General features: G+C 40.2%; 141 protein-coding genes, 2 pseudogenes and 1 riboswitch (2 of these 144 running past the window's edge). Of the genes and pseudogenes, 126 read left to right on the top strand and 17 right to left on the bottom strand.

From position 1 onward, the window contains the following. A protein-coding gene (locus tag MKZ11_RS20430) for an NAD(P)H-dependent flavin oxidoreductase (RefSeq protein WP_340796190.1) crosses the window boundary here: on the top strand, positions 1-325 show its end. Its footprint begins 650 nt before the window's first position; the window shows 325 of its 975 coding nt (coding positions 651-975); its start codon lies beyond the left edge, outside the window; its stop codon occupies positions 323-325. Positions 326-416: 91 nt separating this feature from the next. On the opposite strand, the gene MKZ11_RS20425 is transcribed toward MKZ11_RS20430, so the two are convergent. Further along, positions 417-1,061, bottom strand: a complete 645-nt coding sequence (locus MKZ11_RS20425) for a GntR family transcriptional regulator (RefSeq protein ID WP_340796189.1) — start codon at positions 1,059-1,061, stop codon at positions 417-419. A gap of 368 nt (positions 1,062-1,429) precedes the next feature. Between MKZ11_RS20425 and MKZ11_RS20420 the strand changes: the two genes are divergently transcribed. The 19 genes from MKZ11_RS20420 (at position 1,430) to MKZ11_RS20330 (ending at position 21,661) form a co-directional block, all read left to right on the top strand. After that, positions 1,430-1,825 carry a thioesterase family protein gene (locus MKZ11_RS20420; RefSeq protein WP_340796188.1) on the top strand — a complete coding sequence of 132 codons (396 nt, stop codon included), beginning with the start codon at positions 1,430-1,432 and terminating at the stop codon, positions 1,823-1,825. Positions 1,826-1,865: 40 nt separating this feature from the next. After that, entirely contained in the window at positions 1,866-3,014 is a 1,149-nt protein-coding gene (locus tag MKZ11_RS20415) for a Leu/Phe/Val dehydrogenase (RefSeq protein WP_340796187.1), read from the top strand. A 15-nt stretch (positions 3,015-3,029) separates the two neighbouring features. Continuing rightward, positions 3,030-4,085, top strand: a complete 1,056-nt coding sequence (gene pdhA / locus MKZ11_RS20410; protein WP_340796186.1) for a pyruvate dehydrogenase (acetyl-transferring) E1 component subunit alpha — start codon at positions 3,030-3,032, stop codon at positions 4,083-4,085. 3 nt (positions 4,086-4,088) lie between these two features. Continuing rightward, positions 4,089-5,105 (top strand): alpha-ketoacid dehydrogenase subunit beta, encoded by a 1,017-nt coding sequence (locus MKZ11_RS20405; RefSeq protein ID WP_445327011.1) that lies wholly within the window; start codon positions 4,089-4,091, stop codon positions 5,103-5,105. A gap of 12 nt (positions 5,106-5,117) precedes the next feature. After that, positions 5,118-6,338 carry a dihydrolipoamide acetyltransferase family protein gene (locus MKZ11_RS20400; RefSeq protein WP_340796184.1) on the top strand — a complete coding sequence of 407 codons (1,221 nt, stop codon included), beginning with the start codon at positions 5,118-5,120 and terminating at the stop codon, positions 6,336-6,338. 1 nt (position 6,339) lies between these two features. Further along, positions 6,340-7,779 carry a dihydrolipoyl dehydrogenase family protein gene (locus MKZ11_RS20395; protein WP_340796183.1) on the top strand — a complete coding sequence of 480 codons (1,440 nt, stop codon included), beginning with the start codon at positions 6,340-6,342 and terminating at the stop codon, positions 7,777-7,779. Positions 7,780-8,530: 751 nt separating this feature from the next. Then, a complete protein-coding gene (locus MKZ11_RS20390; RefSeq protein ID WP_340796182.1) occupies positions 8,531-9,517 on the top strand; it encodes an ABC transporter substrate-binding protein in 987 nt (328 codons plus the stop codon). A gap of 17 nt (positions 9,518-9,534) precedes the next feature. Continuing rightward, a complete protein-coding gene (locus MKZ11_RS20385; RefSeq protein WP_340796181.1) occupies positions 9,535-10,584 on the top strand; it encodes an ABC transporter permease in 1,050 nt (349 codons plus the stop codon). Then, complete coding sequence (locus MKZ11_RS20380) at positions 10,562-11,359, top strand: ABC transporter ATP-binding protein (RefSeq protein WP_340796180.1); 798 nt, start codon at positions 10,562-10,564, stop codon at positions 11,357-11,359. The genes MKZ11_RS20385 and MKZ11_RS20380 overlap by 23 nt, the downstream gene beginning before the upstream one ends. Before the next feature lie 170 nt (positions 11,360-11,529). Then, positions 11,530-12,321, top strand: coding sequence for a fumarylacetoacetate hydrolase family protein (locus MKZ11_RS20375; RefSeq protein ID WP_340796179.1), 792 nt, complete (start codon positions 11,530-11,532; stop codon positions 12,319-12,321). Continuing rightward, entirely contained in the window at positions 12,318-13,076 is a 759-nt protein-coding gene (locus MKZ11_RS20370; protein WP_340796178.1) for a fumarylacetoacetate hydrolase family protein, read from the top strand. The genes MKZ11_RS20375 and MKZ11_RS20370 overlap by 4 nt, the downstream gene beginning before the upstream one ends. A 22-nt stretch (positions 13,077-13,098) precedes the next feature. After that, the gene (locus MKZ11_RS20365; RefSeq protein ID WP_340796177.1) at positions 13,099-13,488 is read left to right on the top strand and encodes a 5-carboxymethyl-2-hydroxymuconate Delta-isomerase; all 390 of its coding nucleotides are present in this window, start codon (positions 13,099-13,101) and stop codon (positions 13,486-13,488) included. Positions 13,489-13,684: 196 nt separating this feature from the next. Then, entirely contained in the window at positions 13,685-15,169 is a 1,485-nt protein-coding gene (gene hpaB / locus MKZ11_RS20360) for a 4-hydroxyphenylacetate 3-monooxygenase, oxygenase component (protein ID WP_340796176.1), read from the top strand. Positions 15,170-15,233: 64 nt separating this feature from the next. Continuing rightward, positions 15,234-15,704 carry a flavin reductase family protein gene (locus MKZ11_RS20355; protein WP_340797068.1) on the top strand — a complete coding sequence of 157 codons (471 nt, stop codon included), beginning with the start codon at positions 15,234-15,236 and terminating at the stop codon, positions 15,702-15,704. A 150-nt stretch (positions 15,705-15,854) separates the two neighbouring features. Next, entirely contained in the window at positions 15,855-16,778 is a 924-nt protein-coding gene (gene hpaI, locus MKZ11_RS20350; protein ID WP_340796175.1) for a 2,4-dihydroxyhept-2-ene-1,7-dioic acid aldolase, read from the top strand. 187 nt (positions 16,779-16,965) lie between these two features. Continuing rightward, positions 16,966-18,477, top strand: coding sequence for a 5-carboxymethyl-2-hydroxymuconate semialdehyde dehydrogenase (gene hpaE / locus MKZ11_RS20345; protein ID WP_340796174.1), 1,512 nt, complete (start codon positions 16,966-16,968; stop codon positions 18,475-18,477). Positions 18,478-18,497: 20 nt separating this feature from the next. After that, complete coding sequence (gene hpaD / locus MKZ11_RS20340; protein ID WP_340797067.1) at positions 18,498-19,481, top strand: 3,4-dihydroxyphenylacetate 2,3-dioxygenase; 984 nt, start codon at positions 18,498-18,500, stop codon at positions 19,479-19,481. Between the two features lie 251 nt (positions 19,482-19,732). Next, positions 19,733-20,725: an ABC transporter substrate-binding protein gene (locus MKZ11_RS20335; RefSeq protein WP_340796173.1), complete on the top strand. Its 993-nt coding sequence runs from the start codon at positions 19,733-19,735 to the stop codon at positions 20,723-20,725. Between the two features lie 144 nt (positions 20,726-20,869). Continuing rightward, the gene (locus tag MKZ11_RS20330; RefSeq protein ID WP_340796172.1) at positions 20,870-21,661 is read left to right on the top strand and encodes a VLRF1 family aeRF1-type release factor; all 792 of its coding nucleotides are present in this window, start codon (positions 20,870-20,872) and stop codon (positions 21,659-21,661) included. Between the two features lie 312 nt (positions 21,662-21,973). Here MKZ11_RS20330 and MKZ11_RS20325 read toward each other — a convergent pair whose 3' ends face one another. Continuing rightward, positions 21,974-22,174: a hypothetical protein gene (locus tag MKZ11_RS20325; protein ID WP_340796171.1), complete on the bottom strand. Its 201-nt coding sequence runs from the start codon at positions 22,172-22,174 to the stop codon at positions 21,974-21,976. A 699-nt stretch (positions 22,175-22,873) separates the two neighbouring features. Here MKZ11_RS20325 and MKZ11_RS20320 point away from each other — a divergent pair. From MKZ11_RS20320 to MKZ11_RS20290, 7 genes are all read left to right on the top strand, one after another. Further along, entirely contained in the window at positions 22,874-23,038 is a 165-nt protein-coding gene (locus tag MKZ11_RS20320) for an aspartyl-phosphate phosphatase Spo0E family protein (protein ID WP_340796170.1), read from the top strand. A gap of 323 nt (positions 23,039-23,361) precedes the next feature. Continuing rightward, positions 23,362-24,378 carry an ABC transporter substrate-binding protein gene (locus tag MKZ11_RS20315; protein ID WP_340796169.1) on the top strand — a complete coding sequence of 339 codons (1,017 nt, stop codon included), beginning with the start codon at positions 23,362-23,364 and terminating at the stop codon, positions 24,376-24,378. Positions 24,379-24,396: 18 nt separating this feature from the next. Continuing rightward, the gene (locus MKZ11_RS20310) at positions 24,397-25,446 is read left to right on the top strand and encodes an ABC transporter permease (RefSeq protein ID WP_340796168.1); all 1,050 of its coding nucleotides are present in this window, start codon (positions 24,397-24,399) and stop codon (positions 25,444-25,446) included. Next, a complete protein-coding gene (locus MKZ11_RS20305; protein WP_340797066.1) occupies positions 25,442-26,221 on the top strand; it encodes an ABC transporter ATP-binding protein in 780 nt (259 codons plus the stop codon). The genes MKZ11_RS20310 and MKZ11_RS20305 overlap by 5 nt, the downstream gene beginning before the upstream one ends. Before the next feature lie 147 nt (positions 26,222-26,368). Continuing rightward, positions 26,369-27,490, top strand: a complete 1,122-nt coding sequence (locus MKZ11_RS20300) for an NAD(P)/FAD-dependent oxidoreductase (protein WP_340797065.1) — start codon at positions 26,369-26,371, stop codon at positions 27,488-27,490. A gap of 220 nt (positions 27,491-27,710) precedes the next feature. Next, positions 27,711-28,244: a YhcN/YlaJ family sporulation lipoprotein gene (locus MKZ11_RS20295; RefSeq protein ID WP_340796167.1), complete on the top strand. Its 534-nt coding sequence runs from the start codon at positions 27,711-27,713 to the stop codon at positions 28,242-28,244. A 543-nt stretch (positions 28,245-28,787) separates the two neighbouring features. Continuing rightward, positions 28,788-28,919 carry a hypothetical protein gene (locus MKZ11_RS20290; protein WP_340796166.1) on the top strand — a complete coding sequence of 44 codons (132 nt, stop codon included), beginning with the start codon at positions 28,788-28,790 and terminating at the stop codon, positions 28,917-28,919. A 79-nt stretch (positions 28,920-28,998) separates the two neighbouring features. Here MKZ11_RS20290 and MKZ11_RS20285 read toward each other — a convergent pair whose 3' ends face one another. Next, entirely contained in the window at positions 28,999-30,345 is a 1,347-nt protein-coding gene (locus MKZ11_RS20285; RefSeq protein WP_340796165.1) for an IS1182 family transposase, read from the bottom strand. 218 nt (positions 30,346-30,563) lie between these two features. On the opposite strand from MKZ11_RS20285, the gene MKZ11_RS20280 reads away from it, so the two are divergent. From MKZ11_RS20280 to MKZ11_RS20260, 5 genes and pseudogenes are all read left to right on the top strand, one after another. Continuing rightward, positions 30,564-31,136, top strand: a complete 573-nt coding sequence (locus MKZ11_RS20280; RefSeq protein WP_340796164.1) for a hypothetical protein — start codon at positions 30,564-30,566, stop codon at positions 31,134-31,136. A 214-nt stretch (positions 31,137-31,350) separates the two neighbouring features. Beyond that, positions 31,351-31,803 (top strand): hypothetical protein, encoded by a 453-nt coding sequence (locus MKZ11_RS20275; protein WP_340796163.1) that lies wholly within the window; start codon positions 31,351-31,353, stop codon positions 31,801-31,803. Positions 31,804-31,905: 102 nt separating this feature from the next. Further along, positions 31,906-32,103, top strand: a complete 198-nt coding sequence (locus MKZ11_RS20270) for a hypothetical protein (protein WP_340796162.1) — start codon at positions 31,906-31,908, stop codon at positions 32,101-32,103. 133 nt (positions 32,104-32,236) lie between these two features. Continuing rightward, the gene (locus MKZ11_RS20265; RefSeq protein ID WP_340796161.1) at positions 32,237-32,992 is read left to right on the top strand and encodes an exodeoxyribonuclease III; all 756 of its coding nucleotides are present in this window, start codon (positions 32,237-32,239) and stop codon (positions 32,990-32,992) included. A gap of 61 nt (positions 32,993-33,053) precedes the next feature. Beyond that, a pseudogene (locus tag MKZ11_RS20260) lies at positions 33,054-33,415 on the top strand (VOC family protein). Between the two features lie 137 nt (positions 33,416-33,552). Here the strand turns inward: MKZ11_RS20260 and MKZ11_RS20255 are convergent. Further along, positions 33,553-34,479, bottom strand: a complete 927-nt coding sequence (locus MKZ11_RS20255) for a YsnF/AvaK domain-containing protein (RefSeq protein ID WP_340796160.1) — start codon at positions 34,477-34,479, stop codon at positions 33,553-33,555. A gap of 261 nt (positions 34,480-34,740) precedes the next feature. Between MKZ11_RS20255 and MKZ11_RS20250 the strand changes: the two genes are divergently transcribed. The 3 genes from MKZ11_RS20250 to MKZ11_RS20240 all read left to right on the top strand — a co-directional run bounded on the left by MKZ11_RS20250 (position 34,741) and on the right by MKZ11_RS20240 (position 39,146). After that, positions 34,741-36,480: a sensor histidine kinase gene (locus MKZ11_RS20250; protein ID WP_340796159.1), complete on the top strand. Its 1,740-nt coding sequence runs from the start codon at positions 34,741-34,743 to the stop codon at positions 36,478-36,480. Next, positions 36,477-37,208, top strand: a complete 732-nt coding sequence (locus MKZ11_RS20245) for a LytR/AlgR family response regulator transcription factor (RefSeq protein WP_340796158.1) — start codon at positions 36,477-36,479, stop codon at positions 37,206-37,208. Before MKZ11_RS20250 ends, MKZ11_RS20245 begins: the two co-directional genes overlap by 4 nt. A 507-nt stretch (positions 37,209-37,715) precedes the next feature. Then, positions 37,716-39,146 (top strand): carbon starvation CstA family protein, encoded by a 1,431-nt coding sequence (locus tag MKZ11_RS20240; RefSeq protein ID WP_340796157.1) that lies wholly within the window; start codon positions 37,716-37,718, stop codon positions 39,144-39,146. 75 nt (positions 39,147-39,221) lie between these two features. On the opposite strand, the gene MKZ11_RS20235 is transcribed toward MKZ11_RS20240, so the two are convergent. After that, positions 39,222-40,442 carry a CynX/NimT family MFS transporter gene (locus MKZ11_RS20235; RefSeq protein ID WP_340796156.1) on the bottom strand — a complete coding sequence of 407 codons (1,221 nt, stop codon included), beginning with the start codon at positions 40,440-40,442 and terminating at the stop codon, positions 39,222-39,224. A gap of 133 nt (positions 40,443-40,575) precedes the next feature. Continuing rightward, positions 40,576-40,677, top strand: a riboswitch (purine riboswitch). Positions 40,678-40,834: 157 nt separating this feature from the next. Here MKZ11_RS20235 and MKZ11_RS20230 point away from each other — a divergent pair. The 3 genes from MKZ11_RS20230 to MKZ11_RS20220 all read left to right on the top strand — a co-directional run bounded on the left by MKZ11_RS20230 (position 40,835) and on the right by MKZ11_RS20220 (position 44,250). Further along, positions 40,835-41,422: a xanthine phosphoribosyltransferase gene (locus tag MKZ11_RS20230; RefSeq protein WP_340796155.1), complete on the top strand. Its 588-nt coding sequence runs from the start codon at positions 40,835-40,837 to the stop codon at positions 41,420-41,422. Beyond that, on the top strand, positions 41,419-42,720 hold the full coding sequence (locus MKZ11_RS20225) for a nucleobase:cation symporter-2 family protein (RefSeq protein WP_340796154.1): 1,302 nt from the start codon (positions 41,419-41,421) through the stop codon (positions 42,718-42,720). The genes MKZ11_RS20230 and MKZ11_RS20225 overlap by 4 nt, the downstream gene beginning before the upstream one ends. Before the next feature lie 318 nt (positions 42,721-43,038). Continuing rightward, a complete protein-coding gene (locus MKZ11_RS20220) occupies positions 43,039-44,250 on the top strand; it encodes a NupC/NupG family nucleoside CNT transporter (protein WP_340796153.1) in 1,212 nt (403 codons plus the stop codon). An 87-nt stretch (positions 44,251-44,337) separates the two neighbouring features. Here MKZ11_RS20220 and MKZ11_RS20215 read toward each other — a convergent pair whose 3' ends face one another. Beyond that, complete coding sequence (locus tag MKZ11_RS20215; protein ID WP_340796152.1) at positions 44,338-44,598, bottom strand: DNA primase; 261 nt, start codon at positions 44,596-44,598, stop codon at positions 44,338-44,340. A gap of 276 nt (positions 44,599-44,874) precedes the next feature. Between MKZ11_RS20215 and MKZ11_RS20210 the strand changes: the two genes are divergently transcribed. The 9 genes from MKZ11_RS20210 to MKZ11_RS20170 all read left to right on the top strand — a co-directional run bounded on the left by MKZ11_RS20210 (position 44,875) and on the right by MKZ11_RS20170 (position 51,877). Then, positions 44,875-45,129: a hypothetical protein gene (locus tag MKZ11_RS20210; protein ID WP_340796151.1), complete on the top strand. Its 255-nt coding sequence runs from the start codon at positions 44,875-44,877 to the stop codon at positions 45,127-45,129. A 35-nt stretch (positions 45,130-45,164) separates the two neighbouring features. Then, on the top strand, positions 45,165-46,151 hold the full coding sequence (locus tag MKZ11_RS20205; RefSeq protein WP_340796150.1) for an SGNH/GDSL hydrolase family protein: 987 nt from the start codon (positions 45,165-45,167) through the stop codon (positions 46,149-46,151). 28 nt (positions 46,152-46,179) lie between these two features. Continuing rightward, the gene (locus tag MKZ11_RS20200) at positions 46,180-46,869 is read left to right on the top strand and encodes an N-acetylmannosamine-6-phosphate 2-epimerase (protein ID WP_340796149.1); all 690 of its coding nucleotides are present in this window, start codon (positions 46,180-46,182) and stop codon (positions 46,867-46,869) included. Positions 46,870-47,214: 345 nt separating this feature from the next. After that, positions 47,215-47,787, top strand: coding sequence for a DUF6434 domain-containing protein (locus tag MKZ11_RS20195; protein WP_340797064.1), 573 nt, complete (start codon positions 47,215-47,217; stop codon positions 47,785-47,787). Positions 47,788-47,967: 180 nt separating this feature from the next. Further along, positions 47,968-48,870, top strand: a complete 903-nt coding sequence (locus MKZ11_RS20190) for an ABC transporter ATP-binding protein (protein WP_445327059.1) — start codon at positions 47,968-47,970, stop codon at positions 48,868-48,870. Then, entirely contained in the window at positions 48,871-49,608 is a 738-nt protein-coding gene (locus tag MKZ11_RS20185; protein ID WP_340796147.1) for an ABC transporter permease, read from the top strand. Next, positions 49,608-50,726: a sensor histidine kinase gene (locus MKZ11_RS20180; protein WP_445327010.1), complete on the top strand. Its 1,119-nt coding sequence runs from the start codon at positions 49,608-49,610 to the stop codon at positions 50,724-50,726. The genes MKZ11_RS20185 and MKZ11_RS20180 overlap by 1 nt, the downstream gene beginning before the upstream one ends. Next, positions 50,723-51,325 (top strand): response regulator transcription factor, encoded by a 603-nt coding sequence (locus MKZ11_RS20175; RefSeq protein ID WP_340796146.1) that lies wholly within the window; start codon positions 50,723-50,725, stop codon positions 51,323-51,325. The genes MKZ11_RS20180 and MKZ11_RS20175 overlap by 4 nt, the downstream gene beginning before the upstream one ends. Before the next feature lie 90 nt (positions 51,326-51,415). Next, a complete protein-coding gene (locus MKZ11_RS20170; protein WP_340796145.1) occupies positions 51,416-51,877 on the top strand; it encodes a DinB family protein in 462 nt (153 codons plus the stop codon). 559 nt (positions 51,878-52,436) lie between these two features. Here the strand turns inward: MKZ11_RS20170 and MKZ11_RS20165 are convergent. Beyond that, the gene (locus MKZ11_RS20165) at positions 52,437-53,339 is read right to left on the bottom strand and encodes an aldo/keto reductase (protein ID WP_340796144.1); all 903 of its coding nucleotides are present in this window, start codon (positions 53,337-53,339) and stop codon (positions 52,437-52,439) included. 249 nt (positions 53,340-53,588) lie between these two features. Here MKZ11_RS20165 and MKZ11_RS20160 point away from each other — a divergent pair, with 249 nt between their 5' ends. From MKZ11_RS20160 to MKZ11_RS20135, 6 genes are all read left to right on the top strand, one after another. After that, positions 53,589-54,134 carry an NUDIX hydrolase gene (locus MKZ11_RS20160; RefSeq protein WP_340796143.1) on the top strand — a complete coding sequence of 182 codons (546 nt, stop codon included), beginning with the start codon at positions 53,589-53,591 and terminating at the stop codon, positions 54,132-54,134. 23 nt (positions 54,135-54,157) lie between these two features. Beyond that, positions 54,158-54,703 carry a hypothetical protein gene (locus MKZ11_RS20155; protein ID WP_340796142.1) on the top strand — a complete coding sequence of 182 codons (546 nt, stop codon included), beginning with the start codon at positions 54,158-54,160 and terminating at the stop codon, positions 54,701-54,703. Positions 54,704-54,797: 94 nt separating this feature from the next. Beyond that, a complete protein-coding gene (fur, locus tag MKZ11_RS20150) occupies positions 54,798-55,256 on the top strand; it encodes a ferric iron uptake transcriptional regulator (RefSeq protein ID WP_340796141.1) in 459 nt (152 codons plus the stop codon). 123 nt (positions 55,257-55,379) lie between these two features. Next, positions 55,380-56,279 (top strand): site-specific tyrosine recombinase XerD, encoded by a 900-nt coding sequence (gene xerD, locus MKZ11_RS20145; protein ID WP_340796140.1) that lies wholly within the window; start codon positions 55,380-55,382, stop codon positions 56,277-56,279. 39 nt (positions 56,280-56,318) lie between these two features. Then, positions 56,319-57,512 (top strand): phosphopentomutase, encoded by a 1,194-nt coding sequence (gene deoB, locus MKZ11_RS20140; protein WP_340796139.1) that lies wholly within the window; start codon positions 56,319-56,321, stop codon positions 57,510-57,512. After that, positions 57,512-58,825, top strand: coding sequence for a pyrimidine-nucleoside phosphorylase (locus tag MKZ11_RS20135; protein ID WP_340796138.1), 1,314 nt, complete (start codon positions 57,512-57,514; stop codon positions 58,823-58,825). Before deoB ends, MKZ11_RS20135 begins: the two co-directional genes overlap by 1 nt. Positions 58,826-58,908: 83 nt before the next feature. On the opposite strand, the gene MKZ11_RS20130 is transcribed toward MKZ11_RS20135, so the two are convergent. Then, positions 58,909-59,067 carry a hypothetical protein gene (locus MKZ11_RS20130; protein ID WP_340796137.1) on the bottom strand — a complete coding sequence of 53 codons (159 nt, stop codon included), beginning with the start codon at positions 59,065-59,067 and terminating at the stop codon, positions 58,909-58,911. Next, positions 59,064-59,195, bottom strand: coding sequence for a hypothetical protein (locus MKZ11_RS20125; RefSeq protein WP_340796136.1), 132 nt, complete (start codon positions 59,193-59,195; stop codon positions 59,064-59,066). The genes MKZ11_RS20130 and MKZ11_RS20125 overlap by 4 nt, the downstream gene beginning before the upstream one ends. Before the next feature lie 174 nt (positions 59,196-59,369). Between MKZ11_RS20125 and MKZ11_RS20120 the strand changes: the two genes are divergently transcribed. The 6 genes from MKZ11_RS20120 to MKZ11_RS20095 all read left to right on the top strand — a co-directional run bounded on the left by MKZ11_RS20120 (position 59,370) and on the right by MKZ11_RS20095 (position 64,343). After that, positions 59,370-59,723 (top strand): anti-sigma factor antagonist, encoded by a 354-nt coding sequence (locus MKZ11_RS20120; protein ID WP_340796135.1) that lies wholly within the window; start codon positions 59,370-59,372, stop codon positions 59,721-59,723. Then, a complete protein-coding gene (gene spoIIAB, locus MKZ11_RS20115; protein ID WP_340796134.1) occupies positions 59,713-60,159 on the top strand; it encodes an anti-sigma F factor in 447 nt (148 codons plus the stop codon). The genes MKZ11_RS20120 and spoIIAB overlap by 11 nt, the downstream gene beginning before the upstream one ends. 3 nt (positions 60,160-60,162) lie before the next feature. Next, positions 60,163-60,951, top strand: a complete 789-nt coding sequence (locus MKZ11_RS20110; protein ID WP_340796133.1) for a SigF/SigG family RNA polymerase sporulation sigma factor — start codon at positions 60,163-60,165, stop codon at positions 60,949-60,951. 4 nt (positions 60,952-60,955) lie between these two features. After that, positions 60,956-62,404: a spore germination protein gene (locus MKZ11_RS20105; RefSeq protein WP_340796132.1), complete on the top strand. Its 1,449-nt coding sequence runs from the start codon at positions 60,956-60,958 to the stop codon at positions 62,402-62,404. Positions 62,405-62,469: 65 nt separating this feature from the next. Further along, positions 62,470-63,798, top strand: coding sequence for a diaminopimelate decarboxylase (gene lysA / locus MKZ11_RS20100; protein ID WP_340796131.1), 1,329 nt, complete (start codon positions 62,470-62,472; stop codon positions 63,796-63,798). 179 nt (positions 63,799-63,977) lie between these two features. Continuing rightward, entirely contained in the window at positions 63,978-64,343 is a 366-nt protein-coding gene (locus MKZ11_RS20095) for a GNAT family N-acetyltransferase (protein WP_445327009.1), read from the top strand. A gap of 53 nt (positions 64,344-64,396) precedes the next feature. Here the strand turns inward: MKZ11_RS20095 and MKZ11_RS20090 are convergent, their stop codons facing one another. From MKZ11_RS20090 to MKZ11_RS20080, 3 genes are all read right to left on the bottom strand, one after another. Then, a complete protein-coding gene (locus tag MKZ11_RS20090) occupies positions 64,397-65,476 on the bottom strand; it encodes a site-specific integrase (RefSeq protein WP_340796130.1) in 1,080 nt (359 codons plus the stop codon). Positions 65,477-65,577: 101 nt separating this feature from the next. Continuing rightward, positions 65,578-66,027, bottom strand: a complete 450-nt coding sequence (locus MKZ11_RS20085; protein ID WP_340796129.1) for an ImmA/IrrE family metallo-endopeptidase — start codon at positions 66,025-66,027, stop codon at positions 65,578-65,580. A gap of 9 nt (positions 66,028-66,036) precedes the next feature. Further along, a complete protein-coding gene (locus MKZ11_RS20080; protein WP_340796128.1) occupies positions 66,037-66,384 on the bottom strand; it encodes a helix-turn-helix domain-containing protein in 348 nt (115 codons plus the stop codon). 183 nt (positions 66,385-66,567) lie between these two features. Between MKZ11_RS20080 and MKZ11_RS20075 the strand changes: the two genes are divergently transcribed. From MKZ11_RS20075 to MKZ11_RS19795, 57 genes and pseudogenes are all read left to right on the top strand, one after another. Next, the gene (locus MKZ11_RS20075; RefSeq protein WP_340796127.1) at positions 66,568-66,804 is read left to right on the top strand and encodes a helix-turn-helix domain-containing protein; all 237 of its coding nucleotides are present in this window, start codon (positions 66,568-66,570) and stop codon (positions 66,802-66,804) included. 19 nt (positions 66,805-66,823) lie between these two features. Beyond that, positions 66,824-67,024, top strand: a complete 201-nt coding sequence (locus tag MKZ11_RS20070) for a helix-turn-helix transcriptional regulator (RefSeq protein WP_340796126.1) — start codon at positions 66,824-66,826, stop codon at positions 67,022-67,024. Next, positions 67,021-67,146, top strand: a complete 126-nt coding sequence (locus tag MKZ11_RS20065) for a hypothetical protein (RefSeq protein WP_340796125.1) — start codon at positions 67,021-67,023, stop codon at positions 67,144-67,146. Before MKZ11_RS20070 ends, MKZ11_RS20065 begins: the two co-directional genes overlap by 4 nt. After that, a complete protein-coding gene (locus tag MKZ11_RS20060; RefSeq protein WP_340796124.1) occupies positions 67,143-68,114 on the top strand; it encodes a hypothetical protein in 972 nt (323 codons plus the stop codon). Before MKZ11_RS20065 ends, MKZ11_RS20060 begins: the two co-directional genes overlap by 4 nt. Before the next feature lies 1 nt (position 68,115). After that, positions 68,116-68,262 carry a hypothetical protein gene (locus tag MKZ11_RS20055; protein ID WP_340796123.1) on the top strand — a complete coding sequence of 49 codons (147 nt, stop codon included), beginning with the start codon at positions 68,116-68,118 and terminating at the stop codon, positions 68,260-68,262. Positions 68,263-68,267: 5 nt separating this feature from the next. Next, a complete protein-coding gene (locus MKZ11_RS20050) occupies positions 68,268-68,477 on the top strand; it encodes a hypothetical protein (RefSeq protein ID WP_340796122.1) in 210 nt (69 codons plus the stop codon). A gap of 106 nt (positions 68,478-68,583) precedes the next feature. Beyond that, positions 68,584-69,069 (top strand): hypothetical protein, encoded by a 486-nt coding sequence (locus tag MKZ11_RS20045; RefSeq protein WP_340796121.1) that lies wholly within the window; start codon positions 68,584-68,586, stop codon positions 69,067-69,069. 39 nt (positions 69,070-69,108) lie between these two features. Then, positions 69,109-69,384, top strand: coding sequence for a hypothetical protein (locus tag MKZ11_RS20040; protein ID WP_340796120.1), 276 nt, complete (start codon positions 69,109-69,111; stop codon positions 69,382-69,384). 85 nt (positions 69,385-69,469) lie between these two features. Next, entirely contained in the window at positions 69,470-69,949 is a 480-nt protein-coding gene (locus MKZ11_RS20035; RefSeq protein WP_340796119.1) for a siphovirus Gp157 family protein, read from the top strand. A gap of 15 nt (positions 69,950-69,964) precedes the next feature. Next, positions 69,965-70,189 (top strand): hypothetical protein, encoded by a 225-nt coding sequence (locus tag MKZ11_RS20030; protein WP_340796118.1) that lies wholly within the window; start codon positions 69,965-69,967, stop codon positions 70,187-70,189. Positions 70,190-70,203: 14 nt separating this feature from the next. Further along, the gene (locus MKZ11_RS20025) at positions 70,204-70,548 is read left to right on the top strand and encodes an organic solvent tolerance protein OstA (protein WP_340796117.1); all 345 of its coding nucleotides are present in this window, start codon (positions 70,204-70,206) and stop codon (positions 70,546-70,548) included. 18 nt (positions 70,549-70,566) lie between these two features. Further along, a pseudogene (locus MKZ11_RS20020) lies at positions 70,567-71,232 on the top strand (AAA family ATPase); the annotation flags it as partial. Positions 71,233-71,429: 197 nt separating this feature from the next. Next, positions 71,430-71,891, top strand: coding sequence for a DUF669 domain-containing protein (locus tag MKZ11_RS20015; protein ID WP_340796116.1), 462 nt, complete (start codon positions 71,430-71,432; stop codon positions 71,889-71,891). 76 nt (positions 71,892-71,967) lie between these two features. Beyond that, complete coding sequence (locus MKZ11_RS20010; protein ID WP_340796115.1) at positions 71,968-72,378, top strand: hypothetical protein; 411 nt, start codon at positions 71,968-71,970, stop codon at positions 72,376-72,378. Then, positions 72,378-72,614 (top strand): hypothetical protein, encoded by a 237-nt coding sequence (locus MKZ11_RS20005; RefSeq protein WP_340796114.1) that lies wholly within the window; start codon positions 72,378-72,380, stop codon positions 72,612-72,614. Before MKZ11_RS20010 ends, MKZ11_RS20005 begins: the two co-directional genes overlap by 1 nt. 14 nt (positions 72,615-72,628) lie before the next feature. Beyond that, positions 72,629-74,956, top strand: a complete 2,328-nt coding sequence (locus tag MKZ11_RS20000; protein WP_340796113.1) for a phage/plasmid primase, P4 family — start codon at positions 72,629-72,631, stop codon at positions 74,954-74,956. 292 nt (positions 74,957-75,248) lie between these two features. After that, the gene (locus tag MKZ11_RS19995) at positions 75,249-75,677 is read left to right on the top strand and encodes a hypothetical protein (protein ID WP_340796112.1); all 429 of its coding nucleotides are present in this window, start codon (positions 75,249-75,251) and stop codon (positions 75,675-75,677) included. A 110-nt stretch (positions 75,678-75,787) separates the two neighbouring features. Continuing rightward, positions 75,788-76,156 (top strand): YopX family protein, encoded by a 369-nt coding sequence (locus MKZ11_RS19990; RefSeq protein WP_340796111.1) that lies wholly within the window; start codon positions 75,788-75,790, stop codon positions 76,154-76,156. After that, complete coding sequence (locus tag MKZ11_RS19985; protein ID WP_340796110.1) at positions 76,153-76,692, top strand: ERCC4 domain-containing protein; 540 nt, start codon at positions 76,153-76,155, stop codon at positions 76,690-76,692. The genes MKZ11_RS19990 and MKZ11_RS19985 overlap by 4 nt, the downstream gene beginning before the upstream one ends. Next, complete coding sequence (locus tag MKZ11_RS19980; RefSeq protein ID WP_340796109.1) at positions 76,693-76,944, top strand: hypothetical protein; 252 nt, start codon at positions 76,693-76,695, stop codon at positions 76,942-76,944. Between the two features lie 385 nt (positions 76,945-77,329). Next, entirely contained in the window at positions 77,330-77,671 is a 342-nt protein-coding gene (locus MKZ11_RS19975; protein WP_340796108.1) for a hypothetical protein, read from the top strand. Positions 77,672-77,814: 143 nt separating this feature from the next. Continuing rightward, positions 77,815-78,153 (top strand): hypothetical protein, encoded by a 339-nt coding sequence (locus MKZ11_RS19970; protein WP_340796107.1) that lies wholly within the window; start codon positions 77,815-77,817, stop codon positions 78,151-78,153. Continuing rightward, positions 78,146-78,871 (top strand): sigma-70 family RNA polymerase sigma factor, encoded by a 726-nt coding sequence (locus MKZ11_RS19965; RefSeq protein WP_340796106.1) that lies wholly within the window; start codon positions 78,146-78,148, stop codon positions 78,869-78,871. The genes MKZ11_RS19970 and MKZ11_RS19965 overlap by 8 nt, the downstream gene beginning before the upstream one ends. Next, on the top strand, positions 78,871-79,083 hold the full coding sequence (locus MKZ11_RS19960; protein WP_340796105.1) for a hypothetical protein: 213 nt from the start codon (positions 78,871-78,873) through the stop codon (positions 79,081-79,083). The genes MKZ11_RS19965 and MKZ11_RS19960 overlap by 1 nt, the downstream gene beginning before the upstream one ends. Next, positions 79,080-79,382 (top strand): MazG-like family protein, encoded by a 303-nt coding sequence (locus MKZ11_RS19955; RefSeq protein WP_340796104.1) that lies wholly within the window; start codon positions 79,080-79,082, stop codon positions 79,380-79,382. Before MKZ11_RS19960 ends, MKZ11_RS19955 begins: the two co-directional genes overlap by 4 nt. After that, positions 79,379-79,510, top strand: coding sequence for a hypothetical protein (locus MKZ11_RS19950; protein ID WP_340796103.1), 132 nt, complete (start codon positions 79,379-79,381; stop codon positions 79,508-79,510). Before MKZ11_RS19955 ends, MKZ11_RS19950 begins: the two co-directional genes overlap by 4 nt. A 7-nt stretch (positions 79,511-79,517) precedes the next feature. After that, complete coding sequence (locus MKZ11_RS19945) at positions 79,518-79,943, top strand: hypothetical protein (protein WP_340796102.1); 426 nt, start codon at positions 79,518-79,520, stop codon at positions 79,941-79,943. Positions 79,944-80,207: 264 nt separating this feature from the next. Then, a complete protein-coding gene (locus MKZ11_RS19940; RefSeq protein WP_340796101.1) occupies positions 80,208-80,435 on the top strand; it encodes a hypothetical protein in 228 nt (75 codons plus the stop codon). Between the two features lie 208 nt (positions 80,436-80,643). Continuing rightward, positions 80,644-80,979, top strand: coding sequence for an HNH endonuclease signature motif containing protein (locus MKZ11_RS19935; protein WP_340796100.1), 336 nt, complete (start codon positions 80,644-80,646; stop codon positions 80,977-80,979). A gap of 217 nt (positions 80,980-81,196) precedes the next feature. Further along, positions 81,197-82,912: a terminase TerL endonuclease subunit gene (locus tag MKZ11_RS19930; protein ID WP_340796099.1), complete on the top strand. Its 1,716-nt coding sequence runs from the start codon at positions 81,197-81,199 to the stop codon at positions 82,910-82,912. A gap of 33 nt (positions 82,913-82,945) precedes the next feature. Continuing rightward, the gene (locus MKZ11_RS19925) at positions 82,946-84,094 is read left to right on the top strand and encodes a phage portal protein (RefSeq protein WP_340796098.1); all 1,149 of its coding nucleotides are present in this window, start codon (positions 82,946-82,948) and stop codon (positions 84,092-84,094) included. After that, positions 84,091-84,873: a head maturation protease, ClpP-related gene (locus MKZ11_RS19920; protein ID WP_340796097.1), complete on the top strand. Its 783-nt coding sequence runs from the start codon at positions 84,091-84,093 to the stop codon at positions 84,871-84,873. Before MKZ11_RS19925 ends, MKZ11_RS19920 begins: the two co-directional genes overlap by 4 nt. A 27-nt stretch (positions 84,874-84,900) precedes the next feature. Beyond that, positions 84,901-86,043, top strand: coding sequence for a phage major capsid protein (locus tag MKZ11_RS19915; protein WP_340796096.1), 1,143 nt, complete (start codon positions 84,901-84,903; stop codon positions 86,041-86,043). Between the two features lie 35 nt (positions 86,044-86,078). Beyond that, positions 86,079-86,249: a termination factor Rho gene (locus tag MKZ11_RS19910; RefSeq protein WP_340796095.1), complete on the top strand. Its 171-nt coding sequence runs from the start codon at positions 86,079-86,081 to the stop codon at positions 86,247-86,249. Between the two features lie 12 nt (positions 86,250-86,261). Beyond that, a complete protein-coding gene (locus MKZ11_RS19905; RefSeq protein ID WP_445327008.1) occupies positions 86,262-86,567 on the top strand; it encodes a hypothetical protein in 306 nt (101 codons plus the stop codon). Further along, the gene (locus MKZ11_RS19900; RefSeq protein ID WP_340796093.1) at positions 86,554-86,931 is read left to right on the top strand and encodes a phage head closure protein; all 378 of its coding nucleotides are present in this window, start codon (positions 86,554-86,556) and stop codon (positions 86,929-86,931) included. Before MKZ11_RS19905 ends, MKZ11_RS19900 begins: the two co-directional genes overlap by 14 nt. Beyond that, positions 86,931-87,353, top strand: a complete 423-nt coding sequence (locus tag MKZ11_RS19895; protein ID WP_340797061.1) for an HK97 gp10 family phage protein — start codon at positions 86,931-86,933, stop codon at positions 87,351-87,353. The genes MKZ11_RS19900 and MKZ11_RS19895 overlap by 1 nt, the downstream gene beginning before the upstream one ends. Next, a complete protein-coding gene (locus tag MKZ11_RS19890; RefSeq protein WP_340796092.1) occupies positions 87,350-87,796 on the top strand; it encodes a phage tail terminator family protein in 447 nt (148 codons plus the stop codon). The genes MKZ11_RS19895 and MKZ11_RS19890 overlap by 4 nt, the downstream gene beginning before the upstream one ends. Then, entirely contained in the window at positions 87,793-88,863 is a 1,071-nt protein-coding gene (locus MKZ11_RS19885; protein WP_340796091.1) for a phage tail sheath C-terminal domain-containing protein, read from the top strand. The genes MKZ11_RS19890 and MKZ11_RS19885 overlap by 4 nt, the downstream gene beginning before the upstream one ends. Before the next feature lie 17 nt (positions 88,864-88,880). Continuing rightward, positions 88,881-89,318 (top strand): phage tail tube protein, encoded by a 438-nt coding sequence (locus MKZ11_RS19880; protein WP_340796090.1) that lies wholly within the window; start codon positions 88,881-88,883, stop codon positions 89,316-89,318. 16 nt (positions 89,319-89,334) lie between these two features. Next, the gene (locus tag MKZ11_RS19875) at positions 89,335-89,709 is read left to right on the top strand and encodes a phage tail assembly chaperone (protein WP_340796089.1); all 375 of its coding nucleotides are present in this window, start codon (positions 89,335-89,337) and stop codon (positions 89,707-89,709) included. 188 nt (positions 89,710-89,897) lie between these two features. Then, a complete protein-coding gene (locus MKZ11_RS19870) occupies positions 89,898-91,853 on the top strand; it encodes a hypothetical protein (protein WP_340796088.1) in 1,956 nt (651 codons plus the stop codon). 11 nt (positions 91,854-91,864) lie between these two features. Further along, on the top strand, positions 91,865-92,446 hold the full coding sequence (locus MKZ11_RS19865; RefSeq protein ID WP_340796087.1) for a hypothetical protein: 582 nt from the start codon (positions 91,865-91,867) through the stop codon (positions 92,444-92,446). Further along, entirely contained in the window at positions 92,446-93,423 is a 978-nt protein-coding gene (locus MKZ11_RS19860; protein WP_340796086.1) for an XkdQ/YqbQ family protein, read from the top strand. Before MKZ11_RS19865 ends, MKZ11_RS19860 begins: the two co-directional genes overlap by 1 nt. Continuing rightward, positions 93,416-93,823 (top strand): DUF2577 family protein, encoded by a 408-nt coding sequence (locus MKZ11_RS19855; protein ID WP_340796085.1) that lies wholly within the window; start codon positions 93,416-93,418, stop codon positions 93,821-93,823. The genes MKZ11_RS19860 and MKZ11_RS19855 overlap by 8 nt, the downstream gene beginning before the upstream one ends. After that, positions 93,820-94,260, top strand: a complete 441-nt coding sequence (locus MKZ11_RS19850) for a DUF2634 domain-containing protein (RefSeq protein ID WP_340796084.1) — start codon at positions 93,820-93,822, stop codon at positions 94,258-94,260. The genes MKZ11_RS19855 and MKZ11_RS19850 overlap by 4 nt, the downstream gene beginning before the upstream one ends. Continuing rightward, a complete protein-coding gene (locus tag MKZ11_RS19845) occupies positions 94,261-95,301 on the top strand; it encodes a baseplate J/gp47 family protein (protein ID WP_340796083.1) in 1,041 nt (346 codons plus the stop codon). After that, on the top strand, positions 95,298-95,645 hold the full coding sequence (locus tag MKZ11_RS19840; RefSeq protein WP_340796082.1) for a phage tail fiber protein: 348 nt from the start codon (positions 95,298-95,300) through the stop codon (positions 95,643-95,645). Before MKZ11_RS19845 ends, MKZ11_RS19840 begins: the two co-directional genes overlap by 4 nt. Positions 95,646-95,749: 104 nt before the next feature. After that, entirely contained in the window at positions 95,750-96,469 is a 720-nt protein-coding gene (locus MKZ11_RS19835; protein ID WP_340796081.1) for a putative phage tail protein, read from the top strand. A 1-nt stretch (position 96,470) separates the two neighbouring features. Then, positions 96,471-97,601, top strand: coding sequence for a phage tail protein (locus MKZ11_RS19830; protein ID WP_340796080.1), 1,131 nt, complete (start codon positions 96,471-96,473; stop codon positions 97,599-97,601). An 11-nt stretch (positions 97,602-97,612) separates the two neighbouring features. Beyond that, on the top strand, positions 97,613-97,930 hold the full coding sequence (locus MKZ11_RS19825) for a hypothetical protein (protein ID WP_340796079.1): 318 nt from the start codon (positions 97,613-97,615) through the stop codon (positions 97,928-97,930). Further along, positions 97,931-98,074, top strand: a complete 144-nt coding sequence (locus MKZ11_RS19820; RefSeq protein ID WP_340796078.1) for a hypothetical protein — start codon at positions 97,931-97,933, stop codon at positions 98,072-98,074. A 216-nt stretch (positions 98,075-98,290) separates the two neighbouring features. Then, on the top strand, positions 98,291-98,818 hold the full coding sequence (locus MKZ11_RS19815) for a hypothetical protein (RefSeq protein ID WP_340796077.1): 528 nt from the start codon (positions 98,291-98,293) through the stop codon (positions 98,816-98,818). 127 nt (positions 98,819-98,945) lie between these two features. Further along, a complete protein-coding gene (locus tag MKZ11_RS19810; protein ID WP_340796076.1) occupies positions 98,946-99,410 on the top strand; it encodes a hypothetical protein in 465 nt (154 codons plus the stop codon). Positions 99,411-99,475: 65 nt separating this feature from the next. Next, positions 99,476-99,871, top strand: a complete 396-nt coding sequence (locus tag MKZ11_RS19805; protein ID WP_340796075.1) for a hypothetical protein — start codon at positions 99,476-99,478, stop codon at positions 99,869-99,871. Between the two features lie 13 nt (positions 99,872-99,884). Beyond that, positions 99,885-100,133: a phage holin gene (locus MKZ11_RS19800; protein WP_340796074.1), complete on the top strand. Its 249-nt coding sequence runs from the start codon at positions 99,885-99,887 to the stop codon at positions 100,131-100,133. Further along, a complete protein-coding gene (locus MKZ11_RS19795; RefSeq protein ID WP_340796073.1) occupies positions 100,133-100,831 on the top strand; it encodes a peptidoglycan recognition protein family protein in 699 nt (232 codons plus the stop codon). The genes MKZ11_RS19800 and MKZ11_RS19795 overlap by 1 nt, the downstream gene beginning before the upstream one ends. Before the next feature lie 92 nt (positions 100,832-100,923). Here MKZ11_RS19795 and MKZ11_RS19790 read toward each other — a convergent pair whose 3' ends face one another. Together MKZ11_RS19790 and MKZ11_RS19785 are read right to left on the bottom strand one after the other, a co-directional pair. After that, positions 100,924-101,646 carry a hypothetical protein gene (locus tag MKZ11_RS19790; RefSeq protein WP_340796072.1) on the bottom strand — a complete coding sequence of 241 codons (723 nt, stop codon included), beginning with the start codon at positions 101,644-101,646 and terminating at the stop codon, positions 100,924-100,926. 97 nt (positions 101,647-101,743) lie between these two features. Then, positions 101,744-101,953: a helix-turn-helix domain-containing protein gene (locus MKZ11_RS19785; protein ID WP_340796071.1), complete on the bottom strand. Its 210-nt coding sequence runs from the start codon at positions 101,951-101,953 to the stop codon at positions 101,744-101,746. A gap of 161 nt (positions 101,954-102,114) precedes the next feature. Between MKZ11_RS19785 and MKZ11_RS19780 the strand changes: the two genes are divergently transcribed. Together MKZ11_RS19780 and MKZ11_RS19775 are read left to right on the top strand one after the other, a co-directional pair. Then, the gene (locus MKZ11_RS19780) at positions 102,115-102,255 is read left to right on the top strand and encodes a hypothetical protein (protein WP_340796070.1); all 141 of its coding nucleotides are present in this window, start codon (positions 102,115-102,117) and stop codon (positions 102,253-102,255) included. Positions 102,256-102,290: 35 nt separating this feature from the next. Beyond that, the gene (locus tag MKZ11_RS19775) at positions 102,291-103,190 is read left to right on the top strand and encodes a helix-turn-helix domain-containing protein (protein WP_340796069.1); all 900 of its coding nucleotides are present in this window, start codon (positions 102,291-102,293) and stop codon (positions 103,188-103,190) included. A 171-nt stretch (positions 103,191-103,361) separates the two neighbouring features. On the opposite strand, the gene MKZ11_RS19770 is transcribed toward MKZ11_RS19775, so the two are convergent. Beyond that, entirely contained in the window at positions 103,362-103,892 is a 531-nt protein-coding gene (locus MKZ11_RS19770) for a DUF309 domain-containing protein (RefSeq protein ID WP_340796068.1), read from the bottom strand. 28 nt (positions 103,893-103,920) lie between these two features. Here MKZ11_RS19770 and MKZ11_RS19765 point away from each other — a divergent pair, with 28 nt between their 5' ends. The 8 genes from MKZ11_RS19765 to MKZ11_RS19730 all read left to right on the top strand — a co-directional run bounded on the left by MKZ11_RS19765 (position 103,921) and on the right by MKZ11_RS19730 (position 111,625). Further along, on the top strand, positions 103,921-104,670 hold the full coding sequence (locus MKZ11_RS19765) for a segregation/condensation protein A (RefSeq protein ID WP_340796067.1): 750 nt from the start codon (positions 103,921-103,923) through the stop codon (positions 104,668-104,670). Between the two features lies 1 nt (position 104,671). Next, a complete protein-coding gene (scpB, locus tag MKZ11_RS19760; RefSeq protein ID WP_340796066.1) occupies positions 104,672-105,283 on the top strand; it encodes an SMC-Scp complex subunit ScpB in 612 nt (203 codons plus the stop codon). After that, the gene (locus MKZ11_RS19755; protein WP_340796065.1) at positions 105,280-106,281 is read left to right on the top strand and encodes a D-alanyl-D-alanine carboxypeptidase family protein; all 1,002 of its coding nucleotides are present in this window, start codon (positions 105,280-105,282) and stop codon (positions 106,279-106,281) included. The genes scpB and MKZ11_RS19755 overlap by 4 nt, the downstream gene beginning before the upstream one ends. Before the next feature lie 163 nt (positions 106,282-106,444). Next, positions 106,445-107,176: a pseudouridine synthase gene (locus MKZ11_RS19750; protein ID WP_340796064.1), complete on the top strand. Its 732-nt coding sequence runs from the start codon at positions 106,445-106,447 to the stop codon at positions 107,174-107,176. 104 nt (positions 107,177-107,280) lie between these two features. Next, entirely contained in the window at positions 107,281-107,811 is a 531-nt protein-coding gene (resA, locus tag MKZ11_RS19745; RefSeq protein ID WP_340796063.1) for a thiol-disulfide oxidoreductase ResA, read from the top strand. Positions 107,812-107,828: 17 nt separating this feature from the next. Further along, positions 107,829-109,478 (top strand): cytochrome c biogenesis protein ResB, encoded by a 1,650-nt coding sequence (resB, locus tag MKZ11_RS19740; protein WP_340796062.1) that lies wholly within the window; start codon positions 107,829-107,831, stop codon positions 109,476-109,478. Further along, the gene (gene ccsB / locus MKZ11_RS19735) at positions 109,478-110,662 is read left to right on the top strand and encodes a c-type cytochrome biogenesis protein CcsB (protein ID WP_340796061.1); all 1,185 of its coding nucleotides are present in this window, start codon (positions 109,478-109,480) and stop codon (positions 110,660-110,662) included. Before resB ends, ccsB begins: the two co-directional genes overlap by 1 nt. A 243-nt stretch (positions 110,663-110,905) precedes the next feature. Further along, positions 110,906-111,625 carry a response regulator transcription factor gene (locus tag MKZ11_RS19730; RefSeq protein ID WP_340796060.1) on the top strand — a complete coding sequence of 240 codons (720 nt, stop codon included), beginning with the start codon at positions 110,906-110,908 and terminating at the stop codon, positions 111,623-111,625. A gap of 95 nt (positions 111,626-111,720) precedes the next feature. Here MKZ11_RS19730 and MKZ11_RS19725 read toward each other — a convergent pair whose 3' ends face one another. Together MKZ11_RS19725 and MKZ11_RS19720 are read right to left on the bottom strand one after the other, a co-directional pair. Next, the gene (locus MKZ11_RS19725) at positions 111,721-112,881 is read right to left on the bottom strand and encodes a tyrosine-type recombinase/integrase (RefSeq protein WP_340796059.1); all 1,161 of its coding nucleotides are present in this window, start codon (positions 112,879-112,881) and stop codon (positions 111,721-111,723) included. A gap of 37 nt (positions 112,882-112,918) precedes the next feature. Next, positions 112,919-113,129: the final stretch of an ImmA/IrrE family metallo-endopeptidase gene (locus tag MKZ11_RS19720; RefSeq protein WP_340796058.1), read on the bottom strand. It continues 287 nt past the right edge of the window; the window shows 211 of its 498 coding nt (coding positions 288-498); its start codon lies beyond the right edge, outside the window; it ends in the stop codon at positions 112,919-112,921.

Raw genomic sequence — 113,129 nt, 5'->3', positions numbered from 1 at the left:
TACGGAAACAATACTTATTGGACGCAGTGTAGATCGGCTGAGGCGGATACTAAAGACGCCTTATGCAGTTAAACTTAATGAGTTGGAAAAATCCGGGATGACACTGGAACAATACACTGAACTGACGTCGGAAAAACAACATGTCAAAGGTGCAATCCATGGCGATATGGAAAATGGATTTATCAATAGCGGTCAAATTGCAGGATTGATTGAAACCATCCCGACTGTGAAAGATTTACTTGATAGCATGATGAATGAAGCAGAAAATCAAATGAATAAATCCATAGAAGAGTTCAAAAAAGTACTAAACAAATTGGTCAATTGAATGAGGGGCTCCTTTCAGCAATTAGTTAACGGTAAGCAACGAAAAAACGCCGACCCGTTCCAAGGCGGCGTTACGTTCATTTCTTAAGTCATCACGTTCGTTTTTTGAATGCTTCAAGTGTCAGCAGCTTATGCTTACGCGCATAATCTTCTATTTCAGAGCTGTCTGCATGCTCTTTCAAAAGTCTGATAAGAGTGTAATGCTCTTCGATCGATTGTGGTGTCCGTTTGGGGTAGAAGGTGAAACCTGCTTGTCTAACAATATCTAATCGACTCCACGTTTCTTGTATATTTTTTATTAATAAATTATTGGGGCAAAAAGAGTAGATATGAAAGTGAAATTCTCTGTTCAACACACCTAATTTATCTAACTCATAGTTTTCCAACATTTCCTTCATCTCGTTATTAATGCTAGCTAGTGTTTCAATTCCTTTTGATGTAATCAGCGGTGCGCTAAGCGCCGTTGCATGCCCTTCTAATAAAGCCAAAACATGAAGGGTCTCCGTGTAAAGTTCGTTATCAATACCACGAACAATTGCTCCGATATTTGGTTTAAACTCAATTAGTTGATCGGACTCTAATTGGTGGATAGCTTCTCTTACAGGGATATGACTAGAGCCGACCTCCTTCGCGATTTGATCGATAATAATTCGTTGGCCAGGGGCATAAGTACCATCTACGATTCTTGTGCGAATCACTTTATAAGCATATTGTCGTTTATTCATTTTATTTTCCATAGTAACCGAATTATATATTAATTAATATATGATTGCAACGCTTATAGACCAAGAAGAGCAGAACTTTCTAAAAGCGATGAAACCGCATTAATCGCATACTAGTATTCAGATTATAAAAATACTTCTGATAAGTACTTGAAGTCATATACAGTATGATATATGATAATTGTAAATAATCGTTTACCATTTAAGGTTTTCATCGTATGAACACGGTCATTAATTTAGCATTGAAAAAGGCATTTGTAATTTATTGAAAAAGGAGAGTAGTTCGACCAAGGAAATGAGAATAACGACTGAAGATGGACTATGAATTTGTAAGCGTTTTCAAAAGGGGTCTCACATATTATAACTTGAGTAGGGGATATATTATGAAGCGAGGATTGAATGTTGGTAGAGAGGAAGCAATCGAGATAATCGTAACAGAGGATATGTTTGCTTCATTTGAAGGAGAAATTGTACATCCTGTCTATTCAACCGTAGCAATGACATATCATATGGAATGGGTTTCTCGAAAAATCATTCTTCCATTTTTGGAAGAGCATGAAGAGGGAATGGGTGCATCAGTCCAGCTGAAGCATCTTGCTGCGTCTCCGCTTGGTTCTACCGTTACCTTAACGGCAACTCTAATTGAACTTCGTGACAATAAAGTTGTGACAAAAGTCATAGCGCAAAATAAGTTGGGGCTTATTGGAAAAGGTGAAGTAATACAGGTTATATTGCCGAAGGAAAGAATTGTGAAAAAGTTAGATGAAGCTTCATTCTAAACAGGGATTTTGTATGACCAATCCTAAGGGGGAAAATCGCATGATGCTAGCTGAAAGAACGTCAATGACAAAGGAATTTGAGCTCTTTGATCGAATGAGTGAACATGAACAAGTCGTTTTCTGTAATGACCCTTCAACAGGTTTACGTGCAATTATTGCAATTCATGACACTACGCTTGGACCAGCACTTGGCGGTTGCCGCATGCAACCTTATGGCAGTGTGGAAGAAGCGTTGGAAGATGTCCTTCGTCTTTCAAAAGGAATGACCTATAAATGTGCAGCTGCCGATGTCGATTTTGGGGGTGGGAAAGCAGTTATTATTGGTGATCCTAAAACAGATAAGTCACCGGAATTATTCCGCGCATTCGGTCAATTTGTAAACTCACTGGGCGGTCGTTTTTATACGGGAACGGATATGGGGACGACGATGGACGATTTCGTTCACGCGATGAAAGAAACGAATTTCGTCAACGGCCTGCCGGAAGTATACGGAGGCGGTGGCGATTCATCTATTCCTACAGCAGCAGGTGTTTTGTACGGTATAAAAGCGACCAATCAGATGCTATATGGAAATGGCGAATTAGGTCAGCATATCTATGCGATTCAAGGGCTTGGAAAGGTTGGATTCAAAGTCGCAAGTGGATTGCTTGAAGCAGGTGCTCACATTTTCGTAACAGATATTAATGAAGAGAGTCTGCGGGCAATTGAAGAAGTTGCGGCAAGAACAACTGGCAAGCTACAAATTGTTGCAAATGAAGCTATCTATTCTCAAGAAGCAGATATATTTGTACCGTGTGCATTTGGCGGGATTATTAACGACACCACAATTCCTCAGTTTAAAGTAAAAGCGATTGTAGGATCTGCGAATAATCAGTTGTTAAATGATAGGCATGGTAAATTATTGCGGGATAAAGGAATATTATATGCACCGGATTATATCGTCAATTCTGGTGGGCTCATACAAGTAGCAGATGAATTGTATGGCATTAATCACGAACGGGTGCTTGCGAAAACGAAACATATATACGATGCAATTTTAGAAGTTTACAAGGAAGCTGATAACAGTGGAAAAACAACCGAGGAATCGGCAAATGCAATGTGTGAGAAGAGAATAGCAGATCGAGGAAAACGGAACAGCTTTTACTCAGCACCAGCAAAACCAAAGTGGTCGATTCGTAATCTATCCTGATTGGAGGCAAGTTAAGTGGAACATAACTATCCTATAAAAAGAATAGTAGACGATAAAGGCTTTTTTGTTGACACAAGCTTTGAAAAGCAAATAGATGAGCAATTGGTTAAACAGTTGTATTATCACATGTTACGAATTCGTACATTTGATAGAAAAGCGATTAACTTACAACGACAAGGGCGTCTAGGAACATACGCACCTTTTGAAGGACAGGAAGCTGCTCAAGTGGGTAGCGCACTCGCATTAAATGCCGATGACTGGGTTTTCCCGACATATCGTGATCATGGAGCCACGATAACGTTTGGAAAAAGTATGGCCAGAACGTTTTTGTATTGGAATGGCAGGCTAGAAGGCTGTGTAGCGCCGGCAGACAGAAATATTTTTCCGCCAGCTGTTCCAATTGCGACACAGCTCCCCCATGCAGCGGGTGCCGCATGGGCTGAAAAGAGAAAAGGAACAAAAAATGCAGCAATTGCTTATTTTGGGGACGGTGCGACTTCGGAAGGGGATTTTCATGAAGGGTTAAATTTTGCGAGCGTATTCAAAGTGCCAGTGGTCTTTTTTAACCAAAATAATGGGTATGCAATTTCGGTCCCAATTGAAAAACAGATGAATTCTGCAACGATTGCACAAAAATCAGTTGCCTATGGTATGCCGGGATTCCGTGTCGATGGGAATGATTGTTTTGCGGTTTATTTTGAGACGAAAAAGGCCTTTGATAATGCTAGAGCTGGCAACGGCCCGACATTGATAGAAGCAGTTACGTGGCGAAAAGGTGCCCACACAACTGCTGATGATCCGTCTAAATACCGATCTGAAAAACAAGGAGTTAATTTTGTAGACCCTCTTACACGATTAGAATTATTTATGAGAAATTATGGCTATTGGAATGACGAATGGGTTCAAGCTACTAAAGAAAAAACTATAAGTGAAGTCGAAGCGGCTGTAGAAGAAATGGAAAAGTTTCCGCCGCCTAATGTAGAAGATGTTTTCGATCATGTATACGCTGAAATGCCCGCTCAGCTCACTGAACAAAAAGAAGCGTACCTTGCGCATTTGGGGAGGCGATGATTGATGACACAATTAAAAGAATCGGAACAAAAAAACGAAACGACAAAGCAGATGACGTTAATTCAAGCGATTAATGATGGCATGCGTTTGATGCTAGAAGAGGATGATCGAACCATCATACTCGGAGAAGATATCGGGAAAAATGGTGGTGTATTCCGCGCGACGGAAGGCCTTCAGGAACAATTTGGTGATGATCGAGTAGTCGATACACCACTTTCAGAAGCAGGGATTATTGGGACGTCAATTGGTCTTGCCGTTAACGGTTTTAGACCGATTGCAGAAATCCAGTTCCTCGGTTTTATCTATCCTGCGTACGAACAGATTATGACACATGTTTCACGGCTTCGGATGCGATCGATGTCTCGTTTTACAGTGCCTATGGTCATTCGAGCTCCATATGGTGCAGGAATTCGAGCGCCTGAAATCCATTCTGACAGTACGGAAATTTTATTCACACATATGCCAGGGATCAAGGTGGTCTGTCCATCTAATCCATACGATGCAAAAGGGTTATTGATTGCAGCAATGGAAGATCCTGATCCTGTGCTAGTTTTGGAGCCTATGAAAAACTATCGTTCGAAAAGAGAAGAAGTTCCTGTTGGAAAATATACTGTAGAAATTGGTAAAGGAAAACGAGTGCTTGAAGGTACAGACGTCACTCTGATCGCGTGGGGAGCTATGATTTCAATTGCTGAGAAAGCCGCTGAACAGGCCGCGAAAAAGGGAATTAGTTGTGAAATTATCGATCTGCGAACATTATATCCAATTGATCGTGACATTATTGCTCAATCTGTGCAAAAGACAACGAGAGCAGTCATCATTCATGAAGCACATAATACGGGGGGACTTGGCAACGATATTGTTTCCATAATAAACGATACAGCTTTTCTTTATCTACGAGCTCCAATTGAACGCGTTACAGGATTTGACGTCCCGGTTCCATTCTTTACATTAGAAGAACATTATCTTCCAACACCGGCACGCGTCGTGGAAGGAATTGAAAAAGTGCTTCATTTTTAAGGGGGAAATGGAATGCTCGAAGTAAAGTTACATGATATCGGGGAAGGGATGACTGAAGGGGAAGTGATCCATTACTTAGTCAAGGTTGGCGATTCGGTTACGACGGATCAGCCGCTTGTCGAAGTACAAACAGACAAAATGGTCGCCGAACTTACTTCGCCCGGCCCGGGTATTGTGAAAGAAATTCGTATTGAAGTAGGTGAAATTGTTCAGGTCGGAACAAGCCTGCTCTGCATTGAATTAAACGAAGCTGTTCGAACAGTACAAAAATCAATAATGGAAACGAAAAAAATCAATGAGAGGGAAGCAAGCCCGGCAATTAAAATAGATGAGAAATTGCCGCCATTGCATTTTAAGCGAATACTTGCGGCGCCGTATACACGCAAAATTGCACGCGATAACAATATAAATCTCGAAGATGTCCATGCAGCTGACCCTTCTGGAAGGATAACCGAAGAAGATGTTTTTCGATTCTTAGAAGAAAAACAAACCATGTTCGAATCAGTTAAGATTGTTAAGCAGACGAAGATTGATCAAAAGAGTCCTGATGAAATTCCTTTTAGAGGAATCCGAAAAAAAATTGCAGAAAAGATGACGAAATCACTCTTTACAATTCCCCATGTTACTCATTTTGACGAAGTGAATATGACGAATTTGGTTAAAATGAGAGAGCAGTTGAAAGTGGCGGGTGAATCCGTCAGTGTTCCAGCATTTCTTATTAAGGCACTTGTTATCTCATTGAAGGATTTCCCGATATTCAATGCCGAACTTGATGAAGAAAACAGTCGGATACTCCTTAAGAAAAACTACCACATTGGACTCGCAACAAATACTGAAAGCGGACTAATTGTTCCTGTTATCCATGATGTTGATAAGAAATCAATCAAAGAAATTAACAAAGAAGTAAAGGAATTGACAGCCAAAGCAATCGCTGGTAGCCTACAACTGTTTGAAATGCAAAATAGCACATTTACAGTGAGTAATGTCGGACCTCTTGGTAGTACCGGTGCAACACCGATTATTAATTATCCAGAAACGGCTCTTATTGCTTTCCATAAAACAAAAAAACAACCAATCGTCAATGAGCATGATGAAATTGTTATCGGTCATATCATGACACTTTCCATGGCATTCGATCACCGTGTTGCTGATGGCGCAACAGCGGTTGCATTTACGAATCGCTTTGCCAGCCTAATTGAGCAGCCTCACAAACTGATGATGGAGATGATATAAAATGGTTGTTGGGGAAATCAGTCAGGAAAGAAATCTCGTTGTCATTGGAGGGGGGCCAGGCGGCTACTCTGCTGCCATACGTGGTGCGCAGCTTGGTCTCTCGGTAACATTAATTGAACAGGCTGAAATGGGCGGCGTTTGTCTGAATGAAGGGTGTATTCCTTCTAAAGTTTTTACACATGCAGCAGCTAAACGCTCTGAAATTACCCATCTACAAAATCTGGGAATTGGAAGTTTGGATAACCTAGTCGATATTAAAAAGCTGATTGCTTATAAATCTAACGTCATTAATCAGCTTAGATCAGGCGTAGAAAGTCTATGTAATGAAAATAAAATTGAACTCATCCGCGGGAAAGTTACATTTCTCGCGGTAGATAGAATCGGTGTAGAAAATGGACATCAATTCGATATTTTCGAATTTGAACAAGTCATTATTGCGACAGGAAGCTCCCCGATTATACCGTCCGCAATGAACGATAAAGGGGTGCGAATTCTATTGCCCCATGAGCTATTTAAATTGGAAGAGATACCTGAGCACCTTATTGTAAGAGGTCATGATTACATTGCACTTGAAGCGGCTTCAAGTTTTGCCGCATTAGGAGCACAAGTCAGTATCGTAATTGATGATCAAACAGGCTTTCCATTCGATGAATCCATCAATAAAGAATTAAATCGTTTATTTAAAAAGCATAAAATTAAAGTGCATAAAGAGCGTGAATTCATTTCGGTAAATGAAACAGCAGACGGGATTATACTAACGTTTCAAACGGATAAAAACATAGAAGAGACGATACGTGGATCACATCTATTCGTATCTGGAACAAGGAAACCCAATTTGGATGCTCTCGGCATCACCCGTTTCGGAATTGAGCAAACAGACGAGGGTTTCATCAAGGTGGACGGAAATATGCAATCCTCAATACCTTCTATATATGCAATTGGTGATGTGACCGAGGGGCCAATGCTCGCAGTGAAAGCAATCAAGCAAGGTAAAGCTGCTGTTACCTCAATAGCAGGGGAACAAACTGAAGTCGACCTTACATTTATGCCAGTTGTGGCACATACAATCCCGCCAATCGTTTCTGTAGGGCTTACAGAACAAAGCGCACGGGACTTTGGGGTGGCTATTCGGGTCAGTCAATTTGCTCTTGGCGGAAACGGTTATGCAACAATTACGGGTAAAAAGGATGGGTTTATTAAAGTTATTTCTGATGCAACAACAGAAATCATTCAAGGCATTCATATGATTGGGGAAGGGGCAATTGAAATGTCAGGTTCCTTTGTCCAATTACTTGAAATGGCTTCAAAAGAGGAAGATATAAAATTCCCGAACTATGCGCATCCAGGATTCAATGAAGGACTGCTTGAGGCGGCAGAAGGCTTAATCGGACAAGCAATTCATGCTATGCCGGATAAAAAGAGAGATTTGCTAACGATTTAAACGCATCTAAAAAGGAGTTAAGGACATAGAGATTTTATTCGACCCGCTTTGGCGCTTACTGACAAGAGAGTTGTAATTCGGGGTGTGGATTGTAGAACGCTTGGCGCTTTGGGGACGACTTTGCCGCGCCTGCGCTAGGGTGTTCATTATCGAGAGAAATAAAATTTTGAGATGTATATTCCGAAATTATAAGGTGATTACTATTCGATACTATATATTGAAATAAAGAACTCCATTGAACCGCTACGGCGCTAGTGGATCCCTACTGCCATAAGCCAAGCAGCTTCGCCGCCGGTCTTATGGCTTCGGCTACCCCTGTTAAGGCGCCTTCGCTCAGTTTATATACCGGATTCAATAGTTCAACATATATAATTTTAGTCAAGAAAGACGCACTCCATGTTGCAGATTTCATTATAGATAACGAAATGCGCTTTCCCACCTAGACCATCCAGCGAAGGCGCGTCTTCGTGGTAGCCGGAGCGATAAGAGCAAGGAGGGATGCAGCTCAATCCCTCCCAAGTGGTCTCCTTTCTGGCTTATCGCGGGAGGCATCCACAAAGCGTCGAAGCGGTATTAGTGGGAATTCCAATTCACTCTAAATATATAATAAAGTGCAATTGTATAGTAATCGATTTAAAAGACTAAACATTCGGACAAAGTTAACCGAGTTTTAATCTAAAACATCTTTACTTGCAGCGTACTTTGGACTTTACTAAACACCAAATAAGACAGTTAAAAAGGGGGAAAAGAAATGAGAAACGGATGGAAAAAAATGTTGGCTGTTATTTTCAGTACTACATTAGTACTTGCTGCATGCGGGGAAGAGGAGGGGGAAGTGAAGGACAAGGAAACGTCTTCGAAGACATATAAAATAGGCGTCAGCCAGATTGTTGAACACCCCTCTCTCAATGCAGCTTATGATGGTTTTAAAAAGGCATTAGAAGATGCGGGAATTGATGCGGAATATGATGTTCAAATTGCTCAAGGTGATAACAGTGTCAACACGACAATAGCGACGAATCTTGTCAGCGCAGATGTGGATTTGATATTCGCAAACTCAACTCCTAGTGCTCAGGCGGCTGCTAGTGCTACAACAGAAATTCCGATCATTTTCACTTCTGTAACAGATGCAGTTGGAGCAGAACTCGTTGACTCAATGGAAAGCCCGGGAAGTAATATAACAGGAACAATTGATGCTCATCCAGATGCAATTTCCAATACACTGAAATTCCTTAAAGAAGAATTGGGTGCAAAAAATGTTGGCATGGTGTTTAACTCTGGAGAGCAAAACTCTCGTGCCCAAGTAGATGCAGTAAAAGAAATGTTGAAAGATATGGATATGACTGTTGTTGAAGCTTCTGTTGCTACTTCAGCAGATGTGAAGCAAGCGACCGAATCATTGCTTGGTAAAGTAGATTCTATGTACATTATTACAGACAATACGGTTGTTTCTGCGCTCGAATCAGTCATTTCAGTTGCCAATGACAATAAAATTCCGATGATGGTCGGTGAATTTGACTCTGTAAAACGAGGTGGCTTAGCGGCATACGGATTTGAATACTTTGATATTGGCTATGAAGCAGGACAAATGGCTGTCAAAATCTTAAAAGGTGAAAGTAAACCAGCCGACATGCCTGTTCAAATTCCACAAAAGTTAAAATTGATTATGAATAAAGACACAGCAGATACTCTTGAACTCGACGTTAAAGATGAATGGAAAGCTGAATTTAGTGAATAAATAGGAGGTGATTCTGCATGTTTTCAGCTGTATTTGGCTCTGTAGAGCAAGGGATCATCTATGCAATTATGGCGCTTGGCGTGTATATATCATTCCGTGTGCTGGATTTTCCGGATTTAACGGTTGACGGAAGTTTTGTGACAGGAGCTGGAGTAGCTGCCACGATGATTATCTTTGGTTATCATCCGGTAGCTGCAACAGTAGTAGCCATCATCATCGGTTTTCTTGCTGGATGTGTAACCGGCCTCCTGCACACAAAAGGGAAAATCAATGCACTTCTATCTGGAATCTTGATGATGATAGCCTTGTATTCTATCAATTTACGCATAATGGGACTGACATCGGCAAATTCCATCGGGCGTCCGAATATACCTTTATTAAATGCTGAAACGATGTTTAGTAAGTTTCATACATTTTGGAGCTCCTTTGGTATCGACACAGCCATTAATAAATTTTTTAGTATGCTAGGATTCCAACATTTGCCTTCAACCTGGGGTACGGTATTCATCATGATTATACTTGTTTTGCTAATCAAATTTGCCGTCGATTGGTTTTTGAAAACCGAGGTAGGTCTTGCGATAAGAGCTACTGGAGATAATAAAAAAATGATTCGAAGTTTATCTGCCAATACAGACACACTTGTTATTGTAGGGCTAGGCTTTTCGAATGCACTTGTTGCATTTTCAGGTGCACTGATCGCTCAGTATTCGAAGTTTGCTGACATCGGAATGGGAATCGGAATGATCATCATCGGACTGGCTTCCGTCATCATCGGTGAGGCAATATTTGGAACGAAAACGATTGTGCGAACGACAGTTGCTGTAATTGCAGGAGCCATTATTTATAGAATTGTGCTTGGCCTTGCACTTAGAGTGGACTTTCTTGATACGGGAGATATGAAATTAATTACCGCAGTTATTGTAATTGGGGCGTTAGTTTTACCGCAATTCTTTGAAAAGAAACGAGAAAAAAGCAGGAAAGCAAAACGGCATGCTGAACGGTTACTAGAGCATGAACACTTGCGGATGAAGGAGGGGAGCGCCATTGTTAAAGCTCAGCCAGATTAATAAATTATTTAATGAAGCAACTCCTGATGAAAAAATTGCCTTAGATCAAATTAATCTCACGTTAAATCCAGGAGATTTTATGACTGTAATCGGAAGTAATGGAGCTGGAAAATCGACCATGTTGAATATGATTTCCGGCGCTCTTTCGCCTGATTTTGGTGAAATTGAAATTGCTGATAAAAACGTTACAAAAATGCCGGAATATAAGCGATCACAAATGATCGGAAGAGTGTTTCAAGATCCAATGGCAGGAACAGCTCCTACGATGACAATTGAGGAAAACCTAGCTATGGCCTATTCACGAAACAAAAAACGTGTTTTTAAAAAGGGTGTAGACAAGAAACGTCGTGAATTGTTTCGCGAATCACTTGAAACGCTCCATTTAAACCTTGAAAATCGATTGAACGCAAAAGTAGGCATGCTTTCTGGCGGAGAGAGGCAAGCACTTTCACTATTGATGGCAACCTTTACGCAACCATCTATTTTGCTTCTTGATGAACATACTGCCGCGCTAGATCCGTCACGAGCAGAATTAATAACGAATTTAACAAAGCAACTTGTTGAGAAGGATCAGCTCACAACACTGATGATCACCCATAATATGCAACAAGCGCTGGACTTGGGTAACAGGCTTATTATGATGGATAAAGGACAAATCATATTGGAAATAGAAGCTGATGAAAAGAAGAAGTTAACAATTCCTAAGTTGATGGATGAATTTCAGCGCATTCGCGGCGAAAAATTGACTAGTGATAAAGCATTGTTATCGGTTTAATAATTTATTTTCGGTTTCTAAGGTGCAAGGGCACTTCATCTGATTGTTCAAGGAGTGAAAAATTCATTCTAGTAGAAGGGTGCCCTTCATGCAATGTTAGTAGTCTTTTTCGGGAAGTATAGTTATTAGTGCTATGGAAAAGTAGTCTACTAACTGAAGGAGTGAAATAGATGAGCGGAGCAAGAATTAAAGTATTAGGTAAGCGCGACCCACTTTCAGTGAATGTAACTGCGGAAACGAATACAGTGATAATCGGCGATGACGTATTAAATACCAATGAAATACAATTCGACATCCCGATTACAGGGACTGTTTATGGTACATTGCTGAACTATGAAGGGGCCCTTGAAAGGCTAGGCAAAGCTATACATGACAAACCGTATAATGCGCCACCAATTGCCCCTGTTCTTTATATTAAACCCGCAAATACCTTCAACCGTCACGGTGCAGCGATTGCTATGCCAGCTGGGATAGATAAGCTGGAAATGGGAGCGGCACTTGGACTCGTAATAGGAAAGAAAGCTGTCGCGGTGGATGAAGAAGCTGCGCTGACTTACGTAGCTGGTTATACGATTGTCAACGATGTCAGCGTGCCGCATGATAGCGTATACCGACCGGCTGTTCAATATAACGCGCGTGATGGATTTTGTCCAATCGGGCCATGGATCATCGATCGTCATGAAGTGCAAAATCCAGATGACTTAACTATCCGTGTATTCATTAATGATGAACTTCGTCAAAAAAATTCAACAACGAATTTGATTCGTTCGGTCCCTCGTTTACTTGCGGATGTAACCGAGTTCATGACGTTGAGTCCTGGAGATGTGTTACTCGTTGGAGTCCCTGAAGAGGCACCACAAGCTAGGGTAGGCGATAAAATCCGAATCGAAATAGCAGGTATTGGCAGTCTGGAAAATTTCATAGTTGACGAAAGAGAATTCAAATGGAGGGGGACGGTATGAGAAAAGCGCGAATAGCATTTGGGGGTGCCATCCATGAAGCAATTGAATGGGAAGGGCAACTCAAATTAGACGATGGACGAATTGTGGAAGAGAACAAAGTAACTTGGTTAACGCCAATCGAACCGCGTACGGTATTTGCATTAGGGCTTAATTATGCGGATCATGCAGCTGAACTTGCATTTGCGGCACCATCAGAACCGCTTGTCTTTTTAAAAGGGCCCAATACGTTTATTGGGCATGAGGCGTATACTCGTCGTCCCGCAGATGTCACTTATATGCACTACGAGTGTGAGTTGGCCGTCATCATCGGTGAAACAGCTCGAAATGTCAAAAAAGAAGACGCCTACAATTATGTTAAAGGATATAGTGTTGCGAATGATTACGCTATCAGAGATTATTTAGAAAACTACTATCGTCCCAACTTGCGCGTGAAAAATCGTGATATGGGTACACCATTCGGTCCATGGATTGTCGATGCAATAGATGTCGCCGATCCAATGGATTTAAAATTGACAACGCATGTCAATAACAAACTCGTCCAAGAAGGAACAACGGCGGATATGATCTTTGATATTCCGGATCTTATTGCGTATTTAAGTAGTTTTATGACGTTGAGTGAAAATGATGTCATTCTTACAGGGACTCCTAAAGGGTCTGTCAATACGGCCGTCGGTGATATAGTCGTCACAGAAGTTGAAGGAATTGGCCGTTTGGTAAATACCATTATCGGAGATGAATCTTTCATAAAGAAATAGTGGAAAAGGGAGGTGAATCTACTTGCCACATTTTATAGTCGAGTACACAGATAACATTAAAGATGAGGCGAAACTTGAAAAGTTATTTGAGGAGATTCATAAAGTCCTGATTGCCCGAGACACTGTTTTTCCGATAGGTGGTCTTCGTTCAAGGGCGATTGAACTAAAAGACTACCGCGTGGCAGATGGTGCAGAGGATGATGCATTCGTCCATGCAGTGTTAAAGATTGGTGCGGGACGCTCAGAAGAAATAAAGAAAGAAGTTTGTGAGGCATTGTTTGAAGTGATGAAAGAACATTTCTCGTTAATAATGGCCAAGCGCTATTTAGCATTATCAATGGAACTAATCGAATTTAGTAAGGCCGGTACTTATAAACAAAATAATATTCATGCGAGATTTAAAAAGAAGTAAAAGTGCATCGTCAACTAATCTATTCAAGAAAAGTGGAATGAACTGTAAAACTATGCTTGTTATCATATATCATTTAGTATATCATTGTGAATAAAGGGTTCTGAAAATTATAACAACGGTTATTGTCTTAACGTGTAAGATAGCCAAGGGCAGAGACATTAAAGTTTCACTTTATCCAAAATGAGGAGGGAATAGCATGGGCGCACGAACTGGGAAAGAATATATTGAGGGCATTAGAGAACGGAATACAGAAGTATGGATCCATGGTGAGAAAGTAGACGATGTTACCCTTCATCCAGCATTTAAAAATGTAGTGGAGAGCGTTGCGGGTCTTTACGATTTACAACATGAAAAGCCAGAAAAAATGCTCTATACGTCTCCGACATCAGGAAAAAAGGTTGGGCTTTCATTTATTGCTCCTAAAACGAAAGAAGATTTATTTAAAAGACGTGAAATGCATACTGAGTGGGCAACTTTTTCCGGCGGTATGATGGGGCGTTCCCCAGACTATTTGAACACGAGCATCATGGCCTTCGGTACAGCCAGTCAATTTTTTGCGCAAGAGGGCGGCGGAAGTGACCAGTTTGCTGAAAATGCAGCAGATTACTATGAGTATGCACGTGAAAATGACATTAGCTTAACACATACATTAATTCATCCACAGGTGAACAGATCAATGCTAACGCAAGCAGAGCAAAAAGATCCATTCCTCTCCGCACGTATTACGAAAAAGACCCCGGATGGCATTATAGTGAATGGCTGTCGGCTCTTGGCAACATTAGGAGGTATCACTGATGAACTTGTTGTATTCCCGTCTACTATAAACAGAACGCCGGGAACGACAGATGATCCATTCGCATTTGCATTTGCCATCCCAAATAATACACCGGGTTTAAAGTTCCTATCCCGCGAATCATTCGATTATGGCAAAAGTAAATGGGATCATCCGTTAGGCGCCAGGTTTGATGAAAGTGATGCCATCATTTCATTTGAAGATGTATTGGTTCCATGGGAAAGAGTTTTTGTAAGTGAAAGCACTGATATATGTAATCGTACGTATACCGAGACAAATGCGGTTATACATATGACGCATCAAGTTATTTCTAAAAATGTCGTAAAAACCGAATTTATTCTTGGTGTAGTCATCAGTATGATGGAAGCGATTGGTATTGATAAATTCATGCATGTTAAGGAAAAAGCTAGTGAAATTATGGTTATTTTAGAAGTGATGCGCTCTCATTTATACAAATCTGAGCACAATGCAAAAATAGATCAATATGGCAATATGACGCCAGACTTTGAACCGTTAAATGCAGCACGCAACTGGTTCCCGAAAATGTATCAGCGTATGAATGAAATCATTAAAATTCTAGGCGCTTCGGGTTTGATGGCGCTTCCAACTGAAGCAGACTTTAGCAATACAGATGTCGGCCCGTTAGTCCATCGTTACACGCAAGGAGCGAATATTAACGGCGAGGAAAAAGTACAGCTATTCCGCTTAGCATGGGATATTTCGATTAGTGCATTCGGTAACAGGCAAGCACTCTATGAATATTACTTCTTTGGAGATCCAGTGAGAATGTCGAATGCCTATTATGATGGATTTGATAAGCAACCTTATAAAGATATGGTTACGAGCTTTTTAAATAGAACAAAGAAAGAGGCAGGCATATTACTTTGAAAGTAAATCAAAATTTATATGAAAGTGAAAGGGGGAATTAATAATGCAACTGGTAGATCACGAAATTGATGACCGTTTATTTCGAAACGCTATGGGGAGTTTTGCAACAGGTGTAACAGTTATTACAACAGAGTTCGCAGACGAGGTACATGGCATGACAGCAAATGCGTTTATGTCCATTTCTCTAAATCCGAAGCTTGTTGCAATTAGTATTGGAGAAAATGCAAGAATGCATCAGCTAATCAAAGATGCCAATCAATTCGCGATTAACATATTATCATCTGCTCAACAAATGGAGTCGAAGCAATTTTCGGGGCAACTCAATTTAGAATCAAAAATTAATTTCGCATCCTATAAAGGTTTACCAATTCTTGAGAATTCGTTAGCGGTTGTAACATGTGAACTGCATAGCGAATATGTAGTGGGAGATCACACAGTTTTCATCGGTCATGTTACTGGCGTTAAGCTTGATGAAAAAGAACCATTATTGTTTAACCGAGGGAAATATCGCGAACTGAGAGAACTTGAAGAATAAAAGTTGAAGTTTTGAATCTGGTATTTAAACCGAGCGCCGGGGCGGTTCAATAGAATTCATTAATGCAACTTATTTAGGTAGTCACTATTAGTTTTTATAAAAAATGATTTATCTAGCAGATATTTAATCACTTAGAAGGAGTGGATTCTATTGGTCTATGATGAAGCTAAAAAGAAGTTACGAGGCTCAATTTGTCCTGTTATTACACCCTTTACTGAAAGCGGTGCAATTGACGAAAAAGCCTTTACTGAGTTGATCAATTGGCAAATTGACAGCGGAAGTCATGGGATTTCCGTTACAGGAACGAGTGGAGAACCGAGTTCTTTAACAATCGATGAGAGAAAAAGGGTTATGGATCTGGCGAAAAAGACGATTGATGGACGGGTGTTTTTCGCACCTGGAACGGGATCTACAAATCACGATGAAACAATGGAGCTAACGAAATATGCGGAAGAAATAGGTGCAGATGCTGCAATGGTTATTGTGCCTTACTATAATAGACCGAACCAAGAGGCGCTTTATCAGCACTTTAAAACGGTGGCAGATTCAGTCGTAACGCCAATCATCATTTACAATATACCAGGTAGGTCCGCTGTTAATATGGAAGTAAGTACGATGAAGCGCTTAGTCGATGATTGCCCGAATATTATCGGAGTAAAAGAGGCAAATAAAGACTTTGAACATGTGAATCGTGTGCTTCTCAACTGTGGCAGAGATTTCCTATTATTCTCAGGAATTGAACTGCTTTGTTATCCAATGCTTGCAATTGGCGGTGCTGGATTTATCAGTGCAACAGCAAATGTGGAGCCAACAAAAGTAGCGGAACTTTATAACGCATGGGAAGCTGGAGATGTTGCAAGGGCACAAGACCTTCACTTCGAATTAATGCCATTGAATGATGTACTCTTCAAAGATACGAATCCATCACCCGTTAAAGTGGCACTTGGCATGATGGGGAAAATCACGCCGAAGCTTCGCTTGCCCTTAGGATTACCTTCAGATGAAATCCAACAAGAAGTCCGGGAATCACTTATTGAACTTGCTATTTTACCTAAAGAAGCTGTTGTAAAATGATGAAAAAATAATATATATGTTGAATAAATACCGTTACTAACTAAGCGAAGTTGCAATTTGGTGTCAGTAACTGGACACCGGGTAGCCGAAGCTGCATGGCTTAGGGCGGGAGGCATCCTCTAGCGCCGTTGCTAATTCGATAGGCTTTTTTATCTCAACAAATATAATAAGAAAATAGGTGATATATATGGTATCAACGCATGAGTCAGTTTCTTTTAAACATGAAACACAAAAGAATATTTCTCTTTATATAAATGGTGAATTCACTCCAGCTTCAGCCGGCAAAACAATCAAAAACATGAATCCTTTTACAAATGAACAAATCAATGAAGTTGCTGAGGGGCAGTCAGATGATATTAATAAGGCAGTAGCAGCTGCGCGGGAAGCATTTGATCACGGTCCTTGGAAAACGATGAAACTAAAAAAAAGAATGGCCTATATTTACCGTATTGCAGATTTGATAGACGAAGAAATAGAAAAAATAGCTTACTTAGAAGCACTTGATACGGGACTTCCAATTAGCCAAACTAGGAATATGGTAAGCCGTGCATCGGAAAATTTCAGGTTTTATGCTCGCATGGTGGAAAGTCGTCTTGTAGGAGATGCCTTCCAAGTAGATGATGAATTTATCAATTATACAATCCACGCACCAGTAGGGGTTGCAGGATTGATCACACCGTGGAACGCTCCCTTTATGTTGGAAACATGGAAAGTTGCACCGGCGCTTGCGACTGGCAATACAGTTGTGCTAAAACCGGCAGAACTCTCCCCACTTTCAGCTAATCTATTAGCTGAAGTAATTCATAAAGCGGATCTACCGAAGGGTGTCTTCAATGTTGTGCATGGCTACGGAGAGACAGCGGGGGATGCGCTTGTCAAACATCCTGATGTCCAGCTTATTTCATTCACAGGGGAAACAACGACGGGTTCAACGATTATAAAAAACAGCGCCGACACCTTAAAAAGTTGCTCGATGGAACTTGGTGGGAAATCACCGATTATCGTTTTTGAAGATGCAGATTTCGATCGTGCTCTAGATGCTTGCGTATGGGGAATCTACTCCTTTAACGGCGAACGATGCACGGCTAACTCACGCTTGTTTTTACAAGAAGAGATCAAAGATAAATTTATTGATGCTTTAAAGATACGTGTTGCGAATATTAAACTAGGTGACCCACTAGACGCAGATACGGAAGTAGGACCACTGATTGATAAAGGTCATTTTAATAAGGTGAAAAGCTACTTGGAAATTGCAAAAGAAGAGGGTACCGAAGTGATTACTGGAGATATCCCAATTGGATTTTCTGAAGGAAACTTTGTTGCACCTACTCTAATTCTAAATGCTGAAAATAATATGCGTGTTGCACAAGAAGAAATCTTCGGTCCAGTATTAACTGTAATGACATTTAGAGACGAAGAAGAAGTCATTCAGATGGCAAACAACGTCGATTATGGACTCGCGGGTTATGTATGGACGAACGATATAAAACGAGGTCACCGCGTTGCGCATAAAATTGAAGCAGGAATGCTCTGGGTGAATGCTCAGAACGTTCGTGACTTAAGAACACCTTTTGGAGGATCGAAATCCTCTGGAATTGGACGTGAAGGTGGACATTACGGCTTTGACTTTTATACTGAACAGAAAATTATACATGTTTCAATTGATGAGCATCGTATTCAGCAGTTCGGGAATAAATAGGGGAAGGTATGGTGAGCACGATGGACTTTTCAATTATACGAATTGCGAGAACTGTGCTACATGTAGTGGATTTGCAGGCGTCCCGAAAGTTCTATGTTGATGGATTAGGCATGATTGAAACAGAAAGTGATGAAAATCATATTTACTTAAGAGGGTTAGAAGAACATTCACATCACAGTCTCTTATTGAAAAAAGCAGACAAATCCGTTGTCGAAGTGCTTAGTTATAAGGTTGAAAAAGAACAGGACCTTGATGAAATCGAAAAGCTGTTCATTTCTAAAGGACTGAAAACGAAATGGATGGCGAAAGGGCAACAACAGGCAATTGGAAGAACCCTTCGGACTCATGATAACTCTGGTATTCCTTTAGAATTTTTTGCGGAAATGCCCGTTGTTGATCGGATGCTGCAGCGGTATGACCATTATCGAGGGGCAAAAATTCAGCGGATTGACCATGTGAATTGTGCTGTGCCTGATGTTCAAAAAGCCTATGATTTTTATGTTGATCACTTAGGTTTTTCATGTTCAGAGTATACGGATACTGAAGATGGAGACTTGTGGGCAGCCTGGCTATATCGTAAGCCAACTGTTCATGATCAGGCATTCATGAGTGGTCCTGGGCCAAAACTGCATCATTTTGCATATTCGCTAACAGACCGACTTAGTGTGCTTGATTGTTGCGATGTTTTGGCAAGTATGGGGTATGCAGATTCGATTGAACGCGGACCTGGCCGCCACGGTTTGTCCAATGCCTTCTTCCTCTATTTGAGAGATCCAGATGGCCACCGCATCGAACTTTACACGGGTGATTATTTAACTTGCGATCCGGACTTAGTGCCAAAACGCTGGGATTTAAATGATCCACTGCGTCAAACATTCTGGGGACACGAAGCTCCAGATCGATGGTTTAATGAAACAAGTACATTCATTGATATTGAGACGGGCGATGAAATAGACTGTAAAGAACCGTTATTAGAACAAAGAAAACCGGAAATTATGGTTTGAGAACTGAGTCAATTTAATTTATAAAGACAATAGGAATACCTGCGAAAATGTTAACGATAACATTTTCGCAGGTGCTTTTGCGTTGGTAAGAACTGTTCAATTTGTTTATCTCTGATGTAAGCGCTTTAATAATCTAAATGTTCTAAATTTGATTGACTATCAATTACTGTCAGTGTAGCATTATGAAAAATTATCTTTTTGAATAAAATTTACACAAAATAAGCAGATTTACTTAATCGGAGGGGGAAAGAATGAAAATGAATAGGATAAAAATGATTATCATCGCTTTTAGTACCGTACTACTTCTTATGGCATGTGGAGATGGGGAGAAAACAGAATCGAGTAATGATGACACAAAGAAATATAAAATAGGTGTCACGCAAATTGTAGAGCATCCCTCACTGAATGCTGCTTATGAGGGCTTTAAAGAGGCAATAGAAGATGCGGGACTGGACGTCGAATTTGTAGTACAAAACGCACAAAATGACAATAGTGCTAACACGACGATTGCTACGAATCTTGTTAATTCTGGTGTCGATTTGATCTTTGCAAATTCCACACCTAGTGCTCAAGCCGTAGCGAGTGCGACTCAAGAAATACCAATTGTTTTTACATCCGTTACGGATGCGGTTGGAGCTGAATTAGTAAACTCATTGGAAAGTCCCGGAGGCAATGTAACTGGCACGATAGATTTGCATCCCGACGTGATTCCGCAGACGTTGAAGTTCCTAAAGGAAGAGCTAGGTGCGAAAAGTATAGGCATGATTTTTAATACAGGGGAGCAAAATGCGCGTGTTCAAATGGATAAAGTTCATGAATTGGTAAAAGATATGGATCTCAATGTTGTTGAAGCGCCTGTAGCTACATCAGCCGAGGTGAAACAAGCTGTTGACTCATTAATTGGGAAAGTAGATTCTTTGTATATCATTAAAGACAACACGGTTGTTTCGGCGCTTGAATCTGTAACTTCAGTTGCGTTTGATAACAAACTGCCAATGATGGTTGGTGAGCTAGACTCCGTTAAACGTGGTGGTCTAGCAGCATACGGTTTTAATTACCATGATCTCGGTTATGAAACAGGTCAAATGGCCGTGAAGATTTTAAAAGGAGAAAACAATCCTTCTGAATTGGCTGTTCAAGTTCCGAAAAAACTAAAATTTGTTATTAATGAAGATACTGCTTCTAAGATTGGACTTGAAATTAAAGAGGAGTGGCAAGCCGAGGTAAGTGAATCGGCAAAGTAGTTTCGCTTGTTTTTCGCGAGATTCAATTTTTAAAAACAAATAAACATGGGGTTTCATCCAACGGTGCCACTGACAATTCGTTTTAGACTTAGCGCGTGAGGGTATGCTAATAATGAATCAAAACTTAAGGAGGTTAAAGTAATTATGTCATTAAGCAAAGAACTTCAAACCTTAAAAGAATATCGCTGTGATGACCGCTGTGTATTGAGTGTGTATCTAAACACCAATCCTGGCGATCCGGAACAATTAAACGGGGCATGGAGAATTCATTTGAAAAGTGGTTTAAAGCGAATTGATGAGTATTTGACGGCTTCCAATGATGAAAAAGAAATGAAAGCATTTAACGAATTAAGGAAAAAAGTTGAAAAAGAAGTCGAGGATAATAAGAATGATCTAAGCAAAGGTGTCGTGATTTTTGCAGCGGCAGATCCGGAGCTATGGTCGGTTCACTATGTTCAGGTCCCTGTGAAGACAAGCTTCCACTGGGAAGACCACCCGGTTACTGAAGAGATGGAGTATATGTACAAAGCATATCCGGAAGCGGGGATTATCTTACCCAGCTTTGGGGAAGTCCGCATTTTAGATACAGCAATGGGAGCTGTCATTGATGAAGCCACCTATGTATTTGACCCGAATTTGGAAGGGTGGGGTAAAAAAGGTAAAAAAGATGAAAATGAAACACTAACGGGGAGTACGCGCGACGATGCTATAGAACCGCGTTTGAGAGAAAACCTTCAACGTTTCTATAAAGGAATGGGCGAGATTATTGGGAAATTGAAAAAAGAACGAGGCTGGCAAGAAATCCATGTATCGGGAGAAGCTGATCTCGCAAACGCTTTCGCTGAAACATTACGCGAAAAACCCGCCAGTTGTATTTATAAAAACTTAAATAATAGTAAACCCAATGATGTGATTCACCAAGTTTTTGAAAAGTGAATTCTAAAGAGACGCAATCGAAACTAACCGCTCATTTTTTTGAGAACGGTTAGTTTTTTGTTCTATTTTCTGAAATGGTTTACTCGTTTCAGAACACAATACCCGCTAGGCGAATAACATAGGAATGGAAAGAGAGATGGGGCATCCCGTCCCGATATACAACGTTACAAATGTCCCTATTTCGAGTTGAAGAGTTGGCTAAAAGGATTTATGAACGCCATATTGTTCTTACTGTAAAAAATAGTTGAAAACCACCAGGATCGATTGCTCCTAGTGGTTTTCAATCGCTGTTTTAAATAGTATCTTCCTTATTCACTTGTACGTCCGTTCTTTTTCACTTTTTTGTCTGTCATTTTGCGTCATCGGTTCATGTTTCGGATTCAAGTTGCCGAGTTCAGCTAACTCAAGAGAAATCTCTTCTTTCATAGTACTCGATTTTAATTTCTGCTGTTTCGATGTCGAAGGCACAGAGGCTGATTCGTTCCTAGTATTCGTCTGATTATCTTTTCCCATAATAAACCCTCCCATCTAACAATTCTGTTCTTTATTAATATGGCTTAAAAAATGGTTTCAATTCTTTATTGGTCAAAGAATTGTGAACTAAAGAAGCTGAAATTAGAGAAAAATGCGAACTATGAAGAATTACGTTTTTCATCATCCTGATAAAAGTAGCGTGTACACGACAAACTTTATGCTTTTTTCAATTACGCAAGCTATTCTTAATGATGAATATTTAAAACTCCTATTGAAATCAATTGATTTGAAGCGAACTGCCTCTCCCGGTGTAATTACCGGTATAAAATTATTTGGCATTGAAATTACTATTAGTTGTAACAGTCGCCAGCAAAGCTAACTTTTCGCCAAAGTAAAGCAATTGATTCTTAGCCATCATTTACAGTTTACTTTTCCACAAATTACTTTAGGATTATTTGCGTTGTTATTTTTATTCATAAGGGATTTAGGGGGGATATTTAGGCATTCGAAGGCATCAAAACCTATTTTCGTCTAGAATAAAAGAAGCGAAAAGCCATGAGAATCAAGCCTTTTGCATTATATTCCTGCAACTTGTGACAAATTTGTGAATTAACACAACTTTTCCAAAATCCGACATTCTTTTCAGTCTATATGTTGTACGATGTACTAGTTGCTTCTGAACCTACTAGATAAAGACCTCATAATTTGAAGCCGAATATATCATATGGAGGAAGATTTGTGAAAAGGCTATTTAACGAAAAAGCGCTGTTGGTGCAAATTGGGATTAAGAGAAAAGTTATGTATAAACGAGCGAAAATTTTCGGGTATACACATCCCCTTGTTGTCGAATGTAGTCAAGAATTGGATGTGTTGATCAATAGATATCAAGAAAAAGTATCGTAATGCAGAGGTAATTTGTCTAGTCATTACTACAAATTTAGCTCATCAGTTTAAATAAAAGGACGATCAAACTCCGAATATTGGGGATTGATCGTCCTTTTATTGTTTAAAATATTATCAAACTATTACTGGAATAATTATGCGGTTTAATGAATTATTATTGGTTTTGTGTAAAAATCTATTATTTCTTAATTGTAAGCGCTTTAAATACCCGAATATTATAAATTCTATTGACTAACATTTACAAACAGTGTATTGTTACGAATAATTATCGTGCAGATATGTGTCATAAGAGAAAGCGGTAATGAAAAAAAGGGGGAAAACAAATGAAGACAAGTTGGATAAAGTATGCATTGGCACTCTTTAGTGTGGTATTCGTCCTTGCAGCATGTGGTAGTGGAGAATCAGGTAACACTTCTAAGACATCAACAGACAACAAAGAGCCAGGAACTAATGAAGAAACAAAAAAATATAAAATTGGCGTGACTCAAATTGTGGAGCATCCCTCTTTGAACGCTGCCTTTGATGGTTTTAAAAAGGCAATTGAAGATGCGGGACTCGAGGTAGAATATGATATTCAAAATGCACAGAATGATAACAGTGCTAACACAACGATTGCAAATAACCTTGTCAGTACAGGGGTTGACTTGATTTTTGCTAACTCGACACCTAGTGCACAAGCTGTCGCAAGTGCAACGCAAGAAATTCCGATTGTCTTTACATCCGTTACAGATGCTGTAAGTGCTGAACTTGTAGCTTCCAATGAAAGTCCGGGTGGAAATGTGACGGGCACAATTGACAATCATCCTGATGCGATTCCTAATACAATGAAGTTCCTACAAGAAGAAGTTGGCGCGAAAAATGTGGGAATGGTATTCAATGCTGGTGAGCAGAACTCCCGTTCACAAGTAGACGGGGTTAAGGAACTGTTAAAAGATATGGATATGAAAGTAGTGGAGGCGCCTGTAGCGACCTCTGCCGATGTGAAACAGGCGACAGAATCTTTGATTGGCAGAGTGGATGCGTTCTATATCATTACGGATAATACAGTTGTATCCGCACTTGAATCTGTTATATCTGTTGCGAATGATAATCAGCTCCCTCTGATGGTCGGTGAATTCGACTCAGTTAAACGTGGTGGCTTGGCAGCATATGGCTTTGAATATTACGACATTGGCTATGAAGCAGGTGAAATGGCTGTTAAGATTTTGACAGGTGAAAGCACACCTGCAGATTCACCGGTTCAGATTCCACAAAACTTAAAACTGATCATGAACAAAGATACAGCAGCTACTATCGGTCTTGATATTAAGGACGAATGGAAAGCTGAATTCAGCGAATAAATTAGGAGATGATTCTGTATGTTTAGTGCTATTTTTGGCTCTGTAGAGCAAGGGATCATCTATGCAATTATGGCACTCGGCGTGTATATCACATTCCGTGTGCTGGATTTTCCTGATCTAACGGTTGATGGAAGTTTTGTAACGGGGGCAGCTGTTGCAGCCACAATGATTGTCTTTGGCTATCATCCGCTATTCGCAACTGCAGTAGCCATTATCATTGGATTTATTGCGGGTTGTATTACGGGTCTTTTACATACGAAAGGAAAGATTAATCCCTTACTTGCCGGTATCTTGATGATGATTGCATTGTACTCTATCAATTTAAGAATTATGGGCATGACGTCTGAAAGTTCTGTAGGACGCCCAAATATTCCATTGTTAAACGCGGAGACGTTGTTTAGTAAATTCTATGCGTTTTGGAGTACGCTTGGTATTGATGAGACGATCAATCAATTCTTCAGCATGCTAGGTGTTAAGTACTTGCCTTCTACATGGGGAACGTTATTTTTAATGATTATAGCTACATTACTCATTAAAGTCGTTGTAGATTGGTTTTTACAAACAGAAATCGGGCTTGCAATACGAGCAACTGGCGACAATAAGAAAATGATCCGCAGCTTTTCTGCGAACACAGATACACTTGTGATCCTAGGGTTAGGCCTTTCTAATGCGTTAGTCGCTTTCTCAGGCGCATTAATTGCCCAGTATTCAAAGTTTTCCGATATCGGCATGGGGATCGGCATGATTATTATTGGATTGGCTTCCGTTATTATCGGCGAGGCAATCTTTGGTACAAAAACAATTATGCGAACAACGCTTGCAGTTATTGCGGGCGCTATTATTTATAGAATCGTGCTAGGTCTAGCACTCCGAGTAGATTTTCTCGATACAGGAGATATGAAGTTAATCACTGCTGTTATCGTTATTGCAGCACTTATTTTACCGCAATACATTGATAAAAGACGAGAACTTAAAAGAAAAGCAAAGCGTCATACTGAACGATTAACATTCTCTGATCATAAGCTGGAAAAGGGAGGGAATGCAGTTGCTGAAACTCCAATAGATTAATAAGATCTTTAATGAAGCAACTCCCGATGAAAAAATTGCGCTTGATCAAATCAATTTGCATTTGAAAAAAGGTGATTTTGTTACCGTTATCGGCAGTAATGGTGCAGGGAAATCAACAATGATGAATATGATTTCAGGAGCACTTACGCCAGATTTTGGTGACATTGAAATCGACGGTGAAAATGTCGTAAGGCTTCCTGAATATAAACGTTCTGTCATGATTGGCAGGGTGTTTCAAGATCCGATGGCCGGAACTGCCCCTTCTATGACAATCGAAGAAAACCTGGCAATGGCATATTCGCGGAACAAACAACGAAGACTACGAAAAGGAGTTCACAAGAAACGCCGTGAATTATTCCGTGAAGCACTCGAAACACTGCATTTAAATCTGGAAGATCGGCTGAATGCAAAAGTAGGTATGCTTTCGGGTGGAGAGCGCCAAGCACTATCTCTCCTCATGGCTACCTTTACACAGCCCTCTATTTTGCTTCTTGATGAACATACGGCCGCGCTAGATCCGTCAAGAGCGGAGTTAATCACAAATTTGACGAAACAGCTTGTCGAAAAAGATCAATTGACAACGTTGATGGTCACGCATAATATGCAACAAGCGATGGATTTAGGAAATAGGCTTATTATGATGGATAAAGGACAAATCATCTTGGAAGTTGAAGCTGAGGAAAAGAAACAATTGACAATCGAAAAGCTAATGGCAGAATTCCAGCGTATACGCGGGGAAAAATTAACGAGTGACGCGGCGCTGTTATCTGTTTAAAATGTATAGGGATGAAAACACTACAACCAAGTTGTAGTGTTTTTTTGAAAGTAACGGGTAAATTCCCCGAAACCTAGCTAATTTTTCAAGCTTTAGTGCAAGAACTGGTATGATTAGGGGAAACTCAATATGAAAAAGGTGTATATAATGAAGAAATTTATCATCATCGGTGCGGGCGTTTTGGGCGCATCGACAGCTTATCATCTAGCAAAATCGGGCGCTGAAGTGACAGTTGTAGACCGGCATGACGCGGGACAAGCGACAGATGCCGCTGCGGGTATTATCTGTCCATGGCTCTCTCAACGCAGAAATAAAGCATGGTACGCTCTTGCAAAAGGCGGGGCGGCCTATTATACATCACTCATTCAGCAACTTGAGGAAGATGGTGAAACTGAAACTGGGTATCGGCGGGTTGGCGCCATCAGTTTGCATACAGATGCTGCTAAACTCGAAAAAATGGAGCAGCGAGCACTGAAAAGACGAGATGATGCCCCTGAAATCGGTGATATCCGCCAGTTGAATATATGTGAAACGTCGGAGTTATTTCCGCCGCTTTCACAGGAATATGATTCTATTCAAATTAGCGGAGCTGCTCGTGTGAATGGACGTGCCTTACGTGAAGCTTTAGTCGGCGCAGCTAAAAAACATGGCGCCGTATTTATTTCCGGGTCTGCGACACTTATTTCTACTGATGACATTGTTACAGGTGTTCAAGTAGAGGATAGGCAAATTTTCGCAGATAAGGTTATTATCACGGCAGGTGCGTGGGCAGCTGAATTAGTAGAGCCGTTGGGAATTCACTTACAAATAAGCTCCCAAAAAGCACAAATCATCCATCTGCAGCTTGAAAATGTTCAAACTGCTGAATGGCCGGTAGTCATGCCCCCAACTGATCAATACATTCTTGCATTCGACGACGGCAAAGTAGTCATCGGAGCAACGCATGAAGATGATAAGCAATTCGATTTGCGTTTAACGGCAGGAGGCTTGCACGAAGTGTTGGACAAAGCACTAGCAGTCGCACCGGGATTAGCTGATGGCACGTTTACAGAAGCACGTGTTGGATACAGGCCATTCACGCCTGGTTTCCTTCCGATTATTGGAGAGGTACCCGGCATCAAAGGCCTTTTACTAGCAAACGGACTAGGTGCTTCGGGATTAACTGTTGGTCCCTTCCTAGGAAAACAACTATCTCAACTAGCACTGAACAAGCCAGTTGAGATAGACCTCGACCACTATAAAGTTGCAAGTGCAATTCGTATGGGGTGACAGTCACCACGACAAATTGGAAACTATTCTGACAACTGACAAACGTTAGCATAAAAATTCTCAAGCGGACTAATTTGCTTGGGAGTTTTTGCGTTAAGACTACTATTTCTTGTGGTTTGATACGAACGTTGAATGTGTATACAATAAAAAATAATTCAATACATAAAAAAAATAAAACAGGCCATGCTATTGGTACTGACAAATTGAAGGAGGATTTTCAATGACTAAAATGTTACGGGTGTTCGCCGCCTTTCTCATCATTTTATCTTTGATGGGATGTGGAGCGAAGAAAGATAATGAAGCAAAGAACGATGCTACAAATACAGACACGGAAACGAATGTAAATGATGGTGCCACCAACGATTCAACAAACGATGCCTCAAACAATTCTGCAACGGATACCAATGCTAATAACGAAGGGAATCACGAGCTGACGGTTGCTGATGATGTTGCTGATAAAATAGTGGAAATGGAAGAAGTGGAAAGTGCAAATGTTATCGTAACTGATGAAAACGCATATGTAGCAGTCGTGCTAAAAGAAGGCAAGGATGACTCAGAAGAAATCGAGAACAAGATTGCGGATCAAGCTAGGACGGCAAATACAGATTTTAAGAATGTTTATGTATCGATGAATCCTGACTTTGTGAAACAAATAAATGATTATGGAAATAAAATTAAAGCGGACGAACCGGTGGAAGGATTCTTTGAAGAATTTTCCGATGCAATGAAGAGAGTATTTCCCGACGCACATTAAGCTATCCCTTTCTATTGTCTATTTAACAAAAGGCTCATTATTCTTCCAATGAATGATGAGTTTTTTCACGTCTATTGATTAACCATTTATTTGCATAAATTACTGTTGAGTAGGGCTTGGGAAAATTCATTTTCACTGGATCATTTCCAGTTCGCTTTCGACGAAATAATCACGACACATTTATCGAGAGCCACACTTTTTTCGGTAATCCTGTTGTGAATAGTTTCCTGTCACATCCCTACATATCCAGACATCTCGGTAATCGTATATAAGTCATTCTATCCGAAGCAATCCAAAGTCAACTATACACGTAGTGCCCAGTAGGGGATTATGTTATTCACTGGTCAGTATTGATTAATCAACAGGTGTGGGGTTTTTTCGATGAATAAACTATGTTCGAATTTGCACTCCAGATTCCCATTAATGGACAGTTAAACCTGTATATTTCTCGCATTGTACTTATAAAAAAGGATTAACGAGCAAGAAAAAGGGGAATAGAAATAAAATCGAGTATTTTTGTGAATTATACAAGGAGAGAACTATATGAAATGGAAAAGAGTTAGCATAATAGTAATTAGCGCTTTATTCATACTGGTTGGATGTTCATCAAGCGCGGATCAAGTTGTAAAGACACCAGATATTCCCGAAAAGGATACACCCGAATCAATTTCATAATGCGTGTTTTTAAAAAATCATTGAGAAACAGAATTTTGGATGATTTCTTAAAAAAACCAATGAAATACTTACAGCGCAATTAGACTACGAAGATTTGTTGTTTGAGTCGATCAGTTGCTAATTTAGATGCATTGTATGCGATATGAATTATATCAAAATGAACTTTGGCTTTCTTTCCTGAGCAGTGGTAAATCTGGTTTAATAGAAAATACCCTTTCAAATATGCGTTTACACGTTCTACGGAACTTCGTTCCTTATAGATTTTTTTCCATCTCATCGAGCCTCTAGCAGGAGCTGTATAGCGTCTTAGATCTTTTGTAACCTTCATTTTGAATACTTTTTGGCACAAACTATCTTTAGCTAATGGACAGTCATCACATTCGTGCGGCCGTGTATATTTTAGTTGTTCTTGCTTTGCATCATAGCTATCATATCGATAAGAGTGTTCGCGCACACATGTGGGAGCGAAATGTTCATCAAACCCCACTGGTTCGGGTTCGTTCTTTTTATTATAGGCAATAACTGAGTGAGCTCCAATGCGATAAACTTGTTTATAAATCGGATGATAGTCATATCCAGCGTCCATTGTGGCATATTTGATTTTCAGCGAGGAAAAACGTTCCTTAATACCTTTTAGTAAGGGAATAGCGACTTTTCCATCGTTCAAATTTCCTGAAGAAAATAAGGATTGAAGAATGTACTGGCTTTCTGTTCCTACGGCGAGATGACATTTGAACCCGAACCAAAACAGATTTTTTCCTTCACTATTCTTTTTCACCCCCCATCTAGGTTGAGTGGGTATAGAAGAACGAAGTTCTGAAAGCGGGACGTCTAGTTGATCAGCAATCTTCTTTTCATACAATGGAAGATTGGCTTCTTTCTCAGCCTCTTCCAAAAGCCATTGTTCACGTTCTTCTTTCTTTTTACGGCCTCGTTTTTTTGGTTCTTTTGCTACTACTTCTTTCTTGAACGGTGCACGATCACGGGCTTCAACATGGGTTGCGTCAATCGCAATTGTTTCATCAGAAATGAATCCTTCCGACATAGCCAATAGAAGAAGTCGTTCCTGGACAATTTCCAGGGCATCAGATTCACTAATTAAAGCGATCATGCGTGAATAAGAAGCTTCCGATGGAACCTCATCCGAAACAAGAAAACCGCAGTCAATTTTGAATCGCAAATCATTATCGAGTCGTTTCACCAAGTCCTTTATAAATGGAATACGCTCAGTGACACGGATGATCAAAGAGAAGATCATAGCCGAATAATTTAGGGTTTGTGGTGGTCCAAAGCGAGATTTCTTCATCGCCACATCAAGAATGGGATGGATGTCGATACCTGATAAAACAGAATGAAAACGCTGGGTAGGTTCCAAATCAAATAAAACTTGCATGTCAAACAGTGATTGTTGTCGTATAATGGACAAAGGGAGTCCTCCTTCTTGTCTGAGAGTTTGTTTCGTCACTTACTCATTTCGACATTTGGGGAGGTACTCCTTTTTCTTTGTTTGGAAACCCTTGAGCCACAAGACCTCGGAATTATGAAATTGATTCACCCGAAAAACAAATAGAAAGCCCCGAAACTAATCCTGAGCAAACACATGAAGAAATCTTAGCGCAGGTAACATCTGCTATAGAAACTGATGTGAATTTGATGTTGCCAGAGGATGTTTTAGTAGGGGAAGGTTATCTGACGGCGACTACTGCATCGAGCAAAAATAATTACGAAGTAAATTTTTATGTCACAAATGTACCGATTCCTGTAAATGATTCTACCTTGCATGATGCACATCCTTATATGATTGTGAATGGGACAAGGTATGACTCAGCGACTAGTGCTAAAGCGAAAATTAATTACCAGCCCATCAATGAAGGCGCTAAAAAAGTGGATTTGGGAAATGACATCACGGGATACCAGGATGCCGGTGCAGGGAGTATCTTCCTTACATGGCATGAGGGACGTTGGTCATTTTCGATGCGTAACTTGAATAGCGAAGCAGGAAGTGCAAAAATGATCGATTTAGCAAAAGAGATTGTCGCAAAGCTGGAAAACCAATTATTACCGGCACCACAAAAATTCGGGGCTGGAATGTTTGATATGAATAGTGAGGGTGCAGCTGCGAATAGCTTTATATGGCAGGAAGAGGAGGTCGTTTACGAAGTATATACGGTAGATCCTTTGTTACTTGTCGATACAGTAACAGACCAGATGAAGTAAGAATAGCGCTGGAGTCTAGACACCGCTCCAAGTGAAAAACGTATACTTTCTTCTCTTTAAATAAATACTGCTTTGCCTGTGCTAAACACAATTTGATGTTGTGTTCAGTACAGGCATTTTTCGTATTGCAAATTTTTTTCCAAATTAAAGAGGTATTCCCATAACTATCGTGAATAAAATAGAATAACAAACGATAATTACGGGAGGAATAATTATGTTAAAACCTGCTGAAAAGATGCCGCTTGGATTCATTTTTATACCTGTGATGATGCTATTGCTATCGTTTACGATATTAACAAATTTTAATTTGATTGGCTATCATTATAATTTAGATGATAATGCATCTTTCATAACGATTGAAGAAGGTTTTTTCTACAAGGAAATATATGATGTGCAAATTAATGATGATAACACTATACAAATCTTACAAGAGGTAATGCTTCCTGTTAATTCAGCAGAGCGAATATGGCAATCCGATTTGATTATAATCTCGTTATTTATCGGATTATTTGCATACATATTTGAATCAGCTGCAAGACAAAGAAAAAATTTTAAATGGTTTGTACTAGTATATGTAATAAGTCTTATCGTCTTTATAGCATGGAATATTAGTGTGCACAGCGAGATATTGGAGAAAATAGGGGACTTCAATAAACGGGGGTTATAGACCCTTAACATAGCCGTTGGGAATTGTTTATTAATGAAAAAATGAAACCAATTTGAGTATGTACCGTATAGTAAGTCAAATCAAAAAACGGGGGGAATACATATGAATGGACAAGATGAATGGGAAACTAATCTGGACAAAGAGATGATCGCGCTGAAAGCCAAAGTGGATTATTTGGAAAATGAAATCAAGGAAATGGAATTTCTTGCGCCAAAACCATTTATCACCTCGGAACAAATCGGGCAGATCGGCAAATTTCTATTAGGAGCAATCGTTCTTATCGGAATTTTTTGGCGATGAATGAATCAATCAACTAGGTTAGCTGTAGCAGAAGTTTTGTTTTTTTAATGCAAAAAATTGAACGTATGTTCTTTTGTGATATAGTAGGAATGGAAAGTAAGTTCGCAGGGGTTAACCAAAGGAGTCAATCTATATGAAATTAGTATCATGGAATGTCAATGGATTAAGGGCATGTGTTAGTAAGGGTTTCTTAGAATACTTTGAAACGGTGGATGCAGATATCTTCTGTGTACAGGAGATAAAACTGCAAGAAGGTCAAATTGATTTACAGTTGGATGGTTATCATCAATATTGGAATTACGCACTAAAAAAAGGCTATTCAGGTACGGCTGTATTCACGAAAGAAAAACCATTGACTGTGAAATACGGTGTAGGGGATTTGGATGCTCAAGAAGAGGGACGGATTCTTACGCTTGAGTTCCCACAGTTTTATTTAGTGAACGTCTATACGCCAAACTCGCAGCGGGATTTGGCGCGATTGCCATTTCGTTTGGAATGGGAAAACGACATGCGTGACTACTTAAAGAAACTGAATGACATGAAACCGGTCATTTTATGTGGTGATTTAAATGTCGCACATCAGGAAATCGATGTACGAAACGTGAAATCGAACATAGGCAATTCGGGCTTTACCAGTGAAGAACGCGGCAAGATGACGGACCTGTTAGGGGAAGGATTCATCGATACATATCGGTATTTCAATCCAAATCTAGAAGGAGCATATACTTGGTGGTCATACATGAGTAAGGTTAGGGAGCGGAATATTGGGTGGCGGATTGATTATTTCATTGTCTCCAATCAGCTGGAGCCTCTATTGAAAGATGTCGCTATCCATTCACATATACTCGGCAGTGACCATTGTCCGATTGTTTTAGAAATTGATTTATAAATAAAAATGTGAGGGGAAATAAATTAAGGGGACTACCGACCAAAAAATAACGACGTTTCTAATGTTTGAAGGAAATGCACAAAATGCCATGAATTTTTACACATTCGTTTTTGATCAATCGGAAATTTTTAATGTAGTCCATCAAGAAAACGTCATGATCATGCACGCACATTTACGATAAAAGGACAGACGTTCATGTGCATCGGCAGTTCTATCAACCACGAATTTACATTTACTCCTTCCATTTCACGGTTTGTGGTATGTGACAGCGAAGCGGAAATTGATCGGCTTTTTGAACAGCTATCACAAGATGGACAAGTCCTCATGTCGCTTTCTGCAACGCTGGTCAGTGAAAAGTTTGGGTGGGTAGGAGATAAATTCGACGTCTCTTGGCATTTGAACTACCCCAAAAAAGTGATGTAAGTCAGTTAGAAAAACAAAAAAGGAGCTTGCTTAAGTAGATCTACTTAAGCAAGCTCCTTTTAAAAGAATAAGAAACTATCCGTTTTTCAATCTTGAGCAGTGTTTAGACTCCAGGCGCCTTGCGCTTTTCTTAACTATTAAAATCGTTTGCGATCGTTTAAAGGATCATCATTTAATTCATTCTGCTCAAACGGATTTGTATCTAATGTATCAATGACCTTTCCATCACGTTCATCTAGTACAGCATCCGTCCGGTCGATATCCGCTTCTTCACGACGTACGGTTTCGTTAACTGTTTCTGTATCATGAACTTCACGTTTGCCAACGACAATTTCTTCACTAACGACAGGACGTTTTGTCACTTCAACCCGCTCTTCCATGACAGGTATATGAATATTTTCACCATCATCAAACACTTCTCCGGCAGCAGTCTCTTCAGTTACGGCGCGTCGTTCAATGTACACTTCTTCACGTGTGACGGGCACTTCTACCGTTTGTGTCTCTTCCACAATATGCTTACTGACGTTCACTTCACCCGCCTGATAGCGTTCTTTGTCGACATTGAGCTTCTCTTCGTGCAATCGTAGATGTTCTTCCCGTTCTGCATCTGTGCCTAAGCCTTGGCTGTTCATTGCTAGATTGGGATTATCGTAGTCATCAACAACAAGATTTGAGCCGATGTTAGGATCTGTATAACCTGCTTGATAGTCCGTCCCTGGATTTCCATAGAGATCACCGTATTCCCGGTCCACATAGAGAAGAATTCCGCCAGCTTTGACTTCATTGAAATAGCGGTTGGATTCTTCTTCGGTGAATCCCATGTTAGTGAATGCGCCTTTGACGGGTTCATCTCCGCTAAGGAAAGCTATGAACTTGTCCATCCAGTTACCTTCAGGCGTCCGGAGATCCACATCAGTTTCCCCACGGACAATCGATAATGTATCCGCGTCATTCGTCACAATATAAATATCTTTTTCAGTATAACCTTGCGCTTTTAACTCATCAATCTTATTCAAGACTTGGGTTTCACTTTGGAATGTACCTACAAACTTTTTGTCAGCCATTTCAATTTGCCTCCTAAGATTTTTATAGTGTTGGTGCTAGTCAGTAAAATACCCCACTTTCAAATAATAAAACCCAATGGTTGTAAAGCAGGTTACTAAAACTATGGAAAACTGAGTAACTATCATGATAAGGAAGGCTGTATTTTCAGTTTGAGTATTAATAGAAAGTAAAATATATATTGATAGCAAGATGTTGTATAATTTAGTCAAATGCTGTTTTGGAAGTTCAGTAAATGATTTCAAAGAAAGGAGGACATGTTGGTGGTTGACTTACTTATCACCATGCTGGAAAGGGTAGGAACAATTATTGCCGTTGCATTTATTCTAACCAGATTTCGATTCTTTAAAAATATGGTTCAGCACGACAAGTTGGATAAAAAGCAGAAGCTTGCTGCCATAGTATTTTTCGGCTTTTTTGGTATTTTAGGAACGTATTTCGGCGTTGCTCTCAATACGGATACATTACAATTCAATAGTGTTTCGGCAGAATTAGTGGCTGACGAAGCGATTGCCAACTCTCGCGTAATTGGTGTAGTCATTGCAGGACTTTTGGGCGGATATCGAGTCGGGATTGGCGCAGGACTAATCGCTGGAATTCACCGTATGACGTTGGGGGGATTTACGGATATTGCTTGCGGTGTCTCAACAATTGTTGCTGGAATCGTTGCCAGTGCTTTCCACCGTAAAGGAAAAATTGTCAGACCAATTGTTGCATTTGGTATAGGCTCACTAGCGGAAGCGACGCAAATGGGTGTCATTCTACTAATCGCAAGGCCTTTTGAAAAAGCATTCACATTGGTCGAAATCATTGGTATACCGATGATTCTGGCCAACGGTGTCGGGACGGCTCTGTTTCTATTGATTGTCTACACTGTGGTTGGTGAAGAAGAAAAAGTGACTGCTCTTCAAGCACAGAAGACGTTACGCATTGCAGACCAGACGCTTGGCCATATGCGAAAAGGTATTAATACTACTACATCATTAGCTGTATGCAACATTCTCTACCGGGAATTGCAGCCAAGTGCTGTAGCCATGACCAGTAAAACGGATATACTCGCCCATGTTGGAATCGCGAGCGATCATCATCGAGTCAATCATCCTTTCCGAACGCACGAAACAAAAGCGGTTATTCAAAACGGCGGTTTGATAGTCGTTACTGATGGTACTATCCACTGTGATTATCCAGACTGTCCATTAGGGGCAGCGGTCATTGCACCACTTATACAGCGCGGTGAGACCATCGGAACGTTAAAATTGTATTATCCATCTGAAAAAGCAATTACCAATGTTAGTATTGAATTAATTTCCGGGCTAAGCTCTTTGTTAAGCAACCAACTGGAAATCGCACAAACTGATCGTGCATATCAGTTAGCGAAAGAAGCTGAAATAAAAGCATTACAGGCGCAAATGAGCCCTCATTTTTTATTCAATTCCATGAATATCATTATATCCTTAATTCGTACGAATCCTGATCAAGCCAGAAAACTATTGACGTCCCTTTCTTACTTTTTACGTCAAAATGTAACAGGGACTACGGCATCAAAAGTATCTTTAGAACAAGAACTCGCGCAAGTAAGAGCTTATTTAGAAATCATAGAGGCAAGGTTTGTAGATAAATTGACGATTCAGTATGTAGTAGATGATAACCTGCTTACCGAAATGATTCCGCCTTTCACACTGCAGCCAATCGTAGAGAATGCCATTCGTCATGGGATTAATGATATGGAAAAAGATAGTATTATCAAAATAACAGTGCACGATTTAGTTAAAGACTTTGAGATTAAAGTGGAAGATAACGGAAAAGGGATTCCACCAGAGCGGATACTTCTATTGGGACTGGATCAGATTGAATCAGAAACTGGAACAGGAATGGGGCTGTTCAATATCAATCGCCGAATGATGATGACATTTGGCGAACAGGCAGCATTATCGATCCACAGTGAAGTAAGTAATGGAACAGCAATTTCATTTCGCATTCCTAAAATGGAGGTGAACGCGTGATGCAGCCAATCCGGACATTAATTGTAGATGATGAACGTTATGCCCGAGAAGAGTTAATTTATTTGATGGGAAATTTCACCGGCATTCAAGTAGTGGGGGAGGCGGAGAACGGGGAATCGGCTATTTTGCAAGCATTGCAACTGCAACCAGAGGTGGTGTTTTTGGATGTGGAAATGCCTAAAATGAATGGCATGGAAGTAGCCAAGTCATTGATGGAATTCAAAAAAGTTCCCATAATTGTTTTTGCCACTGCTTATCCTCAATTTGCTGCAGAAGCATTTCGAATTAACGCGATCGATTATCTATTGAAACCGTATGATCAGGAACAGTTGAAGCAAACAATCGGCAGGATTGAGAGAGAAGTTTATCAATCTATACCGACAGAAACAGCAAGCACTCTAGGAAAGTTGGCTGTTGAGGCGGACGGAGAAATCGATTATATTCACCTAAAAGATATCTTGTATATGTATCGAGAAGAAAAGGCGACGAAAATTGTCACGAGTTCACGAGAATACGAAGTGAAGGTATCATTGAAAGAATTGGAAAGTCGGTTAGTTCCTTTCTTCTTTTTCCGAATACATAGGGGGTATCTCGTCAATTTAAATTACGTTACAAGATTGACTCCATGGTTTAATGGGGCCTATCAGCTTGAATTGGAAGGCCGAAAGGAGAAACTTTCTGTCAGCAGAAATTATGCAAAACAATTGCAGCATCGTCTTGAATTATGAATGGACCATCATTTAGCTTGTCCATATACATTTTAAGCTCCTATAGCGACTTGTTAATAGATGATTTCGACATGTTAAGGAAATACACACCTATATCAGAAAAATCCCTATAAACTAAATATATATGTTGAATTAAAGAATTCCATTGAATCTGCTGTGGCGCTCAATATTGAGAGAGTTGTAAGTCGGGGTGTGGATTGTAGAACGCTTGGCGCTTTCTGGATTTTCGCGGGAAGCATCCACAAAGCATAGAAGCGACAGTAGCAGGAATTCTGATTCGTTCTAAGCATTGGGACTTTTTCAGTGGCCTCCCAAAAGCCTTTGTAAAGAGCAGACGCTGCACTCATTTGTTCAACATATATATAGTATCGATTTAGTCATGAAGGAAGAAATTCTTCATACTATGTTCTTAAGGGAATAGATGAAAAGTCTGCTTTCGCCAATTGTTGAGTATTACAAGTGGGCGACTTACTTTTGGTCTAATTAAAGTGAAATAGGGGTGTAAATGTGATAACTTTTATCGTGTCAATCGTACTTTTAGTTGTAGGATACTTTACGTACGGCAAAGTCATCGAAAAAATATTCGGACCTGCTGAGTCTAGGAAAACGCCTGCTTATGAAAATAATGACGGTGTAGACTTCGTGCCGATGAATAAACATAAAAATGCGTTGATTCAGCTGTTGAATATAGCTGGAACAGGCCCGATTTTCGGACCGATTATGGGTGCATTATATGGACCCGTTGCATTTTTATGGATTGTTTTAGGTTCCATTTTCGCCGGAGCGGTGCATGATTATTTAACTGGTATGATCTCACTTAGAAATAAAGGAGCGCATATTCCGGAACTGGCTGGGAAATTCTTAGGCAAAGTCTCTAAACATATTGTAAATATTTTTGCATTATTGCTTTTGCTTTTAGTTGGGACCGTATTTGTTACGACACCGGCATCCTTATTAAGTATATTATTAAACGGCAAAGTAGCTTTATGGATCATCATCGCCGTTATTTTTGCTTATTATTTTTTATCTACAATTCTTCCGATTGATAAAATCATTGGTAGATTGTATCCGTATTTCGGCGCTGTTCTTTTGCTTGGAACGCTGGGTGTCGGGGGAGCGTTACTATTTTCGGATTATACGATTCCAGAATTAAGTCTTGAAAATATGCATCCGAATAATTTACCGATATTCCCGATATTATTCTTTACAATTACGTGTGGTGCATTATCCGGTTTCCATGCGACGCAATCACCGATTATCTCTAGAACGGTAGAAAAAGAGTCTCAAGGTCGTTACATATTTTATGGAATGATGATTGCGGAAGCTGTTATCGCAATGATTTGGGCAGCTGCATCGATGAGTATGTTTGATGGAATGACATTAAATGAATTTATTAATTCAGGTACTCCTTCAGCTGTCGTCAATGAAGTGTCAATGACATTATTAGGAGCTATTGGAGGAACGATCGCGGTATTAGGGGCTATTGTACTTCCGATTACATCGGGAGATACAGCATTCCGGGCGGCACGTACGATTATTGGAGACTATTTAAAGATCGATCAAAAAAAATTATTGAAACGTTTACTGATTGCTGTTCCTTTGTTTGCTATATCAGCTTTGTTAACACAAATTGACTTCAACATCTTGTGGAGATACTTTTCTTGGGCAAACCAAGCGACTGCGGCTATAGCATTATGGATCGCGACAATGTATCTATTGATTAAAGGCAAGAATTACTTTGTATCGCTAGTGCCAGCACTGTTTATCACCTATATGGTATTTGTCTATATTTTAAATCAGAAGATAGGATTTAATTTAGATCTCAATCTATCATTTGTCGTTGGGTTAGTTTTAACTGTTATTTTGACAGTGATGTTCTTTGTAAAAGCCAAGAAGAACAAAGCAGATAAGATTGAAACAGATATTGGTGTCGATTAAGAAAAGGATGACTTGAAAAAGGCTGTAAACCATATTGGTTTACAGCCTTTTCGTTATGTGACTATTTCCAAGCACCTATTCCGGAGTAACGAACGTGTTCTTTCCTGCTTTCATGCCGGATAGGAGGACGATTAAAGATGCGATGATGATGATTAGCATTGGCACCGTCCAGCCTGATGTGAAATCATGTAACAATCCGAATAGTACTGGTCCAATCGCTGCAAGCGAATAGCCGAAGGACTGTGCCATACCTGATAGATCTGCTGCTTCATGTGGTGTCCGTGTTCTTAATGAGAAGAACATCATGGAAAGTCCAAATGCTGCGCCGCCCGCAATTCCAATCAAGATCATCCAGAGTGGGACAAGTGCAGTAGTGCCCGTCATGATACCTCCATAGCCCAAGAGGTATAACAGTGCGACCCCCGCTACAATCCAGCGCTGATCTTTTACTTTGCTCGCTAGAATCGGAACAATGAACGTCATAGGAAGTTGTGAAAATTGCAAGAGAGAAACCATCCAGCCAGCACTATCGGCACTAATTCCTTGTGTTTTTAATACCTCAGGCATCCAGGCGGAAGTTGTATAAAATATCAAGGACTGGAACCCCATAAAGAAGGTAACATTCCATGCCAATGGGGAACGCCATAACGAGGGCGTTTTGGCTTTTTCCAATGGAACCTCCAAGGAACCTGGCGATTTTTTGTTTTTAAGTTGCGGAAGCCAGACGAGCAAAGCGATAAATGTTAGCAGTGCCCAGATGCCTAACGCCCCTTTCCATCCAAACTGAGTATTATGGGCAAGTGGTGCACTGACGCCAACCGCGATGGCTGCAGATAAATTCATAGCGACCGAATAAATTCCGGTAATGAGACCCATGTGCAGCGGGAAATTAAGTTTTATCAAACTTGGCAATAAAACATTACCAAATGCAATGGCAAGTCCAAGCAGGAAAGTCCCGATTAGCAAATTGGGTGTTGTACCCAGAGAACGAATTAGGATACCCGCAGTCAATAAAATTAGAGAAGCGAATAATGTCAGCTCCATACCAAAGCGGCGCGCGATTTTCGGTGCAAAAGGTGAAATAAGTGCAAACGCGAGCAGAGGAATAGTCGTTAAGAATCCAGCCAGCACATTTGAGATGGTTAAACTGTCCCGAATGGAAGAAACCAATGGTCCGACAGATGTTAAAGGCGATCGAAGTGTGGACGCAATGAAAATGACCCCGATTAGAAGAAACCAACTATTGCGTGTGAATTTCAATTTTTTACTTGTATATCCGGAATGTGGTTTGTTCAAAATAATGCCCCCAAAATCTGTATGTTTCCTCAAGAATAACATATTCATCTCGCCTAGTAACTTTGTTGAATTAATAGAATCTTTTTTTAACTTTGAAGGACATTGAAATCTGGATTTCCCGTGCTATACTAATAACATTCTAATAGCATTCACTCATATAATCGCAGGGATATGGCCTGCAAGTTTCTACCGATTTACCGTAAATAAATCGACTATGGGCAGCAACGGATTGAAAGGGTCGTACTCCTTAAAGGGGGTATGCCTCCTTTTCTTTTCCATTCGGCAAATAAGCTCGAATGACCTTGCTCCACTCATGGTTTGAATGGATGCACGGTCAACGGGCTTATTTTTATTGGCTCTTGATCGTGAAAACGAGAAGGAGGAATAGTATTTTGAAATTATTAAAAGATAAAATTGTACAAGACGGTAAAGTGTTATCCAATCAGGTGTTAAAAGTAGATTCATTTTTGAACCATCAGATAGATCCGCCTCTTATGCAGGCAGTAGGGGAAGAATTTGCAACGCGATTTGAAGATGCAGGAATCACAAAAATCCTAACGATTGAGTCGTCAGGTATTGCTCCTTCAATGATGGCGGGTTTGATATTACATGTCCCGGTAATCTTTGCACGCAAACGGAAGTCACTAACGTTAGTGGATCATCTGTACACTGCGAGTGTTCATTCATTTACAAAAAACGAAACGAATGACATTTCCGTTTCGAAAGATTTTATTACAAAAGAAGATACGGTTTTAATTATTGATGACTTTCTTGCGAATGGACAAGCTGTGCTTGGGTTACTTGATATCATCGAGCAGGCTGGAGCGAAGTTGGCGGGTGTAGGTATTGTTATTGAAAAAGGATTCCAACCAGGCGGTGCGCTCATCCGTGAACGCGGCATCCGAGTAGAGTCACTGGCAAATATTGCTTCACTCGAAAACGGAGAAGTAGCGTTTTTTGAGGAGGCACAAAACAGGTGAGCAATCCACTTAAGTCAACTGCTTTAGGTCTCCAACACGTTTTGGCGATGTATGCGGGGGCAGTCCTCGTACCGTTAATTGTCGGGGATGCATTGGGCCTAACTTCTACACAATTGACTTATCTTGTTTCAATCGACATTTTAATGTGTGGGATTGCGACAATATTACAAATTATGAATAACCGTTTCTTCGGAATTGGATTACCGGTCGTATTAGGCTGTTCTTTCACTGCAGTCGGGCCGATGATTGCAATTGGGGTTGAGTCGGATGTCTCCGCTATTTACGGAGCAATCATTGTATCGGGTCTTTTTGTCATCGTTATTAGCCGATTTTTCGGTAAGCTTGTCCGATTCTTTCCGCCTGTCGTGACGGGCTCAGTGGTTACAATAATTGGTATTACTCTGATTCCAGTCGCCATTAATAATATGGGCGGCGGGCAAGGTGCGAGTGATTTTGGATCGTTGTCGAATATAGCATTGTCATTCGGTACCTTGCTTTTTATACTCCTCGTTTTTAAATTTTCGACTGGTTTCATGCGAGCTATTTCCATTTTACTTGGTTTAGGTGTAGGGACCGTTGCCGCAACATTTATGGGGAAAGTTGACTTTTCGGCTGTTCGGGAAGCATCCTATTTCCACATGGTAGAACCTTTTTACTTTGGGATGCCGACCTTTGAATGGCCAGCTATCGCGACAATGATTCTTGTTGCAATGGTATCCCTTGTTGAATCAACAGGCGTTTACTTTGCGCTAGGTGATATTTGTGAGCGGGATATAAAGAAAAAAGATCTTGAAAAAGGTTATCGTGCGGAAGGGATTGCCGTTTTACTAGGTGGTATTTTCAATGCATTTCCTTATACGACGTTTTCACAAAATGTCGGCTTAATTCAAATGTCAGGTGTCAGATCACGAAAAATTATTTTAATCGCGGGTATTATGTTGATTACGCTCGGTTTTGTTCCTAAAATCGCAGCTTTCACAACAATTATTCCAAATGCTGTTTTAGGTGGCGCGATGATTGCAATGTTCGGAATGGTCGTTTCCCAAGGAATTAAAATGTTGAGTAAAATTATTACGGATTCCCAAGAGAATTCAATGATTATTGCTTGTTCAATCGGTATAGGGCTTGGTGTGACTGTTGTACCTGAGCTTTTCGCACAATTCCCAACAGGTCTTAAAATTTTAACGAGTAATGGCATTGTCGCAGGAAGTGTAACTGCAATTGTGTTGAATATCTTATTTAATATGTTGCCTTCGAAAAAGAAGGAACCTGTTCAGTTATCTGAACAGGAAGTTTAATTAGATACGCAATTAGCTCGTTCCAAAATCTTGGAACGGGCTTTTTGATTGGGATTTTCTTGCTTTTTGTTGAAAAATTCATTTTGTCGAATTAAGAAAGAGTAAATGTCGAAAAGTTGTGGAATACTAAGACCATAATCATTTTGAATAAATAGTTTTTCCTGTTTTTCGCACAATTCATTTACTTATTTCATTTCGTTTGATAAACTCATTTAGTTGTCTGACGTCATACGTTTAAATGAAGTTTTACATAGTATGAATTGACGTATTAATAACAAAATTATAAATGGAAAAATTCCGTTTAAAGAGGTGTACTAGTTGAATTTATTGTGGGGGCTTTTAGGGATAGTGGTCGTGTTAGGAATTGCATTTCTTTTCTCTAATGGAAAGAAATCGATTAATTACCGGACTATCGTTGTTGGTTTAATCATACAAGTGACGTTTGCATTTGTAGTTCTGAAATGGGAAGCGGGTAGAGCCGGGTTAATTTGGTTTTCGGGACTCGTTCAAAATGTCATTGATTATGCAGGAGAGGGCGTTGCATTTCTTTTCGGCCCAGCAGCAGATGTTGAAGGATTCGGTTTCGTCTTTGCGTTCCAAGTGTTGACAATTATCATTTTCTTTTCATCCTTGATTTCCGTTTTATATTATCTGGGAATTATGCAGATGATCATTAAACTGATTGGTGGTGCTTTGTCGAAGCTGCTCGGTACAAGTAAGGCGGAATCAGTATCTTCGGCAGCGAATATCTTTGTCGGACAAACGGAAGCGCCACTTGTCATTCGACCGTTTTTGGCAAATATGACAAAGTCAGAGCTTTTTGCGGTTATGACAGGCGGACTTGCATCTGTTGCCGGTTCAGTTCTTGCGGGTTATGCTCTTTTGGGTGTTCCGCTTGAGTATTTGATTGCGGCAAGTTTCATGGCTGCTCCAGCAGGGTTAATAATGGCTAAAATATTTATACCTGAAACGGAAAAGTCGGAAGTCGCCGAATTTGAGATGGAAAAGGATCAGGAATCTGTGAACGTCATTGATGCAGCAGCTCGTGGGGCAGGAGATGGATTAAAACTTGCCCTTAACGTCGGTGCAATGCTACTGGCATTCATTGCGCTTATCGCTTTAATGAATGGAATGTTAGGTGGACTCGGGAAATTGGTTGGTTTTGAGTCTTTGACGGTTGAGGGGATTTTGGGCGTTCTATTTGCACCGCTCGCTTTCGCTATTGGTGTTCCTTGGACTGAGGCAGTTACAGCAGGAGGATTCATCGGTCAGAAGCTTGTGTTGAATGAGTTTGTTGCGTATGCGTCATTCGCTCCGGAAATTGCATCACTCAGTCCTAAAACAGTTATCGTCGTGAGCTTTGCACTCTGTGGATTTGCGAACTTAAGTTCACTGGCGATTCTTCTTGGCGGATTAGGTTCTCTAGCACCTAGTCGTCGCCCTGACATTGCAAAACTTGGCATTCGCTCAGTGGCAGCAGGAATGTTAGCTTCGTTATTGAGTGCTGCAATCGCTGGAATGTTCATTTGAAACTAAAACTTTGAACCCCAAAAAGGACTGGACGGCTACTATGCCATCTAGTCCTTTTTGGGGTATGTGCTACTGCAGATGTTCTAATTAACCGTCGCTACCATCTTCGATATGGTCGTCATCTTTCTTATCATCAACGACACCATCGCCATCATCCTCAATATCTGCATCCAAATCTACATCTGTATCCGTACCATCATCAGTATCCAAATCTACATTAGTATCCGTGCCATCATCAGGAGTGACATCTTCTACAGGTTTGTTAACATCTACGTCAACATCATCATCCTTGTCACCACAAGCAGCGAGCATTCCAACTGATAGTAATGTTGCCGCTCCGAGCTTCAACCATTTTTTTTCACCATTAAGTTTTAAATCCATTTCAATCTCCTCCAATAAGTTTGTCTAAGTTGAATGATGCATGTTCTTGTAATACCCGGATTTGAACCTGTTAATCATTTTATTTTTTAGATAGAAGAAAAGAGCGTGGTGATAATAATCTTGCTTCATATCTTGTTAATTTCGTGGACTCGCTGGAATTCGTATGGTTACCGTTGTGCCTACTCCCTGTTATGGATAATGAAAGATTTAAAGCGTCGACTCACGAAGAATTTATTGTCTTTAATGGCCTGGATGAACAATATGTATCCGGCAGGTAACTTCCCGGGTGCTAGAAAAATCCAACGTATTATTAAGGACATTAGTATTTCATCATGTTCATTGAATGGATCAATGTATTCTGTTATAAAAGAAGATTTTAAATTAAGAGGTTTAAACATTGGTAGCGTTAGGGAACCATTGGAGTCGGTATCCGTAGGGGATTTGGAGAAAATTGAAGTGATTAAAGGTATGATTGATAAGACCAACTTGAAAATCTAATGCCATGTTAAAATGAACGAATAGGCGGTGTATAAATGAAACCAATTGTATTGAATTCAGAAACAGTGCTAGGCGCTATATCACTCGAAAAAAGCGGAGAGTTCATCGTACCTTGGAGAATTTTTCACGAAGAAAGGGATTTTTATACGCCAAATCAACTGAACGGACTAGCGGAAGTACCTGCCGGTGTTCGACTAACATTTGTAACAAATTCATCAAAAATAAAACTGGAATTTGCGGCGTCTGAAACTGAATTAGAATTCGACCTTGTGATTGATAGGGAATTCGTGAAAACAATAATTGTGAGCCCTAAGGAAATGTCTTTTACAGTGGATAGTCTTTTAACAAGAAATAAACTTGTTGAAATTTACTTATCACAACAACAAAAAGTTGCCTTAAGGAATGTTTATATTACTAAAGATGCGGAGTGGAGCAATTGCTCATCTTTACGAAAAAAGTGGCTTGCCTATGGAAGCTCCATCACTCAATGCCATGCCGCGGAAAGCCCTTCAAAAACATGGCCAGCTATCACTGCAGTAGAATTGGATTTGGATTTAACTTGTTTAGGATTCAGCGGGCAATGTCAGTATGAACCAATGATTGCAAGAACGATCAGGGATACGCCTATTGACTTCATATCCCTCTGTGCGGGAATAAATATATACGGTGCAAACAGTTACAATGAACGAACATTTCAAGCGAATATCATTGGATTTATAAAAATTATTCGCGAAAAACATACATCTGTACCAATTGTTTTAAGCTCGCCCATATACGGGGCATTTAGAGAAGAAACCCCTAATCTAGCTGGTTTTACGCTGGTTGAGATGAGACGACAAGTGCAAGAAATTGTAGAGATATTTAGAAAAAATGGTGATGATCAACTATTCTATGTGAATGGCTTGGCTATTCTGAGTGAATCCCATGCGGACTTATTACCCGACGATCTTCATCCGAATGCAGAAGGCTATAAGTTGATGGGGCATCATTTTGCCAATGAATTTAAAGCCTATTTTAAATAGGTGGTACAGCTAATGGAGGTGTGTTCAGGTGAAAACTAAAGCAGAAATTTTAACGTCAATAAAAAATGGACTTATCGTTTCGTGTCAGGCACTTCCAGAAGAACCATTGTACAGTCCATTTATCATGGGGAGAATGGCATTTGCTGCGATGAAGGGAGGAGCCGTGGGAATTAGAGCGAATAGTGTTGAAGATATAAGAGAGATAAAGAAAACTGTAGATTTACCGATCATTGGAATTATTAAAAGGGTTTACGAGGGATTTGAAGTATTTATCACACCGACTTCAAAAGAGATAGACCTACTTAATCAAGAGGGCGTGGACATTATTGCGATAGATGCAACTAAAAGAATAAGGCCAGATGGTAAGATCATAAGCGAAGTTTTCCCGGCGATTCGTAAGAAATATACTAATCAACTGTTCATGGCTGATTGCTCAACTTATGAAGAAGCGAAAGACGCATATGCATTGGGATTTGATTGCTTAGGAACAACACTTAGTGGTTATACAGAACATACACAAGGGACGAGATTGCCGGATATTAAGTTGATTGAAAGGCTAGTAAGGGATTTTCCTATTCCTATTATCGCAGAAGGTGGTATTTGGACACCGGAACAGCTTAAGCGAGTGTTTGAATTAGGGGCCTACTCAGCAGTTGTAGGAACAGCAATCACAAGACCGATGGATATTACGAAAAGGTTTGTTGAAGCTATTAAATGAGGGTGGAGTAAGAATTCCTCGTAGTCTAGCTACATGTCCATTAACAGAATCAATAAATGCTTCGATTTAGTTAATTTTAATTTTCCCTTCAAAAGATAAATCCATCATTTTTTTACGAATTGCCATTCCAATCGTTTTAGCGATAATTAAAGCGTGCTTTCTTTTACTCTCTGATGCAAGGTATTACTCTTTAGAATTCTATATAAGTTGAAAATATGAATAGCTATATAAACTGAGCGAAGAACTTTCCGAGGGGGAACCGTAGCGAATTCATAGCAAATAGAATTGATTGCAAGGAACGTTCGTTCTATAATGAGGGTTAGTATAAACGGGGGTGTGTTAATGTTGAGACCTATCCTTTCAAAGGATATAAGCATTCAAGAATTTGGTGATTTTTATTGGCTGAAAGAAGAGTTGCAATTATTTTGTCGCGACAATGGTATAAGTGCATCAGGCTCAAAAGTAGAGATCTCAAATAGAATCAAAATATTTCTACAAACAGGAGAGATAGAAAAGTTATCGAGATATGTCAAGAGTAAGACGAAATCCCGGAAACAAGATACATTGAGTCTGAATACAGTTATTACCGAAAATCATCGTTGTAGTCAAGAAGTAAGAGCCTTTTTCAAGGCAGTAATTCATGCTAACTTTCATTTCTCTACCTATATTCAAAATTACTTTAAAAATAATAATGGGAAGACGTACCGTGATGTTATCCAAGCTTGGCATGAAGAAGAGCAACGAAAGAAAGATCCATCCTATCAAAAGGAAATTGCTCCTCAATTTGAATATAATCAATTTACCCGTGACTATTTTGCGGATCCCAACAATATAGGGAGAAGTCGTGAAGAAGCGATTGAAGCCTGGAATGCTATTAAGAAATTACCGGGGAGTAATAAATATCACTCTAGAAATTGAGCGGATTATGAATGATAACTTCTAATTTATAGACAGAAAAACGAGACGATCACCAGTATGGTGAACCGTCTATTTTTTTGTGTATAGATGACATTTGTCACCCTACAATCATGACTAAGTCTACTGATACGAAATTTATGAATGGCATACAATGAAACTACTACTTGCGGGGGTGAATTAGTGGAATATACAGTTGAAATAAAAGAGCTGACAAAGATATTTAAAGGGAAAAAGGCGGTTGATAACGTTTCTTTTTCAATTAAGCGTGGTGAAATCGTGGCCATTCTTGGACCGAATGGAGCTGGGAAAAGTACGACGATGTTAATGATGCTTGGACTCTTACAACCTACAATTGGAGGATCGAAGCTCTTTAACTCAGATGCGAAGGAAAAGAAAGTCCGTGAAAGAATCGGGGTTATGTTGCAGGAAGTCAGTCTAATGGATGGTTTGAAAGTTAAGGAGATTATCCGTTTGTTCAGAAGCTATTACCCAAAACCATTGTCTATTGAGAAGTTGGTTAGTTTGACTGGACTAAGTGAAGCGGATTTAAACAAGCGAACCGACAAGCTGTCTGGCGGGCAAAAGCGCAGAGTTGGATTCGCTCTGGCACTTGCGGGAGATCCAGATTTATTATTTTTCGATGAACCGACAGTTGGGATGGATATATCGGCTCGTAAAGTGTTTTGGGAAACTGTGAAAGAACTAGCTGCCAATGGGAAAACCATTATATTCTCCACGCATTATTTACAGGAAGCTGATGATGTTGCAGGTCGAATTATTTTATTTAACAAAGGCAAGGTCGTTGCAGATGGGAAGCCGGAAGATCTTAAAGGCAATTTGTTAAAACAGTCGGTGTCGTTCGTTGCTGACCGTCCATTTTCGACAGAAATATTTTTGCGATTGCCTCAAGTGTCCAATGTATATGATCAGGGAGACAGGACGTTCATTATCACGAGTGATACAGATTCGATCCTATCTAAAATCTTCTCTGAACAACTGATTGTCCATGATATAGCGATTGAAAAAGGACGCCTTGAAGAAGCATTTGAGCAGCTGACGGTTGTGCAAAAGGAGGCGATGTAAATGACGGTTTTTATTAACCAATGCAAAGCTGAGATGTATCGAATGTTCCGTAATCCGTACTTTATTTTTTGGTCACTGTTTATGCCGATTGTTTTTTATGTCATTTTCACGAAAGTTGTCAATACAGGAATGATTGATAAAGCTCTGTGGGATGCCCATTTTTTAATGTCTGTGACGACATTTAGTGTCATGGGAAGTGCGATTATGACGTTGGGTATCCGTTTGGTGCAGGAGCGTGCAGAAGGTTGGACGACATTCATGAAAGTAACCCCGTTATCCAGTTTGCAGTATTCTATCGCGAAAATGATAGGGCAGTCTATCGTCCATGTATTTTCGATTGTCGTCATTTTTATAGCGGGTGTGCTGTTGAATGGCGTTTCACTTACCGCTTTTGAATGGATCATGTGCGGTTGTTGGATTTTACTTGGATCGCTCCCTTTTCTGGGGATTGGTGTATTGATAGGGACTATGAAACGGGTAGATACAGCTAGTGGGGTCAGCAATGTTCTCTATATGTTGCTTGCGATAACAGGAGGAATGTGGATGCCGATGGAAGTCCTGCCAAAAATGGTTCAAGCAATCAGTATATGGCTTCCGGCTTATAATTATGGGAATGGGGCATGGGAAATCATCCGTGGAGGTGTGCCGGAATTAAAAAATATTGTAATTTTGGTAGGTTATCTCATTTTATTCATGGTATTATCATCGTATATACGAAGGAGACAGGAAGCGGTGTAGTGATGAGGCATTTTCAGTTCTTCCCGAAAAAGTATGGCTTTTTCCCATATGTTTTCTTATGTTATTTACTCATGCCACTTATTCATGTCCTAAATGAAACGGGATTTAAGGCAGTAATAGGCTATAGCTTATTATTGCTTTTTCTACTTACTTATAGGCAGTTATACCATACAATAGCTAAAAAGAGCTTTTCTTATTGGTTAACTTTACAAGTTGGAATTATTATGATTTTAAGTATCGGTTACAATCCATATAATTTATTTATGGGTTTTTTCCCATCAAACTTTATTGGCTGGTATAGCAATAAAAAACAATTTAATCGTGCATTGACATCCTTTGCATCAGCCGTTATTTTAACCGTGATGATTTTATCGTATCTGGGTACGGTGTCCGATCTCTTTTTCTTTCTACCTTTTCTCGTCGTAATGATCGGAGCTCCATTCGGTATACGTTCGATGAGTGAGAAGGTGGAATTAGAACAACAGTTGGACCAGGCCAATGAACAAATTAAGGATTTCATTAAGCGGGAGGAAAGGGTTCGAATCGCCCGGGATTTGCATGATACGTTAGGACATACCTTGTCGCTGATTACATTACAAAGCCAGCTCGTTCAACGAATTGCCGAAAAGCAACCAGAACGCGTAACAGCCGAAGCGAAAGAAATCGAAATGACTGCACGATCTGCACTTCAGCAAGTGAGGGAGCTCGTCTCTGATATGCGAACAATCACAATAGCTGAGGAACTATGGGATATGGAACAAATATTGAAGGCAGCGGGCATTCAATTTCATATGGAAGAGGAAACTGAACTACCGAGTCTCCCGCCTTTACAGCAAAATATTTTAGGGATGTGCCTTCGCGAAGCCGTAACCAATATCGTAAAACATAGCAAAGCGGAAAATTGTTTTGTAACCTTCGGGAATACAAGAGCGGATTTTACCATTTCCGTAAGAGACGACGGGGTAGGCGTCTGTAATAATTATGAAGGTAATGGATTGTCGGGGATGCGAGAGCGGCTGGCACTCATCGAAGGAAAGCTTTCAATTGAATCGGGATTAGGTACTACAGTTGCGATGGCAGTGCCGGTAATTGTTAAAGAGGAGGTGGTTGTCCTATGATACGCATTGTCATTGCTGAGGATCAAAGGATTCTGAGAGGGGCTCTTGGCGCATTGCTCGATTTTGAAGAGGATATGGAAGTCGTCGGACAGGCGGAAAATGGTGAAGAAGCGATGAAGCTTATCAGCTATCAGCAACCTGATATTTGTCTAATGGATATTGAAATGCCTTTGAAAAGCGGCTTGGAAGTGGCAGCTGAATTAAAGCGGAGCGGTTCCTCTTGCAAGGTAATCATGTTAACGACCTTTGCAAGACCCGGTTATTTCGAACGAGCGGTTAAGGCGGGGGTCCACGGCTATCTATTGAAAGATGGATCCATTGATGACCTTGCGGAATCGATTCGGAGAGTAATGAGGGGGAAACATGAGTTTGCTTCTGAACTAATCATCAATACATATCATGAGGATAACCCGCTTACAGGGCGCGAACAAGACGTTTTAAAACTAGCTAAAGAAGGTAAAACATCAAAAGAAATTTCAGCACAATTATTTTTATCCGCGGGAACGGTTCGAAACTATATGTCCGAAATACTTCAAAAGTTGGAATCAAAAAATAAAATCGAAGCGATCAAAACAGCTGAGGAGAAGGGATGGATTTAAAAGTGGGAAAGTCCATATACGCCTTTATTGTGTGAAACTGGTATGTAATTATATGGTCAACAGTATATAAAATTTCATAAGGAGGTAAAGATGGATAAAATACTTAAGGATTTCGAAAAAACAATTGATGAAATTTCGATTTTAAAAGAAGTACATAATTCGCTACTTCTTGAACCTGTTCGTGAAGGAAGATGGTCTATTAGAGAAATTGTTGGTCATCTATACTACTGGGATAAATACAATTTGGAAAAAATGGTTCCCAAAATGTCTAAAGGAGCTAGTTTACCGCCATTTCCAGACCATGACCAACATAATAAAGAAGCCATATCGTATCTTACAAACCAATCAGTAGAATCTATCATCAATAGTTTTATAAATACACGACAAGAACTAATTGAAAGCATGTTGAAGATAGATAGCGACATTAGATTTACGGTAGGAAACAGTAAGCGGCAATTCTCAGGAGAAAGTTTTATAAAAACATTTCTTAAACATGATATACACCATTTAGAACAAATTAATGAGAAGTTAAACGTAGATATGTTGAAATAAAGAATCCCATTGAATCTGCTGTGGAACTCACTAATGAGAGAGTTGTAAATATGAGAGGGGATTGTAGAACACTTGACGCTTTGGGGATGCATTTGCCGCGCCCGCGCTAGAATGTTCGTTAAAGAGAGAAATGTGATTTTGAGATGTATATACCGAGATTATAAGGTGATTACTAGTTGATATTAATTATAGACAAGAAAGACGCACTCCAGGTTGCAGATTTCATCACAGCTAATGAAATGCTCTTTCTCACATAGGACATCCACAAAGCGCCGTAGCGGTATTAGGAGGAATTTTAATTATTTCCAAGTATTAGGTTTTTTAAGTGACCTCCTAAAAGGCATTCGTATATGCCAGATTCATTTGACAGATAAGAATTGCAAGTACAACTTGGCTATGTGGTTGCAATTGACCCTTGGTTTGTTCTATATAGATATGAAGTAGTTTGGTTTCGTATATAAAACCTTGTTGAAGTAGAGAGTATTTTAGTTTAATAAAAACAATAGACCAAGCAATATTTCGCTTGGTCTATTGTTTGGGTATTTTTTAGTCGGCATTATTACAGACGATGTTCTTTGTAACTATGCATTTTTGTGATATTTCGTAGCTCATCGATTACGCTACTATCTATTTTATTTTCATATGCAATAATCGAATCAAGGAGTTGTTCTGATGAACTTGCACCAACTAAAGCAGAAGCGACGGTTTTTTCGCGAAGGACAAAAGCGATAGCTGCTGAATGCAAGTTATCCGCTACCTCATTGAGTGCTTTGACTGTGTGTTTTAGCTCCCCTGCATCATACTCGACAAATCCATTCGCTTTTTCAACTCTCGACAAACCTTCCGAAGTTAAAAATCCTTTAGCAATCGTTCCACGCGTAATGACAGAAGCCCCTGAATCGTTAATCATTGGAAACCATTCTTCCGGTCGTCGGTCAAGCAGATTGTATTGCATCATGACAGAGACAGCCGAACTAGTGTCCAAGAATCGCTTAATAACAGTTGGACGAATCGAAGAAATACCATATTGACGGATTAGACCATCTTTTTTTAAGCTTTCAAATGCATCGATGGTTTCCTCCACTTTGTCCTCCATTGTTCCGCCATGAAGCTGATAAACATCGATATAATCTGTATCGAGGCGTGTTAGACTTTTTTTGACGGCTTCCATAATATGCGCTTTTGAAGAATCCCATGTCCATCCCTCACCGTCCGGGTTCATTTTGTTGCCCGCTTTCGTTGCGAGGATTATATCATTCCGTTTCCCCTTCAGTGCGAAGCCTAACAGTTCTTCGTTTCTGCCGTTGTCATATAAATCAGCTGTATCAAAGTAATTAATGCCCGCGTGGATTGCGGCATCGATGATATTTTTCGATTCAGCTAAATCATTCGGTAGCGACATGCAGCCTAGTCCGATTTCAGAAACGTAAATCCCGCTTTTCCCTAACTCTCTTTTCTCCATGAAAGCACCCCCTGTTTTGTTCTCGTCTAGTCAATTATAAAATCTCGTACGTGGATATGTTATTACATAGAGATTTCACGTCTAGACTCCGGGCGCCAAATGCTCGGGTCATAAGTCAGCCCGGCTATGCAGCAAAAAACGCCGCGTCGCCGATCCGTCTTATGCCTGTCGCATTTATGCAGGCGCCCTGCGCTTTTGTTCATGGTACAATGTCGTCATAGGAAATTCTAGAAGAAAGGGTTGAATAGATTGGATAAATACGAAGAAAAGACCATTTCAGGTGAAACGCTTTATGAAGGAAAGGTCATTACACTGCGAGTTGAGGAAGTGGAGTTGCCGGATGGCAAGAAAGCGACACGTGAATTAATCAAACATCCGGGGGCGGTTTCGATCATTCCGGTTACTGCTGACGGAAAAATTGTTCTTGTTGAACAATATAGAAAAGCGCTGGAACGTACACTCATCGAAATACCAGCAGGCAAGATTGATCCCGGAGAGGCACCTGAAGTGACAGCGGTCCGTGAGCTAGAAGAGGAAACGGGGTATGGTGCGAAAGAATTCACTTATATTCAATCTTTTGCTACATCGCCTGGTTTTGCAGATGAAGTAATTCATATGTATTTAGCACAAGATCTTTATAAAATCGAAAATCCTGCTGCAGGAGATGAAGATGAATTCATAGAATTGTTAGAAGTGACGCTTGAAGAGGCCGAAAAAATGGTTGTGTCGGGGGAAATTTACGATGCAAAAACCGCATTCGCTGTACTCTATGCAAAAAACCTTTTAACAAAGTGACCTAATTTGGAGCGGACAAGCATATGTTAAATAAACTATGCGGAGGTGCAGCTATGGTCCGTTCTTTATCGTTCATCCATTTATTCGTCATTCTGGCAATCGGTTATATTGGAGGAGCTCTCTTGTTCCGTGAGATGCCTGCGACTTCGGTAGAGAGGATAGTGACATTTTACGATGCGCGAGTCGTTCTGGGACATGATGCAGGTTATATTAGACCTGTAGGTACTGCAGTCTTGTTTTTCGTTCTGGCATACGCGCTTGCGATGTATAGAAGAACACAGTTTGCCGTGTTATTTTTTGGTGCCGTGAAATGTGTTCTTTTCGGCTTGTCCTCTTCCTATTTACTGGCTTCAGGTACGAAAATGATGGCTTATTCAATTTGGTGGTTTCCGTTTCAGTTTTTAATTTGTTTTTTGTTTCTTGTGTATTGCGCCGTTCTAAGCCCGCCTTACTTTATGCGTACGACACTCGGAAAGCGATCCAACACACGTGCATTACCCGCGATTATCGGAATGGCAACTGCAGTACTTGCGATCGAAATTATCGTCTTTCAATTCATTCTAAACTAGAATATTTTCCCCTCTAATTAACAACTCGCTCCCTTTCTGTTGTCATAAGGAAAGCCCATTTGTTATAATGGAGATAGTTTGAGGGGGGCGTCGTATGGAGAGCCGAATCGATCGGATAAAAAAACAATTGCATGGGGCCAGCTACAAGCTGACACCTCAGCGCGAAGCGACGGTTTTGGTCCTCCTTGAGCATGAGGAAGATCATCTGAGTGCTGAAGATGTATTTTTGCTAGTCAAAGAGAAAGCACCGGAAATCGGGCTTGCTACAGTGTATCGCACGCTGGAATTGCTGACAGATCTTAAAGTAGTCGATAAAATTAACTTTGGTGACGGTGTATCGAGATATGATCTGCGGCAGGAAGGCGCTGCCCATTTTCATCATCATCTAATATGTATCGAATGTGGAGCGGTGGATGAAATTCAAGAGGATCTTCTCGGCGATGTCGAAAAGATTGTTGAAAGCCGCTTTGAATTCGCTATTAAAGACCATTGGTTGACGTTTCACGGTATTTGCAAAAGATGTAAATCCGATGCGGATGATAGTGAAGAATGAAAAAAGGGATGGCATAATGCTGTCCCTTTTGTCGTTGACTGCAAACCTGCGATTACCGAGAGGGGGAAGGGGTTTGTTCCAATTGAAAACTGATGCAAACTTTTTGGCTGCCACCCGTTTGTTATGAAAGATGTACGATTTGCACTTGAAGACTACCTGCATTTTTTAAAAGTGGAGCGGCAGCTGTCGGGAAACACACTCATTTCATACAAGAGGGATCTCGAGGAATATATGGACTATATGAAACAAGAAGGTTATGAAACGATAGATGATGTTGATCGCCCTGCCATAGTGAGCCATTTACAACGGTTGAAAGAAGGCGGGAAATCGGCCAGGACAGTGTCTAGACATATTTCATCAATCCGTTCGTTTCATCAGTTTCTTCTTCGGGAAAAAGTAACGACCCAAGATCCAACTGTCCATTTGGAATTGCCGAAACTTGAACAAAAATTACCACGTGTTTTATCGATGGATGAAGTAGACAGACTGATTGAGATTCCGGATCGCTCGAAACCGCAGGGTGTTAGGGATCATGCGTTACTTGAAATTTTATACGGGACAGGTATGCGTGTAAGTGAACTGATTGGGCTTGATATGGATGATATCCACCTTTCAATGGGATTCGTACGTGTATTCGGAAAAGGTGGAAAAGAGAGGATTATCCCTCTTGGCGGGAAGTCGATTGAGGCGTGTAAACGCTACATTGAGGAAGCGCGACCGAGTTTCATCGCAAAACAAAAAGGTGCTGAAGCATTATTTGTCAATATGAGGGGTACAAGGCTAACAAGACAGGGATGTTGGAAACTGTTGAAGGGACATGCGTTGAATGCGGGTATACAAAAAGAGCTGACACCTCATATATTGCGTCATACTTTCGCTACCCACCTTATTGAGAACGGGGCAGATCTCCGCGCAGTACAGGAAATGCTTGGTCATGCAGATATTTCTACAACCCAAATTTATACACACGTCAGCCGTTCAAGGTTGAAAGAGGTCTATGTAAAGTTTCATCCAAGAGCATAGAATTCTACAGAAATGCTTATTCTTAAGGAGGATTAACTTATGGGAAAAGAACAATTTAAACGCGTCCATCTAATCGTGCTCGACTCTGTGGGCATCGGAGAATCACCAGATGCTTCTATTTTTGGCGATGAAGGTGCACATACACTGGGGCATATCGGCGAAGCAATGGGAGGTCTGCATATGCCGAACATGGGCAAACTAGGCCTCTCTAATATTAATGAAATCAAGGGGATTGCGATTGCGGATGAGCCATCGGCGTTGTTTGGCAAAATGCAGGAAGCTTCCGTTGGGAAAGATACGATGACAGGGCATTGGGAAATAATGGGTCTTAATATTGACAAGCCTTTCAAAGTCTATCCAAACGGTTTCCCGCAACAACTGATTGAAGAATTGGAACAGCGCATTGGTCGTAAAGTGATTGGCAATAAACCGGCCAGCGGTACTGCAATTCTTGATGAACTTGGTCAAGAACATATGGAGACGGGGGCTATTATCGTCTATACGTCCGCGGATCCCGTTTTACAAATCGCCGCGCATGAGGGCATCATTCCAATTGAGGAACAATACCGGATCTGTGAAATTGCCCGTGAGCTAACGATGAAACCGGAGTTTTTAGTCGGCCGTGTCATTGCACGTCCGTTCGTTGGCGAACCAGGCAACTTCACACGGACAACAAACCGCCATGACTATGCACTGAAACCATTCGGCCGTACAGTGATGAATGAGATGGCGGATGCAGGTTATGAGGTTATCGCCATCGGCAAAATTGCTGACATTTACAATGGTGAAGGAATAACAGAATCAGTTCGGACTGTAAGTAATATGGATGGTGTCGACAAACTATTAGCTGTTATGAAAAAAGATTTCACAGGCCTTAGCTTTACAAATCTGGTCGATTTTGATGCGTTATTTGGGCATCGGAGAGATCCGCTTGGTTATGGCAATGCCCTCCAAGAATTTGATGTAAGGCTTGAAGAAATCATGGGTGAATTGCGTGAAGATGATTTGTTGATCCTTACAGCGGATCATGGCAATGACCCCGTACACGAAGGAACGGATCATACGCGGGAATATGTTCCCCTCCTTGTTTATTCGCCTTCTTTTAAAAGTGGCGGCGAAATGCCTCAGAATGAAACATTTTCAGATATTGGCGCTACAATTGCAGAAAATTTCAATGTTAAAATGCCTGAATTCGGTAAGAGTTTCTTGAATTTATTAGCAGAAAAGGTGTGATGAAGTTGTTTAGAATGGTCGATGTAATTGAGAAAAAACGCAACGGTGAGGCACTAACGAAAGAAGAAATTACGTTTTTCGTGAACGGTTATACAGATGGATCGATTCCTGATTATCAAGCGAGTGCGTTTCTTATGGCAATCTATTTCAAAGGAATGACTGCTGAAGAACAGGGATATTTGACGATGGCGATGGTCGAATCTGGCGATCAGATCGACTTATCCGCAATCGAAGGCATTAAAGTTGATAAACATTCAACAGGCGGAGTTGGAGATACGACGACATTAATCCTAGTTCCTCTCGTCGCGGCGTGCGGCGTTCCTGTCGCGAAAATGAGTGGCAGGGGGCTTGGCCATACCGGAGGGACACTCGACAAGCTCGAGGCTATTGAAGGGTTCCATATCGAATTGACTGAAGAGCAGTTTGTGAAGCAAGTGAATGATTTAAAATTAGCAGTCATTGGTCAAAGTGGAAACTTAACACCTGCCGATAAAAAACTCTACTCTTTGCGCGATGTGACGGCTACTGTTGATAGTATCCCGCTCATTGCCAGTTCGATTATGAGCAAGAAAATTGCTGCAGGCGCAGATGCGATTGTTCTCGATGTAAAAACGGGCGATGGTGCGTTCATGAAAACAGAAGCAGATGCAAGGGCACTAGCACATTCGATGGTGGCAATCGGTAAACAAGTAGGTAGAAATACACAGGCGGTCATTTCTGATATGAGCCAGCCTTTAGGATTTGCAATTGGAAACTCGCTTGAAGTGATTGAAGCGATTGAGACGCTAAAAGGGAATGGTCCAGAAGATTTGACGGAACTATGTCTTGTTCTTGGCAGCAAAATGATTGTCGTAGGCGGAAAAGCGGATTCAGTCGATGAAGCTCGTGACCTGCTAAAAGCAGTTATTGCTGATGGTTCAGCACTTGAATTGTTTGGTAAACTGATCGAAGCGCAAGGCGGCAATGGGGCAATCATCCATGATACATCGCTATTGCCAACAGCGAAATACCAAATCGAAGTACCGGCACTGTCATCGGGGTATGTAACGAAGATGGAAGCAGATGATATTGGTGTTGCTGCAATGTTGTTAGGAGCGGGCAGAGCTACAAAAGATGATGAAATCGATCTTGCTGTCGGTATTGTGCTGACTAAAAAAATCGGAGATGCTGTGCAAGAAGGAGAAGCACTTGCCATTATCCATTCGAATACTGAAAATGTAGAGCAATCCATGAAACTGATTCAGAAACATATATCCATAGGAAAAGAAGCAGTGGAAAGTCCGCGCCTCATAGGTGAAATGATTACGAATTAAGATTAATTAAAGAGTAAAGCTATCCTGTCACCGATATGAAATCGGGGTGATAGGATAGCTTTTTTAAATTAGAGAACCGCGGTTTAACCGCTCATATCCTCACGCACTCCGCTCATACCCGCCACCCAACCGCTCATATCCCCACGCACACCGATCGCATCCGCCGCCCAACCGCTCATATCCCCACGCACACCGCTCATACCCGCCGCCCAACCGCTCATATCCCCACGCACACCGCTCATACCCGCCGCTCAACCGATCGTATCCCCGCGCGACCCGCTCGATCATACCCGCCACCCAACCGCTCATATCCCCGCACAACGACCATAACCCCACTCCAACCGACCATATTCTCACCCCAACCCATCAAATCTACAATTTTTTTCAGCGAGTGTGTAAAACGTTTGGAAAACGTACATACTTTTATCAGAAGTGGGCAATGTCGAAACGTAAGAACTTTGCGCTGACTATGACTAGTTCTGTCAGGTGAAAGGATTTCGTCCTTCCGATGTGGAATAATTCGCAAGTAAGGAGGGGGTTCAGCATGGCTGACATCGAAATTATTGACAATGGGATTTTAATTGCAACACTGCATGGGGAATTGGACAATCATGAGGCAAATCGAATCCGGTCCCACATCTCTTCATCTATTTACAGCGGACAAGTTCGGGCAATTATTTGGAATTTGTCGGGGCTTGGATTCATGGATAGCGCAGGAATCGGGCTGATTCTTGGAAGGATGCGTGATTTAGCGCCTTTGGAAGGGGAAACGCTTATTTTGAATCCGTCCACGACAATGGAGAAGATATTCACTTTTTCCGGTCTTGGACCAAATATAAGGCATTGCACGGTCGATATTGCGATCGGGGAAATAGGAGGGGTTTTACATGAACAATGAAATGACGTTATCATTCGTCGCAATTGAGGAAAACGAAGCACTGGCAAGGATGGCAATGACCTGTTTCATAACGCCGCTTGACCCGACTATTGAAGAAATTTCAGAGTTTAAGACAATTGTGTCGGAAGCTGTGACGAATGCGATCATTCATGGCTACGAATGCGATGGGAAAAGTATTGTCACCGTCCATGCTGTAATTGAAGAAAGTAAAGTTACAATGACGGTTCGCGATGAAGGCATGGGTATTTTTGATGTAGAACAGGCGATGGAACCGATGTTTACCACGAGACCATTCATGGAACGATCGGGTATGGGATTTACGATAATGGAAAGTTTCGCCGACAGTGTTTCTGTCGAATCTGTATTAGGAAGTGGAACAGCCGTAAAGTTCGAGAAAACGTTTTCTCCGATCCCGGAAGCAAGCAGAATGAGGTGACCCATGGACGCATCCGTTGAAGTGAAACCCGCATTGTTGACCCAGGAAAAGATGAGGGAACTCATAAAAATTTCACAGGAAGGTGATAAAGAAGCGAGAAGAATGATGGTGGAAGGGAATACACGGCTAGTCTGGTCCATCGTCCAGCGGTTTTCTTCTCGCGGGGCAGATCCCGAGGATTTGTTCCAAATTGGTTGTATTGGTCTTATGAAATCGATCGATAAATTTGATTTATCGTATGAAGTGAAGTTTTCTACCTATGCGGTTCCTATGATTGTCGGAGAAATCCAGCGTTTTCTCAGAGATGATGGAATGGTGAAAGTGAGCCGGTCCATTCGCGAACTAAGTTTCAAAATCCGCCATGCAACCGACGATTATATTAAATTGCATGGTAAATCGCCATCGATATCAGAGGTCGCTGCAGTCCTAGAAGTCACCGTTGATGATATTGTCCTGGCGTCTGACGCTTTACGTGACCCTGCATCACTTCATGAACAGTTATATGAAAGTGAAGGGGATAGCTTAACGCTGATGGATCAATTGCGAGATGATAGATCCGAAAGAGTGTTCGACCATATTCCGCTTCGTGATGTAATTTCCAAACTGAATAAAAGGGATCAAACAATTATTTATATGCGTTACTATTTGGACTGTACGCAAAGTGATATTGCTGAACGGATTGGCATATCACAGGTACAAGTGTCGCGGCTTGAAAAGAAAATATTAGCCCAATTGAAATCCTGGATGGGCGTTGACGCGGAAGAGATTATGCTAAAAGTGAGGACGGATTAAACCAATGGAAAAGCTATTCCAATCGATGAATGAAGGGGAAGAGTGGTTCTATACCCGTTTCGGTAAGGACAAAACTTTCGATGCTACTGTCAGGTCATTGCATCTTTGGGATATGCCTGCCCTGTTGCTTTATATTAACGGACTTATTGACAGTGATTCTATTACAACTTTATTAACGGAAATGCAAGGGAGAAATGAAAGTGCGGAAGAGCTAAGTGATGGGGGGGAAAGGTTCCTCTCCTTTTTCCCGTATCATGCTGTTTCAAATGTAAAAGACGCCGACGAATTACTTACCGCAATATTAAGCGGACAAGCGGCATTCATCACGCCTGAGGGCTACGTGTTTACAATTGATATCCGCAATTACCCGGGAAGACAACCTGAAGAACCAGATAATGAAAAAGTCGTCAGGGGTTCAAGGGATGGATTTACGGAAAACCTTATCACAAATAGTGCACTTGTAAGAAGACGGCTTCGCACAGAAGATTTACGATTCGAAATGCATAAGGTATCGATGAATGGAAAAACAGATGTAGCGATTACCTATATGCAAGGGGCAGCTAGTGAGGAGCATCTTTCTTATATTCGAGAGAGATTGGATAGCATCCACCACGATGGTCTGACAATGACGGATAAATCGCTAGAAGAATTTTTGTTTAAACAGCGTTTTCATCCAATGCCGTTCGTTCGATTCACAGAGCGTCCTGATATATGTGCAGCACATTTGCTGGAAGGGCATGTCGCCATCATCGTCGATACATCCCCCTCGGTAATCTTAGTACCGGCTCCGTTATTTCATCACCTTCAACATGCAGAAGAATTTCGACAGGCCCCGCTCAGTGGAACAATCATTAGATTGATGCGTCTATTTGCAGCAGTCATGAGTCTTGTTCTTTTACCTTTTTGGTACCTACTCGCGACACATCAGCACTATTTACCGGACTTTCTCAGTTATATCGGGCCAAATGATATCGGAGAAATACCGTTACTCATTCAGCTTCTGATTGCAGATGGCGGAATAGAAGTGCTGCGTATGGCGGCTATTCATACGCCAACCCCAATGTCGACCGCTATGGGACTCGTTGCAGCCATCGTCATTGGGCAAGTAGCAATCGACGTAGGGCTTTTCACCCCGGAAGTCGTCTTGTATGTAGCGGTAAGCGCTATTTTCACCTTCTCTATTCCTTCGTATGAATTAAGCCTTACGACGAAGATTTTCAGGGTTTGCATTCTGTTATCAACAGCCCTTTTAGGAGCACCAGGTTTTTTCTTGTCAGTAGCAGTGCTTTTCTACTATTTATGTGCTTTAAAGCCAATGGGAGTACCCTATCTATGGCCTGCTGTCCCGTTTTTTCCAAAAGCTATGCTGCGTGTTATTATCAGGTTTCCGATGACTGCCGATGAACCTCGGCCGTTCATAACGGACTCGCCTAACCGTGACCGTACTTCCTAGATCATTGCCTCTACCCTTCCTAATATGATAAAGTTTTAGTTATCTGATTCGGGAGGGGAAGGCAAATGCATTTATATGGAACACAATCAGTCAACGACAAGGGGCATTTGACAATTGGCGGCGTTGATACGGTTAATCTTGCACATACTTATGGAACCCCGCTTATCGTTTATGATATTGCCTTGTTTCGTGAACGGGCGGACGCCTTTAAGAAAACATTCGAAAATGTTGGGATTCGTGCACAAGTCGCTTATGCGAGTAAAGCATTCTCGTCCATTGCTATTTACGAAGTTGCAGAACAACAAGGTCTTTCTCTTGATGTCGTTTCTGGAGGGGAATTGTTTACAGCCGTCTCTGCGGGTTTCCCGCGACATCGCATTCATTTTCACGGCAACAATAAAAGCTTCACCGAATTACAATATGCTTTCGATGAAAAAATAGGCTGTATCGTTATCGATAATTTTTCCGAAATCGCATTGGTGAAGGAAATCGCAGAATCTCGAAAAGAATCCATGAATGTGCTTATCCGGGTGACACCGGGAGTGGAAGCATCAACACATGATTACATCACGACAGGTCAGGAAGACTCGAAGTTCGGATTCGATTTGAAAAATGGCCAGACGGATGAAGCCTTTCTTCAATTGTATGATCATCCTTATATCAAATTACTAGGCATGCATTGTCATATTGGTTCCCAAATATTCGAAACAGATGCATTCCGTTTAGCGGCAGAAGCACTTATGTCCAGAATGATATCTTGGCGCGAGGACTATGGGTTTATTTGCCCCGTTCTGAACTTGGGCGGAGGGTTTGGCATTCGTTATACGGAGGAAGACAAACCACTGGATCCATCTGCTTATATTGAAGAGATGGCGACAGTTGTTCTGTCGATGACCCGCAAACATAATTATCCGGTTCCAGAAATTTGGATTGAGCCAGGCAGGTCGCTCGTTGGAGATGCAGGGACGACGCTATATACTGCAGGAAGTTCAAAAAAAGTACCGGGTGTTCGTACATATATTGCGGTTGATGGTGGAATGTCGGATAATATTCGCCCGGCGTTATACGGTGCGAAATATACGGCAGTTTCAGCAAACCGTATGGACGAGCCTCACGACAACGTGGTTACAATAGCCGGGAAATGTTGTGAGTCGGGGGATAAGCTAATTGAAGAGGCTTATCTTGCACATCCAACTGAAGGCGATATCATTGCTGTTTTCTGTACCGGTGCTTACGGCTATTCAATGGCCAGCAATTACAACCGACTTCCGAAACCAGCAGTTGTGTTCTGTGAAAATGGAGAACATCAGCTTGTCGTCCGTAGAGAGTCCTACGAAGACGTTGTGAGACTTGATATCCCATTGCAACTTGTGAGACGGGAGGAGAGGATTTGAGAAAGCGTAACATCCTCCTGTTTATCTTTATAGTAGTTGCAGCTATTATGTGGGGAGCGGTATACTGGAAGTTCATCATGCCAATCATCGATCCAAGATAATGGCACTGTCATACTTAGAAAATGTGTTAGCCCTACTATTATGGTGGACAAAGGATTTTCAGAAAAGAAGGGATTCAATTGATACTTTTACGTTATAAGAAAACCTATGAAAAAATTGCGATGGGCCTGCTTTCATACATGCCCGGCGACAAAACTGTGAAGAAATTGCAGGAAACAATTTACCAATACGAAACAGATGATAGTTGGCAGTTATATCTTGTGAAAAAGGATGAGGATTTCATCGGTCTGATTGGCATTGAATTAGGCGAAGACGTCTATACATTACAGCATCTTTCCGTCAATCCATCCTTCCGCGGGGAAGGGATTGGCAAGGAAATGGTGATGAAATTGCAAGCACTCTTCCCTGATAAAATATGCATCGGAACCGAAGAAACCGATTTATTCATACAGAAGTGTAAGCCCAAAGAAGAAGGTTCAGACTAATTAACGTCTGCCTTTGGGTAGTGGTAGCAAGGGTTGGCGGGGGCATGGTAACATTATGGTAACATTTTTAGTATTTTAGCTGTTTCGAAATCATTTTCCATTGATTCAATAGCTTCGGCTTCGGTTGATGGGTATAGGTGGCTATACACATTTAAAGTGGTCGAAGGATTACTATGCCCTAATCGTTTCGAAACTATAGATATGAGATAACCTTTATTGATTAAATAGGATGCGTGTGAATGACGGAAGTCGTGTAGACGGATTCTCTTGACGCCCGAAAGTTTAATGTATTTTTCGTAATGCCTAGCAAGAGTTGTATTTGAGATGTTGTCATGAATTTCTCCAAAGACTACATGGGAGAGGTTCATTGGTGCAGCATCTCTTTTCAATAGTAGTAATAATCTCATCACGTGTGAAGGCATCATGAGTTTCCTTGTAGATGCATCAGTTTTAGGTGTTGTCACTTTTTTATGCAATACACTTTTATCGACATTAATTGTATTAGTATCGAAATCGATGTCGGCCCACGTCAACGCCAGTATTTCTCCTCGTCTCAACCCACTATAATATAACGTCATGAATAAAGTTCGATAAAATAGATCGTCTACATGACTGATAAAACTTTTAAACTCATCTAATATCCAATAATCAATATGTTTTGGGGCATCCATTCCTGATACTCCTGCAACTCTTGCTGGATTTTCTTTTACATAATCCATCCTTATCGCGAAATTGAAGACTGATGATAACATTGCGTGTATTTTCTTTACATGATTTGGTGAGTATTTCTTTATTAGCTCTGTTTGGTACTCCATAACATGTGATGCCCGTATGCTTTCAATCTTCATTTTTCCGAACTTGGGGACTATGTGAAGTGAAAGGATGCTTTTTAGTTTATTTGCAGATGACTCTTTACGTCGCGCTGTGTACCATTCGAGGTATTCGTTAGCGATTACACCCAATGTTAGACTATCAACTGTAGCGACCGTTGTGAGGGTCTCTGCTTCCGCTATTTGCGCTTCTTTCTTTGTCTTGAAACCTCTACGCTTCACTTGCTTCATCTTCCCGTCTAGCTGTTTTACCCGAGTTACGAAATACCATGTTCCTCGTTCTTTGTCTTTGTATACGGCCATGCATTTCCCTTCCTTTCTGATAAAAAAGCCACGCCCTTGTTACGCTATCTTCAATCACCTCCTTAATGTAGGCACGTACGTTTGGTTAAATAGCAAAAAAATTATACCCTTCGAATATATAGGGGGTCGAATCCGATTCGATATCCATTGTGGTGAATTGAAATGCCGTGACGAGAAGAGTAATGATCTACAGATTTTTTTAAATATGATGCGGTGATTTCGAGATGAGTACATACCTCTTCCAACGATTTATAACCCATTTCGAAGCACTCAATCAATTTATCTAGGGAAACTATTTTTTCGTACCCCCATCTTCTGGCGACCAACTCCAATTTTCGCTCTCTCACATTCTTCAGATTTGTAATATCTCCATAAGTTGTCTCGTGGTGTCCGATTTCCTCAGCTAATATACAGTGTTTTTCATACCTACCTCTATGTTTGTCTATGAGAATCATGTTATCTGTATAAAGTCCCGCAAGTCCCTTCGGAATATCCTTAACCTCTAAGATAAACAATTGGGGATACTCCGAAACAAGTGACTCGTATCTCATGATATCGCCTCATTCTCGTTGTGATTTGATGAACTCGATGTATTTTCTTACCTCTTCCATTTCCTCTTCTGTTAAATCCTCATCTATATGCGCGGCAATTGTTTCCGTTTGTTTCCCTCTACTAGAAGACGCGAACGATGGATCAATATCCGACTTTTCAACATTAAATGCACTTGCTAGTTTTTCGACATTCCCTGGATTTATTAAAGTTTTTAACCTTAAGTAATCTGATAATGTGCTTTTTGATATCCCTGAAATCTCACTAAGTTTTATTTGGTTTTTAATATCGTTTAATTTCATAAGTGCTTTTATATTGTTCGCAATTTCTTTTTTTAATGGCAAGTCTCTATCAATCACTGAACTTTCCTCCCCGTTTTCCGAACTATCTAAAACTATCATAATACATCTCTTCATTATATGCAATATAAATTCCGTTTATTCTCGGAGGAAATATGACAAATCCGGTTATATTCGTTTGACATTCCGAATAATCTCGGATAATATGAAGTTAATCAACCGGAAGGGAGTGAGATTGTGGTAATGAAAATGACCCTACGCGCTGCCAGAGTAAATGCAGGAATGACTCTAGTGGCCTCGTCAAAACAGTTAAGTGTAAACAAAGATACCTTGTCGAAGTACGAGAGAGATTCATCTAATATACCAAGATCGTTGTTGGTGAAAATCGAAAACTTATACAACGTTAACGCGAATGATATTTTTTTCGGCAACGAATCCGAGTTTTTTCGGATTAAGAGAAAGGTAACGGAAAAAGTGTAGTTGGGGGAGGGAGTTGTATATGCACCACATTCTATACGTCACAAGACGCGAAAACAGGTTACGACAAAAGGATATGGCCGAGTTGCTTCACATTAATCCAATCACATACCAATTAAAAGAAAGCGGCAAGGCAGCATTCACTTTACCGGAGGCTTTCACGATATCGGAAAGGTTAGGGATGACCATAGAAGAGTTGTTCGATAAAGGACAAGTCCAATGACAGACTGGGGACTCTTCTGGCTCTACGTAGCATTCGTCACGGCACTATCAATCACTGGTTATGTGTGGACGGCAATCGAACGATTCCAGGCTAATAAAAAACGGAAGGTGGAAATGAAATGAAAAATCTTAGCGAATTATCCGGCACTGAACTAGTGACTGTTATGAACAAAGTTATGGCAGAAGTTAAATCTCGATTGGATGAGGGGACTGTTACGAAATATGTTGCTCGGGAGATTCCTTCCAAAGATGTTGGAGCTGAAAAGGTTGAACATGAAGGTAAGTTGCTTCGTAAGGTTGAACGAAAGCAGATGAAAGGTGACTATGTACGCTTTCAAAATCTTGGTGGTCCTGTGCATACGAAAAGTAATGTTTTCTACGAAATTCTAAACGAAGTAAGTTATTTAGATGGTAGAAAAGGATCGATGCGTGTTGATTTTTGGGCAGGTGAATATGTAGTAGAAATCTTCGAAGTAGTAGGCACTATGGATGAAGTCAAAAAGCAACTCGGCATCGTTAGTCCATCTGAATATTATTTTAAACAGAAATCCCCCAACCAACAACGCGCCGAACTGATTCAGCGGGCTAGGGAGTTTGCGGAGGGGTTGAAGAATAAGGATCTTGACGGTTACATCATTGAAAGTAAGAAGGGCGACCAATTATTGTGCGATGCCAAATTCGCTCATGATTTAGCGAAACTTACCACGACTTGTACTTTGATAGGGGTGGGGACTGGATACACCAGAAAGAAAGCTGTTGCATGCTGTCATCCGAACGAAGTATTCAACGAGCCTTTAGGTGAAGTCGTATCTCTATGTAAAGCATTGAAGATTGATATTCCACAGGAGTTTATGGAAGCTGTTCAGCCGGATGATTGGGCTGCAGGTCAAATTGTAACTTTCCCAAAAGGCGACAGACATCATATGAAAATGAATTACCAAATTGATTCTGTTCTCGATACAGAAAACAACCTAACTAAATTATTTGAAGATGGAAAAGCGCACGCAGATTTAACGGATAGTGAAATTCGTATGCTACCAATCATCGACGATACAAACGCAATTTACGATTTTGAAAGTGTAGGTGAATGATATGAAGAACTTTGACCGTGATTTTAAACGAGTAGGTCGTATGGTGTGGATTGCGTTTGCTTTCAACATTTTGATTGTAGTTCTTACATTAGGTGGACTGGGTTGGCTTGTGTATGTGTTACTAAAACACTTCGGGATTGTGGGGTGAATGATATGGAACATCCGTCAATCGTCCACACGATGAGTACAGGATATCCCGAACCGGAGCCGATACAATTCTATAAATGCAACTGTTGTGGAGTAGGAATATACGAAGGTGAAGAATACGTAGAACATGCCGGCAATGCTTTTTGCGATATGGCTTGCTTGTCTAGCATTCTATTATCGGAAGGTAATGCAGAAAGGAGAGTAGCGGGGGAATGATTGCTTATTGTTGCCGCAGATGTGAAGTCGTTGTTTACGCAGGAGATCCACTATTCGAAGATTTACTATGCGAAGAGTGCCACGAAAATGAAGAGGAGGAAGAAGAATGAAAGCTAGATTAAATATTTTAGGTAGAAAATTTGAGGTAGTTTCAATCAGATATTACCAAGACAAGGTTGAAGAGGTACAAGTGCTTGTTGGTCATAACGAATATAAAACATTTTACAACGAAAAATCTGCATCCTTCCAAAAGATTGAAACATTGGTAAACATGGAAGAAGCGCTAGAATTCCCCGAAATCGAAGAAAGAATTGTGGATGAACGGAACAAACTGATTGAGCATCTTGAAGAATTCCAATCAGATGAAAATGAATATCTTACTCATCTTGCTATTAATGCAATGGAAACTGATGAACTACCATTCGAGGAATTGTCATTGATAGAAAAGCAAAAGGAATACAAGTTAAGGCAGCAACGCGTTATGGGAGTCATCGATACTGTGGAAGAGGTCAAAGCGTTCACGGAGGGATTTTATGCAAAAGTCGATGATGCAGCAGTTGAAGCGGAAGAATATCATCAATCAATTGAATAAATTATCCATCCACACAAACGATTGAGGGGAGCTGAAAAAATGGAAGTAAGAGATTTGATTATCGAATTGCTCGAATTCAATCCATCTGCAGAAGTTGAATTGTATATAAACTCAGAAGAAGAAAGTAACGATTTTGATTTTAAATTTGAAGAGTATCAGCGTGTTGGCCGTAATTATTTATCAGTTGAAGTCGATTTAGATAAATATGTAATGGTTGATAAACGCGACTATGAAGATATGAAACAGAAAATAGAAACATTAGAAGAAGATTTAGGGGAAGCGAATCAGAAGTTAGATGAGTTTAGAAATGAATAAAAACGCCCGCTACCAACGGACGCTCGACAGCACACACTCATAGTTTATCACAATTTATTAAAAATATAACACGGGAGGACACATAATGGCTACTCTATATGATTTAACTGGCTCATATGCTCAGATTCAACAAATGATTGAAGAGGGCGCAGATGACCTTAGCGGAATCTTAGAAACTGTGGAAGGCGCTATCGAAGAAAAACTTGAAGGCTATGCAATGGTAATCCGTAACATTGAATCGGATGTAGAAGGCTTGAAAGGCGAAGAAAAACGTTTAGCTGATCGTCGCAAGACAATGGAAAACGGAATCAAGCGAATGAAAGAAAACATGCAATTCGCAATGTCTTCCACAGGTAATCAAAAGATTAAAGGTGAGAAATTCACATTCACCGTGCAGAAGAATCCACCTGCATTAAAAGTTTTGGACGAGTCATTGATTCCAAATAGGTATTTCACCGAAAGTAAACCTGTTTTAGATAAAAAATCTGTGTTGGAATATTTGAAAGAACACGGAAACATGCCAGGCGCACAAATACAACAAGGCGAATCGTTAAGAATTCGATAAAAGGGGGAAGTCATATTGAAAATCAAACAAATCACAAGTCAAAGCAGACGTGACTTTTCAGCAATTTATGAATGTGAAGGGTGCGGGCATGAACAGAAAGGCAGCGGCTACGATGACCGCAACTTCCATGACAACGTAATCCCTACTATACAATGTGGAAAATGTGACTTATCGCGCAATCAGTTGGGAATCATCGGTGAAGAAGTTCAAACAAAATATCCGTCTTGGATGACGGTATAAAAGGGGAAATTAAAATGGGAAAAGTACAACTTAATCAAAAGGAACAACATTACGCAGATACACACGAAGAAGCAAAAGAAATCGTCGTTGCTGCAGAAGAGAAATCAAATTTCGTAATGCAGAAAATCACGGAAAAGCATAATAAATATGGTCAATATTTCTTGGTTGATTTGACATACAACTACAATACTCCGAAAGATGTCATGGAAAACGGTACATCGAAAAAGGATGAAGCGCCAGAAGGTCAACTGTCAATTGAAGAAGTTCATGAAGGTATTCCATATTCAGTTGAAACAAACGGTAATGTTTCGGTAGCTGCTACCAAAGACGACGATCAATCCGAAGGTGCGCCATTTTAATAGAAAGGTGTGGAGGACATGCAGTTAATAAATGGTGCCGATGTAAAACGAAGCGCGAAGGCTAAAATTATCACATATTCAAAGCCTGGCGATGGCAAAACGACAGTTGCGGGGTTGCTACCAGGCAAGACGTTAGTATTCGACATTGATGGGACAAGCCAAGTATTAGAAGGTTATGCGAATGTCGATATCGCTAAGATTGACTCAAACAACCCACATGATAGCATTATCCAATTTTACGGATTTGCAAAAGCTAATATCGCAAACTATGACAATATTTTCATAGACAATTTAACACATTATCAAAAATTATGGTTGCTAAAAAAAGCAGAAACGACTAAAAGCGGAATGCCTGAATTGAAGGATTACGGCATACTTTACAACCATTTATTGAAACTGGTCGAGATATTCAATTCACTAGATGCAAATGTAGTTTACACAACGTGGGAAACCACACGGAGCATCATTCATGACGATGGACAACAGTACAATCAGTTCTTGCCTGATATTCCAGACAAGATTGTGAATCACATCATGGGCATTGTGCATGTTGTGGGTCGATTGGTAAGAAAAGTAGATGGCGAACGTGGTTTTATTCTTGAAGGTAATCAAAGTATTTTCGCAAAGAATCATTTGGATAAGCGAAAAGGTTGTAAACAGGAAGATTTAATCTTGCCTTCCACAGTTAAAGAAGAGGTTAGATTGTTCAAGCGTGATGCGTATTATTTCCACCCCGAAAGTGATTCGTTCTTAGAATTCAAAGTAGGTCAAGAAGTCCCTGTGGGTGGAGATTTCGCACTTTGCAACCCTATTACTAAGGAAGAATATGAAAAAGGTATTGAAGAAGAAAAACAAAACACACAAAAGGGAGACGATGAATAATGAGTTTTTTCAAAATGGATGAAGTCAAAGAAGTAAAAGGGTTCAGCATGATTGCGAAAGGTGAATACGAAGTAACGATTATCAACGCTGTTGGTGAGATGGCTAAAACAAGTGGTAAACCTAAACTACAAGTAGATTTTGAGATTCGTTCAGATGTGCCACAAGAACACCAAGGGGCGAAGGTGCTTTATAACACATTCACATTCGATCATCCGACTGCTGCTGGTATCGCCAAATCATTATTCCTAGCATGCGGGTTACCACCAAATTATTCGCCTGCCACAGTTGAGCAGATGGCTAATGATGTAGCAGGAAAAACGATAGTAATCTATGTCACTCATAAAAAGCAAGATGATGGTAGCGTTTATGCGAAATCATCGAGTTATAAACCTTCAGTAGCAAGCGCTCCATTGCAATCAGGACCACCAATTGTTGTGGGTGATGATGATTTACCATTTTAATTCCAATTAAATAGAGGGGTTCATTTCGGTGGACCTTTCTTTTTTTTACCCAAAAACAGTGAATGAGGTGGAATAAATGTCAGTTCGAGAACATGACGAACAAATTACTACTGAATTACAGCAACTAAGAAAATCGATTGAAAAAGTGAAGGTAAGTCGTGAAGTTGCTGACTTCGTAAAAGCTTATGAAAATAACGTAGCTAGTTGCAACGGTTGGGAAGATGACTTTATTTATCAACATTCTCAATCTTGGATTGAGGGTTTTGAAAAGTCGAAGGAAGAATCTTTATGCATGAAAAATATCAGCCCTTTTGAATTGTCCTGTATTTTGGTTAAGGGTTACGAAGTCGAGCAAACACCGGAAGAAAATCTACTGGATTATTACAATGCTCCCGAGGCAAATGTTATACGTTACGAAGAAAAGACACGGATAGTCGAAATCACACTCGAAATATTAGGCATAAAAATCAAAGGAGTGAATGAGTGATGAATGCCCTTGAAGTCTTACAAGATTATAAAGATAAAGGTGAGCGCGTAGATGAAGTTTTGTTTCAAATTGTGACAAAAGAAATTGTGAATTTACGTGAAGCGCTCGAAGAAGTGAGAGCTTGCGTTGACTCACTCTATGATAACGACTCACCAAGAAGGCTACACCCAGAACTAGTAAAATACGCAGGGTTTATAAGCGTCATGGATAGAGTCACATTCGAAGCATTGAAATAAGGGGTGGTACGACCATGAAAGAAAGTTATGACTTTAATAGCATTCCGTCAGAATTAAAGGCTTTACCACAATGGATCCTTTGGCGAAATGAAAAACGCGATGGCAAGCCGACCAAGGTTCCATATCAAGTCGATGGGGAAATGGCCCAAGCAAATAATCGTCGCACTTGGAGCACATTCGCAACGGCGGTCAAGTTTTATTTAGAGGGTGACTACAGCGGTATAGGCTTCGTATTCAGCCGACAAGACAACTACATTGGTGTCGACATAGATAAGTGTGTTGTTGACGGCAAACCGAATACATTTGCTACTGAAATCATCGACACATTGGATAGTTACACGGAATTTTCTCCAAGTGGAAAAGGGCTGCACATCATTATCAAAGGTGGCCTTCCACAGAATGTGCTGGGAACCGGTCGGAAAAACACGCAGCATGGATTAGAAATTTATTCATATGGAAGGTACTTCACCTTTACTGGTAATCGTGAGAATTCAAACGACGTTTATGATCGAACGGATGAGCTCGCTGAAGTATTCGAAAAATATTTCGATGATAGCGACATCGAGGGACGCGTGAATCTAGCAGATTTCGAAAGTGATGAAATTAAAATATCGAATGAATCGCTATGGGAAAGAATGTTCCGCGGTAAAAGTGGCGATGAAATACGCAGTTTATATAACGGGAATTTAATCAACAATGACCATTCATCGAGTGACTTGTCGTTATGTAATCATCTAGCTTTTTGGACAGGGAAATCATCAACTCGAATGGATGCAATGTTCCGTGAGACTGGTCTACTACGTGACAAATGGGACGTCATTCATTTCCGTGATACCAATGAAACATACGGTGAACGAACGATTGCAGAAGCTATTACATCTACCACATCCACGATATTGGACGACAGGCAACAGTACGATGAATTCTCTTTCGACTTCCACAATGATGAGGTTGTGGAGGACAAGCCGCAAAAGAAATTCCGATTGACCGAATTAGGAAATGCCGAAAGAATCGCATACGAATACGGCCATACCATCAAATACGTAGGTGATACAGGTTGGCTTATATGGGATGGAAAACGTTGGCGTTACGACACTAAGAAGGAAATTGAACGTATTACAAATAAGGTGCTTCGCGGATTGTACAAATCAGATGATGAAATGGAAATCAAGTGGGCCCGTATGTGTGAACGTCGAAATATCCGTATGAATAGCATCAAAGATTTGATGCCACTAGTACCAGGTGAACGTGAAGACTTCGACCGACACAAATATTTGTTCAACATGGAAAACGGAATTTTGGATTTGAAAACAGGTAAATTACAGCCGCATGATCGTGAACTAAATTTAACAAAAATCACAAATGTTGAGTTTGACCCAAAAGCAGAATGTCCTACATGGATGTTATTTTTAAATCAAATATTCAAAGGCGATATTGATCTGATTGAATACATGCAGCGTTTGGTCGGATATTCACTTACTGGGGATATCAGTGAACAAGGAATGTATTTCTTGGTTGGTGGTGGATCCAATGGTAAATCAACATTCGTGAACACTATAAAAAAAATAATGGGTGACTACGGATTACAAACGAATTCAGACACATTTATCAAAAAGAAAAGCGATGGAGCGAATAACGATATTGCTAGGTTAGCGAGTTCCCGATTCGTTTCTGCAGTGGAGTCGGAAGAGGGCGAGAAATTACAGGAATCACTTGTCAAAACAATAACAGGTGGCGAGCCGATTTTGGCCCGATTCCTTCGACAAGAATTCTTCGAGTTTCTACCTGAGTTCAAAGTTTTCTTCACGACGAATCACAAGCCGATCATTGGTGGTGTGGACGATGGTATCTGGCGAAGGGTAAAAATCATCCCATTCACTCTGAATTTGAAACCGCACGAACGTGATAAAAAACTAGAAGAAAAATTGACGCTAGAAATGCCTGGTATCTTGAATTGGGTGCTCGAAGGCTGCTTGAAGTGGCAGAAGTCGGGGTTGAAAGAACCTCGTGTTGTGGCAGAAGCGACAGGCAACTACAAAGAGGATATGGATATTCTAGCGCCGTTTCTCAGTGAAACTTGTTATGTAATCGAACCGAAAAACGAATCAATAAGAATCGAAGCAAAAGAACTTTTCAACATTTACGACAGATGGTGTTTTGGGTCCGGTGAACGAGCTTTAGGGAATCGTTCGTTTTACAGAATGTTGGAAACGAAGGGTTTTGGAAAAGTGAAAGGCACTGGAAATAAGACGTTTTTGACAGGAATTACCTTAAAAGACCGCGCTCCAGTTAATAAAGCAGTTGTCGAAAACGCTAAAACAGGTGGTTTTAAGCTCGATTGATAACCTTTTCACCCGTTCGTTAACTTTCGGTAATTCTATGAAAGTCAGCAGTACCAAGGCTTTAATATACTATATATTCTTTTTAGTTATTTTAGTTATCAATAAAAACAATAAGTAGAAATAACAAACAGTAATAATTAGTCCCTTTGGAGCCCTAATGGACTTTCCCGACAACTAAAGTAACCCAAACGTCGGAAAGCCTTGTGGCTGTAAGGGTGAACAGGGTTATTATTCGGTAACTTTCAGTAATTCGTGTTGTATTAAATAATTTTTAGTAACGCGAGGTGATGAAATGCAAGTATTAAAAGTTTTATCAGCTATTTGGAAATGTGGCGCTGAAATGTATCGGGATGAATCAGACGGACGGCTTGCATTGAAAAATGCAAATTTAATTCCTGCAGAAATATTGCAAGCTGCTGAACCGATTTTTGGTGAAATTGAAAAATGGTTCGGATCATGGGAAAAAGCTTCTTCGATTGATTTAACGATGCAAAAGGGGCTCCACCTATTTTGCGGTTGGCAAACGAATGAAAAAATGAACGATTGGTTATGTGCTGATTATGATTCGTTGATGATATTGCACGATTGGACTGTTGTTCTAGCGAAAAATGGCTGGATTGATATTTATACAGACTATCGTGAATACGAAAATGACGAATCAAATGCTATGAAAATTAAATTCTATGAGCATGCCGTTTTATATGCTAGTCAAAATAAGTAGTTTACGAGCGTTTACGGGTGTTTTAGGTTGAAGGTGAGTATTTGTCTGTGAAACGACTTAGAAACGATTCTAGGGCATGTCTAGGCGTGTCAGAATGGGAGGTAATCAGAATGAGAGAGTTAAAGTTTCGTGTTTGGACAGGTGAAGAAATGATATTCAATGAAACAGGTCTGGTAGGTGGTAATGGATTTCTAGAATTCATTGTTTTTCATACAGGTTATCAAGATTCGGATGAATGGAAAACTTATAAATTCATGCAATACACAGGCTTAAAAGATAAAAATGGACGTGAGATTTACGAGGGCGACATATTAGATTACAAATGGAAAGTGTCCACTAGAGACTTGTTGATTGTGGAATGGTCGGAAAGAGATGCGTGTTTCTTAATGGGTGGGGTTAGAACTGACTACGCGATTGCGTACGGTGAAGTCATCGGGAATATTCACGAAAACCCAGAATTGCTAGGTGATACCAAATGATTCGCTATCACTATACAGAAACTGAATTGAACAAGATTTTAAAGTCAATGACGATTGTCGTCGATACTCGTGAAAACGTAAATGGTCATATCCTTGAGTATTTGCGAAGTAAAGAAGTGCCATTAAAAATACAAACTCTTAAAACTGGCGACTACTCAGCAATGATTCCTGCTAATCCAGAGTTAGGTATTCCAAGAGATTTGTATTTGAATAGTTGCCTAGAAAGAAAGGCTCATATTGATGAAATTACAGGTAACTTGCAAAAGGATACACGTACAGCATTTGAAAACGAATTGATCCGTGCAAGCCAAAATCCATTTGTCTTGATTGTGGAGGACAAAGACGGATATGAAGCTATTCTAAAAGGTAAATACCGTTCCAAATATGAGCCGAAAGCGTTACTCGGGACACTCAAAACGTTCGAAGCACGTTACAACTTTTCCATCGTTTTCTTGGACAAGTTATACAGCGGAAATTACATCTATCACCATTTCTATTACCAAATGCGAGAACACTTGAAACGAGGTGCTTTCTAAATGATTACTCAACCTTATTTCCAAACAATCATAAATTGCACATCTGCAAAAGAACGTGATGATCGTATTGCTGATTTGGAGTTGCGGGGATTTAAAGTCCATCAACTTCATGAAAACGTAGATGAAATTCGTCAAAATCAAACAGGAACATCTAAAGCGAAATTTCCAGGTAGAAAACAATATGATGGCGGACTTACTCGTGCTGTGTATAGTGCGGTACTCCGAAAACCCAATGTTAGAACGAGTGAATAATAGGCCAATATGGTTGTTGATTCGTTGGGAGAATGGTTTTCCTGTTTATGTGTACGACGTATTTTTCGGCAAGGAATTGAGACGGATGAAAAAGGCAGGATGGAAGGTTGTCCCGAAATAATCGGTGTTGCTGAGTAGACACATACGGCGAACTAAGGAGGGGTATTATGCGAGATACAAAACCTAATGATTATACTTTTGAGATAGTGGCTTATTCATTATTAGCACTGGCATTGTTAGGATTAGGTGCAATTGGTTATCTAGTATTTAGTTGGATATTTTAACGTCGCAGTACGACCAAATGAGGTAGTAGTCCGAATCAGACCAAAATACGGTCCACAATTCGGACCATAATCTATGAAACTTTGAAAAGGAGAATTACAAAATGACTCAAATATCACTAACAGAATCACTCCTGTTTATCGTTGCTGTGGGATTAATAGCGGGGCTGTCGTATTGGCTCGGATTGAAAAATGGAGAGGTTACAAGGTTGTCGTTTTCAATAGAATTGCCGAAACAGCAACCAGATGTAGTAACTAGGAAAATCAAACACCAAGACATTCTAATGACAGACGACGGTCCGATAATCGTAATGCGTCCGTCTTCAGTCGTGCCTTATAAAGGGGAAATGATCACTGTGGATGAGCTGTATGCCCGAGGAAAGATTGAAGGGGTTTATCCGGTTGAAACGTTTATCAATTTTGAGGATGGTGATTCCAATGCCTAACTCATATGAAATACCAACATGCCCATCAACCCTTATGTGCGCTGATTGTAAGGGGGTTGGAACGCTCGGGGGAAGTATGTATCTAACTGAGTCTTGCGCGGTCTGTAATGGTACTGGGATGGTTCAGAGGGAGGTTGATGGGGATGAATGAAACTAATGCGGAACGGTTGGAACGGTTTAAAAGCAACTGGCAGGGAGGTAGCCCCAATCTACAGCCTGCCGATGTTGATTGGTTTATCGAACAAGCTGAAAGGGCGCAAGAATTGGAAAAAGAATTGTATAAAACAAAGGCGCTCCCTATGTTGATGGAACTAGAAAAGAGGAAATATGAAAACAATCGATTGCGTGAAGCATTGGAGTTTTATGCGAAAGAAGAAAACTATAACGTGAATACTACTAATCAATGGGAGCCACTTATTCTGATTAATCAAGATCATGGAGAAAAAGCCCGTCAAGCCCTAGAAGGTAAACGCGATGGCTAAACTCATCGACGGTGAACTCCGTACAAAGGAATCCATCGTCAGTCAATGGTCCGCTTATGTTAATAGCCAAGCTAGAAAAGTTAGGGCTCGTGCGTACACCCTTGGATTTGAACATTGTGACGTTGTATCTGAGGGCAATATTGGGCTGTTGAAAGCCTATGACAGATATGAAGAAGGTCACGAAGTACTGTTCTCAGCATTAGCATCTAAATATATTCCTGGTACTATCTACAACGCACTAAGAGGTCCCGAAATTGGTTTGAATTATTCAAGGAGCATCAAAGAATTAGGCTATGCAATCCGTCGTGAAGAACTAGGAAAAGAAAACCCGCAAATAATCGCGGAGAAACTCGGAGCGTTAGAGAAAAACGTAAAGTATGCCCTCGAATTCTTAACGCACCGTTTCCCTGGTAGATTGGAATCTCCTTTAGGTTCAGATAGTGAGAATTTAACGCTAGGAGATTCGCTGACGGGGTTACAGGACGGTACGAACCTATTTGTTAAAGACTTCATTGCTTCGCTGTCAGATTGGGAAGTGAGCGTTTTGGAGCTCATATCAGCTGGATACGGTCAAACAGAATCAGCTAGGTTGTTAGATTCCACTCAAAACAGAGTCGCTCGTAGTTTAGTAAAAATGCGGGGTAAATACGAAGCCTATTCAAACGGTGTGGAATATATCGAACCGCGAAGAGGATCAAAAAAGAAAGTGGTGATTTAATGGTTAATCATATAAATAAAAACTCTATTCTTACACAAGTTCTTGATAAATTAATTACGCAAACGAATAAAGGTGTCGAAAAATACGGCGAGACTGTTAATCCAGACAGCTATGAAACTATTGAATGGATTGACCATGCTATTGAAGAATCGATTGATCACATTGTCTATTTAACGGTATTAAAACACAAGACTGTGGAGGGGAAGAAATGAATGATTTAATTAAAAATATTGAACAATGGGCAACAGAACGGAATTTGCACACAGCAGAACCGAATAAACAAATGCTTAAACTTGGTGAAGAGTTTGGGGAGCTGTGCGCAGGTATGGCAAGGAGTGACACAGCTGAAACGTTGGACGCTTTGGGTGATATGTTCGTTGTCATGACGATTCTAGCGATGCAGTTAGGCTATCCGATTACGGAGTGCGTGGAAGCTGCTTACGAGGAAATCAAAAATCGTAAAGGGAAAATGGTAAACGGTGTGTTCATCAAAGCTGCTGATCTACCATGACTGTGGAAGACCGCAACGAAATCATTGAATGGCTGCTCATGTGGTCCATATGGAATCGTGAAGCGCTAGGGGAATTGAGTAATCGCAGGTTGCTTGAAGAGTATGACAAGTATCTGAAAATGAGGTGATGACATCTTGCGAACACTTAACAGGCATGACATCAAAAAGCTTGAGGAATACTGGATAAACTATAATGAAAATATCAAACAACTAAAGTTTCGTGAATGGGAATTAATGAGTAAAAACTCCGATGACGAGAATAGCGGTGGAGGCAGTAATTCTGTTCGTCAGATATCCAAACCTACTGAACAATTAGCAGTCCGTTTAATAGAAGATAAGCTGCATCAAAATTTAACTACCATCATTAGAGTGGTCGAAAAATTACACAAAGAAACGGACGATGACACGCGATATGTCGTAGATAACCGTTACTGGTGCAGTAGTCGTGATTTCATGGAGTGGGAGGATATAGCTTACGAATTGGGTATGTCGCGTTATAAGGTGCTGAAAATACGATACGAATTACTGAACGATACAGCTAGATTAATTGGTTACGTGTAACACATAATGATGATTTAATGCAAATGATATGCATCGAACTTGCTAGGGTCATATAAGTTCGAATAAATACGAGGTAAATTGATATTGTAAGTTGCTTCGATAACGGCTAACGAATAAGTTTCCTACCTCTTTTAATCCATCTACACGATGTACGCTATGAAAATAGTGTGCAACTGTGTGGGTGGATTTCTTATTGCAAAAACATGTTAGTGACAATCATTTCCATTCACATTATGATTAGTAGTATGGATGGGAGGTGAAGAAATGGTTATAACAAAAGAAATTATAATTGAAAAAATTAGTTATATGAGCATAACCCATAAAACTTATATGGGGCTATTATCAATAGCAATACTTATGACGTTAGCATCTGTGTTTTTGATTGAAATGAAGAATATGACTACGAATTACGAAGGTGCAATTATAAGTGTGCTTTTTATTGCAATAACGGGTGCTGCGTACTTCGTTTATAAGGATAGTCAAAAAGCTTAGTCACGAATCGATTTTTAGCAATTGAAGAAATCAAATAAGTAATACATAAAGTCTGCATCCAATCGGGTGTGGCTTTTTCTTATACATATGAAAGGTGGTGGTCACTCTTGCTGTTCGATACGTCAACGTATAGGCGATATGCCGGAAGGGATGAGTGATCTACTATCTGGGTTGATTGTTCCCTTATGCAATCGATAGGAGTGATTGTATGAAAGCTGAATACAAAACCAAGGCACAACAGAAGAAGTTCTATAACTCTGCTGCATGGAACGGTAAGCAAGGCATACGACTACAAGCATTGAGGCGTGACAACTGGGAGTGCCAGATGTGTAAGGCTGAAGGTCGTGTGCATTTAGATTCAGTCAAGGTTAAAGGCGAACGAAAGAGTATTCAATTGAACGTCCATCACATAAAAGAAGTCGAAACGCATCCTGAACTAGCAACAACATTAGATAACGTAACTACAATTTGCATAAGGCATCACAATATTATTCATGACAGGTATCAGCCAGCGGAAGTTAAATGGGATGATGAAAAGTGGTAAAATAATTATTTTATTTTTTATTTTATTTTTTTATTTTCAAATCCCCCCAGAAAAAACTTTTTTATTTTTTTAAAAAAGGTCTAGACCGGGTGGGTACCCAATTGTCTGGATTATTTTTATGTAAAATCCAATTAAAGGCACTTTGAAGCTCGTTTAAGCGACTTTAACAAAGTGCCTTGTTTGTGCTAACAAATAACGCTTGAAAGGCGGTGGCGCTATGGAAACACACAAATACGTCACCGATTATATTCAGTCGTGGCAAGATGGCAAAATAACACTAAACAAAGAACGAATCATGCTTATTGAATGGTTGGAAAAAGATATTTTGACGATGGAGGATGCGTACTTCGATGTTGAAATGATTGAGAAGTTTATTCAGTTTGCAAATGATCGTTACTTTCCTTTGCAACCATTTCAAACGCTTATCTCATGCTTTGTTTTCATGCGATATACAGATGACGAAACTTTAGTTTTTGATGAATTCTTAATATACATGGCCCGTGGTGCTGGTAAGAATGGATTCATTTCTGTACTTGCTGACTTCTTTATTAGTGAGTTGCACGGTATCAATAATTACAATGTATCTATTGTTGCCAACAGCGAAAAACAAGCCAAAACGTCATTTACCGAAGTTTATAACAAACTTAATAGCAAAGATGAATACAAGGAAGCTTACAAAGTTCGCAAAGAGACAATCGAAAATAATAAAACGATGTCAGTCTTTCAATTTCATACTTCGAACGCAGGAACGAAAGATGGATTGCGTGATGGCTGTGTAATTTACGACGAGATTCATCAATATGAGGATTCGACAATCGTAGATGTATTTGCATCTGGTCTAGGTAAAGTTGAAGATTCTCGACAGTTTTATCTCGGCACAGATGGGTACGTTCGTGATGGTTTCATCGACAAAATCAAAGAACGCGCCAATAACATCCTGGAGCGAAAAGTAAGTGTTCGTGACGACTCCCTTTTCCCCTTCCTCTGCACTGTGGACGATGAGGAAGAAATGCACAATAGCGATAATTGGGAGAAAGCAAATCCAATGTTTCATAAACCCTTATCGCCGTATGCGAAAACTTTATTGCGCGTTGTCACAAAACAATATCGCAAACTAGAAAACGACCCATCTGGTTACGAAGAGTTCATTACAAAACGAATGAATCTACCAAAAGTTGATCTTGAAAAGAATGTAACGTCATGGGTAAAAATATTAGCAACTAATCAAGAATATGATTTGAATTCATTGAAAGGCCGTGAGTGCATTGGCTGCTTAGATTACGCATCTATTCGGGATTTTGTAGCTGCAGGGTTATTATTTTTAAAAAATGACAAGTATATTATTCCAAAAGAATTAACGCATTCATTCGTCTGTAAACCATTTGCAGATAAGCATTATGCATATAGTCGAGATAAAGCAGAAGGTAACAATAAGAAAGACCATCGCAAATTCGCGCCAATCCGTGAATGGGAAAACGATGGTCTTTTAACTGTGCTTGATAAAGAAAGTATGGATCCATACATTATTGTGAATTGGTTTGTTAAAAAACGCGAAGCCGGATATAACATAAAAAAAATCGTGGCCGATAACTTCCGAATGGAAATATTGCGACCTCTATTTGAAGCGGAAGGTTTTGAAATTGAAGTCATTCGAAATCCTGATGCGGCATCAGCGTTATTATCTCCAAAAATTGAATTAGCCTTTGATGAAGAACGAATTGTATTTGGCGACAATCCATTGATGCGTTGGTATACCAACAATGTATTGGTTGAGATTAAAAAAGATGGCAACAAAGTTTACAAAAAGAAAGAAGCAGTCAAACGTAAAACGGACGGATTCATGATGTTTCTGTATGGCATGTGGGCGACACGTGACTTGGAGGATTTCGATGTAAGTGACACGTTAGACGCATTGGGTATGTTGGACTTCTAATCAACTGTGGATGGAAGGAAAGGGGGTGAGAAATTGAGTTGGTTAAAAGATATTTTTCAAAGGAACCGAGCATTGGAGTCATCTTATGATTTTAGTTTTTCAGGAATCGAAATTGAACAAAGGGCCTATTTAAAAAGTATGGCATTAGATATCTGTATCGGTTTTATCGCACGTACTGTATCGCAATCAGTATTCCGTATTTCACAAGACAATAAACGTATCTATGATGATTGGGATTACTTATTAAACGTGCGACCAAATACAGACCAATCCGCTGCAGACTTTTGGCAGAACTTTGCATACCGTGCTATTTTCGATAACGAGGTACTGGTCATTAAAACGGATAGTAACGATTTACTTATTGCGGATTCATTTACACGTAAAGAGTATGCAGTTCTTCCGGATGTATTTTCAAACGTCACTGTTAAAGATTATACATTTGTTCGTACATTCAATATGGATGAAGTAATCCACATCACGTACAACAATGAAAAGTTATCAAAATTCATGAACGGTATGTTTGAAGATTACACCGAGTTATTCAGTCGTATGATTCAAACGAGTATGTATTCCAATCAAATTCGTGCATTAGCCGGGCTTGATTCTAATCAAAGTTTAGACGATAAAAATTTAGCGAAGCTACAATCATTTATTGATAAAATGTTTAACTCATTCAAGAAAAATGCATTTGCTATTGTGCCGAAACTTAAAGGTTTCGATTATACGGAATTGGCTGATGGCACAAACGGTGGACGTTCTATTGAAGATATTACAAAGATTTCTGATAAAGCCGTGGAGCATGTTGCGCAATTGCTTGGTGTTCCAGTAGCGTTAGTTCGTGGGGATTTGTCCGAATATGAAACGGCGTTAAAAGCGTACGATAAATTTTCATATAGTCCATTTTTGAAAAAGATTTCCGATGAATTAAACGTGAAATTGATCAGCAAAAAAGAATATCAAGCAGGACGTAAGATTGAAGTGCGCGGAATCGTCATCAACGATCCGTTAGATAAGTTGTTGAAAATGGATAAAGGTGTTGCTAGTGGCGTTTTGACTCCAAATGAAGCGCGTGAATTTATGGATTTGGAACCATCTGACGATCCGGCGATGGATAAGCACTACATCACGAAAAACTATACTGAAGCTAACCATTCATCGGAGGGAGGTGAGAAAACGGAATGAAGAGGATTAATATCAAAGGTGTAATCGTATTTAATGATTATAAAGAAATTTACGATTGGTACGGAATTGAATGCACTAGTGTGGACGATGTTGTGAATGAATTACCAACAGACGGTTCTCCAGTCGAAATAATCATTAATTCACCAGGTGGACATGTTGATGCGGGTAGTGAGATATATACACACCTTAAAGCATATGAAGGTGAAATTACCACGAAAGTTTATGCAATGGCCGCATCTGCTGCTTCACTAGTGGCGATGGGTGGTGATAAAACGCTAGTTGCGCCTACAGGGCAAATTATGATTCACAACGTATCTGGAATTGTCGATGGCGATTATCGAGTGATGCATAAAGAAGCTGGCGTGCTTGAAAATTACAATAGCGCAATCGCTAATGCGTACATTTTAAAAACCGGTAAAACACAAGAAGAAATTCTTCAAATGATGAATGACGAAACTTATTTAAACGCTCAACAAGCGGTTGAACATGGTTTTGCAGACGGGATTATGTTTGATGAAGTAGCGCCGAAAGCGGCTAGTATGACAGCTTCTCTTTTACCTAAAGAGGCCGTCGAAAAGGCACGTCAAATGATAAAAGGAAATAAAGACAAATCTTCCGTACCCGCTGCATCAACTGTGGAAGACGATACGCGAATTTCGGAGTTAGTTGCGCAAATGGGCACGATGCAAGGCCAGTTAGAACTATTGATAAACAATTCAAAAGAGGAGCCTGAACCATTGCCAGTTACATCGGCAAAGCGTAAAGGATTCCTTTTTTAATACAAAAAAAACAGGAGGTCATAATAAATGACTATGAAACTAACTAACCATACAGACGCGTACGAAAATGCAAAATTAAACTATGCTAACGTATCAAAAAACGAAGAATCTACACCGGAACAAATTGAATCAGCGTGGTCAAACATGCAAGATGCACTAGTGAATTCACTAACTACACAAGTAACGAATAACGTTGCTACTCAAAATTTAGATCAAACAATTCTTTCTAATCGTGGCGCTAACATCCTAACTGCAGCAGAACAAAAATTCTTTAATGCAGTTGTGCAATCAGACGGTTTTACATCTGATGTTATCCTACCGGAGACTACTGTTGAACGTATTTATGACGATTTAACAACAGATCATCCATTACTATCAGTAATCAACTTCCAAAACCTTGGTACAATCACACTAACAGCGATCACATCTGAATATGAGGGTGCTGCAGTATGGGGACCTATTTTCGGAGACATCAAAGGTCAATTGAATGCAGCATTCAGCCAAGAAAATATCGCACAATCTAAACTAACGGCATTTGTTGTATTGCCAAAAGACCTTGCTAAATTCGGTCCAACATGGGTAGAAGCGTATGTACGCGCGCAAATCACAGAAACATATGCAGTAGCGTTAGAAAGTGCGGTTATCAATGGTGCAGGTCCAATCAAACATGAACCAATCGGTTTAGTTCGTGACCTAGTGGTAGCCGTTGACCCAACAAACGGACACGCTAAAAAAGCTGTTGCTGGTGCATTGACGTTAGCTGATTCAAAAGCAACGGTTCGCGAATTTGCTAATATCGGCAAGTTTTTATCAGAAAAAGCAAATGGTAAAAAATTAAACGTATCGGGCAAGGTTGCATTAATCATCAATCCATCGGATGCATGGGATTTGAAAGCGGAATTCACTACTCAAAATTCATTGGGCGTGTACATCACAGCAATGCCGTTTAACTTCACTTTAATTGAGTCAGTATTTGCGACAGTTGGTGAAGTCATTGCATTTGTAACGGATCGTTACGATGCATACCGTGGCGGCGGTGTGGAAGTAACAGAGTATAAAGAAACACTAGCTATGGAAGATTGCAATCTACACATTGCGAAAACATTTGCATTTGGCAAGCCACGCGATAACAAAGTTGCAGCTATCTACACACTACCGGTTACTCCTTGATTTTAAGGAGTTTCCGTTTTTGAGGAGGAAAAGCGATGTATAAAGTAGTCCGAGATTTCAAGGATAGAGACGGTCATTTTTATCGCAAGGGTGATAGTTACCCGGCAGCTAAGCAAACGGCCACTCGTATTAAAACATTGTCTTCCACAGATAATGTTTACGGTCAGATTTTTATTAAAAAAGCGGAATCCCCAAAAGCGAAGTAGGTGGGTTAAATGATGAATGAAATCACAGTAGAACTTTTAGCTGAATTTAAAGAGCGAATGAAGTTAAACGACGATGAAGACAAAAATTTAACTCGTATTTTGAAATCTTCAATCGAGGACTTAGTCGATAAGTGTGGAGGATATGATTTGCATACGAGCGAACGATTTAAAGAACTCGTATTCGAGCGCAGTCGCTATGCTTACAATGACGCTATTGAATATTTCAATGATAACTTTTTATCACAACTCGTATCGTTAGGGATTTCAAAAGCGCTTGAAGAAATCGTGTTAGAAGGTGATGTGGATGCAACCATTTAAGTATAAACCTAAAGTTAATACTGGTGATTTAAGAGATCGTATTGATATCTATGCGAACGTCAAGTACACGAATGAGCTTGAAGAAACTTCATATAGGTTTATGAAGATCAAGACCATTTGGGCTTCTCTCGTCCCTCAAACAGGAAGTCTGCAAAAACAAGCGGCTGATACGATTTTGACAAACGTTACGCATAAAATTATTGTTCGCTATAGTTCTGTAACTAGTATTGTAGGTGACGATATTAACAAATTAAAGGATATGCAAATTTTCTTTAAAAACCATAGGTTCGAAATTAAATATCCGTTAGATCCTTACTTTAGAAAAGAAACAATTGAAATCTTCTGTCAGGAGTTGATAACGTGATGGATTTCGACATGAGCGGTCTAACTAACTTGCAACAGGATTTGTTGGATGTCGCGCAGAATAGGCTTCCTCGTGAATCTTTTCAACTCATGCGTAAAATCGGCAGTAAAGCCCGGACAGTAGTGGCAAAGGAAGCCCGCAGTAGAGTGAAAAAGGATTCAGGGGACTACCACAAGCGATTCAAGCGAGGCAAGGTATTTAAAGGTGCAGATGGTGAGATAGTGGTACGGGTTATTAACAGCGCCCCACACGCCCATTTAATTGAGCATGGTCATAGATTAGTAAGAGGTGGTAGTGAAATCGGTTTTGTTCCCGGAAAAAAAGTCATGGACCATGGTTTGCAAAACTTCGATAGTAGCGGCCAATTCGAAAAGATGGTTGAGGAATGGTTGGATAAGTTACTAAGGGATGGGAAGCTATGATCACTTACAAAGATTTACGAATAGCCGTTAATCGCAAATTAAAAACTACCGGAATTGAAGTGAATAGTGAAGATGTATCGGAGGGCTTTAATAGACCTTCTTTTTTTGTGGAGTTTTTAAATATTGCTCGGTCATCTGATGAGAACCAAGTCCACAAATCATTGAGTGTACAAATCTATTATTTCCCCACAGATCGTTACAAGTACGCTATCGAAGTGCTAGAAATGCAAGAAACGTTGGAAAACATTTTTGATTTAAAACTAGCTATTAAAGATAGGTTAATCAATGTGGAGGATATAGACACCGGTATTGTCGATGGTGTTTTAAACTGTTCGTTTGATTTAGCGTTTTATGATGGACGTGAATTTACCTGGAATGTGGACGGAACGGAAATACCGTTTGATCCAATGGAAAAATTAGATATTGAATATGAAAAGGAGTGATTATATTGGGATTGCCTAAAATTTTATTAGAATTCATAGGTAAAGCTGTCACAGCCATTAAACGTAGTCAACTAGGCATTGTTGCATTAATCATAAAGGATGATGTGCAAACTGCCAAAACAGTGACGTATAAGAGTATTGAGGATATCAAATCAGTAGAATGGTCTGCTGAAAACCTAGACTATATCAAGAAGGCATTTATGGGTACACCAAGCAAGATTATTATCGAGGTGTTACCAGTTGAGACTGTTGAATATACGGACGCTTTAGTGCGTTTAAACAATAAGCGCTTTAATTACCTTGCAATTCCTGGCATTGAAGCATTGAAAGTGACTGACATTGTTACTTGGGTTAAATCGAAACGCGATAACGATAAGAAGACGTTTAAAGCTGTATTGCCGAATGCTACTACTGCTGACCATGAGGGTATTATCAACTTTACGACTGATGAACTTCTTTCGGAAGGTAAGACGTACACGACTTCTCAATACACATCTCGCGTCGCAGGAGCGTTGGCAGGGTTGCCGTTCACGCGTTCAGCGACTTATTTAGAATTCCCCGAAGTGGAATCTATCAAAGAAATTGAAGATCCAGACGCAGCGGTTGATAACGGTGAATTGATTTTGATTAATGACGGTGAAAATATCAAAATTGGTCGCGGTGTAAATAGCCTTAAAACAACCACCGGCAGCAAGACAGAAGATTTCAAGTCTATTCGCATTGTGGAAGTTATGGACATGATTTCGGATGATATTCGGACGACGTTTGACAAGTTTTATGTTGGTAAGTTAAACAACATTTACGACAATCAAGTGTTGTTTTTCACTTCTGTTAACGCTTATTTCGCAGGATTGTCGGATGATGAAATTCTTGATCCTGCTTTTGATAACAGATCACAAGTAGATGTTCGAACACAACGTTTGGCATGGGAAGAAATCGGGACAGATACAAGTGAATGGTCAGATGAAGAAGTACGAAAACGTACATTCAAACGTAACGTATTTGCTGGTGCGAACGTGAAAATCGTAGACGCGATGGAAGATTTAGACATGAAAATTGCTATCTGAAGAAGGAGGGGAACTAAATGGCGAAGTTAAAAAGTAATAAACAGGTCAACGGTACGTTCGGTTCTGTTTGGGTTAATAATGAAAAGTGGTTCGACATTAACAAATTCGAATCAAAGGTATCTTTTGACTATGAAGATGTAAACATGGCGGAAGATTTAGCGACTCACAAGAAATTAGTAGGGTGGAATGGTGAAGGTACTATCGAGGTGAAGAAAGTATATTCCCGTGGTACGAAGTTAATGGCGGATATTCTTAAAACAGGTATTGTACCGGATATCAAGATTGTAACCAAGTTGGATGATCCCGGTGCATACGGGGCAGAACGCGCATCATTTGGTGGGGTAACATTCAACGAATTCTCACCTATGGCATTCGAGCAGAAAACTCTCATGACTGAAGAGCTACCATTTAACTTCTCTGAATGTGACATTATTGAACAAATCGAAGCAGCATAAACTAGGGGGAATTATGATGACTAAAACCGAAAAGAAAAAACTAACTTTAGCAGAATTAATAGATAAAAAAGAACAATATCTCGTTAAAAAAGAAGGTACAGAAGAATTATATTTAGAGCAACTAAATGCAACCGTGACGATTGTTCAACCAGATCGTCAAACGGTTCTAGACGCCTTTGAATCAGAAAGTGATGAATACTTGGTATACAGTATGGTCACTGAACCGGACTTAAAGGATAAAGATTTACAAAAGGCATACGGTTGTGCTGAGCCTATAGATATTGTGACTAAAATATTCGACCCTGGTACTGTTGCGGGTATTGCTAAAGCAGGATTGAAATTAGCCGGTTTTGAAAGCAATGTAACAGTGGTTAAAAACTTAAAAAACTAATTGAAAGTGATGATGATTTTTATTTACTTCATCACTATTTGCAAAAAGGATTTACGCTTGATTATTTGATGAATGTACCATTAGATCAAAAACAATTCATGATGGCAAGTATGAGTTTACATTTTGAGGAGAGCGCTAAACAGGAGACTGTGTAGCCTCTCTTTTTTTCATGATAGGCGGTGAGATAAATGGCTGGAAACCGTGTGATATCCGCAGTATTAAGACTGAACAGTAGCAACTTTAACAGTGGTATGTCCGACATGGAACGGAACCTCAGAAGGACAGGTAATCAGATTGGTCGTTTTAAAAAATCTGCCGTTTCAAACTTCGCCGGTGTCGCTAAGGGAGTCGTAGGAATGGCAGCGGCTTACATGGGGATCAACGCAATTAAAAAACTTGGTGTGGATATGGTTCAAAGTGCGGCATCAGCACAGGCAATGTCCTCGCAATTTGAGCAAGTATTCTCGGGCATCGAATCAGCAGCAAATAAAAGTTTAGCTAATGTGGCGAAAGAAACTAGTATCCTGCCGGAGAGGTTGAAAGGAAGCTTCCTTGGAATGGCGGCTTTCGCTAAAACAACCGGCATGGATACGGCGGGTGCATTGGAATTAACAAAGCGGGCAACATTAGCGGCGGCTGATGGTGCGGCGTTCTATGACAAATCCATTGAAGACGTGTCCGCGAGTTTGCAGTCGTTCCTAAAAGGAAATTTTGCAAATGATGCGGCGTTAGGTATAGCTGCGACAGAAACAACCAGGAATGCAACAGCCAATAAATTGTATGGTAAATCGTTTAAAAAATTAGGTGAGTCGCAAAAGCAATTAACGTTGCTACAAATGGTCGAGGATGGAAACAAGTTATCCGGCGCGGTAGGTCAAGCAGCAAGAGAATCGGATGGTCTTGAAAACGTATTAGGTAACTTGCGTTCAACATTTGACACTTTAAAGTCAAAACTAGGTGAACCGATACTTGGACCTGTTGTTAAAGGAATGCAGAGTTTATCGGCGTGGGTGGGGAAAGTAGATACAGTTGCAATCACGGCTGGATTTAGTAGATTCGGTAGTATTGTAAAAGGAGTGTTCACATCTATCCAACCAGGCCTGGCTTGGCTAAAAGATACTGCACTTCCCGCAATTAAAGACGCAATCGTGAATATGTATGTTGCTAGTCAACCAGGACTAAATTGGATGAAAGATGTAGCATTCCCAGCACTAAAAGAGGGTATTGGAACTGCAGTTGATAAAGCAAAAGAAATGTATAACTTCTTTGTTGATAACTGGCCATTAATTAGTCCAATTATTGCTGGGGTAGCTGCATCGATTGCCGCATTCAAAATTGGTGTAGTCGCTATAACTGTCGCCACAACAATTTGGAGTGGTGTTACCACTGCTGCGACGATTGCGGCAGGATTGCTAAATGGTACACTCGCGCTGTCTCCTTTTGGTTGGGTAGTGATAGCAATCGGCGCTGTAGTTGCTGCCGGAATTGCATTGTATCAAAATTGGGATACTGTGAAAGCAGGGGCGCAGTCGTTATGGGACAAAACAAAAGAAGTATGGATGGGAATTCAAATAGGGTTCTCCAACGCTTGGAATGTCGTGAAAACGGCTGCAGGAGAGAGTCTTAATTTTATTATCGAGAAAATCAATACCATGATAGGCGTTATTAATAAAATACCAGGTGTAAATATACCGATAGTCGCAAAAGTGGAATGGGGACAAGCCACACAACCCGCGAATGCAGGTAAGGCGATAAAAGGAAATATGGAATCATTTGCGGTCGGGACGAACCGAGTTAAACGCGACATGGCAGCTAATATTCATAAAGATGAAATGATTATTCCTGCTGTGCAGTCAAGGAATTTACGTAAACAGGGCGTGACGATTGACAATATTGATCGTGGTGTACCTAGAAGAAGTGAAGGAAATATCGGGAGAGTTGTGCAGCAGAAGACGTATGAAACAAAAAATGTTCCGAACGCAGATTTGCCAAACTTAATTCAACAATTAATGCAATTGGTCCAAACAATAACGAACATGCCTAAAGGCGACGTTAATATTAATATTGATGGTTATAACAAATCCACAAGTGAGATCGTGAATGAATTAATACCGATGCTTCAACTCAGATTGGCAAACTTATAGGAGGTTGGATGATGGATATCTTTTTATCAGTTAATAATCGCGAAGAAATCATTCAGCTTCCTATTGTGCCCAGTGAATTTAAGATTAATAGTCCAGTAAAAAATGAAACGTTTACTACTATTAATCAGGGGGATATCAAGCTGATGGGTGAACGCGGATTAAAAGACCTCACTATTGAAACGTTTTTCCCTAACAAAGAATATTCATTTGCGCGATCCAATCAATATACACGGTGGCAATATGTCGAAATGATTGAGAGTTGGATAGAACGGAAATTGCGTGTGAGGTTAGTAGTCACTGGATCGCCCGTTAATATGATCACGGCCATTGATAACTTTGAATACGGACCACAAGACGGTTCAGGTGATATTTATTACTCACTTTCATTATCAGAGTTTAAAGATATCAAATTGCAGAAGAAAATAATATCTCCTGAAAGTAAGACAAAGATTACTAAATCTAGTCTGAACAGTGGTACTCCTGTTGAAAAGAAGAAGCCAAAAGCGAAAAAGGTTATAAAGAAAAAGGTAGTCAAGAAGCCTAAAAAGAAACCTAAAAAGAAACCTCTTGAACTGCAAAAGAAGGTGAACTAATGGCACATGAATTGTGGCTTATAAAAGGCTCAACAATGACGAACATTACACCTTTGGTTGGTTCAATTGGTTGGCGCGGTAATATGGACGAACTAGGGGACGAGTTATCATTCAATGTTGCGTTTAGCGATGTTGAATTCTTCCCTAAAAACCCATGTGACATAGGCGATATGGTCATGCTAAAGAATGAAGGTAAAGAAATCACAAGGGGTATTATTGTGGACGAACAGAAAAGTGGAAGAAGTCCAGTAGATTATACTTCTTTTGATTTTGCGTTTTACCTAAATAAGTCTGAATCGACCTATCAGTTTAGTAAAATGGCTGCTGACCAATGTATTAGAAAGATACTAGGTGACTTTGGCATTGCTATAGGTAACATTGTTTCGATACCCGTACCCATTACAAAGATATTCCCTGGTAAGAAACCGAGTGACATTATTAAAGAAATACTTGAAATAGCTGAACAGAAATTAGGTATAAAATATTTGATGGAAATGCGACAGGGTAAGTTCTTTATTGAAAAACAGAAGGACTTAATAATCACTGCTAAGTTTACATTAGGCGATAAAAGTTATAACGCCACTGATGCAATTATGAACCCTAGTCGAAGTCGGAGCATATCGGACATGGTGAACTCTATACAAGTTGTCGGGAACAATGACAAGATAGTACTAAACAAAGACGATGATGTGATGATTAAAAAATACGGTAAGATTCAAAAGGTTATTACACTGGATCAAGAAGAAAAGAAATCAGCTAAAGAAGTTGCAGAAAATGAACTAAAACTATTGTCCAAACTGACCGAAGAAATCAGCATTGATTTAATCGGTGATGATAATGTACGCGCTGGACGATTATTCAAAGTGGTTGAGCCGATAACGGGTATTGACGGAACTTATTTAATCAAAGATGTAGACCACAGTATCGAGAACGGTATACACAAGATGTCACTGAATTTGGAGGTGCAGAATGGCTGAAAAAGATGGGTTGACGGAACTGGCTAAGTTGTTTAAAAACAATGAAAACAAAACAATGCCTTCAATCACAACTGGAATAGTCGAAGCGCTACCTCCTAATCCAGTGATTCGGTTAAGTCCGAAGATTGCGCCTGATAAAACACAATTGATATTCGCATCTAACTTAATTTCTGGATATGAACGAAAGATTAAGTTTACCGATACTGATTGTGGGCTAACCACGACAGAAAATGATGGTGGTATGAATGCTGGTTCGCATAATCATGGGATTGAACTATTAGAAGTCGATACCCTTATGCAGTGGACGGACACGCTAGCAATAGGTGATGAGGTTATCGTGATACCTGTAATGGATAGTCAAATGTATTATGTGATTGACAAGGCGGTGAAGTTTGAATGAGTAACCTACCAGAAATCACGGAATTAGAGTTTGGCGAAGTAGAATTTGAAGAAGAATTGGAACCCATCGGTAAAACATTTCTCTATGATTTTGACAAAGGCGATTTTGTTATGCGGGGTGGAAAGCTAGTGGAGTTATTCGAATTAGATTCATTGAAAATGTGGATATTGAAAATCATGAAGACTGAGAGTTTCCGTTTTAGAATCTATGAGGAAACCGTTTATGGTACTAGCATTGAATCACTAATTGGTTCATCTTTACCACGCGCTTATATTGAAGCAGAAATCGCAAGAGAAGTGACTGAATCCCTGCTGCTTAGTCCGTACATTAACAGACTGGAAGGTTGGCAGTTTGAGCGTGATGGGAAATGGATGCGGATAAACTTTAAAGTCATATCACCTATGTACAACACGTTTGACATGGAGGTGAGTATTTAAATGGTTGAAACCGAACAACAGATACATGAAAGAATGATGTATAACACGGACGACGAGCAGGACAAGTCCACAGGCAATTTCATCTGGGATGCGAATATGGCGATAGCGATTGAAGCATCAATATTACAAGAAGAAATAGAATATGTCGAGAGCTTGATAGACATCGAGAATCTTGAAGGTGATGAACTTTCGCGGTTCGTTTACACACGTACTGGCATTAGTCGTAAACTGGCAACGAAGTCAGTCACCACGGTTATTATTTCAGGAGCAGAAGGTTCGGTTATATCTAAAGGGATGTTAGTTGGTACTGACTCATTAAACTTCACGGTATTAGATGATGCGGTGATGCCTACATCGGGTAGCGTTACGGTATCGGTACAGGCTGAATCGTTCGGTGTAATCGGAAATGTCCCCACCAATTCTATTAACAGATTCCCTGTTTCAATCAGTGGGCTAGTGGACGTATACAATCCCAATCCAGTAACAAACGGTTTTGAAGCCGAAACGGATGAAGATCTAACGCAACGCTATTTTGATAAACTACAACGTCCAGGTAAAGCAGGAAACAAATTTCACTACGAACAATGGGCGAAAGAGGTTGTGGGAGTTGGTGGCGTTCGTGTGCTTCCTAGGTGGGCAGGTCCACTAACTGTAAAGGTTGTGATAATTGACAGTAATCAACAGGTTGCAGACGATGAATTACGATTGAAAGTGTTTGACCATATTGAGACAGAACGACCATTCGGGGCTGATGTAACGGTGGTAAGTGCTACTGGTGTTCCTGTTAATATATCTGTCGCATTAACGTTGTTACCTGACTATCTTGAACCTATCGTAATCGCAACGATCAAAAAGAACGTATCAGACTATTTAAATTTACTAGCTTTCAAAACAACGTTTGTCAGTTATGCAAGAATTGGTGCAGAAATCATTGCGAGTGAGGGCGTACAAGATTATCAAAACTTACTCGTCAATCTAGGTACTGCAAATATTCCGATTGGCAATGAAGAAGTGGCAATTATGGGAGGTATAAACGAATGAATCATATGAGCGTGTATTTAAAGAATAAAGTTTTGACCGATAACCTACGGACTACGCCTGTCTACGTTGCATTATTTGCAGGTGAAACAGAGGTTGTCAGTGTAGGTTACACAAGGCAATCCGCAACATTTACCGCACCTGTGGACGGTCAAACAACGAATGAAGTTGATATCCTATTCCCAATCGCTACTAGTCTATGGGGCGACATCACACAAATAGCAGTCTATGATGCGTTGACGGTAGGTAATCAATTATTTAAATCACCCGCTGAGTTTATTAAAACGATTGACGTTTCTAGCCAGTATAAAGTACCTAAAAACTATCTGATAATCAGATTAAAGTAGGTGAGTAAATGAACGCTATTCAAAATTCACAGTGGGGACAAATAGTTTCCTCCGCATGGGGCGACTTAACACCCCACCAATGGGAATGTTTTCGGCTAGCGTTAATGGAAACCGAAACAGAGCAAAGTGTACAAGGTATAGCAGTTGAATATTCAGGTGTGATTAATGAAGTAATTACCTCATTAAAAGCACAAGGCGTTAAAGTCGTACAGTCACCTGTAATCATGCAAACAAAAACAGAAATGATTGTGAGTATTGTAGTTTCTGAACGAGATTACAAGACTGAAATGTTGAAGCATCTACCACTGTACGAACGCAAATCCGGTACATTCATTCAGATTTTGACTGCTGCTGATAGAGAGTTCAGGAATATTGAACAACGTTTATCAGTAGCTAAACGGAATATGTTCCTAGACACCGCTATTGAATCACTTCCTATCTTTGAACGTGATTTAGCGATTGAAACGGTGAATAATTTACGTTACGACCAGCGTAGAGAACAGATTATTTCAAGGTTTATTTCCGCATTTGATCAAACCACGGAAGAAACAATCAAGCGAGTTGCGGGAGCATATTCAAACGGTGTGGTTGAGGTTGCTCCCACAAGTGTCGATGGTGTTTACGAAATTAGATTTATCGGCACACGCGGTGTACCTAACAATATGACAGGGTTGAAAAAGGCGTTGGATATTATTATTCCCGCACATCTAGGATTGACGTATATTTTCACGTTTGCACCGTGGGAAGATTTAGTTAATCAGACGTGGGGTAGTGTAGCGGGTAAAACATGGAACGATTTAAGGGTATGGGAAGGAGTGATTTAATTTGCAAAAGACAGCAAAACTGGGTTTGAATAAACCCGACTTGACGGATTACGTTAACATATCGGATTTGAATGAGAACATGGATGTTTTAGATGAAGCGGTAGGAAATGCAGAGGATGGTCTTACGACGCATTTGGCGGATGATGCGTCAACTACGAAAAAAGGACACGTACAATTATCGAATAATACGAATAGTGACAGTGAGACTTTAGCGGTGACACCGAAAGCTTTGAAATCGCATGTCACAGATTATGTGAAACATCCGGGATATGGATCGACCACTGGAGTAAATGCTTACAATTTAACGCTAACTAATGCTCCACCTGCACTTGTAGAAGGAATGGGTGTTGTGATTAAAATAGGTAGCAATGCAACAGGTAACTGCACATTGAATGTGAATGGATTGGGAGCTAAATCCATTTTAAAATCTGACAATACGGTCGTTAAGGATTTAAAGGCAGGAGCGGTTTACACCCTCAGGTATAATGGTACGTCTTTTATCTTACAGGGTGAAGGGAGGGGAGTAAGTAATGTTGCCGACAAAATAATTAAGGCAGATAAGTTTCAATCATCTTTTGAAGATGGTGTGTCTTACAGGATACTTAATAAAAGTATTTTTAAATACGAGCACAAGACTGGCACACTTCTCTATACTTATGACTTTTCCAACATAATTAGCGCTCAATTTAACACTTGGTACCAAGTTGTTTCTTATAGTTCGGAGGGTGTTGTAATCAGTACTGATAGAGCCGGAAATAATTTGACTGGTTTATTCAGAGAGAATGGAACATTGTTTAAAATGTTTGGTCATAATCCGCCACCAACAGCGCATAATACTGGTCATTGGATAGCTAGTGATAAAGTGTATTCTAAAACACTTACCAGTGCTCAGATTTTAAGATATAACGACAATTTTACATTCTTAGAATATATTATTCAAAACACTTTAAACGTTGGAGGGATAAGTCGTATCGCTTTTAAAAAGAATGATGAACAAGATGAATTAATGATAATATTCACCAATGAATCCGAATATCAAATCACGCCAGTAATTGGCTCTACGACTGTAAAAAAGATAATTTTCAACGGATTATTCGCTATGATAGAATGTTTCGGACAATTGGAAGATTGAGGAGTGGGAAAATGAAATATGTTAGAATAACAGATTTTTTAATCGAAGGTGCAGCAAATTACAAAGGATTAGATGTCGATTTATTCATCCCAGGAAGCCAGCATTACGACTTTGAAAACGAAGTCTGTGTCATCTCGACGAGACAAGATAATTACGAGCCGCACAGTGATTTGCAGGAATTATCATTCGATGACTATGAAATCGCGAAAGAAATTATTGTTCAAAACAGTCCACAGACGCAAGAAAAGAACGATATAGAAAAATTACGTGAAGACCTGAAAAACGCCATTATGGAATTATCTATGGCAATCGCAATGGGAGGTATGTAAATGTTTACAGTAAATAGTATAGTCGCAAAAACATGGGCGGATGCAGTAAAAAAAGGGGACAAGAGAATTGAAGAAGTGCCTGTTCTTTCTAACCTTATTGCTGTCGTTACTCAAATTGTGGAGAGCGGTGAATCAGATGTTTAATGAGAATAGTATCACAGTGCGCACTTGGTAAAATGCGGTGATGTCCGATGTTTATCCATTTGAAATGGTCCCAAATCTATCTAATCTACGTGATGAAGTTGGCAAGAAATTAAAACAATCAGGTTACGATGTTGACGCAGCATAAGCTAGCGTTATTTTTTATGGTTTGAAATTCCTCCTTTTACACCGATACAGTCGGTAGGGAGGGGATTCATTATGGACGCTTTGAATGAAGTGGTTAATGGTAACTGGGTGGAGATATCGGGATTGATTTTTATAATCTCGATAATCTACTCTGCTGTGCATATAATTTATGATATTATAACAAAAACTGATATTGAAAAGAGTCTAACCTATAGAGGTAGGGATAGGATAATATCAAGCTTTTTAATATTTATCTTATTTGTACTTGTTACCTCGGTGGTGACAGCGGAACAGTTAGTAGAAATGAAAGATGAAAATGGTCTTTTCTTTTCAATTCTTTTAGTTATAGTCGTATCGTTGTTTTTTACCATCATATGTATATTTGTTTTATTTATTATTCACTTTATTTTCACGTTGACGAAGTTTTATCCTAAATATGAAGTGAGAATCAACGATGAAAAAGAAGAGTATTGGAGAATACTCAAGGTAACCAAAAGTGGTGGAGTAATTTTGAAGAAAAAAGAATTATATTTAACATTACCAGATGTAAATGACCTTGATAATAAAATTATTCGGGTGCAAAGTAACAGTGAAAATTAATAAATTATTTAATATGGTCGTAGGTTGATCTAACTGTCGCACATTCGGAACATTATGCGTCGTAAAGGAAATAAAGGATTCCTTATCCTCTCTGTCGAATTGTGGGAGATAGAGAGGATGGGATACTATGAAGGATGATATCTTATCTAGAATGCCACCAATAAGCCCTAGAATTGATCGTGGCATTAGAATTCAAAAAGATATGATTGGACAATTCAAACAGTACCAAAAGGAAAAAGAAGAATTGGAAACCAATGAAAAGCTACAACAGAGACTATATGGAGAAGAAACTCTGGAAACTCTAAAGAGAATAGAACGTAATACGGGAGATATTGCTCAATTAATAACTCTTTTGCAAACAAGTAATGTTAATCAAGAAGCTATGCTTGCCGTACTATTTGAAATACAGTCTATAGGGACTGCCAAAACTCCAGAAGAAGCTGACGGCATGTATCGAAAAGTGATGGAGAAAATCACACAGACCTTTGATGACGCTGAAGCAATAGATAAATTAGCTGGCCTAAGTAGAATGTTTTGGTCGGGCGTAAAAGTATATTTGAAGAGCAAGGGTATTGACATAGGGGAGAAATAATGGCAGAACGTCCACACCGGGCGTTCTTTTTATTTTATCTAAAGAGAAATAGGGATGTGGGGTGAATGATGAATAAACCAGAGGAGGAACTTACGATGCTCGAAAGACATGACCAACTTATACACCACGACATTTTGCCGCGGTTGGAAAAGGTTGAAAAGGCGCAGATGGATTTTAATAATCAAGTGCAGGAAATCAAGTCTTCCCAAACTAATTTAGAACTCACCGTTATGAAAGATGGGCAGGAGACACGTGGTATCCTTAACAAGTTTGTAGACCACTATTTTGCGTCTGATAACGAACGCTTGGCGACACAGCGTGATGTCATCCACAGAGATGAGCGAATCACATTGAAACGATTTTCGACACGGGAAAAAATTGTGTTGGGTATTGTAGGTGCGTTTGCCGGAACAGGTGGAATACTTGCAGGCATTGCAGGTTTACTTCAAATATTAAAGTAATGGGGGAATTATGATGGATGACAAACTAAAACAAAATATAGCGCTATTCGGGGGATGGCTATCAGCTGTCCTTTTATTTTTGGGTACACTTAACGTGAAATTTGAATGGTTTAACCAGGAGTCAATTGACGCTTTCGTTGTCGTGCTCATTGCGGCCGTACCGTTCTTTCTCATTATCTATGGCGTGTGGAAGAATACGTATCTAGTAAGGAAGCGAGCAAAGGAACAGGAACGTTTGCTGAAACATCGGGGGTTGAAATAATGGTTGTCATCGATATTCGAAACGTAACACCTCGGACTAACGGAACCAGGAAAGAATCAGCCATTAAAAAGATTGCCCGTCATCACTCTGCTACGCCAACAGGTAGCTGGGAAGCATTCTGGCCATACTGGAATAAAACAAAAGGTTGGGGAACGGGTGGTTATCACGAAATCATTCTGCGAAATGGTGACGTACAACTTTGTTATGATCCTGTTGAAATTACTAACGGGATTGGTAACCATAATACGAATACTTACCATATCTGTGTTGTTGGCGACGGATCCTTTACAGACGCGCAAGAAAAAACGTTTGATGAACGGTGTAAACTTGCCATGAAACGTTTCGGATTACCTGTTGCAGACGTATTAGGTCATAACGAGTTCAGTGGCACATCTACATCATGCCCAGGCATTAATATGACGATAGTTCGAGCTAGGTTAGGGAAGGGGGGAACCGTGGTTGCAGACACACAGACGCCCATCAAAAAGGAGGATGAGAAATTGAAGTTTTCAAGCCCGACTTTAAAAAAGGAAACAGAAACCTCTTTAGTGAGTAAAGCGCATCGTCAAATCATTGTAGATGCAGCTGTGAAGGCAGGGGCTCATACATCATGGACTGACAAGCTAGAAAATAATATACTCACAGACGCGGATGTATTGGGGTTAGCGGTTAAATATACTGTTGCGGTAAATAAATAAGACTAAAGAAAAAAGCGGCCCATCCGCAGATTACATTGTGGATGGGCCGCTTTTTTTGTTTATTCAGTAGTTAAATAAGAAAGGTGAAATAATTACTTCTTAAATGCTGGATGTTCAAAGTAGGATTCTGAAATAACTGCAAAGTTTGCAACATCAAAGTTTTCCCAATTGATTTCATCCAAGATTTTCTTCTCGAGATTTATAGTCATTACTCTTACATCGTCAACATTACCAAGTGTATCGGTAAGCGGTAATTGCCAATGCAAGATGATTTTCCCCATGTTTTCAATCTTCGAGATAGGTTCCAGTATGTCTTTAGAATCTAACCACATTGTCCGTTTTGTCATATCTGTTGTAAGATTTTCGCTGGAATTCAATGTGACGACAAAATATAGCGGTTCATTTTCTCCCGATACTTTTTCAACGCTTACGATGCGTTCTTTATCTGTATTTGTTTTACCCTTAAGCTTATCTGAAACAATGTTTTCTATTTGTGATTTCGGATCCGCGCTTCCGTCCTCTTCTTTTTCCTCTGTTGCATTTTCTTCTACTGTCAATTCAGGTTCTTTTTCAACCTTATCAACAACTTCTTTTGCCGGTCCTGATACCTCGACTTTTTCTGGTTCTTTGTTGTCACTTATCACTCCAAATGCGATAAAAGCTACTATCGTGACAACTAAAGAGATTCCTGAAATTTTTAATGACTTCTTTCCTTTTTCCTTGTTTTTTCGAATGTAGTTTACAACTGCAATTCCTGCGAAAACAAAAGCTGTAGGTATTGATACAACAGCGATGAATAAAAATAGATTATCCAATTACAAACCTCCTATTGATATGTGATAGTTCAATAGTACGACACATTGTAGAAATTGGCTATATGTGGGCAAAAGATAAACAGACAACTGTGATTAGTTATCTGTCGTCAAACTTGAAAAGGGTATTCATATCAGTGATTTCTAATGCGTTCGCTACAATAGCTGCATGTTCTCTATTAATAGTAGAACGTTGGTTATTCACCATTTCACTTATTGCGTTAGCTCGCAACCCCGTTCGTTCTGCTAAATCCTTTTGCGTAATCCCTCGTTCATTCAAGACTTCTTTCAATTTGAAGCGTATCTCCAAATCCCTCGCCTCCTTCTATAACTTAACTCTTAATTCCATTATATCACCATATCGCTATATGTAAACTAATTGTTGACATATCGATATTTAAGTACTAATATGTGTATAACGACATAACGACATGTTAATAAAAATATGAATTAAAAGGGGATGGAGAGAAAATGACAGTGGAAGAGTTAATAGAAATGCTAGAGGAAGTAGAAGACAAGAAAATGACTGTCGAACTTGTAATTGCAGGCTATTCTACAGACCATATGTGGATTGAAATTATTAACGGAAAAATTTTATTAGGAACTACTTAAATAATTTAATCGGAACAGAAAGCGAGGTGAGAACGATGGTATTTGAATATTTATCAGCATACGCAACATTTGAATCAGTAGCAGATATGGACAAGAGTGTGGAGGACCACATTGCAGCACATTACTTCAATTTAACAGAATCAGAACGTGCCATCGTTTTCAAGCTCGCCTCACGTTCATTAATGTATCCAGGAGCCTCACATTTAAAAGCTGAAACAATTGCGGATCAAGTTGGTGTTTCTACTAAGACGGTATATCGATCAATTAAAAAGTTGGCCGAACTAGGCATCATCGAAAAAGTACCTGGTACAAAGTTAAATGGAATCAAAGGGGCTAGCATCTATAAAATTTTACCTTTTGATAATAATGTCCCATCGGAAGTGTCTCAACGGACGACAGTCGATGAGGTCAATAACGACGTGGCTAGTCCTCCACAATCTGAGAATCAATCACTAGAATCTTTTAATCTTTTAAGTTCTAAACAAGCAAATAATATTATAAGCGTCGGGGACGAATTAGCTTTGCAAGCTGAAGAGAAAAAAGAGTACATGAACGACTGGCAAGTAGCGCTGTTTGATTTCATGCACTCATTGCCAATGAAAGATGAATTGAAGGATGAGCTGCACAAAGTTGTATTGTCATCTGAAATAAATGATGCGCGTGATTTCGTTCGTGCTAAAGATGTTTTGTTGAATATTGTACGTGATATTAATGAAGGAATACTTACGATATCGACTACATTACGAGCGGTGTATAAAGGGGCACACAGCAAGTTTGTAGAGCGTAGGAGTAATATGGAGGTTGATACGTCATCTGTGGAGGACAAGGCTTCAAATGTGCGTCCTGTGCCGTTCTACAATTGGTTAGTTGAGCGTGATGATCGTCCACAATATAGGAGTAGTAAACCAACTATCGAGAACTGGCTTTTGTGGTAAATAAAACAGCCACCTTCTATATAAAGGAAAGCGGCTGCTGAGTGGTAACATTTATGGTAACAAAAGAGTAAATGTATAAACTAACTTAAGATTCCGATGTTAGCGTAAAGCCTTACAAGTAAAGGTTTGCACATGCTATCATAAGTTTAACTAACTACTTGTATAGACTAATTAACGTCTGCCCTTCTTCTTTTCTTCGCGTTCCCGAAGAATATCAGTGCGGTCTCTGAGCATATGTTTATGAATGACAGCATCACTGCCGAATGGTAGAAGTGTCATAGATTGTTCCAACTTACTAGCCAGGTCAGTAACGTTAGCTGATAGGATAGTGATGGGGAACGATTCGAATGGCAGATCTTGCTCCAAACGGTTGACTGCTTTTGTAACATCGTAAACTAATTGGTCAAAATCAATTTCTTCCGTGTATTTAGGGTAGTTAGCAAGGAAAGTCGGAAACTTTGTCATTGCTTTGTTAAGTGTACGGGATGCTCCTGGTTTATTGCCTCTACGCCAATGATACATTCCTGTCGCAAGGAGGATATAGGCTGTCAACGGGTGATCTTTATCGCTGTCAGGAATAGACTTCCAATACTCCTCCAGTACTTCGTGGCATTCAAAATAATCTTGATTCCTATTGAAATAAACAATAAAATTTACGAACAGCGGATGATGATACGGATGCATGTAATCAGTCCTTTCCATAGTCTTAAAGATAGGTAGGTGTCACAGAATGACATATCAAGTGAAATTAGAGGCTTTTGAAGGGCCACTAGATCTATTATTGCATTTAATCAACCGACTTGAAATTGATATATACGATATTCCGATGGCGGAATTGACAGGGCAGTACATAGAACACCTTCAAGCGATGCGCGTACTACAATTGGATGAATTGAGCGAATACCTTGTTTTGGCAGCCACGCTTATAGAAATTAAGAGCAAAATGCTTCTGCCAGTACATGAAGGGGAAGAATTCGATGACGATTTCGACTTTGACACTGAAGACGATCCGCGTGATGAGCTGGTTGCACGTCTAATTGAATATAAGAAGTATAAGGAGGCGGCAATTAGTCTGAAGGAATCTGCCGATGTACGATCCGGTCATTTTACTAAACCGCCCGAAGATCTTACGGAGTTTGGTGAAATTGTGGGGAGTGAGTCGGATGAAAGTTTGAACGTTTTCGATTTGATTGGTGCATTTCAAAAGATGCTGAATAGAAAACGCTTGAAAGCGCCAATGACGGCCAGTATATCGAAAACAGAAGTGTCCGTCAGTGAAAAAATGGATGAAATTATGGCAATGCTAGAAAGGGGCGGCGGCAAATGTGAGTTTCATTCCCTGTTTGAAAGGGGAGAGACAACAGATTTAGTCATAACCTTTTTATCTTTGCTTGAGTTAATGAAACGGCGGGATATCATTGTTAAACAGGCTAGTAATTTTGAAGAACTAACAGTGTCATTCCGACGGGAGGAAGTGTGAAATGGAAATTGAAGATCGTTTGCCCGGGATGATTGAAAGTTTTTTATTCATAGTGGGGGATGAAGGATTGACCGTTAAGCAGTTAATATCCCTGACTGAATGTAAAGAATCTGAAGTGGCAGAGGCAATTGATGTGTTGCGCATAAGTTATGAACAACGCAAAGCGAGTGGTATAACGCTGAAACAATTCGGAGGAGCGCTACGACTAGTAACGAAGACGGAATTTGCAGAAGATATTAAACGATTGTTGGAAAATCCGTCCCCGAAATCCATGACACAAGCTTCCCTTGAAGTACTTGCGATTATCGCTTATAGACAACCTGTAACGCGTGTTGAAATTGATGATCTCAGGGGTGTTAAATCAGAAGGACCAGTTAACACGCTGATTGCCAAAGGGCTCATAATGGAAAAAGGACGCTCTGAAGGAAGTGGACGAGCAATTTTGTATGGCACGACGGATTTATTCCTTGACCGTTTCGGATTGGAGTCACTGGATGGATTACCACCCCTTTCACAGGAAGAGGAGGGGGAAACGATTGAAACTGATTTGTTCATGACACAATTCCAAGAAGCGTTTGCGATAGAAAATGATGGAGGAGGAAACCTTTCTTGAAACGGGCTGTAATCATTGTCCTTTTTTTCTCGTTACTAGTTGGCGGAGGTTTGAAAGAAGTCGCAGCGTCCGGCCAAGCATGGGCTGTTATTGACGCAGATACGGGTAGACTCTTGGATGGTCATAATGAAAATGTTAGACTGCCGATTGCTAGTCTAACAAAAATCTGGACTGCGTTAACATTCATTGAAAGTGGTACACAGTCTGGAGATATCACTATTTCGCCGCAAGCCGCATCAGCAGAAGGATCATCCCTTTATTTGAAACAAGGGGAGACACTCGCTGCAGACGCGCTACTCCATGGACTTATGCTACGGTCAGGAAATGATGCCGCACAAGCGTTAGCAGAACAGGCAGGCGGCTCGTTGGACGGATTCGTGGACTTGATGAATGAAAAGGCGCTTATATACGGATTGAATGACACTGTCTTTACAAATCCATCGGGTCTGCATGATGAACGTCACTTGTCTACTGCATATGAAACTGCTCTTATGCTCCACTTTGCGATGGAAAACGATAAGTTCCGTAAAATTGCTATGACGAAAAATCATAGTTATCAGGGCAAGGATCAGGCCTATAGCTGGCGGAATAAACACCGCCTCATCCATTCCGAGCCGACCGCGATTGCAGGGAAAACTGGTTTTACAAAAGCTGCTGGAAGGACACTTGCAACTTATTTCGAAAAAGACGGTAAAAACATCATCGTGGTTACATTAAATGATGGGGATGACTGGAATACACATAAAACCTTGGCGAATAAAGTGTTTTCCAACTTCAACATGGTGACGGTTGCAAGAAAAGGGGCTTATGATATTCTTCCCGGCGTAGAAGGAGAACTGAAAGAGCCTATCCGTCTATTACTGAAAAAAGGTGAGAAAGCTCAGTTATCGAATGTCATCCGAATTCCTCGCGGTAAAAATGAGCGGAGTACGGGGGTGTGGACGGTATCTTTAGATAACGAACCACTTATTTCGAAGGAAATACTCATAAAACAATGAATTTAGTTCGTTGACAAAAAGAATAGCTAAAATCAAGCGATTATTAATAGTGAAAATTGAATTGTGACGTTTTCAGGAAGACTGACGCTATATAGGTCAGTCTTCTTTTCATTTGCAACAAAGTGTGACATAATTTTTTACAGAATGAAGATGGGGTGACTTGATGGAAAGATTACAGAAGGTGTTAGCACAAGCAGGAGTCGCATCACGCAGAAAATCAGAAACATTGATTGTTGATGGAAAAGTGAAAGTGAACGGGGTAGTTGTAACAGAACTCGGTACAAAAGTATCCAGTTCGGATCGCGTAGAAGTTGAAGGCGTCCAGCTCGTCAAAGAAACTTACGTATATTATCTATTATATAAGCCGCGAGGGATAATTTCGACAGTCGATGACGAGAAAGGAAGGAAAACAGTATTAGACCTGTTTCCGCAAATTGAACAACGGATTTTCCCGGTTGGACGTCTTGACTATGATACGTCTGGCGTGATCATCATGACAAATGATGGTGATTTCTCATACTTGATGACACACCCGAAATTTGGTATTAAGAAAAAGTATATCGCAAAAGTAAAAGGTATTCCTGATCGGGAAGCGCTGCGCAAGCTTGAACATGGAATTGACTTGGAAGACGGCAAAACTGCCCCTGCACATGTGAAAATGCAGACGGTTGATAAGAAAGCCGGCACTGCACTTATCGAAATTACAATTCATGAAGGCAAAAACCGACAAGTACGCCGCATGTTCGAGGCAATCGGGTGCCCTGTCCAAAAGCTTCGTAGAGAATCATTCGGTAATATAACGACGCACGGATTAAATGCCGGAGAAGCACGAGAATTAACAAAACATGAAGTGAAGCAATTACGTGTTCTTGCAGAAACGGGTAAAATAGGCTGATTCCGAATAATTGTTCACAATCCCTTCAATTATGGCGCGTTACTGCAAAGGTCTTTTTGTTATAATGAAAGACAGATCTTATTTATGGTTAGGGGGCATTGCGTATGGCTAAGGCGGGTAAAAAGAAAACGCGTCTTATTATAAGGACAATCGTCCTGTTACTTCTCATTTCGGCAGTCGTTTATACAATTGCTTCGAAAGATAAAGTAAAAGTGTTGGCAGTCGGTGACAAAGCACCCAATTTTGAACTCGTTGATTTGGATGGCAATAAACATCGGCTATCTGATTATAAAGGTGAGGGTGTCTTCCTGAATTTTTGGGGAACCTGGTGTCCACCTTGTAAAAAAGAAATGCCCTATATTGAAAGACAATACAACGAGTTTGAGGGAAAAGGTGTCCATGTACTGAGCGTTAACATTGCGGAACCGCGGTTAAAAGTTGAGACGTTTAGAGATCAATACGGTCTGACATTCCCGATTGCAATCGATAAAGGTAAACGCGTCATGGGGGTCTATAATGTCGGGATACTTCCGGCTACATACCTCATTAATAAAGATGGCAAAATTGAAAAGATTATAACTAGGGAAATGACCGAAAATGAAATCATTAAATTCATGGAAAGCATTCAACCCTAATAAGGAGTAAAGCCAAAATGAGCAAAATCAAATGCCAGTGCGGTCATGAGAATCCATTTGGCACAGTGCTTTGTGAGCGATGTGGTAGACCGCAAACAGAAGAAGCGAAGGAAAGTAAGCTTGTTGACATGCGTTATGAAGGCTCTTCAAGGAGGTCACAGACGTATAACCGGTCAATTATTGATAAGATATGGAATTTCTTCTCGAGCGTAAAAATAGGAATCAGTATAATCGTTGCCGTTCTGACAACTGCTGCTATTGGCACGATTTTTCCGCAGAAACTGTATGTGCCTGTGTCAGGTGAAGCGGAATTGGCAGCTTATTACGAACGACTTTACGGATTTGCAGGCACGATTTATTACAAGTTGGGATTTCATGATATGTATAATAGCTGGTGGTTCATCACACTAATCGGGATGCTGGGAACGTCCATCATCATTGCGAGTGTTGACCGGGTTATCCCGCTTTATAAATCATTGAAAAAGCAACGTACGAAACGGCATCCATCATTTATGAAGAAACAACGAATCTATGGTGAAGGACCATCCGAGGATCCAGACGCTGCACTTGTTAAGGCCGAGGAGAAGCTGAAAGAACTTCGTTACAATGTGAAAACGGAAAATGGAGCATTGCTTGCGGAGAAAAATCGTTTTTCTAGATGGGGTCCTTACGTCAATCACTTAGGTCTTATTATTTTTCTATTCGGCATTTTATTACGTGGTATTCCCGGGTTTTATGTGGATGAAACGATGTGGATCCGCGAAGGTGAAACGCGTGCCATTCCAGGGGCAGAAGGTTATTATCTCGAAAGTAAAGCTTTCATTATGGAAAATTACACAAAAGAGGAAGCTGATGAGGTATTCGGTGATGCTCTTGAACGTGTGGGAGCAATCGCCAAAAACTATCAAACGGATGTCGCTTTGTATAAGGAAGAAGAGGGCGACCTTCCGGGATCTGAAGAGCTGAAATTCGAGAAAGACTACTCAATCGTCGTCAATAAACCGTTGAAATTTGATGGATTTAACGTATTTCAAATGGATTTTCGACTGGATGAATTAAAAACGATGACCTTCCAATTAACCGAAAAAGCAACAGAAAAATCACTTGGAGAGTTTACGGTGGATCTCACTAATCCCGAACGAGAATATAAGCTTGATAATGGAGCCCGTGTTGTTCTGAGTGACTATTATCCGGACTATGACGGGATTGAAGACGGGGAGCCAGTATCGAAATCTCCGATACCGAATAACCCTGCTTTCATCTTTAAAATGGTGACACCGGCTAAGCCAGATGGCGAAATGAGCTTTGTCGCAATCAAAAAGACACTTGAAACAGAAGTCAACGATTATAAAGTGAATTTTCTCGGTGCTGAAACCCGAGATATTTCTGGGCTTACAATACGTAAGGATAAAACATTATATCTCCTTCTATTAGGTGGGATTATCTTCATGATCGGTGTCTCGCAAGGGTCGTATTGGAACCATAGAAGGATCTGGATTCAAAAAGTAACTGGCAATGAATTGCTAGTGGCAGGACATACGAATAAGAACTGGTTTTCCTTGAAAAAAGAGCTGGATCAAGTGAAGGATATTGCGAATTTACCTTCTTATGAAGACAGACAAGACAAGGAAGCTAACTTGAAAGATAAGGAAGTGGGCAAAGAATAATGGGACTAGCATCGTTAAGCTCTAATCTGCTTTTTGTTTCGTTTATCGCCTACCTTGTTGCGACACTATTTTTTGGCGGTGCGGTGAAAGGCGCTAAATCTGAAGCATCTTATAAAAATAACCGTTGGGGGAAAATTGCGATTACCATAACGGTCATCGGATTCATTACCCATGTCGGCTATTTCATAACACGCTGGATGGCATCAGGCCATGCACCAGTAAGTAATATGTTCGAATTTACGACAGCATTTGGGATGATGCTTGTAGGAGCATTCATTCTACTGTTTTACTTATATAGAACACCATCACTCGGCTTGTTTGCTCTGCCGATTGCGATTATTATTATCGGCTATGCAAGTATGTTCCCGAAGGAAATCACACCACTTATACCGGCTCTGAAAAGTTACTGGTTAACAGTTCATGTAATTACAGCCGCACTTGGTGAATCGATTCTCGCGATTAGTGCTGTAGCGGGACTTATCTACTTATTGAAGAATATTGACATGACAAAAAAGTCGAAACAGCGTTTCTGGCTAGAGGCGGTTATTTTCACGCTTATTCTAGTAATCGGTTTTGTATTATCTTCGACAACGTTTAAATTAACAGGCTATGAAGCAGAATTTACTTATATCGATAAAAATGAACAGTCTGCAAAAATTGAGTACAATTATCCTCCGCTTTTCGGAATGTCTGGCTATGAATCGCTAACACCGGACGCGATGACACCATGGGCTGAAATGCCACCAATCGTCAATGCGAAGACGTTGACAACGTTCGTCTGGTCAGTTGCAAGCGGGATTGTTCTTTACTTGATTCTTAGGCTCATTTTCCGTCGTCCAATTGCGGCGTTACTGCAACCTTTTGCTAAAAAAGCGAATTCACAGTTGATGGACGAAATTGGATACCGCGCAGTTATGATTGGTTTCCCGGTATTTACACTGGGCGCACTCATTTTTGCTATGATCTGGGCGCATGAAGCTTGGTCCAGGTTCTGGGGATGGGATCCAAAGGAAGTTTGGGCTCTTATCACTTGGTTATTCTATGCTGCATTCCTTCACTTGCGTTTATCACGTGGTTGGGAAGGCGAAAAATCAGCGTGGCTTGCGGTTATCGGTTTTGTCATTATCATGTTTAATTTGATTGCCGTGAACTTGATTATCGCAGGATTGCATTCCTACGCTTAAAGAAAAAACGGAAGTCTGGACATTTAATCGAAGACTGTATGGAAGTAGTTGGATTACAACTACTTCCATGCAGTCTTTTTATTATTCAATTACGAGTGAGTCTGTCTGTGCAGCAAGGGCACTCCTTCACCGGTCTGCCACATGGGAGTTGCGTCTAAGCATGCCGTTGCCGCTTTTCTGTTTCTTTTTTACACGACCACTTGTACAATGGACTTAGGAGCTACTTGAAAGGGGTAATTATTCGTGGAAGAAAAAGTGACATTGTTAGTTGTTGATGACGAAGAGAGGATTCGTCGTCTGTTAAATATGTATTTAACTCGTGAAGGCTATGAAATTGAAGAAGCGGTTGATGGTGCGGAAGCACTTGAAAAAGCGCTTGTAAATAATTACGATTGTATTTTACTCGATTTAATGATGCCTGAAAAAGACGGACTGGAAGTATTGCAGGAACTGAGAGAAAAGAAAATAATGACACCTGTCATTATGCTGACTGCAAAGGGTGAAGAGTCCGATAGAATTATTGGCTTTGAATCAGGGGCGGATGACTACATAGTGAAACCGTTCAGTCCGCGTGAAGTTGTTTTACGCGTTAAAGCAATTTTAAAAAGATCTGTTACATTCCCAGGCTCATCATCAGCTTCAACATCAAAAGACTTAGTCGTATTTCCACAGCTGACGATTGATCATGACGCACACCGTGTGACTGCGGACGGGAAAGAAGTGGCGCTGACGCCGAAAGAATATGAATTGCTCTATTTCCTAGCGAAATCGCCGGACAAAGTCTTCGACAGAGAGCAATTGTTAAAAGAAGTATGGCATTATGAATTTTTTGGAGATCTTCGGACAGTCGATACGCACGTCAAACGACTTCGTGAAAAGCTGAGCCGTGTCTCTGAGCAGGCTGCAAAAATGATCGTCACTGTTTGGGGAGTCGGCTACAAGTTCGAGATTCCCAATGAATAGAATATGGAATTCCATCTGTTGAAAACCGCATAGCATCAATGGTCGTTGGGTGTTAAATGGTGGTGGATTTAGAAAAACTAACATTCCACTAACATTTACTCACCGTTTCTCTTCGACGACATCAAATCACCGAATCGATCACTCATTTTTGAAGTAAGCGAATCTCTCACTCCCTTCGTGGTGTGGAGATATACTTCAGTAGTGGTCGATTCATTTTTGTGTCCGACCCTTTGCATAATGTGGGGGAGGTCGGCGCCAGCTTCGGCCAATAGACTTATGTGGGTATGGCGCAAAATATAAGAGTTCATCATTTTCTTTATGCCTGCTCTTTTGGCGATTCGTTTAACTACATTTCTTATTAAAGGTACTGTCGGTGGATGACCATCACTCATAGCAAAAAGAAATTCGCTTTCAGGATAACCCACCTCTTTTTTATAGTCAATTAACTGTTGTAGCATAGACATGATTTTTTTATCCAAGTCCACAGTACGGACGGCTGTCATTGTCTTAGGTGGTATGATTTTGTTTTCTCCTTTTTTCCCGTATTGCAGCGTCTTTGTAATTCGAACTTGTGACGATTCAAACAAGACATCTTTTTTGTGAAGTGCAGCAGCTTCGCCAGGACGCATACCAGAAAAGGTTAGCAAGTAAATCAATGCCACATAAACAAAGTTAACGTATTTGTCTACTTCCACTAAAAACAACTTCAATTCTTCAACTTCTAAGTACATATCTTTTACGGTGTCGTTTTCTATTTCTTCAACAGTTATCTTTTTTCGAGGGATAAACACATTTGTAGTTGGATCCGCATCTATCGCTTTATCTTCAAGTGCCTTTTTGAATATCATGCGGCCTGTACTGTGGATCCTTTTTATCGTGTTAAGGGCGTACCCTTTGTCGAAGAGATAATTTAAAAAGTTTTGGTACCCTTTAGGGGTAACGGCTTTTATTTCCAACGAACCCATAAAGCCATTCAGCGTAGTGGCATCCTCCTCTCTGATACCGTTCGTAGTCTCTTTTCTGCCACGTCTTAGATACTGTTGGTACCACTCTCTCGAGTACTCACGGACAGTAATGTCCTTGTGGTAGACAATGGCGCTCTCCAACTCTTTAACGGCTTGCTCCACCTTCTTAATCGCTTCGCCTTTTCCCTTCGCGCTCCGAGATACCTGTCTCCTTTTCCCTGTAACTGGATGGGATGGTCCGTCTGCGACACAAACCCACTTTTTCCCCTTAACTAACTCTTTGCAATGCATAAAACCCCTCCTTCGCTTGTCAATCGAACCGCTTAGCTTATCGCATCACCTCCTGAAAGAGTTTTAATTGAAACGAATGGCCCTCAATTTGTTGGCGCCATTGTTCTAATCGCATTTCTGCGAATTCGTACGTAACATTAAATGTTTCTTGAATCAGACACGCAGCACCTATAAAGTCTCGCGGGAAATTCAGATTATCAAGCATAAATGTCGGTACACAAACGTGCATACAAAAGTTGAAAGCTTTC

The sequence above is a fragment of the Sporosarcina sp. FSL K6-1508 genome (assembly GCF_038007465.1).
Taxonomy (GTDB): domain Bacteria; phylum Bacillota; class Bacilli; order Bacillales_A; family Planococcaceae; genus Sporosarcina; species Sporosarcina psychrophila_B.
The sequence above is the reverse complement of the archived record's forward strand: the minus strand, read 5'-3'. Positions and strand labels throughout refer to the sequence as shown.

Bases quoted from the DNA above. Each gene is read 5' to 3' on its own strand.
- MKZ11_RS20425 (WP_340796189.1), bottom strand. From the start codon at position 1,061: ATGGAAAATAAAATGAATAAACGACAATATGCTTATAAAGTGATTCGC.
- MKZ11_RS20420 (WP_340796188.1), top strand. From the start codon at position 1,430: ATGAAGCGAGGATTGAATGTTGGTAGAGAGGAAGCAATCGAGATAATC.
- MKZ11_RS20415 (WP_340796187.1), top strand. From the start codon at position 1,866: ATGATGCTAGCTGAAAGAACGTCAATGACAAAGGAATTTGAGCTCTTT.
- MKZ11_RS20405 (WP_445327011.1), top strand. From the start codon at position 4,089: ATGACACAATTAAAAGAATCGGAACAAAAAAACGAAACGACAAAGCAG.
- MKZ11_RS20400 (WP_340796184.1), top strand. From the start codon at position 5,118: ATGCTCGAAGTAAAGTTACATGATATCGGGGAAGGGATGACTGAAGGG.
- MKZ11_RS20395 (WP_340796183.1), top strand. From the start codon at position 6,340: ATGGTTGTTGGGGAAATCAGTCAGGAAAGAAATCTCGTTGTCATTGGA.
- MKZ11_RS20390 (WP_340796182.1), top strand. From the start codon at position 8,531: ATGAGAAACGGATGGAAAAAAATGTTGGCTGTTATTTTCAGTACTACA.
- MKZ11_RS20385 (WP_340796181.1), top strand. From the start codon at position 9,535: ATGTTTTCAGCTGTATTTGGCTCTGTAGAGCAAGGGATCATCTATGCA.
- MKZ11_RS20375 (WP_340796179.1), top strand. From the start codon at position 11,530: ATGAGCGGAGCAAGAATTAAAGTATTAGGTAAGCGCGACCCACTTTCA.
- MKZ11_RS20370 (WP_340796178.1), top strand. From the start codon at position 12,318: ATGAGAAAAGCGCGAATAGCATTTGGGGGTGCCATCCATGAAGCAATT.
- hpaB (WP_340796176.1), top strand. From the start codon at position 13,685: ATGGGCGCACGAACTGGGAAAGAATATATTGAGGGCATTAGAGAACGG.
- hpaE (WP_340796174.1), top strand. From the start codon at position 16,966: ATGGTATCAACGCATGAGTCAGTTTCTTTTAAACATGAAACACAAAAG.
- hpaD (WP_340797067.1), top strand. From the start codon at position 18,498: ATGGACTTTTCAATTATACGAATTGCGAGAACTGTGCTACATGTAGTG.
- MKZ11_RS20335 (WP_340796173.1), top strand. From the start codon at position 19,733: ATGAAAATGAATAGGATAAAAATGATTATCATCGCTTTTAGTACCGTA.
- MKZ11_RS20330 (WP_340796172.1), top strand. From the start codon at position 20,870: ATGTCATTAAGCAAAGAACTTCAAACCTTAAAAGAATATCGCTGTGAT.
- MKZ11_RS20325 (WP_340796171.1), bottom strand. From the start codon at position 22,174: ATGGGAAAAGATAATCAGACGAATACTAGGAACGAATCAGCCTCTGTG.
- MKZ11_RS20315 (WP_340796169.1), top strand. From the start codon at position 23,362: ATGAAGACAAGTTGGATAAAGTATGCATTGGCACTCTTTAGTGTGGTA.
- MKZ11_RS20310 (WP_340796168.1), top strand. From the start codon at position 24,397: ATGTTTAGTGCTATTTTTGGCTCTGTAGAGCAAGGGATCATCTATGCA.
- MKZ11_RS20300 (WP_340797065.1), top strand. From the start codon at position 26,369: ATGAAGAAATTTATCATCATCGGTGCGGGCGTTTTGGGCGCATCGACA.
- MKZ11_RS20295 (WP_340796167.1), top strand. From the start codon at position 27,711: ATGACTAAAATGTTACGGGTGTTCGCCGCCTTTCTCATCATTTTATCT.
- MKZ11_RS20290 (WP_340796166.1), top strand. From the start codon at position 28,788: ATGAAATGGAAAAGAGTTAGCATAATAGTAATTAGCGCTTTATTCATA.
- MKZ11_RS20275 (WP_340796163.1), top strand. From the start codon at position 31,351: ATGTTAAAACCTGCTGAAAAGATGCCGCTTGGATTCATTTTTATACCT.
- MKZ11_RS20270 (WP_340796162.1), top strand. From the start codon at position 31,906: ATGAATGGACAAGATGAATGGGAAACTAATCTGGACAAAGAGATGATC.
- MKZ11_RS20265 (WP_340796161.1), top strand. From the start codon at position 32,237: ATGAAATTAGTATCATGGAATGTCAATGGATTAAGGGCATGTGTTAGT.
- MKZ11_RS20255 (WP_340796160.1), bottom strand. From the start codon at position 34,479: ATGGCTGACAAAAAGTTTGTAGGTACATTCCAAAGTGAAACCCAAGTC.
- MKZ11_RS20210 (WP_340796151.1), top strand. From the start codon at position 44,875: ATGGCCTGGATGAACAATATGTATCCGGCAGGTAACTTCCCGGGTGCT.
- MKZ11_RS20205 (WP_340796150.1), top strand. From the start codon at position 45,165: ATGAAACCAATTGTATTGAATTCAGAAACAGTGCTAGGCGCTATATCA.
- MKZ11_RS20185 (WP_340796147.1), top strand. From the start codon at position 48,871: ATGACGGTTTTTATTAACCAATGCAAAGCTGAGATGTATCGAATGTTC.
- MKZ11_RS20175 (WP_340796146.1), top strand. From the start codon at position 50,723: ATGATACGCATTGTCATTGCTGAGGATCAAAGGATTCTGAGAGGGGCT.
- MKZ11_RS20170 (WP_340796145.1), top strand. From the start codon at position 51,416: ATGGATAAAATACTTAAGGATTTCGAAAAAACAATTGATGAAATTTCG.
- MKZ11_RS20165 (WP_340796144.1), bottom strand. From the start codon at position 53,339: ATGGAGAAAAGAGAGTTAGGGAAAAGCGGGATTTACGTTTCTGAAATC.
- MKZ11_RS20155 (WP_340796142.1), top strand. From the start codon at position 54,158: ATGTTAAATAAACTATGCGGAGGTGCAGCTATGGTCCGTTCTTTATCG.
- fur (WP_340796141.1), top strand. From the start codon at position 54,798: ATGGAGAGCCGAATCGATCGGATAAAAAAACAATTGCATGGGGCCAGC.
- xerD (WP_340796140.1), top strand. From the start codon at position 55,380: ATGAAAGATGTACGATTTGCACTTGAAGACTACCTGCATTTTTTAAAA.
- deoB (WP_340796139.1), top strand. From the start codon at position 56,319: ATGGGAAAAGAACAATTTAAACGCGTCCATCTAATCGTGCTCGACTCT.
- MKZ11_RS20135 (WP_340796138.1), top strand. From the start codon at position 57,512: ATGAAGTTGTTTAGAATGGTCGATGTAATTGAGAAAAAACGCAACGGT.
- MKZ11_RS20130 (WP_340796137.1), bottom strand. From the start codon at position 59,067: ATGAGCGGTGTGCGTGGGGATATGAGCGGTTGGGCGGCGGGTATGAGC.
- MKZ11_RS20120 (WP_340796135.1), top strand. From the start codon at position 59,370: ATGGCTGACATCGAAATTATTGACAATGGGATTTTAATTGCAACACTG.
- spoIIAB (WP_340796134.1), top strand. From the start codon at position 59,713: ATGAACAATGAAATGACGTTATCATTCGTCGCAATTGAGGAAAACGAA.
- MKZ11_RS20110 (WP_340796133.1), top strand. From the start codon at position 60,163: ATGGACGCATCCGTTGAAGTGAAACCCGCATTGTTGACCCAGGAAAAG.
- MKZ11_RS20105 (WP_340796132.1), top strand. From the start codon at position 60,956: ATGGAAAAGCTATTCCAATCGATGAATGAAGGGGAAGAGTGGTTCTAT.
- lysA (WP_340796131.1), top strand. From the start codon at position 62,470: ATGCATTTATATGGAACACAATCAGTCAACGACAAGGGGCATTTGACA.
- MKZ11_RS20090 (WP_340796130.1), bottom strand. From the start codon at position 65,476: ATGGCCGTATACAAAGACAAAGAACGAGGAACATGGTATTTCGTAACT.
- MKZ11_RS20085 (WP_340796129.1), bottom strand. From the start codon at position 66,027: ATGAGATACGAGTCACTTGTTTCGGAGTATCCCCAATTGTTTATCTTA.
- MKZ11_RS20075 (WP_340796127.1), top strand. From the start codon at position 66,568: ATGAAAATGACCCTACGCGCTGCCAGAGTAAATGCAGGAATGACTCTA.
- MKZ11_RS20070 (WP_340796126.1), top strand. From the start codon at position 66,824: ATGCACCACATTCTATACGTCACAAGACGCGAAAACAGGTTACGACAA.
- MKZ11_RS20065 (WP_340796125.1), top strand. From the start codon at position 67,021: ATGACAGACTGGGGACTCTTCTGGCTCTACGTAGCATTCGTCACGGCA.
- MKZ11_RS20060 (WP_340796124.1), top strand. From the start codon at position 67,143: ATGAAAAATCTTAGCGAATTATCCGGCACTGAACTAGTGACTGTTATG.
- MKZ11_RS20055 (WP_340796123.1), top strand. From the start codon at position 68,116: ATGAAGAACTTTGACCGTGATTTTAAACGAGTAGGTCGTATGGTGTGG.
- MKZ11_RS20050 (WP_340796122.1), top strand. From the start codon at position 68,268: ATGGAACATCCGTCAATCGTCCACACGATGAGTACAGGATATCCCGAA.
- MKZ11_RS20045 (WP_340796121.1), top strand. From the start codon at position 68,584: ATGAAAGCTAGATTAAATATTTTAGGTAGAAAATTTGAGGTAGTTTCA.
- MKZ11_RS20040 (WP_340796120.1), top strand. From the start codon at position 69,109: ATGGAAGTAAGAGATTTGATTATCGAATTGCTCGAATTCAATCCATCT.
- MKZ11_RS20035 (WP_340796119.1), top strand. From the start codon at position 69,470: ATGGCTACTCTATATGATTTAACTGGCTCATATGCTCAGATTCAACAA.
- MKZ11_RS20025 (WP_340796117.1), top strand. From the start codon at position 70,204: ATGGGAAAAGTACAACTTAATCAAAAGGAACAACATTACGCAGATACA.
- MKZ11_RS20015 (WP_340796116.1), top strand. From the start codon at position 71,430: ATGAGTTTTTTCAAAATGGATGAAGTCAAAGAAGTAAAAGGGTTCAGC.
- MKZ11_RS20010 (WP_340796115.1), top strand. From the start codon at position 71,968: ATGTCAGTTCGAGAACATGACGAACAAATTACTACTGAATTACAGCAA.
- MKZ11_RS20005 (WP_340796114.1), top strand. From the start codon at position 72,378: ATGAATGCCCTTGAAGTCTTACAAGATTATAAAGATAAAGGTGAGCGC.
- MKZ11_RS20000 (WP_340796113.1), top strand. From the start codon at position 72,629: ATGAAAGAAAGTTATGACTTTAATAGCATTCCGTCAGAATTAAAGGCT.
- MKZ11_RS19995 (WP_340796112.1), top strand. From the start codon at position 75,249: ATGCAAGTATTAAAAGTTTTATCAGCTATTTGGAAATGTGGCGCTGAA.
- MKZ11_RS19990 (WP_340796111.1), top strand. From the start codon at position 75,788: ATGAGAGAGTTAAAGTTTCGTGTTTGGACAGGTGAAGAAATGATATTC.
- MKZ11_RS19985 (WP_340796110.1), top strand. From the start codon at position 76,153: ATGATTCGCTATCACTATACAGAAACTGAATTGAACAAGATTTTAAAG.
- MKZ11_RS19980 (WP_340796109.1), top strand. From the start codon at position 76,693: ATGATTACTCAACCTTATTTCCAAACAATCATAAATTGCACATCTGCA.
- MKZ11_RS19975 (WP_340796108.1), top strand. From the start codon at position 77,330: ATGACTCAAATATCACTAACAGAATCACTCCTGTTTATCGTTGCTGTG.
- MKZ11_RS19970 (WP_340796107.1), top strand. From the start codon at position 77,815: ATGAATGAAACTAATGCGGAACGGTTGGAACGGTTTAAAAGCAACTGG.
- MKZ11_RS19965 (WP_340796106.1), top strand. From the start codon at position 78,146: ATGGCTAAACTCATCGACGGTGAACTCCGTACAAAGGAATCCATCGTC.
- MKZ11_RS19960 (WP_340796105.1), top strand. From the start codon at position 78,871: ATGGTTAATCATATAAATAAAAACTCTATTCTTACACAAGTTCTTGAT.
- MKZ11_RS19955 (WP_340796104.1), top strand. From the start codon at position 79,080: ATGAATGATTTAATTAAAAATATTGAACAATGGGCAACAGAACGGAAT.
- MKZ11_RS19950 (WP_340796103.1), top strand. From the start codon at position 79,379: ATGACTGTGGAAGACCGCAACGAAATCATTGAATGGCTGCTCATGTGG.
- MKZ11_RS19940 (WP_340796101.1), top strand. From the start codon at position 80,208: ATGGTTATAACAAAAGAAATTATAATTGAAAAAATTAGTTATATGAGC.
- MKZ11_RS19935 (WP_340796100.1), top strand. From the start codon at position 80,644: ATGAAAGCTGAATACAAAACCAAGGCACAACAGAAGAAGTTCTATAAC.
- MKZ11_RS19930 (WP_340796099.1), top strand. From the start codon at position 81,197: ATGGAAACACACAAATACGTCACCGATTATATTCAGTCGTGGCAAGAT.
- MKZ11_RS19920 (WP_340796097.1), top strand. From the start codon at position 84,091: ATGAAGAGGATTAATATCAAAGGTGTAATCGTATTTAATGATTATAAA.
- MKZ11_RS19915 (WP_340796096.1), top strand. From the start codon at position 84,901: ATGACTATGAAACTAACTAACCATACAGACGCGTACGAAAATGCAAAA.
- MKZ11_RS19910 (WP_340796095.1), top strand. From the start codon at position 86,079: ATGTATAAAGTAGTCCGAGATTTCAAGGATAGAGACGGTCATTTTTAT.
- MKZ11_RS19905 (WP_445327008.1), top strand. From the start codon at position 86,262: ATGAATGAAATCACAGTAGAACTTTTAGCTGAATTTAAAGAGCGAATG.
- MKZ11_RS19900 (WP_340796093.1), top strand. From the start codon at position 86,554: ATGCAACCATTTAAGTATAAACCTAAAGTTAATACTGGTGATTTAAGA.
- MKZ11_RS19895 (WP_340797061.1), top strand. From the start codon at position 86,931: ATGGATTTCGACATGAGCGGTCTAACTAACTTGCAACAGGATTTGTTG.
- MKZ11_RS19890 (WP_340796092.1), top strand. From the start codon at position 87,350: ATGATCACTTACAAAGATTTACGAATAGCCGTTAATCGCAAATTAAAA.
- MKZ11_RS19880 (WP_340796090.1), top strand. From the start codon at position 88,881: ATGGCGAAGTTAAAAAGTAATAAACAGGTCAACGGTACGTTCGGTTCT.
- MKZ11_RS19875 (WP_340796089.1), top strand. From the start codon at position 89,335: ATGACTAAAACCGAAAAGAAAAAACTAACTTTAGCAGAATTAATAGAT.
- MKZ11_RS19870 (WP_340796088.1), top strand. From the start codon at position 89,898: ATGGCTGGAAACCGTGTGATATCCGCAGTATTAAGACTGAACAGTAGC.
- MKZ11_RS19865 (WP_340796087.1), top strand. From the start codon at position 91,865: ATGGATATCTTTTTATCAGTTAATAATCGCGAAGAAATCATTCAGCTT.
- MKZ11_RS19860 (WP_340796086.1), top strand. From the start codon at position 92,446: ATGGCACATGAATTGTGGCTTATAAAAGGCTCAACAATGACGAACATT.
- MKZ11_RS19855 (WP_340796085.1), top strand. From the start codon at position 93,416: ATGGCTGAAAAAGATGGGTTGACGGAACTGGCTAAGTTGTTTAAAAAC.
- MKZ11_RS19850 (WP_340796084.1), top strand. From the start codon at position 93,820: ATGAGTAACCTACCAGAAATCACGGAATTAGAGTTTGGCGAAGTAGAA.
- MKZ11_RS19845 (WP_340796083.1), top strand. From the start codon at position 94,261: ATGGTTGAAACCGAACAACAGATACATGAAAGAATGATGTATAACACG.
- MKZ11_RS19840 (WP_340796082.1), top strand. From the start codon at position 95,298: ATGAATCATATGAGCGTGTATTTAAAGAATAAAGTTTTGACCGATAAC.
- MKZ11_RS19835 (WP_340796081.1), top strand. From the start codon at position 95,750: ATGGAAACCGAAACAGAGCAAAGTGTACAAGGTATAGCAGTTGAATAT.
- MKZ11_RS19825 (WP_340796079.1), top strand. From the start codon at position 97,613: ATGAAATATGTTAGAATAACAGATTTTTTAATCGAAGGTGCAGCAAAT.
- MKZ11_RS19820 (WP_340796078.1), top strand. From the start codon at position 97,931: ATGTTTACAGTAAATAGTATAGTCGCAAAAACATGGGCGGATGCAGTA.
- MKZ11_RS19815 (WP_340796077.1), top strand. From the start codon at position 98,291: ATGGACGCTTTGAATGAAGTGGTTAATGGTAACTGGGTGGAGATATCG.
- MKZ11_RS19810 (WP_340796076.1), top strand. From the start codon at position 98,946: ATGAAGGATGATATCTTATCTAGAATGCCACCAATAAGCCCTAGAATT.
- MKZ11_RS19805 (WP_340796075.1), top strand. From the start codon at position 99,476: ATGATGAATAAACCAGAGGAGGAACTTACGATGCTCGAAAGACATGAC.
- MKZ11_RS19800 (WP_340796074.1), top strand. From the start codon at position 99,885: ATGGATGACAAACTAAAACAAAATATAGCGCTATTCGGGGGATGGCTA.
- MKZ11_RS19795 (WP_340796073.1), top strand. From the start codon at position 100,133: ATGGTTGTCATCGATATTCGAAACGTAACACCTCGGACTAACGGAACC.
- MKZ11_RS19780 (WP_340796070.1), top strand. From the start codon at position 102,115: ATGACAGTGGAAGAGTTAATAGAAATGCTAGAGGAAGTAGAAGACAAG.
- MKZ11_RS19775 (WP_340796069.1), top strand. From the start codon at position 102,291: ATGGTATTTGAATATTTATCAGCATACGCAACATTTGAATCAGTAGCA.
- MKZ11_RS19770 (WP_340796068.1), bottom strand. From the start codon at position 103,892: ATGGAAAGGACTGATTACATGCATCCGTATCATCATCCGCTGTTCGTA.
- MKZ11_RS19765 (WP_340796067.1), top strand. From the start codon at position 103,921: ATGACATATCAAGTGAAATTAGAGGCTTTTGAAGGGCCACTAGATCTA.
- scpB (WP_340796066.1), top strand. From the start codon at position 104,672: ATGGAAATTGAAGATCGTTTGCCCGGGATGATTGAAAGTTTTTTATTC.
- MKZ11_RS19750 (WP_340796064.1), top strand. From the start codon at position 106,445: ATGGAAAGATTACAGAAGGTGTTAGCACAAGCAGGAGTCGCATCACGC.
- resA (WP_340796063.1), top strand. From the start codon at position 107,281: ATGGCTAAGGCGGGTAAAAAGAAAACGCGTCTTATTATAAGGACAATC.
- resB (WP_340796062.1), top strand. From the start codon at position 107,829: ATGAGCAAAATCAAATGCCAGTGCGGTCATGAGAATCCATTTGGCACA.
- ccsB (WP_340796061.1), top strand. From the start codon at position 109,478: ATGGGACTAGCATCGTTAAGCTCTAATCTGCTTTTTGTTTCGTTTATC.
- MKZ11_RS19725 (WP_340796059.1), bottom strand. From the start codon at position 112,881: ATGCATTGCAAAGAGTTAGTTAAGGGGAAAAAGTGGGTTTGTGTCGCA.